The sequence below is a fragment of the Sutcliffiella halmapala genome, from assembly GCF_050107295.1.
In the GTDB taxonomy this organism is placed as follows: domain Bacteria; phylum Bacillota; class Bacilli; order Bacillales; family Bacillaceae_I; genus Sutcliffiella_A; species Sutcliffiella_A halmapala_A.
On record NZ_JBNIKR010000003.1, the window covers coordinates 173,014 to 288,356 of the forward strand.

At 41.1% G+C, this 115,343-nt stretch carries 103 protein-coding genes and 2 pseudogenes (2 of these 105 only partly in view); 23 read left to right on the top strand and 82 right to left on the bottom strand.

Translation table 11 applies throughout. The features are described 5' to 3' along the window. Window positions 1–608, bottom strand: partial view of an AraC family transcriptional regulator gene (locus ACQCT5_RS06710; RefSeq protein WP_499640261.1) — the 5' portion only. 940 nt of this gene lie to the left of the window's left edge; 608 of the gene's 1,548 nt are visible here — the first part of the coding sequence; it begins with the start codon at window positions 606–608; its stop codon lies beyond the left edge, outside the window. A gap of 141 nt (window positions 609–749) precedes the next feature. Here ACQCT5_RS06710 and ACQCT5_RS06715 point away from each other — a divergent pair, with 141 nt between their 5' ends. Together ACQCT5_RS06715 and ACQCT5_RS06720 are read left to right on the top strand one after the other, a co-directional pair. Then, window positions 750–1,784 carry a FecCD family ABC transporter permease gene (locus ACQCT5_RS06715; RefSeq protein ID WP_499640263.1) on the top strand — a complete coding sequence of 345 codons (1,035 nt, stop codon included), beginning with the start codon at window positions 750–752 and terminating at the stop codon, window positions 1,782–1,784. Further along, complete coding sequence (locus ACQCT5_RS06720) at window positions 1,784–2,815, top strand: FecCD family ABC transporter permease (protein WP_499640265.1); 1,032 nt, start codon at window positions 1,784–1,786, stop codon at window positions 2,813–2,815. Before ACQCT5_RS06715 ends, ACQCT5_RS06720 begins: the two co-directional genes overlap by 1 nt. A gap of 333 nt (window positions 2,816–3,148) precedes the next feature. Here the strand turns inward: ACQCT5_RS06720 and ACQCT5_RS06725 are convergent, their stop codons facing one another. Continuing rightward, window positions 3,149–3,484 (bottom strand): antibiotic biosynthesis monooxygenase family protein, encoded by a 336-nt coding sequence (locus tag ACQCT5_RS06725; protein WP_499640267.1) that lies wholly within the window; start codon window positions 3,482–3,484, stop codon window positions 3,149–3,151. A 342-nt stretch (window positions 3,485–3,826) separates the two neighbouring features. Between ACQCT5_RS06725 and ACQCT5_RS06730 the strand changes: the two genes are divergently transcribed. Continuing rightward, window positions 3,827–3,955: a YjcZ family sporulation protein gene (locus tag ACQCT5_RS06730; protein ID WP_499640566.1), complete on the top strand. Its 129-nt coding sequence runs from the start codon at window positions 3,827–3,829 to the stop codon at window positions 3,953–3,955. Window positions 3,956–4,121: 166 nt separating this feature from the next. Here the strand turns inward: ACQCT5_RS06730 and ACQCT5_RS06735 are convergent, their stop codons facing one another. After that, on the bottom strand, window positions 4,122–6,152 hold the full coding sequence (locus ACQCT5_RS06735) for an anti-sigma factor family protein (protein WP_499640269.1): 2,031 nt from the start codon (window positions 6,150–6,152) through the stop codon (window positions 4,122–4,124). A 405-nt stretch (window positions 6,153–6,557) separates the two neighbouring features. Between ACQCT5_RS06735 and ACQCT5_RS06740 the strand changes: the two genes are divergently transcribed. From ACQCT5_RS06740 to ACQCT5_RS06755, 4 genes are all read left to right on the top strand, one after another. Next, a complete protein-coding gene (locus ACQCT5_RS06740; protein ID WP_499640271.1) occupies window positions 6,558–7,481 on the top strand; it encodes a S66 peptidase family protein in 924 nt (307 codons plus the stop codon). Between the two features lie 166 nt (window positions 7,482–7,647). Continuing rightward, on the top strand, window positions 7,648–8,355 hold the full coding sequence (locus tag ACQCT5_RS06745; protein WP_499640273.1) for a MerR family transcriptional regulator: 708 nt from the start codon (window positions 7,648–7,650) through the stop codon (window positions 8,353–8,355). Window positions 8,356–8,867: 512 nt separating this feature from the next. Continuing rightward, window positions 8,868–9,605 (top strand): hypothetical protein, encoded by a 738-nt coding sequence (locus ACQCT5_RS06750; RefSeq protein WP_499640275.1) that lies wholly within the window; start codon window positions 8,868–8,870, stop codon window positions 9,603–9,605. 176 nt (window positions 9,606–9,781) lie between these two features. Further along, entirely contained in the window at window positions 9,782–9,985 is a 204-nt protein-coding gene (locus tag ACQCT5_RS06755) for a hypothetical protein (protein WP_499640277.1), read from the top strand. 247 nt (window positions 9,986–10,232) lie between these two features. Here the strand turns inward: ACQCT5_RS06755 and ACQCT5_RS06760 are convergent, their stop codons facing one another. From ACQCT5_RS06760 to ACQCT5_RS06775, 4 genes are all read right to left on the bottom strand, one after another. Beyond that, window positions 10,233–11,054, bottom strand: coding sequence for a carbohydrate ABC transporter permease (locus ACQCT5_RS06760; protein ID WP_499640279.1), 822 nt, complete (start codon window positions 11,052–11,054; stop codon window positions 10,233–10,235). A gap of 8 nt (window positions 11,055–11,062) precedes the next feature. Beyond that, window positions 11,063–11,950 (bottom strand): carbohydrate ABC transporter permease, encoded by an 888-nt coding sequence (locus ACQCT5_RS06765; protein ID WP_499640281.1) that lies wholly within the window; start codon window positions 11,948–11,950, stop codon window positions 11,063–11,065. Between the two features lie 76 nt (window positions 11,951–12,026). Next, window positions 12,027–13,244, bottom strand: a complete 1,218-nt coding sequence (locus ACQCT5_RS06770; protein WP_499640283.1) for a sugar ABC transporter substrate-binding protein — start codon at window positions 13,242–13,244, stop codon at window positions 12,027–12,029. A gap of 620 nt (window positions 13,245–13,864) precedes the next feature. After that, window positions 13,865–15,079 (bottom strand): NAD(P)/FAD-dependent oxidoreductase, encoded by a 1,215-nt coding sequence (locus ACQCT5_RS06775; RefSeq protein WP_499640285.1) that lies wholly within the window; start codon window positions 15,077–15,079, stop codon window positions 13,865–13,867. A gap of 417 nt (window positions 15,080–15,496) precedes the next feature. Here ACQCT5_RS06775 and ACQCT5_RS06780 point away from each other — a divergent pair, with 417 nt between their 5' ends. Further along, window positions 15,497–16,144 carry a C40 family peptidase gene (locus tag ACQCT5_RS06780; protein WP_499640287.1) on the top strand — a complete coding sequence of 216 codons (648 nt, stop codon included), beginning with the start codon at window positions 15,497–15,499 and terminating at the stop codon, window positions 16,142–16,144. Window positions 16,145–16,909: 765 nt separating this feature from the next. On the opposite strand, the gene ACQCT5_RS06785 is transcribed toward ACQCT5_RS06780, so the two are convergent. Together ACQCT5_RS06785 and ACQCT5_RS06790 are read right to left on the bottom strand one after the other, a co-directional pair. After that, window positions 16,910–17,083: a hypothetical protein gene (locus ACQCT5_RS06785; protein WP_499640289.1), complete on the bottom strand. Its 174-nt coding sequence runs from the start codon at window positions 17,081–17,083 to the stop codon at window positions 16,910–16,912. A 322-nt stretch (window positions 17,084–17,405) separates the two neighbouring features. After that, a complete protein-coding gene (locus ACQCT5_RS06790; protein ID WP_499640291.1) occupies window positions 17,406–18,872 on the bottom strand; it encodes a hypothetical protein in 1,467 nt (488 codons plus the stop codon). Between the two features lie 355 nt (window positions 18,873–19,227). Between ACQCT5_RS06790 and ACQCT5_RS06795 the strand changes: the two genes are divergently transcribed. Continuing rightward, window positions 19,228–19,752 carry a hypothetical protein gene (locus tag ACQCT5_RS06795; protein ID WP_499640293.1) on the top strand — a complete coding sequence of 175 codons (525 nt, stop codon included), beginning with the start codon at window positions 19,228–19,230 and terminating at the stop codon, window positions 19,750–19,752. A 121-nt stretch (window positions 19,753–19,873) separates the two neighbouring features. Here ACQCT5_RS06795 and ACQCT5_RS06800 read toward each other — a convergent pair whose 3' ends face one another. From ACQCT5_RS06800 to ACQCT5_RS06830, 7 genes are all read right to left on the bottom strand, one after another. Further along, window positions 19,874–20,512 (bottom strand): hypothetical protein, encoded by a 639-nt coding sequence (locus ACQCT5_RS06800; protein WP_499640295.1) that lies wholly within the window; start codon window positions 20,510–20,512, stop codon window positions 19,874–19,876. A 106-nt stretch (window positions 20,513–20,618) separates the two neighbouring features. Further along, on the bottom strand, window positions 20,619–21,422 hold the full coding sequence (locus tag ACQCT5_RS06805) for a hypothetical protein (protein ID WP_499640297.1): 804 nt from the start codon (window positions 21,420–21,422) through the stop codon (window positions 20,619–20,621). 491 nt (window positions 21,423–21,913) lie between these two features. Next, window positions 21,914–22,417 (bottom strand): hypothetical protein, encoded by a 504-nt coding sequence (locus ACQCT5_RS06810; protein ID WP_499640299.1) that lies wholly within the window; start codon window positions 22,415–22,417, stop codon window positions 21,914–21,916. A gap of 604 nt (window positions 22,418–23,021) precedes the next feature. After that, complete coding sequence (locus tag ACQCT5_RS06815; protein WP_499640301.1) at window positions 23,022–23,717, bottom strand: EcsC family protein; 696 nt, start codon at window positions 23,715–23,717, stop codon at window positions 23,022–23,024. A 723-nt stretch (window positions 23,718–24,440) separates the two neighbouring features. Further along, window positions 24,441–25,445: a hypothetical protein gene (locus ACQCT5_RS06820; protein WP_499640303.1), complete on the bottom strand. Its 1,005-nt coding sequence runs from the start codon at window positions 25,443–25,445 to the stop codon at window positions 24,441–24,443. A gap of 952 nt (window positions 25,446–26,397) precedes the next feature. Continuing rightward, window positions 26,398–27,177, bottom strand: a complete 780-nt coding sequence (locus tag ACQCT5_RS06825; RefSeq protein ID WP_499640305.1) for a hypothetical protein — start codon at window positions 27,175–27,177, stop codon at window positions 26,398–26,400. 752 nt (window positions 27,178–27,929) lie between these two features. Further along, window positions 27,930–28,415, bottom strand: coding sequence for a hypothetical protein (locus tag ACQCT5_RS06830; RefSeq protein WP_499640307.1), 486 nt, complete (start codon window positions 28,413–28,415; stop codon window positions 27,930–27,932). A gap of 510 nt (window positions 28,416–28,925) precedes the next feature. Between ACQCT5_RS06830 and ACQCT5_RS06835 the strand changes: the two genes are divergently transcribed. After that, entirely contained in the window at window positions 28,926–29,210 is a 285-nt protein-coding gene (locus ACQCT5_RS06835; protein WP_499640309.1) for a helix-turn-helix domain-containing protein, read from the top strand. A gap of 258 nt (window positions 29,211–29,468) precedes the next feature. After that, window positions 29,469–29,672, top strand: coding sequence for a hypothetical protein (locus tag ACQCT5_RS06840; protein WP_499640311.1), 204 nt, complete (start codon window positions 29,469–29,471; stop codon window positions 29,670–29,672). 228 nt (window positions 29,673–29,900) lie between these two features. On the opposite strand, the gene ACQCT5_RS06845 is transcribed toward ACQCT5_RS06840, so the two are convergent. The 7 genes and pseudogenes from ACQCT5_RS06845 to ACQCT5_RS06875 all read right to left on the bottom strand — a co-directional run bounded on the left by ACQCT5_RS06845 (window position 29,901) and on the right by ACQCT5_RS06875 (window position 36,664). Continuing rightward, window positions 29,901–31,067 (bottom strand): hypothetical protein, encoded by a 1,167-nt coding sequence (locus ACQCT5_RS06845; protein ID WP_499640313.1) that lies wholly within the window; start codon window positions 31,065–31,067, stop codon window positions 29,901–29,903. Further along, window positions 31,010–31,669 carry a restriction endonuclease gene (locus ACQCT5_RS06850; protein WP_499640314.1) on the bottom strand — a complete coding sequence of 220 codons (660 nt, stop codon included), beginning with the start codon at window positions 31,667–31,669 and terminating at the stop codon, window positions 31,010–31,012. The genes ACQCT5_RS06845 and ACQCT5_RS06850 overlap by 58 nt, the downstream gene beginning before the upstream one ends. Before the next feature lie 13 nt (window positions 31,670–31,682). After that, a complete protein-coding gene (locus tag ACQCT5_RS06855; protein WP_499640316.1) occupies window positions 31,683–32,177 on the bottom strand; it encodes a PDDEXK-like family protein in 495 nt (164 codons plus the stop codon). Window positions 32,178–32,191: 14 nt separating this feature from the next. Next, a complete protein-coding gene (locus tag ACQCT5_RS06860) occupies window positions 32,192–32,677 on the bottom strand; it encodes a hypothetical protein (protein ID WP_499640318.1) in 486 nt (161 codons plus the stop codon). Window positions 32,678–32,725: 48 nt separating this feature from the next. Beyond that, on the bottom strand, window positions 32,726–33,805 hold the full coding sequence (locus ACQCT5_RS06865; RefSeq protein ID WP_499640320.1) for a hypothetical protein: 1,080 nt from the start codon (window positions 33,803–33,805) through the stop codon (window positions 32,726–32,728). Between the two features lie 619 nt (window positions 33,806–34,424). Then, window positions 34,425–35,204 carry a transposase gene (locus ACQCT5_RS06870; protein WP_499640322.1) on the bottom strand — a complete coding sequence of 260 codons (780 nt, stop codon included), beginning with the start codon at window positions 35,202–35,204 and terminating at the stop codon, window positions 34,425–34,427. 1 nt (window position 35,205) lies between these two features. After that, window positions 35,206–36,664 (bottom strand): annotated as a pseudogene (locus ACQCT5_RS06875) (YifB family Mg chelatase-like AAA ATPase). A gap of 426 nt (window positions 36,665–37,090) precedes the next feature. On the opposite strand from ACQCT5_RS06875, the gene ACQCT5_RS06880 reads away from it, so the two are divergent. The 6 genes from ACQCT5_RS06880 to ACQCT5_RS06905 all read left to right on the top strand — a co-directional run bounded on the left by ACQCT5_RS06880 (window position 37,091) and on the right by ACQCT5_RS06905 (window position 41,162). Next, the gene (locus tag ACQCT5_RS06880; RefSeq protein WP_499640324.1) at window positions 37,091–37,276 is read left to right on the top strand and encodes a helix-turn-helix domain-containing protein; all 186 of its coding nucleotides are present in this window, start codon (window positions 37,091–37,093) and stop codon (window positions 37,274–37,276) included. A 156-nt stretch (window positions 37,277–37,432) separates the two neighbouring features. After that, window positions 37,433–37,636, top strand: a complete 204-nt coding sequence (locus ACQCT5_RS06885; RefSeq protein ID WP_499640326.1) for a hypothetical protein — start codon at window positions 37,433–37,435, stop codon at window positions 37,634–37,636. Between the two features lie 160 nt (window positions 37,637–37,796). Then, window positions 37,797–37,928, top strand: coding sequence for a hypothetical protein (locus tag ACQCT5_RS06890; protein WP_499640328.1), 132 nt, complete (start codon window positions 37,797–37,799; stop codon window positions 37,926–37,928). A gap of 309 nt (window positions 37,929–38,237) precedes the next feature. Further along, the gene (locus tag ACQCT5_RS06895; protein WP_499640330.1) at window positions 38,238–39,149 is read left to right on the top strand and encodes an LCP family glycopolymer transferase; all 912 of its coding nucleotides are present in this window, start codon (window positions 38,238–38,240) and stop codon (window positions 39,147–39,149) included. A 1,053-nt stretch (window positions 39,150–40,202) separates the two neighbouring features. Next, entirely contained in the window at window positions 40,203–40,958 is a 756-nt protein-coding gene (locus ACQCT5_RS06900) for a hypothetical protein (RefSeq protein ID WP_499640332.1), read from the top strand. Between the two features lie 27 nt (window positions 40,959–40,985). Then, window positions 40,986–41,162, top strand: coding sequence for a hypothetical protein (locus ACQCT5_RS06905; RefSeq protein WP_499640334.1), 177 nt, complete (start codon window positions 40,986–40,988; stop codon window positions 41,160–41,162). Between the two features lie 680 nt (window positions 41,163–41,842). On the opposite strand, the gene wecB is transcribed toward ACQCT5_RS06905, so the two are convergent. From wecB to ACQCT5_RS06990, 17 genes and pseudogenes are all read right to left on the bottom strand, one after another. Beyond that, a complete protein-coding gene (wecB, locus tag ACQCT5_RS06910) occupies window positions 41,843–42,976 on the bottom strand; it encodes a non-hydrolyzing UDP-N-acetylglucosamine 2-epimerase (RefSeq protein ID WP_499640336.1) in 1,134 nt (377 codons plus the stop codon). Between the two features lie 2 nt (window positions 42,977–42,978). After that, window positions 42,979–44,088, bottom strand: a complete 1,110-nt coding sequence (locus ACQCT5_RS06915) for a capsular polysaccharide biosynthesis protein CapF (RefSeq protein WP_499640567.1) — start codon at window positions 44,086–44,088, stop codon at window positions 42,979–42,981. A gap of 18 nt (window positions 44,089–44,106) precedes the next feature. Next, the gene (locus tag ACQCT5_RS06920; RefSeq protein WP_499640338.1) at window positions 44,107–45,144 is read right to left on the bottom strand and encodes a polysaccharide biosynthesis protein; all 1,038 of its coding nucleotides are present in this window, start codon (window positions 45,142–45,144) and stop codon (window positions 44,107–44,109) included. A 63-nt stretch (window positions 45,145–45,207) separates the two neighbouring features. Beyond that, complete coding sequence (locus tag ACQCT5_RS06925; RefSeq protein ID WP_499640340.1) at window positions 45,208–46,590, bottom strand: MATE family efflux transporter; 1,383 nt, start codon at window positions 46,588–46,590, stop codon at window positions 45,208–45,210. A gap of 84 nt (window positions 46,591–46,674) precedes the next feature. Next, window positions 46,675–47,925 carry a hypothetical protein gene (locus ACQCT5_RS06930; protein WP_499640342.1) on the bottom strand — a complete coding sequence of 417 codons (1,251 nt, stop codon included), beginning with the start codon at window positions 47,923–47,925 and terminating at the stop codon, window positions 46,675–46,677. Between the two features lie 29 nt (window positions 47,926–47,954). Further along, window positions 47,955–48,971, bottom strand: a complete 1,017-nt coding sequence (locus tag ACQCT5_RS06935; RefSeq protein WP_499640344.1) for a hypothetical protein — start codon at window positions 48,969–48,971, stop codon at window positions 47,955–47,957. 24 nt (window positions 48,972–48,995) lie between these two features. Continuing rightward, on the bottom strand, window positions 48,996–50,276 hold the full coding sequence (locus ACQCT5_RS06940; RefSeq protein WP_499640345.1) for a glycosyltransferase: 1,281 nt from the start codon (window positions 50,274–50,276) through the stop codon (window positions 48,996–48,998). A gap of 42 nt (window positions 50,277–50,318) precedes the next feature. After that, window positions 50,319–51,476: a glycosyltransferase gene (locus ACQCT5_RS06945; RefSeq protein ID WP_499640346.1), complete on the bottom strand. Its 1,158-nt coding sequence runs from the start codon at window positions 51,474–51,476 to the stop codon at window positions 50,319–50,321. A 25-nt stretch (window positions 51,477–51,501) separates the two neighbouring features. Next, window positions 51,502–52,557, bottom strand: coding sequence for a glycosyltransferase family 2 protein (locus ACQCT5_RS06950; protein WP_499640348.1), 1,056 nt, complete (start codon window positions 52,555–52,557; stop codon window positions 51,502–51,504). Between the two features lie 13 nt (window positions 52,558–52,570). Beyond that, complete coding sequence (locus ACQCT5_RS06955) at window positions 52,571–53,677, bottom strand: glycosyltransferase family 4 protein (RefSeq protein ID WP_499640350.1); 1,107 nt, start codon at window positions 53,675–53,677, stop codon at window positions 52,571–52,573. Between the two features lie 3 nt (window positions 53,678–53,680). Next, complete coding sequence (locus ACQCT5_RS06960; protein ID WP_499640353.1) at window positions 53,681–54,607, bottom strand: NAD(P)-dependent oxidoreductase; 927 nt, start codon at window positions 54,605–54,607, stop codon at window positions 53,681–53,683. Window positions 54,608–54,631: 24 nt separating this feature from the next. After that, on the bottom strand, window positions 54,632–55,456 hold the full coding sequence (locus tag ACQCT5_RS06965; RefSeq protein ID WP_499640355.1) for an aldolase/citrate lyase family protein: 825 nt from the start codon (window positions 55,454–55,456) through the stop codon (window positions 54,632–54,634). Continuing rightward, entirely contained in the window at window positions 55,457–56,116 is a 660-nt protein-coding gene (locus ACQCT5_RS06970; RefSeq protein WP_499640357.1) for a sugar transferase, read from the bottom strand. 338 nt (window positions 56,117–56,454) lie between these two features. Continuing rightward, on the bottom strand, window positions 56,455–56,751 hold the full coding sequence (locus tag ACQCT5_RS06975; RefSeq protein ID WP_499640359.1) for a hypothetical protein: 297 nt from the start codon (window positions 56,749–56,751) through the stop codon (window positions 56,455–56,457). 253 nt (window positions 56,752–57,004) lie between these two features. Beyond that, window positions 57,005–58,840 (bottom strand): polysaccharide biosynthesis protein, encoded by a 1,836-nt coding sequence (locus tag ACQCT5_RS06980; RefSeq protein WP_499640361.1) that lies wholly within the window; start codon window positions 58,838–58,840, stop codon window positions 57,005–57,007. Between the two features lie 88 nt (window positions 58,841–58,928). Then, window positions 58,929–59,642: a CpsD/CapB family tyrosine-protein kinase gene (locus ACQCT5_RS06985; RefSeq protein ID WP_499640363.1), complete on the bottom strand. Its 714-nt coding sequence runs from the start codon at window positions 59,640–59,642 to the stop codon at window positions 58,929–58,931. Further along, window positions 59,632–60,375 (bottom strand): annotated as a pseudogene (locus ACQCT5_RS06990) (YveK family protein). Before ACQCT5_RS06990 ends, ACQCT5_RS06985 begins: the two are co-directional and overlap by 11 nt. Window positions 60,376–60,673: 298 nt before the next feature. Here ACQCT5_RS06990 and ACQCT5_RS06995 point away from each other — a divergent pair. Then, window positions 60,674–61,138 carry a hypothetical protein gene (locus tag ACQCT5_RS06995; RefSeq protein WP_499640365.1) on the top strand — a complete coding sequence of 155 codons (465 nt, stop codon included), beginning with the start codon at window positions 60,674–60,676 and terminating at the stop codon, window positions 61,136–61,138. Window positions 61,139–61,239: 101 nt separating this feature from the next. Here the strand turns inward: ACQCT5_RS06995 and ACQCT5_RS07000 are convergent, their stop codons facing one another. The 13 genes from ACQCT5_RS07000 to grpE all read right to left on the bottom strand — a co-directional run bounded on the left by ACQCT5_RS07000 (window position 61,240) and on the right by grpE (window position 79,240). Then, a complete protein-coding gene (locus ACQCT5_RS07000; protein WP_499640367.1) occupies window positions 61,240–61,461 on the bottom strand; it encodes a hypothetical protein in 222 nt (73 codons plus the stop codon). A gap of 124 nt (window positions 61,462–61,585) precedes the next feature. Next, window positions 61,586–62,017, bottom strand: coding sequence for a 3-hydroxyacyl-ACP dehydratase FabZ (fabZ, locus tag ACQCT5_RS07005; protein ID WP_499640369.1), 432 nt, complete (start codon window positions 62,015–62,017; stop codon window positions 61,586–61,588). Window positions 62,018–62,095: 78 nt separating this feature from the next. Beyond that, window positions 62,096–62,398 carry a DNA-directed RNA polymerase subunit beta gene (locus ACQCT5_RS07010; RefSeq protein WP_499640371.1) on the bottom strand — a complete coding sequence of 101 codons (303 nt, stop codon included), beginning with the start codon at window positions 62,396–62,398 and terminating at the stop codon, window positions 62,096–62,098. A 33-nt stretch (window positions 62,399–62,431) separates the two neighbouring features. Beyond that, the gene (locus tag ACQCT5_RS07015) at window positions 62,432–63,268 is read right to left on the bottom strand and encodes a flagellar hook-basal body protein (protein ID WP_499640373.1); all 837 of its coding nucleotides are present in this window, start codon (window positions 63,266–63,268) and stop codon (window positions 62,432–62,434) included. Window positions 63,269–63,313: 45 nt separating this feature from the next. Next, window positions 63,314–64,135 (bottom strand): flagellar hook-basal body protein, encoded by an 822-nt coding sequence (locus ACQCT5_RS07020; RefSeq protein ID WP_499640375.1) that lies wholly within the window; start codon window positions 64,133–64,135, stop codon window positions 63,314–63,316. A gap of 167 nt (window positions 64,136–64,302) precedes the next feature. Further along, window positions 64,303–64,908: an acyltransferase gene (locus tag ACQCT5_RS07025; protein ID WP_499640377.1), complete on the bottom strand. Its 606-nt coding sequence runs from the start codon at window positions 64,906–64,908 to the stop codon at window positions 64,303–64,305. A 658-nt stretch (window positions 64,909–65,566) separates the two neighbouring features. Then, window positions 65,567–67,621 (bottom strand): TRAFAC clade GTPase domain-containing protein, encoded by a 2,055-nt coding sequence (locus ACQCT5_RS07030; protein WP_499640379.1) that lies wholly within the window; start codon window positions 67,619–67,621, stop codon window positions 65,567–65,569. A gap of 18 nt (window positions 67,622–67,639) precedes the next feature. Beyond that, the gene (locus tag ACQCT5_RS07035; protein ID WP_499640381.1) at window positions 67,640–70,159 is read right to left on the bottom strand and encodes a GAP1-N2 domain-containing protein; all 2,520 of its coding nucleotides are present in this window, start codon (window positions 70,157–70,159) and stop codon (window positions 67,640–67,642) included. Between the two features lie 10 nt (window positions 70,160–70,169). Next, entirely contained in the window at window positions 70,170–71,396 is a 1,227-nt protein-coding gene (locus tag ACQCT5_RS07040; RefSeq protein WP_499640383.1) for a hypothetical protein, read from the bottom strand. A gap of 36 nt (window positions 71,397–71,432) precedes the next feature. Continuing rightward, the gene (locus tag ACQCT5_RS07045) at window positions 71,433–74,417 is read right to left on the bottom strand and encodes a tetratricopeptide repeat protein (protein WP_499640576.1); all 2,985 of its coding nucleotides are present in this window, start codon (window positions 74,415–74,417) and stop codon (window positions 71,433–71,435) included. 16 nt (window positions 74,418–74,433) lie between these two features. Next, the gene (locus ACQCT5_RS07050; RefSeq protein WP_499640385.1) at window positions 74,434–76,536 is read right to left on the bottom strand and encodes an Hsp70 family protein; all 2,103 of its coding nucleotides are present in this window, start codon (window positions 76,534–76,536) and stop codon (window positions 74,434–74,436) included. Window positions 76,537–76,541: 5 nt separating this feature from the next. Beyond that, the gene (locus ACQCT5_RS07055; protein ID WP_499640387.1) at window positions 76,542–78,236 is read right to left on the bottom strand and encodes an Hsp70 family protein; all 1,695 of its coding nucleotides are present in this window, start codon (window positions 78,234–78,236) and stop codon (window positions 76,542–76,544) included. 14 nt (window positions 78,237–78,250) lie between these two features. Continuing rightward, window positions 78,251–79,240, bottom strand: coding sequence for a nucleotide exchange factor GrpE (gene grpE, locus ACQCT5_RS07060; protein ID WP_499640389.1), 990 nt, complete (start codon window positions 79,238–79,240; stop codon window positions 78,251–78,253). A 285-nt stretch (window positions 79,241–79,525) separates the two neighbouring features. Here grpE and ACQCT5_RS07065 point away from each other — a divergent pair, with 285 nt between their 5' ends. Next, window positions 79,526–80,656 (top strand): hypothetical protein, encoded by a 1,131-nt coding sequence (locus ACQCT5_RS07065; protein ID WP_499640391.1) that lies wholly within the window; start codon window positions 79,526–79,528, stop codon window positions 80,654–80,656. Further along, the gene (locus ACQCT5_RS07070) at window positions 80,643–81,785 is read left to right on the top strand and encodes a hypothetical protein (RefSeq protein ID WP_499640393.1); all 1,143 of its coding nucleotides are present in this window, start codon (window positions 80,643–80,645) and stop codon (window positions 81,783–81,785) included. Before ACQCT5_RS07065 ends, ACQCT5_RS07070 begins: the two co-directional genes overlap by 14 nt. A 350-nt stretch (window positions 81,786–82,135) precedes the next feature. On the opposite strand, the gene ACQCT5_RS07075 is transcribed toward ACQCT5_RS07070, so the two are convergent. Beyond that, window positions 82,136–83,137 (bottom strand): rod shape-determining protein, encoded by a 1,002-nt coding sequence (locus ACQCT5_RS07075; protein ID WP_499640395.1) that lies wholly within the window; start codon window positions 83,135–83,137, stop codon window positions 82,136–82,138. Window positions 83,138–83,584: 447 nt separating this feature from the next. Continuing rightward, window positions 83,585–83,848 carry a sporulation transcriptional regulator SpoIIID gene (gene spoIIID, locus ACQCT5_RS07080; protein WP_204412950.1) on the bottom strand — a complete coding sequence of 88 codons (264 nt, stop codon included), beginning with the start codon at window positions 83,846–83,848 and terminating at the stop codon, window positions 83,585–83,587. Window positions 83,849–84,142: 294 nt separating this feature from the next. On the opposite strand from spoIIID, the gene ACQCT5_RS07085 reads away from it, so the two are divergent. Then, window positions 84,143–84,556 carry a BsuPI-related putative proteinase inhibitor gene (locus tag ACQCT5_RS07085; RefSeq protein ID WP_499640397.1) on the top strand — a complete coding sequence of 138 codons (414 nt, stop codon included), beginning with the start codon at window positions 84,143–84,145 and terminating at the stop codon, window positions 84,554–84,556. A 108-nt stretch (window positions 84,557–84,664) separates the two neighbouring features. Then, a complete protein-coding gene (locus ACQCT5_RS07090; RefSeq protein ID WP_499640399.1) occupies window positions 84,665–85,198 on the top strand; it encodes a hypothetical protein in 534 nt (177 codons plus the stop codon). Between the two features lie 38 nt (window positions 85,199–85,236). Here ACQCT5_RS07090 and ACQCT5_RS07095 read toward each other — a convergent pair whose 3' ends face one another. The 16 genes from ACQCT5_RS07095 to spoIIQ form a co-directional block, all read right to left on the bottom strand. Further along, complete coding sequence (locus ACQCT5_RS07095) at window positions 85,237–85,884, bottom strand: 3'-5' exonuclease (protein ID WP_499640401.1); 648 nt, start codon at window positions 85,882–85,884, stop codon at window positions 85,237–85,239. An 18-nt stretch (window positions 85,885–85,902) separates the two neighbouring features. Beyond that, window positions 85,903–87,744 carry a DUF294 nucleotidyltransferase-like domain-containing protein gene (locus tag ACQCT5_RS07100; protein WP_499640403.1) on the bottom strand — a complete coding sequence of 614 codons (1,842 nt, stop codon included), beginning with the start codon at window positions 87,742–87,744 and terminating at the stop codon, window positions 85,903–85,905. 71 nt (window positions 87,745–87,815) lie between these two features. Further along, entirely contained in the window at window positions 87,816–89,468 is a 1,653-nt protein-coding gene (locus ACQCT5_RS07105) for a sodium:solute symporter family protein (RefSeq protein WP_499640405.1), read from the bottom strand. A gap of 196 nt (window positions 89,469–89,664) precedes the next feature. Then, the gene (locus tag ACQCT5_RS07110; RefSeq protein ID WP_499640407.1) at window positions 89,665–89,967 is read right to left on the bottom strand and encodes a DUF4212 domain-containing protein; all 303 of its coding nucleotides are present in this window, start codon (window positions 89,965–89,967) and stop codon (window positions 89,665–89,667) included. A 126-nt stretch (window positions 89,968–90,093) separates the two neighbouring features. Further along, a complete protein-coding gene (locus ACQCT5_RS07115) occupies window positions 90,094–90,276 on the bottom strand; it encodes a hypothetical protein (RefSeq protein ID WP_499640409.1) in 183 nt (60 codons plus the stop codon). Between the two features lie 426 nt (window positions 90,277–90,702). Continuing rightward, on the bottom strand, window positions 90,703–91,530 hold the full coding sequence (locus tag ACQCT5_RS07120; protein WP_499640411.1) for a DUF1028 domain-containing protein: 828 nt from the start codon (window positions 91,528–91,530) through the stop codon (window positions 90,703–90,705). Window positions 91,531–91,547: 17 nt separating this feature from the next. Continuing rightward, a complete protein-coding gene (gene pcp, locus ACQCT5_RS07125) occupies window positions 91,548–92,153 on the bottom strand; it encodes a pyroglutamyl-peptidase I (protein WP_499640413.1) in 606 nt (201 codons plus the stop codon). A 129-nt stretch (window positions 92,154–92,282) separates the two neighbouring features. After that, a complete protein-coding gene (locus ACQCT5_RS07130) occupies window positions 92,283–92,813 on the bottom strand; it encodes a chromate transporter (RefSeq protein WP_499640415.1) in 531 nt (176 codons plus the stop codon). Then, entirely contained in the window at window positions 92,810–93,379 is a 570-nt protein-coding gene (locus tag ACQCT5_RS07135; protein ID WP_499640417.1) for a chromate transporter, read from the bottom strand. Before ACQCT5_RS07135 ends, ACQCT5_RS07130 begins: the two co-directional genes overlap by 4 nt. 151 nt (window positions 93,380–93,530) lie before the next feature. After that, on the bottom strand, window positions 93,531–95,135 hold the full coding sequence (locus tag ACQCT5_RS07140) for a gamma-glutamyltransferase family protein (protein ID WP_499640568.1): 1,605 nt from the start codon (window positions 95,133–95,135) through the stop codon (window positions 93,531–93,533). Between the two features lie 69 nt (window positions 95,136–95,204). After that, window positions 95,205–95,798: a transposase gene (locus tag ACQCT5_RS07145; protein WP_499640419.1), complete on the bottom strand. Its 594-nt coding sequence runs from the start codon at window positions 95,796–95,798 to the stop codon at window positions 95,205–95,207. Window positions 95,799–96,094: 296 nt separating this feature from the next. Next, a complete protein-coding gene (locus ACQCT5_RS07150) occupies window positions 96,095–97,243 on the bottom strand; it encodes a mannitol-1-phosphate 5-dehydrogenase (RefSeq protein WP_499640421.1) in 1,149 nt (382 codons plus the stop codon). A 1-nt stretch (window position 97,244) separates the two neighbouring features. Next, on the bottom strand, window positions 97,245–97,682 hold the full coding sequence (locus ACQCT5_RS07155; RefSeq protein WP_499640423.1) for a PTS mannitol transporter subunit IIA: 438 nt from the start codon (window positions 97,680–97,682) through the stop codon (window positions 97,245–97,247). 2 nt (window positions 97,683–97,684) lie between these two features. Beyond that, window positions 97,685–99,808 carry a BglG family transcription antiterminator gene (locus ACQCT5_RS07160; protein WP_499640425.1) on the bottom strand — a complete coding sequence of 708 codons (2,124 nt, stop codon included), beginning with the start codon at window positions 99,806–99,808 and terminating at the stop codon, window positions 97,685–97,687. A gap of 199 nt (window positions 99,809–100,007) precedes the next feature. Then, the gene (locus ACQCT5_RS07165; protein WP_499640427.1) at window positions 100,008–101,423 is read right to left on the bottom strand and encodes a PTS mannitol transporter subunit IIBC; all 1,416 of its coding nucleotides are present in this window, start codon (window positions 101,421–101,423) and stop codon (window positions 100,008–100,010) included. A gap of 197 nt (window positions 101,424–101,620) precedes the next feature. Next, window positions 101,621–102,469, bottom strand: a complete 849-nt coding sequence (gene spoIIQ, locus ACQCT5_RS07170; RefSeq protein ID WP_499640429.1) for a stage II sporulation protein SpoIIQ — start codon at window positions 102,467–102,469, stop codon at window positions 101,621–101,623. A 516-nt stretch (window positions 102,470–102,985) separates the two neighbouring features. Here spoIIQ and ACQCT5_RS07175 point away from each other — a divergent pair. Further along, on the top strand, window positions 102,986–103,435 hold the full coding sequence (locus ACQCT5_RS07175; RefSeq protein ID WP_499640431.1) for a VanZ family protein: 450 nt from the start codon (window positions 102,986–102,988) through the stop codon (window positions 103,433–103,435). Window positions 103,436–103,459: 24 nt separating this feature from the next. Here the strand turns inward: ACQCT5_RS07175 and spoIID are convergent, their stop codons facing one another. The 11 genes from spoIID to nuoH all read right to left on the bottom strand — a co-directional run. Beyond that, a complete protein-coding gene (spoIID, locus tag ACQCT5_RS07180; protein WP_499640433.1) occupies window positions 103,460–104,485 on the bottom strand; it encodes a stage II sporulation protein D in 1,026 nt (341 codons plus the stop codon). Window positions 104,486–104,823: 338 nt separating this feature from the next. Next, a complete protein-coding gene (gene murA, locus ACQCT5_RS07185) occupies window positions 104,824–106,128 on the bottom strand; it encodes a UDP-N-acetylglucosamine 1-carboxyvinyltransferase (RefSeq protein ID WP_499640435.1) in 1,305 nt (434 codons plus the stop codon). 32 nt (window positions 106,129–106,160) lie between these two features. Then, on the bottom strand, window positions 106,161–106,958 hold the full coding sequence (locus ACQCT5_RS07190; RefSeq protein WP_499640437.1) for a YwmB family TATA-box binding protein: 798 nt from the start codon (window positions 106,956–106,958) through the stop codon (window positions 106,161–106,163). A 701-nt stretch (window positions 106,959–107,659) separates the two neighbouring features. Further along, on the bottom strand, window positions 107,660–107,890 hold the full coding sequence (locus ACQCT5_RS07195) for a DUF1146 family protein (RefSeq protein WP_499640439.1): 231 nt from the start codon (window positions 107,888–107,890) through the stop codon (window positions 107,660–107,662). A gap of 221 nt (window positions 107,891–108,111) precedes the next feature. Next, a complete protein-coding gene (nuoN, locus tag ACQCT5_RS07200; RefSeq protein ID WP_499640441.1) occupies window positions 108,112–109,641 on the bottom strand; it encodes an NADH-quinone oxidoreductase subunit NuoN in 1,530 nt (509 codons plus the stop codon). Window positions 109,642–109,647: 6 nt separating this feature from the next. Continuing rightward, entirely contained in the window at window positions 109,648–111,180 is a 1,533-nt protein-coding gene (locus ACQCT5_RS07205; protein WP_499640443.1) for a complex I subunit 4 family protein, read from the bottom strand. Continuing rightward, complete coding sequence (gene nuoL, locus ACQCT5_RS07210; RefSeq protein ID WP_499640445.1) at window positions 111,177–113,045, bottom strand: NADH-quinone oxidoreductase subunit L; 1,869 nt, start codon at window positions 113,043–113,045, stop codon at window positions 111,177–111,179. The genes ACQCT5_RS07205 and nuoL overlap by 4 nt, the downstream gene beginning before the upstream one ends. Before the next feature lie 68 nt (window positions 113,046–113,113). Next, on the bottom strand, window positions 113,114–113,428 hold the full coding sequence (gene nuoK, locus ACQCT5_RS07215; RefSeq protein ID WP_386642220.1) for an NADH-quinone oxidoreductase subunit NuoK: 315 nt from the start codon (window positions 113,426–113,428) through the stop codon (window positions 113,114–113,116). Next, a complete protein-coding gene (locus ACQCT5_RS07220; RefSeq protein WP_224839740.1) occupies window positions 113,425–113,946 on the bottom strand; it encodes an NADH-quinone oxidoreductase subunit J in 522 nt (173 codons plus the stop codon). The genes nuoK and ACQCT5_RS07220 overlap by 4 nt, the downstream gene beginning before the upstream one ends. After that, complete coding sequence (nuoI, locus tag ACQCT5_RS07225) at window positions 113,943–114,362, bottom strand: NADH-quinone oxidoreductase subunit NuoI (protein ID WP_204412996.1); 420 nt, start codon at window positions 114,360–114,362, stop codon at window positions 113,943–113,945. The genes ACQCT5_RS07220 and nuoI overlap by 4 nt, the downstream gene beginning before the upstream one ends. A 239-nt stretch (window positions 114,363–114,601) precedes the next feature. Beyond that, a protein-coding gene (gene nuoH, locus ACQCT5_RS07230) for an NADH-quinone oxidoreductase subunit NuoH (protein ID WP_499640448.1) crosses the window boundary here: on the bottom strand, window positions 114,602–115,343 show its 3' portion. The gene runs 272 nt beyond the window's last position; 742 of the gene's 1,014 nt are visible here — the last part of the coding sequence; the start codon falls outside the window, past its right edge; the stop codon is at window positions 114,602–114,604.

Here is a 115,343-nt window from a genome sequence, read left to right on the forward strand (position 1 = left end):
TTTGCTGTCTTCATCCGCTCCGCGTTCAAGAATTCCTTTGGTGTCATTCCGGTTCTTTTACGGAAGGCTCTTGAAAAGGAAATGGGACTCATACTAGCTTTGGAAGCAAGCTCTGCCACAGTGTATGGCCGGGACAGGCTATTGCGGATCAAATCTGCCGCTTCTTCCATCCTGTCCACTTCTGCTTCATTTGTCAGAACCGACAGCATGTCCCAAAGTAAAGATTGAAAACGGCACTTTGCCGATATGGATTTTTCTTTATTCCATTTCCGCAATTCCTCCCATAGTGGAATCATTCTTGAAGGGGCCTGTTCAGCAAGCGTACCTGATAGGAGCCCAGACAGCATGTCAACTTCTTTTGACCAGGAAAGCAGATACACGGATAAAAGTGGCGATGCGGCTGTTGTAAGCTTGCCGGCATCCTTGAGGAAGTAGCTTTTTCCCTCCTCCGCCTTTATCCTCTGGTCCCCGCTCGTTAAGGTTCCCTTACCTGCTGAAACATAAAAAATACAGTAATGATAGGGCTCCTCATTGATAGCAAAAGATTGCCCCTCGCGCAGGTTTAGTCTAGCAGTTTTATAGTAGTGGATAGGATGATTGTTCAGCATATACGGATTGGCACTCCCTTCTTTTTCCTTAAATATGAATTGACAAATGCTGTGAAAGGATAGTAGATTAATAACGACCGCTTATGGTGATAACGATTATCATTTTCATCTAAAATAATACATAGAAAAGGACTGATCTTTATGGACAGAACCGCTGCTGACATAACTGAACCCTTGCAGCCTGTTCACCAAAAATTAATAGGATGGGGGTTGGCCGGTTTAGTACTCGTATTCCTCGGCTTGCTAATATCGATCGGACTTGGGGCAATATGGATTCCCCCTTCCGTTGTCCTAGATTCCTTTGTCTCTTTTCAAGCCGGGCAAATGGATCATGAGCTTATCAGGGAAGTCCGTCTTCCGCGCGCATTGACTGCGGCACTTATCGGCGCAGCACTCGCAGTGGCCGGTACCATTATGCAGGGAATCACACGCAACCCGCTTGCCGACCCCTCCATCATAGGCATCACCCATGGTGCCGGGCTTGCCATCGCCATTGCACTTGCCTTCGTTTCCAGCGGATCCTATTGGATTCTGTTGCTCTGGTCGTTTGCTGGTTCTGCACTTGGCGCCGTGCTTGTGCTCTCTTTTTCCATGATTTCAAAGGAGCGGATTTCCCCTGTCACGTTGACGTTGGCAGGTGCAGCATTAAGCACGCTATTCAGTGCCCTTTCAACCGGCATTGCCCTGTATTTCCAAGTGGCCCAGGATTTGAGCTTCTGGTTTGCCGGCGGATTATCGGGGACAAAATGGCAACATGTCTTTTTACTGATTCCAGTTGTTTTGGTAGGACTAATTCTGTCCCTTTGGATCAGCCGGTCCCTGACCATACTGTCTCTAGGTGAGGAAGTGGCTGCGGGGCTAGGACAATCTCATCAAAAAGTCCGATGGATCGGGCTTATCGCAGTAATTCTACTATCTGGTGCAGCTGTCTCGATTGCCGGTGCGATTGGCTTTATTGGATTGGTCGTTCCCCATATGGTCAGGCTTTTGGTCGGCTCTGATTACCGCAGGCTCATTCCTTTAAGTGCCATAGCAGGTGCCCTTCTCCTGATCATCGCAGATATCGGGGCACGGATGATCAATCCGCCATTTGAAACACCGGTCAGTGCTGTAACAGCCCTTATTGGTGTTCCGTTTTTCTTATATTTGTCCCGCCGGAAATGGGGGTATATGTAATGGATTGGTTGCAAGCCTTAAGTCGTTCCAAAGCCTGGCTAGCTGCCTTTGTGCTTTTTATTCTTGCAACTTTCGTATGGAGCCTGTCGACCGGTGTGATGCCGATCAGTTTTCCTGAAATAGTTGCCACCCTATCAGGGAACGGCACCCCGAGGCAGGAGCTCGTGCTATTTCAGCTGAGATTGCCGAGGATGGTCATTGCCATGCTGATCGGGGCAGGACTTGCCCTATCAGGCAGCATCCTTCAAGGGCTTTCAAGGAATTCCCTTGCCGACCCAGGAATTCTTGGCATCAATGCCGGTGCAGGATTGGCCGTTGTCGTTTCAATCTACCTTTTTGGACAATCCAACGGAAGCCTGCTCTCTGAACCTTTTTTCCTTCCGTTCTTCGCCTTTATCGGGGCTCTTGCTATTGCAGGCCTTATTTACAGGTTTTCATGGAAGGGCGGAATCGATCCGGAAAGGCTGCTCCTTGTGGGATTGGGATTTAATGCTTTATGCGGTGCACTTTTAATGATTCTGCAGCTGAAAATGGATCCAAAGGATTTCCAGCAGGCAGCAATATGGCTGACAGGAAGCATCTGGGGCACGCAATGGCCTTATGTGTGGGCATTGCTGCCATGGATCCTGATCCTTATTCCAGTAGCGTTCTTTAAGGCAAGGACGATGAACCTTATGCAATTCAATCAGGAAGTTCCTGTCGCACTCGGCTTAAAAGTAGAGGCAGAACGCCGCGTGCTCCTTTGTCTGTCCGCAGCACTCGCAGGAGCATGTGTCGCTGTTGGAGGCGGCATCGCTTTTGTAGGGCTGCTTGCTCCCCATCTTGCCCGGCGGTTGTGCGGACCGAATTACTTTATCGGCCTGCCATTATCAGCGTTAATCGGCGCCTTTCTCGTCCTTATCGCAGACATGATCGGCAAAAACCTGCTGGCTCCTGCCGATATCCCGGTCGGAATCGTCATTTCCGTCATCGGTGCACCATATCTGATTTTCATGCTCCTTACTAGAAAGGGTGCGGGGATGAAAGTTTAATAGATTTGATGATAATGAGGTCGACTAGCTTTAAGAGTGTTGCCGTTAGTGCTGCCCCCCTCACTTTTTTGAGGGGGTGTTGTTTTTTTGGTATCTTTAAGCTGCTCTGGGAGTGGATTTTCAGTCGCAAAATTCGTTTTCGCTCGGTAATCCCTATTTTTCGCCCGATAAATCCGTTTTGCGCCCGGTAATTTAAAAATACGCCCGATACTGAAAATTTGCGCCCGAATTCATAGCGTTTTCGCCCAAATGCAATTTTCTACACTGCTCCACCTGTGCAAAAGCAATAAAAATGCCCATTCAAAAATCCCTTGATGAATGGGCATTTCAGCATTATTTCACTTCCGCAGGCTCCCTGTATTGCTTTTGTCCAAGTACATGATAAACATCCTGGCGGCTATCCAAAATAAATTCAGGCCTCGGTACACCTCGGTTCGCACGGTGCCCTGCAAGATGCACCTCGCTGGTTTCCCACGCCTTCCAAGCATCTTCCGACTCCCAGCGAATCATGACGATCACTTCCTCGTCACCGCTGCGCTGCTTTTTCTTTAGGACATTCATATCAAGAAATCCAGGTTGCTCTTCAATGATCCCTTCTCCCGCAAAACGCTCGACCATTTTCTCCGCATGGCCCTCTTTAACGTTGATTGTCTTCAATTGAATAAACATAACAATTTCCTCCTCTGCTCCTTTTCTATCATTATAGTTGATAACGATTATCATTTTCAACAGTTTTATTTAAAGTGGTGGTGAAGGAGGTTTGTCTGGTACCTCTCCATCCCCGCTCTTCCCATAAAAACCATGACACCCACCCATTTATTAGGTTGACAGGTTCTTCTTTCGACTAGGTGAGTATAATGGAGTATAAGTTATCCTAAACCGAAAGGAAGTAAAGAGAATATGTATGCTAACGTAAATGCACCACCTAATATGGTGGCAGGAATAAATGCACCTCCAAACATACCAGCACCAGCTCCACAAATGGTAGCAGGTGTAATGGATGCCGCTCCTATGCCTCATTATGCTGCCCCTGCTTATGGATATGGCTGCCCTGCTCCATGCCATGGTAACGCCTTTTTATTAATAGTTGTGTTGTTTATCTTACTGATTATTGTAGGGTGTAGTTTCCCTAAGTGTTAATTTGTATGCGGGGACAGGTACAATGTCCCATTTGCACTTTAAATCACTAAATAATTTGATTAAAAAAAGCACCTAACTATTATTAAGGGGTTCTGTTTTAAAGTAGAAAACTTTAAAACAGAACCCCTTTTTGCATTAAAGAACCGTCCCCTCGCTTCCCTCTCCCCTAATTCAAAGGAATCCTCTCCAACCCATCCACTACTAAATTATTGGAGACGTAATAAGCGTCAACCCAAATGGTTTCGGGGATTTCCTGATTTGTCGGAATCTCCAATTTCATCAGTGTATTCTTGTCTTCCATCCAATTCTCTCCCTCGTAATAGTTATGCCAGTTAGCATAGTATTCGAGGTATTGAGGTCCTTGATCTCTCATGGACCAATGAAATCGTTTGATAAAGGCGTCGTTCAATTGTGTTCCTGTAAGGGTGATGCTGTACCGTTCCGGATTATCCCCATCCGCTTCCAGGATTTTCACGGTCAGGTAGTCGAGACTCGTACCGCTAAATTCCATGCCTACCGGTGCTTTCTCCACTTCCTCCATCTTGATTGGGATTTCAAGCGAAACAGGCTCTGAATAACTTACCTCACTCAGCTCCACAAAAAGCTTCTCCCCATCACGCAATGGGCGGATTAATTCTTTGCTGTCTTCTTCCACAATGTAAGGAAGGTAGGCATTTCGTGCATGCATGGCGCTTGTGTCCATTTCTATCTCTTCATTAAACGCAAAAGGAGTGAGGACACCAGTTTGCAGTATTTCCTCCCCGTCTCCATTCACTACTCGGTATGCGGCATAGAGATGGGGGTATTCGATTGGATGACCTGATGCTTGTCGCAATGCCTCCATGTGTTTTTCAATCCGATTCTTTTCCTCACCCGTAAAGTCCACTTTCACTTCAAGAAGGCTGCTAGTTTCAGTTGAGGAAAAGTTACTTACATCCAACTCCAGGATATCTTCAAAGACGAATGGTTCATCGTGTGCATACTTCTTTTGTCCCTTGCTTCCTTTCGCATAGGCAACAGGAATATCGAGGTTCCATGAACCAAATACGCCGCCGATCCTGCTTGTCCGGAATTGAAGGATGAACTTATCCGGGATTTCCTCTACATCCAACCGGTCCACATTGAAATAAATGGTCCCCTCTGTCTTCTCATCATTGAGAGATATGATGGAGTGCGGCAGGGGATGGACTTCTTCGCCTATTTTCACAAAAATAAGCTCCGGTTTTGCAATTAGCTGTTCTCCAGTTTCCGTATATTCTGGAACCAGCTCTTTCTCGCTTGATTGGATGGTAAAGTGCAGTGCAGTAGAGAGGGCAGTAAGGTCCATCCCGGTCATCTCTATCGTAATTCCGGCATCCTCTGCCACATAGGTGCCCCCGTCCCATACGTTATAGAAGGAACCATGCTTCACATAGTTGCTTGCCAGGGTTTTCATGTGGGTAAGCTCTGGCAGGTAGTTCATGAATGTAAGAAAAGCGGCTATCAACGCGGTCAATGCGAGGATCTGCTTCAAAAGAGCCTTCTTCTTTTTCTTTTTTTCATACGGTTTGAATCGTGCCTGTACGCGGGCTTCCAACTCATCGAAATCATCAAAAGGCAGGGCCGGATTAAAAAAACTATGTAGAAAGGTATTTGCATTTTTCCAAGTCTCTATCCTTTTCCTGCAGGTCGGACAAAATTCAAGGTGGTCCTCCACGCTCGCTTCGTCTTTTTGATTTTCCTCATAATCGATGAGAGTGTCCATCGATAAACACTCTTTCGGTACCTCTGTCATATCCAGGAAAAGCGTATTCAATTTCTTTTTTGCTGATAACAGGATGTCAGTTACTGTATGTTGGTCATGACGCAGGATCTTGGTGAGTGATGAGATGGGGTAGTTCCAAACATGATGCAGGAGAAGTATTTGCTGATCCGCGTGAGGGAGGCTGTGGAAATACTCCTCAAATTCCAGCAAAATATCGTGATGACGTGTTCCGGCTGTACGAATCCTTTTTACTTGCAGGATGCAGGAGGTAAACATTAGCTTCATCAGATCTTCTATCGGCAATGCAGATTCTTCTGTTTCATTCGAGAGGTTCACATAGAGCTGTTCACATGCAGAAGCAGCCAGTTCCAACTGCTCTTCTTCCCGATATTCGAAAACGGCAGCAAGCTGTAGGATCGTGTCCTGATACTCTCTATTAAAATCGAATATCATACTAGGTTTTATCTTTGTGTGCTTATTCCTTCTGATGGCATTTCACCTTCCCTAATTAACGTTTTAGGATAATTATACCATTTATACAAGGGAGGGGAATTGAAATTTGTTGAAAAATGCTTTTGTTGAGGTTGTAGCGGCACGCGATACAAAGGGATATGATTAGAAGTAAAAAAACGACATATCGCTACCCGATACGGAAAAACCCTTGCCAAAAGTGGCTTAACGGTGCCAGACGAGCGTATCGCTTAACCTGACATATCGCGTATCGCAAAGGAAGCAGAGAACCGTCCCCCCGCTTCCTTTACCTCCATTCACTTCTCAAACTAATTTCCACTCATATACATATTAATAATGGGAATCCGTTTCGAAAGACACTTACAATCTACCGAGGGAGAGAAAAACATGGCCATAAAACCGCCTGCGCTGCAAAGGGGTGACACGATTGGATTGGTGACGCCGGGCAGCCCTCTTGATGCCACGATTATTAATACGAGAATGCAATATTTGAGGGATATGGGGTTTAATATTGCTTTTGGCACGAATCTGTATGCTTATGATGGAATTGTTTCGGCTCCTGCTGAAAAAAGGGCCGAGGATGTTATGAGCATGTTCCGAAATAAGAGTGTCAAGATGATTCTCCCGGCACGGGGCGGGACTGGTGTCCAAACCATTCTTCCCTATCTTGATTTTGATGTTATAAAGGCGAATCCTAAGATCATATCTGGCTATAGCGACATAACCATACTGCTGAACTGTTTGTTTCAGTTCAGTGATATCGTCACGTTCCACAGCCTGATGCTTTTGGATTTTCGTAACGAAACACCTGCCTATAACTTCAACCAGTTTTTTGAAGCGACTTCCACCTTCACCTCGCCGCGGATCATACGGAATCCGCCGGAAATGCCAAAGATGAGTGTCGTTCCCGGCAATGTAACGGGTCCCCTCATAGGTGGGAATATGACATCACTCGTCAGTACGCTTGGTACTCCATATGAAATTGATACAAAAGGGAAAATTCTATTCCTGGAAGAAACCCATTCCCCCACCAATATGATCTACCGGTACCTTGCCCAACTTTCCATGGCGGGTAAATTCAATGACTGTCTTGGGATTATCATGGGGCAATGTACGGAATGTCCCGTATCCTATAACACCACGTATGCAGATTTGATTAATCAAATTCTAGTACCTTTAGGAAAACCGCTTATGGTCAACCTCGCTACAGGACATGGCAGATTTAAAGCTGCGATCCCGATTGGTGCCTCCGTTAACTTGAATACGATTAATAATACTTTGACCGTGCTTGAGGCGACAGTTTCTTATTGAGGGGGGCATTAAAAGGGGCCTGACCCCCGGCGCGTTAACGCTTTAATACACTGGGGGTCAGGCCCCCTTACAGTAGAGCATTGAAACTACCAAAAAGTAAATCTAGGCGATATACCCCTTGCAAATATCCTATTAAACCTTCATATTGATAGATAGGAGGTGCGATATGCGAAACGATATACATCCAAATGAACGGGCTTACTCCACCAAGGAAGTGGCAGAAGAGGTGGGAATTGCGACGCCCACAGTGAGGAAATACGGACAAATACTGGAGCGGAATGGCTATGAGTTTCTAAAGGATGGAGACAGGCGAATCTTTGTTGAATCCGATATAACTGCGCTCGTAGCGTTACGCGATACGGACAAGCCGCTTGATAGCACTGCAAGGGATATTGTCCTTCAACAGAAAGATAGATTAGAAGAAATGATTGAAACCAGTATAGCGCTACCCAATACGGATGAAGCCTTACCACAAGACCCGCATCAGTTAAAAGAGGCCTTCAGATACTTGGTCAATGAACTTGCAGCGACACGCGAAATGAATGTCCAGCTTAAAAACGATATGGCACAGATCATCACAACTGTTGCCCAGCTTCAGCAGGACCATCATGTGATAAGCTCAAGCATCGGAAACGCCTCACAACGAACCAATTCCAAGATCGAAAAATTATCGGAGCAGCAAAAAGCTCACTATGAAACCTTGCTAGAACAAGAAAAACAAAGAACTGAACGCTTGCAGGAAGAGATACAAAAAATGCGGGATGAGCAGCAAAACGAGTGGATATCACAGAATGATTTTAATAAGCGATTAGAAGAAGAGCTGCAAAAAAGAAAAGGGAATTGGAACTGGCTGTTTTCTCTTTTCAAGAAATAAATGTTAAGTAAGAGTAGTGTTAAGAATGGTTAAAGTCGTGTATCGCCAGGCGATATAGATCATAATTAAACCTTTCATTTCAAATCTATTATTAAGTTTTATACATATGAATCCTAATATTAGCACTTACTCTTACTTTTTAATGTATTGCACAGGAATCATATATCGTTACCAAATACTACGATATATAGCTTGAAGATTATCTCCTGTGAGGTGGAAAACTCTTATTTCACTTTCAAATTTCAACAATTTCCTGAGAAATATCTACATAATTCGAGGAAGCAGGGGACGGTTCTCTGCTTCCTGAAGTCTTTTATCTTTTTTCTTTTACGCTCGTGTTGCCCACATTTTAAAACATAGTTGGCAAGCGGGCGATACATAAGCCTGCTCTATCAATATATAGTTGTGGAAGCAGAGAACCTTCCCCACGTTTTAAAAATGATACCACAAAAGGTAATAAAAGGGTTATTATGATAGTAAGAAGAGAGTTAACTAGGAGGTTTTAGAGTGTTATGAGAAGGATCTTAGCACTGATTAGTATTCTGCTCATCGTTCTATCTGCAATTCCTATTTATCAAATGGGGAGAGAAATAATAACAGAGCAACAGATAACTAGCCAGTATGATATTACACATAGTTATTTTGAACAAGGTTTTCCAACGACCATAGACACAAATAATATTGATATAAATGGAACGCGGATTGAAATTAGAGAAGAAGCAACGGATAAAAAGGCCAGTCTGACCCCATGGGATGAGGAAGAAGGAGTAGAAGCAGGGGACATCGTGAAGATTCAATTTTTAGTGGATGGGCAGCCTGTATCCACTGCGGATGAAATCTGGCTTTCCAACCGCAACAGGGGGAGCAGGTATTTTTCTTGGGTTGATGTGTTAACAGTCAATGAAAAAATTGCGATTGTGCAACGCTTAACAGACGATGATACCCTTATGGATGACCGCCGATGGAAAATAATTTGGATTGATGAGAATGGTAATACGGAAGAGGAACATATTTCTTATAAGACCCGATCTGATAATCTACTTGCTGTAGAAGTGATCAGTTCCTCCGGGACGGAGTTAATGCAGATGGGATTCTATTCAGATATATTAAAAGGATACCCATCAATTATCTTCCCTATTTTTTATCCCATCATAACTGTATTACTTGGAATTCTTTTAGGCATTACTAGTTTAATGTGGTGGTTATTAGGGCGAAGTAAACAATATATGGAAAATTCAAAACTTAAATAACAATGAATTATAATACATAGTAAAAGCGACCACGAGTAAGAGGTCGCTTTTCTGTTTGAAGAACTTGGTTCAGAAGCAAAGAACCGTCCCTACACTTCCTGGGTTTTGGACTGAATTACGAAGGAATAGACCTGGATAACTCCTCCACTAGTACAATTGCTTTTGAAGCCTTTCATTTGATTCTCACGATTGATGAAGCTGGCATGCCGATGAAGGAGGAGTGGGAGCTGAACATGTCTAGCTATAACGAAGACAACATCAAGGAACTAACATACAAGCAGTACTATGAACTGAACAACTTGTCATTTAATCAGCCCCATTCTCTAATGGAAAAACTTCAGGAAAAAGAAATTTTCTCTTATTATGATTTAATTAGCTGATTGTGTAGGCAGCTGCAATAACAATAACAGGAAGGTAATTTCCGCCAAATTGTGATAACGTACTTCTTTGTCCTTTGTAGTTAATACCCAAAGCTCACCCTAAAGCGTTTTTGCTTCGCTCTTTATAAAATGAGAAATCTCTCTGTCGCCAGCACAAAATTTAACAGCAGGTTTGGAGTGGTGTGCATCCCGCTCCAAACCTGCTGTTTTAATTTTTGGAAGCAGAGAACCGTCCCGCGCTTCCGTCTCATTTAATACCGGATACATTAAACCCTTCAATGATTTGTTTTTGAAAAATAATAAAGATAATCAAAATCGGGATAACCATTATTGCTGAACCGGCCATCTGTAAGCCATAATTGGTAACATTCTGGTCTTGTAAAAGGGCAAGGCCAACAGATAATGTGTATAGAGATTGATCGTTTGCCACAATTAATGGCCATAGAAAGCTATTCCATGAACCAATAAAGGTTAAAATAACTTGCACTGCTATGATTGGCTTAGACAACGGAAGTATTAATTTCAGGAAAATAAATAACTCTCCGGCACCATCAAGTCTTGCAGCTTCCAATAAATCATTTGGAATCGTAACCATGAACTGTCTAATAAGGAAAATATTAAACGCAGAAATCAGCCCCGGTACCACAATACCTGTCATCGTATTTGTTAATCCTAACTCATTGAGAATTACATAGGTTGGTATCATTGTTACTTGTGCTGGTATCATCAAGGTTATTAGCACAATAATAAACAATATCCCCTTACCACGGAATTCAAATTTACCAAACGCATAACCAGCCATCGTATTAAGAAGTAGACCAAACATGGACCAGATTACAATAATCAACGTGTTAACCAAATAAATGTCAAAATCCAGATTTTGAAATAAATCGATATAGTGTTGAAAAATTGGTTCTTTCGGAAACAAAGTTGGTGGAATGCTTAATACTTCTCTATCAGTTTTAAAGGAACTAAGAATCATCCAAATAAACGGCAACGAAACGAGTGCACCACCAACAAAAAGTAGAGCAATGACAATTCCTTTTTCTATTCTATTTTTTAATTGCATAGCGCACCTCACATACTTTGTTCTGACTTACTTATTTTAAATTGAATAAGTGTAAATGTAATAATGATTGCAAAAAGTATAAATGACCCGGCAGCACCATAACCAAATTCATTATATTGGAAGCCTTCTTGATATATAAATAACGCGATGGAATTTGTCCCATTTAACGGTCCGCCTTCTGTTAGGACGAATGGTTCTTCAAAGAACTGGAACCAACCTATTAAAGTAGTCACTGTAACAAAGAAAGTAGCAAAACTCATGGAAGGAAGGGTTATTTTTATTAATTTTTGCCATCTGTTAGCTCCATCAATATCTGCTGCCTCGTAATACATTTTGGGGATAGACTGTAATGCAGCTAAGAAAATCAACATACTAACTCCATTACTCTTCCATACGGCTAACAATATAAGAGAGAGTTTTGCAATCAATGGATCATCCAACCATGGAACTGCAGCTAAATCTAATAGCGAAAGGATATAATTGAACAAACCATATTTATTGTTGTATAAAAACCCCCAAACTACTGCTATTGCTACAATATTTGTAACGGATGGCATGTAAAAAATAACCCGGAAGGTTGAAGATATCCAATTGCTTACTAGGTTTAAAAGATATGCGATAATGAACGAACTGGAAACCGCCAACGGTACCCCAATAATGACATAAAAAAAAGTATTACCAATGGCCTGAAAAAAGGTGTCATCTTGTAAAAGTTCAAGATAGTTTTTCATTCCGATAAAACTAATTTGTGACCAGTTTGCCAGTCCAAGCAAATCCATATTTGTAAAACTAATAATTAAGGCAAGGAGAATCGGTAAAAATGCAAAAACCATCAATAGTATGAAAGCAGGTGCAATAAATAAGTAAGGTGTTATTTTCATTTTGAAGCTATTCATTTTTATCCCCCTTTCTAGATACTAAAAAAAACCTAGGGTGCAAACACCAATGTTGCATGCACCCTTTTGTCTAATATTATTCAGATAGAATTTTTGAAACTTCTGCTTGTAGACCTTCTATTGCCGAATCAATATCCTGATTACCATGAGCAACCTGTTCAAGCATTTTCAATACTTCTTGTCCAATTCTATTATTCTCTTTAATATTTGGTGGCGTTTCAGTAATTTTTAGTTGTTCACCAAAAGTCGCTACCATGGTATTATCCGTTAAAGCGGAATCTTCCCAAGCCTTAATATTGGCAGGAAGTTCACTACCAAGTTCATGCCATTTCAATTGCGTTTCTGGACTAGCCATCCAATTAACAAAATCCAATGCTTGTTCCTCTTTTTTAGTGCTATGGAAAATTGTTAAATGTGATCCACCAATCATTGATTTATTTGTCCCCCCATCAGGCATAACACGAACATCCCATTTTCCATCAATATCAGGTGCTTGTTCTTTTACAATTCCCATCATCCATGGACCACTAAAGAACATAGGCTTTGATCCGTCAGCAAATGCCTGAACACCATCCTTACCTTCTTCTAATTGAGATAGTTCTTCCTCATAGAACGTTTTATAATATTCAACCATTTTTTTGAATGCTGGGTCTGCGAAATTTTCTGCTCCTTTTTCAATGTCATACTCCCAACCTTGTTGCCAAGCAAAAGACCAGATATGGTTAATATCGGTTCCTAAATCTACGGAATACTGATCATCACCTCGAGCTGCAAGTTGTCTAGAAGCGTCAAGCAAATCCTCCCATGTTTCAGGTCCTTCCGGATATCCGACTTCACCTAAAAGGTCAGAACGGTAATACAGTAACCGTGTATCAACATGCCAAGGTATACCATACGTTTTACCATCTATTACTGATGTTTTTAATGCCCCTTCATAAAAATTATCAGAGCTCAGATTTGGATATTCCCCCATTTTATCAGTTAGATCAAGAAAGGCACCTGCTCCTGCAAACTGAACCATCTGGGTGGAGCCCATTTGCAATACATCCGGGCCTTTTCCTGAAGCAACAGCCGTCAATATTTTGTCATGAGCCTGATCCCAAGGGATAGCCTGAATCTCTACATCAATCCCTGTCTCCTTTTCAAACTCCTCAATTAACGGCTCCCAACTTGCAGCTCCCATCTGCCATACCTTTAATGTTTTTGAGTTTCCACTTGTTTCTTTAGATGAACATCCAGAAAGAATAATTATAAAACCAAGCATCATTACAAATAAAAATCTGAACTTTTTCAATGAACTCACACCTCTTTGCTTTTATTTGAATTAATACACGCAAAGCTATTGAAACGTTTCAAAAATAAAATAAATAAAAATGAATTTCTTTAATCCTTTATTGCTTTTTCGTATAGTTAATCCGTCCCTAATAATTGTTGCAGTCATGCTCTTTTCCTGCATGTACCACATGCTATTTTTGTGCTAATAGTCGGTAAAAAGTCCAATTGCTCCTTTTTACTAGCTGAGAGCAACGAAAAGAGCCTTAAAGAATCCCCCCTATTACAATAAATTATCCACGATTAATAGATTAATTATTTAAATTAATCTAATTTCTTAGAATTATATGATAATTTAAAAGCGTTGTCTATACTTTTTGACAACGCTTTCTTTTTTCATTAGGCTGTTTTTGAATATTTTGTTTCAAAAGGGGCCTGACCCCCAATGCGTTAACGCTTTACTACACTGGGGGTCAGGCTCCTTTTCGACCCGGACTATTTGCATAAAAATAGGCACAACCAGAGATTAATCGCTGGTTGTGCCTTAGCTATGTTAGCTACCTTTAATCTATAATCTTCTTCAGATTGTGGACCTTCCATCCTTGAGATAAAGGGGAGGAGTTTTAATGATTAAATGCCACTTTAAAAACTTTCCGCACGTTCAATAGTAAATAATCGCGAAGCAGGATGCGCTCCTTTTGTTATCAAGTCTTTGATAATGTTTGCTCCTAGCATGCTATAGACTGTTCCATTTCCACCAAAGCCTAAACAATAATATTCACCAAGACGGTTTGGATGTTCCCCGATATACGGCAAACCATCGTGTGATTCACCGAATGTTGCGCACCAGGCATGCGACAGTTTAGGGGAGAGGTCAGGGAAGTGCTCTTTGACTTTTTCAAGGATGCGCTCCCCTCGTTTCTCAATTATCCCCTCATTTAACGGTGCTTCTGCTTTATCTTCATCCAAGCCCCCGGCAAGGATTCTTCCGTCCCTTGTCGTTCTCATGTAAAGATAAGGGCGTTTCGTTTCCCAGATCATCAACTCTTTGTACCACGTTCTTAAGGAAGGTACCGGTTCGGTTACGATGGCATACGAACGGTTCAGATCTGCTCCCATCCGAGCAGCCAGAAAGTCATTTTCATAGCCGGTCGCAAAAATGATGTAACGCGCTGAAACGGTGCCTTTTTCAGATTCGCATGTAAACCCATGAACGGTTTTGGTTTTGTGGAGAAGCGGCGTGTTCTCGAAGATTCTAACTCCTGCTGCTGCAGCGTCTTTTAACAATATCTGAACACATTTATATGGATTCACATCTGCATCCCCGCTTGTTACGAGAGCAGCGGGTTTGGAGAAAGGAAACCTTGAAGAGATATCTGATGGGTTTAAATATTCAACAGGAAAATCATACTTCTTTAATTCCTCATATTCACGCTCAAGCTTTGAGACGTCTTCCTTTGAGCTCGCAAAATACAGGCTTTTTTGCGGCCGGAATTCCGGATCTTCCGAGAGTTCTGACGCGACCTTGCTTAAATCTATCATCGCAGACTGACAAAGCTTGAAAAAGTAAACCGCATCCTGCTCCCCTTTTTGTTCCATCAGTTCGTGAAGCATCTTGTCACTGGAGAACTGCAGTAGTCCTGTATTCGCAGAGGAACTGCCGGAACCGGGTTGCCTTCTATCGATCAATGCAACATCTAAATCTGTCTCTTTGCTCAATACATGCGCACACAAAGCGCCAGCCATCCCTCCGCCGATGATCAATACATCGCACGAGATGTCTTTTTCTAGTTCTGGAAATTGATTGATATCTGTATAGGTTTCAGGCCAATATAGCTGACCATTGTGTAAATTCATAAGTACTCCTCCTCGTCTTCCATATATTCCCCTGAAGCTTGTGGGAGAAACGCATGAAAAGAAATATTTATCGAAGGCAATGAAGCAACGGGACAGTTACCTAATGCGTGCATGATAGTCTTCAAGTTTGCTAAACTCTTTCCATTTCTTTGAAGTTTTATTCGTGCGTGTTGTCGATACTTTTTCACAGAGTTGGCAACGGGCGATACAAAAGGGACAATGGACCTGTCCCCAAAATCATTCCTGCGTCAGGTCCCTCGTCCCGCCATATAAAGTAGAAAATATTACAATCATGTGATTACATCCTGCAATTTGACCAAAAAATTGTTATCCCCCTGTAACCCCTCTATTATCTCGCTGTCATCTCCACCTGTTAGTATGGGACAGGTCAGATTATGAGGAATAGGGGATGATTGTTTGAAAAGATTAGTAGCAGGATTAGCATTAGCGGGTGTTGTGGCGTTCAATCCGGTGACAGGTCATGCAGCTTTAGGGGATCAGACGCTCAAACCTGGGATGAGGCATTCAGATGTACAGGAATTACAGCAACTATTAGATGAAAAGGGTTATTTCGGCTATAGTGAAACAACTACATATTATGGAGAATATACAACAGATGCCGTGAAGAAGTTTCAGAAGGCTGAAGGAATCGCGGTAAATGGAATCGCTGGAGAGGAAACACTCGAAGCATTGGGTGTCGAATATAATGGTTCAAATATCGTTGAAGTGGCGAAGAAATATGAGGGTACCCCTTATCAGTGGGGTGGAGAGACACCGGAAGAAGGCTTCGACTGCAGCGGATACTTGAACTATATTTTTGATGAAGCAGAAAACAAAGACCTTCCTCGTACGGTAAAAGAGATTCATAGTGAAGGGACAAAAGTAGAGTCACCCTCTGTCGGGGACATCGTATTCTTTGATGTGGAAGGAAACGGACCAAGCCATGCCGGTCTTTATATCGGTAATAACGAGTTCATCCACGCATCGTCAACAGATGGCGTAAAAGTAAGTGAAATTGGGAGCACTTATTGGAAGGATAAGTATATTGGGGCGAAAAGTTACTGATGGGTTTTCTTATTATCTTTATTTCTAGAAGAAGAAGGGGGCCAGCCCCCTTCTTCTTCTTTTTTTAGGATGCATATCTTCACAATGCCACCTGCAGTCAGACCAATCATGTCCATATTGGAAAATAAGTCTTTAAGTATGTTAATAGATCGTCTCATCCCGATATAATGAAAGAGTATACGTGCGGGTTCTCTTTTTGGGACAACGGACCTGTCCCCCTAAAGAGAAACGTAGAGAACAGGAAGCAAAATTACAATAACCGTCAGCAATATACTCGTAATTTTTTTCCGGAGTTTATAAGAAGGGTCGTTTTGGATTAGTAATAAAAAGCCTACAAATACAACGATTATTAGAGGTGAAGTAAAAAATTCAGTTTGAAATCTACTTTCGTACGTTAACCTTATTCATACAATTTCAAGTATTGCTATTAACATTAGAGCAATATATTGAACTCTCTGTTTTAGCATTTAAACACCTCATCTCAATACTGTATCTATAGATAAATTATATTGAATTTCTTTGGATTCGCACTGTTTATTTCCCTTTTTTTCCAGAACAATTGAGGCGGTGGGACAGTTTTTTGATTCTTTAAAGATAAGAGACGAAGTAGTCTTATCAGAGAGTAGCCTTAGCAGAACTCTATGATAAACGATCTAACTGAAATAAGAATTATCCCAATTTTTCTATCGCACATAAGCTTCTTATCATTCCATTCTCTTTATAATTGGAATATGCTGACCTAGAGCAGGCACTCAGTGTTTCTTCTTAGAACTCTTTATAATCTATAAAAAAAGGAACGTTTAACCCGATTGTATCTCTTTTGTTTATGTCCTTATCACAGACTCCTGATATAGTAAAAGCAGCGAAGTCCTCTAAAGCTTTTAACTGATGCTCTGCAACATGCCCGAGTCCCACTATCCCAATTTTCAATTTACTCAAGCTTACACCTCAAATCTTATAGGTACTTATTCTCATTATATGTATATTAGCTTTTAACTGAGAAATCCCTTCATTTAAAATGAAAGCAAGTGGACAAAGGAAAGAGTATTAGAGACTGTTACTTTAAAGCAAAAATTTGTCGAATGAGCTACCCCTTCGTCCCTCAATAAAAAAACCCACCACCATTAAGGTAATAGGCAACTTATTACTAGTTTCATCTAAAAGATTACAACTACTAGAATGTATCATCTCTTCCATGTTTGGTACCAACAGCAGCCGCGGTATTTATCACTTGCTGTCAACGTGTAGTTGTTAGAGGACATCAAGCTAATTTTTGGTCAAACCATATTGCAAGTTCTATTGAAATCTCTAAAATTCGTTTTGCATCCTCAACAGCACTGTGTAATTCATGTACAGCCTTATTTCCAATAATTCTTATTTCATGGAGGTTTACTAAATAATCCTCAGTGATAATTCCTTTTTGTCCTAAAAGACGAAGTCTTGCTTCCTGGGACGTAATGCCTTGTAAATTAATATTTTCTTTATCACATATTATTTTAGTTAATTGTTCTCCAAACATTCTAAACCTAATTAATGACAGATTAGTATCATTGAAAATATTTTCTTCGGCATTTTTTGCTAAATAGTATAAATGATTCCACTTATCACTTAGAAATATGAATGAATCCTTTTTAGTATTTTTTGCACCAGATGATCTAGTAGTTTGCTTTGCAACTGTTGGTCTTACTGAAGCATCTTTTACTTTCGATTTTAATTTTAAACTTTTATTTTCCTGGATTAAAGCTTTACTGTGGCTTTGATCTCTTTCTTTTTTTAACGAGATTTTCTTACCATCTGTTATTATCTCAAGCCTTCTTCCATCTGTTGTTATAGCGATATATAAATCATTTGTTGTTGTGGTTAATACATATTTTGTTTCTGTGTTAAGCCTGTTTTTTACATAATTCTCTATAAATGATTCAATAGAGGCATTTAGAATATGGCTTTTGGTTACTTCATTTCTGAATGCGGGACTTTTATTGCTTAAATCTTGATTTTGACTTCTTTTTGTTTCCTTTTTTAATGAGATTGTCTTACCATCAGTTATTATCTCTAGCCTTCTTCCATCTGTTGTTACAGCGATATATAAATCATTCGTTGTTGTGGTTAATACATACTTTGTTTGTGTGTTAAGCCTGTTTTTTACATAATTCTGTATGTATGTTTCTATTGATGCATTTAGAATATGGCTTTTGGTTACTTCATTTCTGATTGTGGGACTTTTATTGCTTATATCTTTATTTTGACTTCGCTTTGTTTCCTTTTTTAATGAGATCGTCTTACCATCCGTAATTACCTCAAGCCTTCTTCCATCTGTTGTTACAGCGACATATAAATCATTCGTTGTTGTAGTTAATACATATTTTGTTTGTGTGTTAAGCATATTTTTTACATAATTCTCTATGTACGATTCAATTGAGGCATTTAGAATATGGCTTTTGGTTGATTCATCTCTAATTTGGGGACTTTTAATGCTTACATCTTGATTACGACTTTGCTTTGTTTCCTTTTTTAATGAGATTGTATTACCATCAGTTATTACTTCAAGCCTTCTTCCATCTGTTGTTACAACGGTATATAAATCATTCGTTGTTGTGGTTAAAATATATTTTGTTTGTGTGTTAAACCTGTTTTTTACATAATTCTCAATATATGATTCAATTGATGTATTTTGTTGTTTATCGAGTATGTTTTCTTGATAACCAAAAATCTTTTTGAAAAATCCCATACTTACTATTTCCTTTCAGGTTTTTGAGGTGAATTGTCCCTTTTATTTTACTGTATATTAGTTCAACCATACATAACTAAATTCTTTACTATCGCGGATTTCACTGATAATGCCAATGAAAAAAAGATTCTTTCTATGGGTGTTATCCCGTTTTCTAATCGTATCTTGCTCTTTTAGCTTTGGATCACTGAAATCAAAAGAAAACCAACCCTCTTAAACGACAAAATCGGGGAGTATTGTAACCAGAACTTTCTTATACTTCCGCCATAAAAAAATCCTTATTTTTGTTATCTTTCCAATATATAATAGTGTGATAGAATAAGAGAAAAAACGCTTTCCAAATGGAGGAATTGACATGAAAAAGAAAACAAAGATTATTTCTACAACAATTGGTGCATTGTTACTAGGATTGGGCATTATGAGCTCGGATGCATTTGCGGAAGGTAAACAAAAGTTAGCTCACTTAGTTATGGAACATGAACAAAAGATAGCAGCATTAGAAGAAGCTTTCCAGAGTCTAAGCCCTAGTTCTGAAAATGAAGAAATACCTCAAGAAACACTAGATGCCTTATTTAGCGAAGTGGAAATTACTTTGTTTCAATTTGATGATTATTGGGATGAAGAAATCGGCGATAACGCAAAAATTAACATAACCGAGTATAAAGTCATTGATTCAAATGGAGAAGCAATTGTGCAAGTATTCATGGAAGGAAATTATGGGTGGAAACAAGATGATAATGGAATGTTTGAACCTGGGCGTGTTCTTGCTTATAACTTTATTAATAATTTCCATCCATTTGCTGAAATCTATGGTGTAGAAGTAAAGTATGAGTTCTATCAAAATGGTGAACGTGTAGGTGCTGAACTACTTAAGCCCTAGTCAAGAATTAGAAGAGGGGCATTAGGTTAAAGGGGAAATAAATAAAACAGCAGGCTTTGCGCGGAACATATACCGCGTGGAGCCTGCTGTTTATCTTTGGAAGCATTAAAAAACGCACCTATTAATTTCTTAAAGGATATTTAATGTAAATAAAATTATAGAAAATATAATATGTATATACAATCGCTAGTATACAAAAAATAAGAACACCATTTAGTTGACGCAGATCAGCAATAAATACAAATAAAGTACAAATACCGGTCATAATGTTTACTATATTTGCAACATTATACTTTGAATCAATAATCTGTCTAAATCTATAAATACCTTTATATGCGAACTTTTCTAATAGATAAGATCCAATGAGTAGTAGTAGCGCTATACTTAGAGAAGTACCTATATAAACATATGGGTTATTACTAAAATCATATGACATGAAAATTAAAGTAACTAGAAAAGAAGTTAAAATACTGTTTAGTTCCTTGATGAAATAAACCGAATAATCATAAAGATTAAGTCTTAAGTCTGCTTCTTTATTGGCTTCACTATCTTCTAATCGCGCTTGAAAGTAATTGTTGGTCACGTAAAACAATACTAAGAAGCTTGCAATAAATACTGCACCAACCCAAATAGAAGCAGTAGTTTTCTCATTAATATTAAAACTCACTGCTGATATAAAACAAACTAGATAAACCAATAACATTATTGAAGTCATATTTCGTTCTATTTTCTTGTCTGATCTTGTCTCGTTATCTATCATTTAAATCACATCCGAAATCTAGTATTAATATTTATAAATCAAATCTATAACTTTCAGAATGTCTTTCCAAAAGTACAGATTAAATTAATAACTGTCATTTATATATTTATACGATTAAAGCAAAATTTCCTTTAGGTACATTTAAGATTTGTAGTTGATTACTATATGAGTTACTAAAGTTAAGATCACTAAAAAAGTTGTGATACTGTGCAGCCCATACATACTTGTCATAAACTCTTTGATCACCTTGAAAACGAGTTAAATTTTCTTCGATAATTGCTTTGTGTTTTTGTAAAATGGTAAATGCGAATTGATAATCATGCGGTTCTCTATCGCCCATCACCGTCTCTAGATAGTTGATAAAATAGTTTCCGTCAACATTGTCTTTCAGTAAATCTCTAGCTTGAGGTGCCCATTCTGGTTGAGCATAATAATCTATATGCATATGAACCATTTTCCTGGTTTCGTCACTTAATATGATTCTGGGAGTAATGGCTTGAATACTCTCAAGGTGATGTGCTTCCAAGAGCGCAGGACCATAGGCAAATTCGTCATCGGCATAATATTCCCCAACGCTGACAGCTCCCCTTACAAAGAACCCATCGAGTGTTAAAGACAACTGATATGCTGCAAAATCTAGAAATATCCCACCAAGTTGACTCTCTCCATCTTCATATATGGGATGACCAATTACGATGTTGTCAGTAAATGTTTTAAGGATACCTACATATGCTTCGCGAGGTCTCAGTGAGTTGATTCCATCAGTGAGCGTTTTATGTAGACGTTTAAGAAGGTCATTTCCGGTTCCTACCTGGAAAGACTCTTTAACTAAGTGTGAAAAACCTAAAATATCCACGAAGCAAACTGCTGAGTGTATAGTTGTTGGATTGTTTTTATCATAAGTTAGCATATATGTACTCCTTCAGTATTCATTTTATAGAATCAGCGTAGTGGTTCTCAATACGATCTTAACTCATGAGGAAAATCAATCCTCATAGCCTATAATATGATAGCCGTTTCCTCTGTATTTAAATCCTCCTTGTGCATATGTGTGGATGAAGTTACAGGTACATTTCTGCCTTTTGGTACAAAATAAATTCCCCTTTTTTTAGTGTTTGTATTTTGTTGTTTAGGGAGTTGCTTAATATAGATTCGTCCCCTCAATGATAGCCAAGAATATATCTTATACATTTATATCGACAGAATAAGGAAATTTTTAACTATTTTGCAGTAAGATTGTATTACTGTATTGGTACTTTTCGTAGAGCCTTTATTAAGGGGCGTCCCATCTAAAAAGCAAGTAGTAACATAGCTGGATTGTTTGCGAGGGTGTCAAACTTCACCTTTGCAAATCTCTTCATTTTGTGGACGCAATGGGAGCACTCCGTGGGGTTCAAATTCTTATTCTTCTCCATTTGCAAGACTAATGATTTCTTGAAGTAAGTTAATAATTTCTTCATTTGATATTTTGATAGTACTTAAATGTGGATTACGAATAACAAGTATTAATGTATTAAAGTTATCAGAAGACTTATAGCGCCAGTAGCTACTTCTACCTGGTGCCCTTTCTATTAGTGGAGAATAGGGAATTTCATCTGTTTGAAAAATAGTTCTTTGAATTAATTCTTTCGTAATTGTTTCAATCGGAAAATCAATCGCTAGCTTAATGCCACTGTTCTGTTTAAATAAGTACCCTATTTTTTTAGGACTCTCATTGTATTGGGGCTTTAAACTGCTATCCCAAGGAACATTATTTATGCTTGCAATCAGTAGTCTGTTATCTTTGAATCCATTTTCTATTACTCTGCAATCTTCAATTCCTTGGAAAATCTCTTTCCACCGATCAAACTCTTTCTCTACCTGATGTGTCATCGAAGTAACATTTTCGTTCTTTAATTGTTTCATTTTAACCTCCTGCATTTATGTATTTTATTTTCTGACCCCCATCTCCCAGCAATAGAGTGATTCCTGCCTGGTCACACATGGATTGTTTTGTAGTACGATATATCTTTTTAAATAGGTTGAAGGAGCTTCCATCGCCATTCCGTGTGTACATTCCACATTCTTAACATTAGTGCCCCCCAGATAGCTTGATCAATAATCTTTTCCTCTCCAGCTAAATATATAAGATTGTTCTTGCTAATCTAACAACCTAAATCTGGACACGGTTGCTCCAACCTTGTTACACATTTACATTGGTAAGTATCTTTTTATGCTCGAGCGTTATCGAGTTTGTTTTACTTTGCGTCGATATTTCTTGTTAATATCGTTTGACCAATGAGGATAAAATATTATACCGAAGTAAGAAAAAGAATGAAAAAAGAAGCTCAACACGAAGAAAAGAAGAAAAAGCTTCCAAAATACTGCAAACCCCCAAAAATCAAAACCAACCCTTTCAATTGACAAAATTCACAGAGTCACTGTGACCTAATAAAAGCAGCAGTCTTTGACTGAGATATACGCCACTCAAAGACTGCTATTTTACCTTTTAGCAACAGGGTCCCCGGTATTACCCATTCATATCAATAATGATGGCATCATCATCAACAATAGGCTTGCTTCTTTTAGATTCATCAATAAATAACTTCCTTGCAACATTTCCTATTGTATTAGTAGATACTGCATCCACAGTACCACCAATTACTCCCCCTGCAATGGGTACCATTTTTCCTAAATTGATGATTCCTTTTTCTCCAAACTTAGTTAAAAGGCGAAAACCCACGGCTTGATTGATTTTTTTAATAACTTCTCCTGGAATCTTTTTTATGCCACTAATTGCTAACTTCTTCCCTATTTGTATACCGGAATTCTTTAGGACATCTTTCGCTCCGTTACCGGCTAGACAAGCATAAACAAAAGTTTTGACTTCATCAGACTTAAGATCTTGACCACCCATATGTGCAATTGCTGCCACCATTCGTATTTGTACTAATATTACACTTGTAATGTTTGCCGGTATTGCTACAGGCATAACGATTAGTCCTCCTAGTCCAGATAAAAAACCACTTGTAGCACTCTTGGTGTTTTGCCATCTGATTAGGCTGTTGGCGTTTTCTACCAGTGTTCCGTTCTTGCTTAAATAACTTTCAGCTAACTCAATAGCATTATCCATACCAGGTATACCACCATATACTGCTTTATCGTAAGACCAGTCTAGGGCTTTCATAATCGCATCGTGGGTTAATGATTTCTTTTTTTCTCTCATTTCAATTCCTCACTTTTAAGTAATTAACCTTTATTATTAATATACTTTAATGTTTAGCTAAAAGGATAACCTTTTCCATTAGATTGATAATATTGTATATTAGTACCTATTCTAGGTGCGTTGTAAAAGTAGATCGTTAAAATCATGTTGAAAAGTCTATGGAGCTGGATGATTCCATAACTAGAAAAGCGACTTCATTCTTCTTCGGCAATTAAAAATTCGCGTCAGTGAATACACAAAAATACAGAAAAGGCATAACTAGATGGAACACTAGTTATGCTTTTCTCGCACAAACCTTCCGATTGACCCCTGTAAAAACCGTCCCCGATTATGATGCTTCACCCCTAAATACAAAACCAAACCTTTTAATCTACAAAATTCGGTGAGTCACTGTGACCAGAACTAACGTTTACACTTCCCTGATGCTTTTTGGCAGAGGGTCAAACAATCGTATGGCTGTAGTCACCCCCCCGACACCCATTATCTTCAATCTTAGGGCAAAAGCAACGTCAAATATAGATGAAATAAAATTCAGAATATTTTGAATCAGGAAGCAGAGAACCGTTCCCGTGCTTCCCACATCGTCACTATATTTACCAATGAATAAAAAAGCCCTACAGAATTAATAAAAAGCCAAAATATGCTTTTGAGTGAAAAAAATGCATACTCTGGCTTCATTGAGATTTTAGATTGTTTAACTAACGCACTCCATTAGTTCCTTATTTATGTCTTTGGTTTAAACTTATTTGGGTTCATTGAGATTTGAGCCCCGATAATCCCATGCACCTTTTTTATATACTTATATGAGTTTTCCCACTCTTTGAATGTGTCATTGAGCGGATCTGTAAAATCTTCTGTATCCTTATCCACATAGTCTACCCATTCTAAAGGTATTACGGCCTGTTTCCTAAAAGAACTCTCAATTTCTTTTAATGATTTTGTATAGTAACAGAGCTTTTCTTGGATCGTTTCGTCAGGTCCTTCCTTTGTGACGTTCTTGCCCAAAACTTCTGTAACCTTTACGAGCGCATGTCCATAGTTCGGAAGTGTACCTTCAAGCCAGTATTCAAGTTCGGAAATCAATCTTGTGGACTGGTTTACATCGTTCTCAAATGTACGGAAAATCTCAGACCGCGATACTTTGAGCTCTAAAAATTCCACATACTTCCCTAATAGATTTATTCTTTCGGTTTCCTCGTCGAAGGCACTTTTGCTTTTGTTTAAGCTGATTTGCAAATCTTGTACTTCACGAATCGCCACGTTGAGATTGCTGCTAAGTTCCCTTACTGTTTCCATTTTCGTTATTGCTTCGTTTTTGAGCTGCTTCATCTCATCGAGCCGTTTCTCTACCTCCTCCACCTTAGACGAAAAAGCCCTTCTGGAAACCCAAACGAATATACCACCGAATAATGTAAGTACAGCAACAATAACCGCAAGCAATGACAATAGTGCACTAATATTTCCTTCAAGCATTGCGATTCTAGATTTTTGAGTATCTATTAGTTGCTGGATGATTTCTTCTTTCGTGAGGGTGTTCCCTTGCTGTTGAACCATTACCTGCAGTTCATCTTTTGTGACCATGTCCATCTTGAGTTTTTCCAAACTACTTTGTAATTGATCGTTAGTAACAAAATTGGGTTCCGTTGCTGCCTTGACGTTTAACCCCGCAGGAATAATGCCAAATAAAATACAAAATACCAGTATCTTAAGATTCAATGTTTTTTTCATGTGATCTCCTAGTTTCAATCTAATCTAAAATTTAAGTGCATCAAGGTAGAGATAAGCTGCAGCGAACAGCCCAGCCCAGCCCCATTCTTAACCTCATTAAATATTACCACAAGTTGGATAAACTGAGGAAAAGAATTTACTTCAGGATTACTGCTTCGTTACTTCAATTAGCGAAGGAGCTTCCTCATTCAATGGTAAGAACTATGTCAATTGTGGTAAATTTCAATGGCTGTAATCAAAGTGCCATTAACTACATTTCTATACTGCCATAAACAGTGTAAAAAGCAAACGAGCAAAAAGTGTAAAATTAAACTTGACGTCTACAGGACCATTCCCACCCACTTATACTGCACCCTTTAAGAAGATGTGATAAGTACCCTTACTATTATTAAAATAAAGTGAAGTTGCATTAGGTCAAAATAAAAAGCAGCCTTTAGCAGGTCACATAACGCCTAAAGGCTGCTTGCTTAGCTATGGATGCGGAATCGTTTCCACGAGCTGGAGGCTTCCTGGAACATTTACGGATAAATAATATTATATTCAGAATAATTTGTATTCAGAAGCAGAGAACCGTCCCCGTGCTTCCAGTGCTTGAACTAATCGTTCTTTGACTGACTTCTTCAAAGTGAAGTTCCAAAATCTTACGGTAATTAACCATAAAAAAGCCTCCTGTATAATAATGTCATGCTTGCTGGCATGCAAGATAATTATACAGGAGGCCTTTCTCTATTCTATTTATAGTGGCAATGCATTCCGCAAAGGGTGGCTCTTTTCTCCGCAATGACTGGCTCAAAACTCTGCATAAGTGGCTCATTTCAACTGCAATAATCAACTGTGATATGACATCATAAAAGTGGTCAAAAAGGACTCTACTAAATAGTTATCCGGAGAATCCTATGAATAACATCATTTTCTTTATTCGAAAAACCTCAGGGTGTCACTGTTACAAGACTTATTTACTTTTTACAAGATATTGGAGACTAAATAAAATATATACAAAAGAGCACATAAAAACAATGAATAAGAGTAGAATATTATGAATCCATAATATCAAACTAACAATCAGAATATAAATTCCTAAGATGATGTATACTCTAATGGTATGATTGAATCTATTTTCATATACCCCTAAGAATAACGAATAAAAGTATGCAATACTAAAAAGCGTAATTATTGATGAAAAGAAAAGATGGAATTCCTTCAATACTGGTAACATAGCAATGAAAATTAGTATCACTAAACCTATAAAAGAAAAAAAAGTGAATACTACAGGGGTAAATATTCTCTCAAATAAGAAAATCCTCGTCAAGAGCCTCCCAGATAGTTTATTTTTATCATAATGTGGAAAATGCGACTCTATATTTTCACGCAGATAAATTATTTTCTCTCTAAGTGCAACTATACTCTCATCCATAGATAAATTCTTATCAACATTTTTTTCGATTTCGATAAAATGCTCTTTATCTAGATAGCGAATTGAATCCATTAAACATTCCTTCATTTTTTCATTAGTCAAATCCCCATCTCTAAATTTTATACATGATTTATATAGAGTATTATAGTTAATCAACATATTTTCATAATCTAGTAATGTTTGATTTTGATGGGCTATCATGTTGTTTGAAACTTGTTTATATAACCACAGAATAGAAGCTGAAATTATTATAATAATTAATAAATATCCTGGCGTTAATCCCATTTCTTCTAAATAACTTAAGACTGCATCTAACATAAAGACATCCCCTTTTATCTTTTTATTCATTGTTATTAAGGTAATTTAAGTTCAAAGTTCAAGCTTTTCTATTCTTTGGGGTTTGATAGGTTTAATTTTGGTTTTGAGTCCTAAGTTCTTATCACAATAATTGGTCCTATATCGCTAAATAATCATTACATTAATATCTGAATTGCGATAAACATTGCGGTTTTCTAATACTTTATATGAGTTTCAATTAATGGAGTTCGAGCGGGTCGTAGGGACTTGCACTTAAAGCCAGGTCACATATACTTTGAATAGTTGAGCCATGAGAGGCTCGAAACTCCGCACTGCTGACTTTTTTCTTCCGGAATACTCAGTACTGGTGAAAAAAGAAAAATACTTTAGCACTTTATTGTAGAAATGGTTCGTTTGTCCTATTCCTTCGACCACTCGACAAACCTCGGGGAGTCACCGTGACTAGATCTAAAGAAATGATACAGCAATCCCATTAGGGATAGCACTTCTATCTTTGTTTGTCATCTTTTCACCCTTTTCAATCCGAATCCATTATGCGAATTAATTCTTGCCCTAATTTTACTTTTGGTATTCGATACATTGACCATTGATTTATGTTTGTATGAGTATTAGCAGAGATTCCAAGAAAATTTGGAGAGTCACTATGACCAGAACAAGCATAGTAACTGCACCGTCCCTATACCCTACCTGTCTGCGCTATATACTTTCCATTTTTTATCTTCTTTTACCAATGTAAAGTAAGCGGTCCGTATTTACCCATTCTTGAATACAAGTTTTGCGGATACCTGCGCTTTATCTCCCTTGACTTCTTCTGTTAATATTTCATACTCATACAATTCAGTTACACTGTCTGAAGTAAAATATGTCGTTAAATTCATACTGTCATGAGGACTTACTATAGCATTTTGAGAGCCCAGCTCAGTAACTGCGGTTTCGTGTTCCGACTCACTGGAGTATTCTAAAAACTTCTCGGCCACCTCCTGCGCAGAGTCTTCCCGGGCAGGGTTAATAAATACGAAAAACAAAACTAATAAAATCGGAACACCGAAAAGGATGAACTTCCTTCTTTTTTCACCCTTCAATATACTCATATTTGGTGCAAGAAAATGCCTTGCTGTATATTCGGTATTCTCTTTTGCATAAGTGGGAAATACCTCCCCACATTCATTGCAAAACTTATTCTTAGACTCCTGCCTTTTTGTACCGCAATTTGAACAAAAGCTTAAATGCATTTTCACAACCTACTTTCCTCTCGATCAAGATAATGTGATGTTGCTGCGAGTTTCAATAAATGGTTTAAAGCTACTTCGATTTTTATGGGGAATGAATCGCATAAAGGTTGGGCAATTAGAGATGACCGTCCTTTGTACATAGACGGTTAAATACATCCACCCATGTGATATTTCTCGTATAAAACTTTCCCAGGTTGCCGCTGAAGCTTCCATAAAAAAGTTAAATAAGTCAAGTCACCTTGTACACTTCCCTCAAGAAACCTCTCTCCTGTTCTGTACAAAGTGAAGTACAGATTGAAGTGGTAGGCGGAATTCAAGCAATACACATCTCTTCTAATCCAATAGTTTCAGAGACTATTATACCATATTGCGAAATTATGGAAATTTATTTAAGAGAGGATACTCCCAGACTAAAAAATTGAAACATTTCAATATCCTTCCAAAAGGTGGCGTGTTGGTGGTGTTTCAGTTATTTTTCGACATTGATAATTGGTTAAATAAGGGGGTTGGACCAATTTGAATGAGGAAGAGAAGGATGCCATCAATGCAGCTTTTGGTAGGGCACTGAAACGAAAACGGAGAATTGAATTGGATCTTGGCCAGAAAAAAATTGAAGAGATTGCTAATCTAGGGCATAAGACGATAACTAAGCTGGAACAAGGTGAAAGAGGTCCTAGCTTCCTGACATTATTCAAATTACGTGTTCTGGCAGGAATCAGTATTGATGAGCTTATAGAAGAAGCAGTGGAGGAATTGAAGGAGTCAGGGCTGGATCTTACATATATATTAGAAAAGGAGTAACTCTCCTCTTCCTACCCCACTTCCCAGACAATAGGAAACTCCCAGAAGGTAACACAACAGATGAAAAAAGCTGTTGTCCATTCCTTCTTCTGTGAGCAGAATATATCAGGAAGTCAATATGAGCGCTAATATTCCCAGATGCAAAAAAACGAAAAAACTGAAGATTAACAAATCTCACCCATCATTGAAAACACCTTTAGAATTCTCAGCTACCAGATACAGCAAAGCTAGAAAATTCCCAAAGGAGTGTTACGTTCCATGTCCATCTACAGTACCATTTTATGTCCAGTCTGCAGAGTACAATTCATCGAAGAAGACCTAGTATTCATAGACAGCATCTACTCCATCTTCCATATAAACTGCCGAAAAAAATACATCACCCCGATCCTCGCATCCGGCACCTTTAAGGAGATGTGTGATAAGCATCCTTACTATTATAAGGAAGAAGTGAAGTTGCATTAGGGCACAGAATAAAAGCAGGCTTTGAGCGGTTACCTACCGTTTAAAACCTGCTTTCTTAATTATGGTTGGGAATCGTCAACTCGTTTTCCTTGAATATTTTCAACTGATATTTGTGTTGGTTAATGTTCCTGTTAACTTTAGTGCAACCTCAATCGCCTCCAGTGGCTCTTACACATGCAATCGACAAAATTCGGGGAGTCACTGTGACCAGAACTTGTTTCTTATAATTTAAACAAATAGATTTACATTCTCATTTTTTAAAAGCGATTTGTCAATTTCAAAAGTAGTGTTTAAGAAAGTACTTTCAATTTCATCCCTTGATTCTTTGCTCATTCCATCCCATTTAGTTGGGGAAAAAGCAAAATTTTCTATGTAAGCTAAGATGATATTGGATATAATTATTTTTTGTTCCTCTATATTACTATTCACAATTTGTTCGGCAAATCTCCTGTATCTTCTATTATTTCTAGCAAAATGACTTAATAGTACATAAGTCTTGCCGTTTTGAGGAAATACAGTTATAAATAATGGGGCTAACATAGTTTCCCAATCACTTAATTCATTTATAATATTATTATTTAGGTCCCTCTCAATATAAGTGGTTGATGATACAGCCAGATGATATTCTTCTTCAAACTCCAAAGTATGAGTAACAATATTATTAAATTCACCAGCATTTAACCAGTTATTTGCCCATCCCTTAAATCGTTCAAACCGTTGCTCAGCATCTTCATTCCCTACTAAGTTTGTACTAAACAATTCTTGCATGAAAAATTTGTGCTCTTCACTCGGTATATTATCCCCCGTAAAACGTTTGTTTATCTCTTCATATCTTTCTTCTCTAAGTAATGTCAACATGTGCCTATAAATGTTTCCAACTGACTTCTTAGAATGATACTCTTTAGCGAGTGCTCTATAGGCAAAAAGGAAATCCTGCTCTTTATTTCCTTTCTCGTAATCAAAATTCTCTATTGGATTAAATATTGTGGTATCATGATGTCCACAAAAACCTGTAAATGTAGTGGCTCCTTTTCTCCCTTTGGGCTTCATTTTCGAATGTAATGCCATTTCATCATTTACATCGTGGTCAAACATAAGAACCATTCCATCTTGTGATATAGCATTTAATATTTTGTTGTTTTGTACAGAATGTGCTTTTATTATTCGGTTAGAACAATCCTTATCCTCATGAAAGCATTCCTTTACTAAAACCTTATTTTTTATTGTATTAAAACTTGAAAAAAAATCTCTTTTTATTTGCTCGATTTCTGATACCAAAATTTTCACTTCCAAGCCTGGATAGATATATTTTTTAAACCTTGCCATTCTACTATTGGTCACACAACTTTCTTCTGTTCCTGCTCTTGCCACTTTACGATTTTGTTTTGTACCCAATTCAAATCATGGCAGATCATCTTGTAATCATCTGCCTGTTTTAAAGCATCTTTTGTATAACCCGAGGTCGTAATAAACCTTGAAAGCACACACTTATGATTGCGTTTTGCTGAGTTCAGTTCTCTTATTTTTTCTACAGTAATTTGATTCCCAGAACTTATGTAGTGTTTAATTTGAATAGCTTCTGCTTTATGATGTCGATTGTAAATAATTAAATCTACACCACCGTCGGCTCCCTCTCCCGTTTCCCTTGGCTTATATCCTCTGGCTTTAAAATACAGAAAGCACAATCGCTCAAATTCACGCCAGGACAAGTCTTCTAATCTTGAAGCTATTATATCTTTATCTTCCCGTAACCGATTAGGTGAGCTACTAATATTTCCCTTTTTCTTGAAGTGCTGTTTACTTGCACTGCTCTTCTTAGTTTTTTTACCTGGAAGACTTGAATATATTACTGCTTCAATAATTGGTGTAGCTAGTATTATCCCAAAAAATACGTAAATATTATTACTAATAAATACCATCCAATATAAAAATAATCCGGTTAATAGAAATAATACAGCAATCCCATTAGAAATAGCTTTTCTATCTTTTTTTGTCATCTTTTCACCCTTTTCAATCAGCATCCATTATCCGAAGTAATTCTTGTCCTAGTTTTTCTTTTGGGATTCGATACCTAGACCATTGATTTGTATCTGTAAGAGGATTAGCAGAAAACCTGTAAAAAGATTTATAATTTTCGCCGCTCTTTTTTAGGTATGCCAATTTCTCGAACTCAACTGATGGGATAAGCCATACACACTCGACTTCAAAGTTCATTTCATTAAAGTAAATAAAAATAATATAAAATGAAGTGTGACTTTTGAAAGTAGCACAACCTACGTTTTGGATAAACTGTTTCCCCTTGTTTAATTTGAATCTACTTTTCACTTGTATAAAAATAGGTTTAAAATCACCCTTTTTATTAATAATTAGATCGATGCCATCATCATCTGACTTTGGAGTATAACAAGTCAACTGTCCAAACGAGCCTAAAGTAATTAACTCTACAACTCTACTTTCTGTGACATCGCCTTTTTGTTTAGAGGATATCTTTTGTTCTACATCCATTTGAAGCCCCCTATTTATTCTTGAACGCTTAGTTCTATCTTTTTGTTTAATTCTGCTTTTAAGGTTTTTGCATATAGTTCAAGGAAGTCCTTTATTGGATACTTAACGATTTTGTCATTCTGATTAAAAGAAACCCCTGCACTTTTCATATAACCAATGATCATCTGTAACGAAACGGTAAGTGTATTACCTGATTGATTTTCGTTTATCCACTTCAATACCACTTTTCGCCAATACTTCGTATCTCCATCGATGTAGAGCTCTCCAGAAATAGGTTGAGACAACAGCAATTCTCTAACCTTTTCTTTTTTCTTTTTATCTATTTTATCCTCTGTATTTTCATAGCTAGTTACAGTAGGAGTTTGTTGATAGGTATAATTGCTAAATTGAGCTTGTCTTTTTGTTCTATAATTCCAACCGTCTGGATGAACCTCAATTGGCCTTAGTGCTGCTCTTCTTGCAATTTCTTGCATTTCCCTTTCCATTTGTTCGTCTTCCATCTCTTGGACTCTCTGCCTTTTTTTCAGCCTTTCCGCTTCCTCAGCCCTTTATCTAGCTCTTCGCTTTTCTTCCTCTTGTTTAACTCGCTCTTCCTCAGCTCTAATTCTTTCCTGTTCCTCTATTAACTTTTGTTGTTCTATTTCAAATTGTTTTTTCTGTTCCGTTAATTCCTTTAAGAATTCATTCCTTTTATCATCCTCGTTCTCTTTTGAGAGCACAAAATGATTTTGATCAGCATTCATTGATAACGCTCGTGCCAGAGGTACTTCAGAAGATGATAATTTATAAAAAGTTATATTCCGATCATGTTGTGATATTGGAATGAAGCGAAAAATTGTACATAGACGGTTAAATACATCTACATATGCGATATTTCTAGCATTAAACTCTCTCATGGTTGCCCCTGTAGCTTTCATAAAAAAGTTTAATAAGTCACCTTGCACATTTCCCTCAAGAAACTTATCCCACAAATCATCTTCATGAGTTTTACTAGTTACATAGGTTTCAGCCGTAAGGAGGGTGCCTTTATTCGTCTCTTCTAAAAAAGAAAGCCAACTATAATCCACGAATGAAAAAGGCTTAAAACCTTCTTCTTTATAGATTTTCATACGTTTAGATAAATGACGGGCATAGCTACCAGAGGTTAACCCTTGATCAATTGCAGTAAAATAATCAATCGCCCATCGTTCCTCAGAGTTAGGAAATTTAATGATAAAATCCGGGATAAACGAGAGCTTCTTTTTGTAATGGTACCCTCTCTCAATCTCAACATCGTAAGGCTTCAGCTCACCTTGTAATATCTCTCTAAAAATGGTAAGACCAATTTCTTTTTTTGATTTATCCTCAAGCTTAGAAACATGCTTATCATAAGTCCTCGAGTTTTCATAGTAAGAACATTCACTCTCATCATTGTGGCGAAAATAAAAAGGTCTTCCTTCATCTTTGGTTAAATTCATATTTACTGATTTGTTGCAACATAAACAGGTAAATGCACTCTTCTTTGAAAAAACACGATAATTATCTTCAAACCACCGTTTGACTTCAGAACGTGTTAATTTTTGCTGTTCGAGCTCTCTTCTTTTCTGTTCAATGTGAAAAACAGAATTATGTAGGTAGGCGGAATTCAAGTAATACACATCCCTTCTAATCCAATAAATTCTGAGACTATTATACCATATTGTGAAATTATGGAAATGAGTTTAAGGGAATCAGTCGTTCTTCTACTATTTTTATTTAAATAATTGAAAAAGAATATCTTTAATTGGTGGCTATCCTATTACTGGTTTCCAGTGAAAGAGATAACAACTTCGTGGTGTCACTTTGATAGTCGGCCAGAATTTGAAAATTAGCTCTAGGATTTTTAAGTTTACTTGGTTGGGACTAACAAAATAAGCCACTTTTAAAATGGCTAATTTTGTTTAATTTATTTACAAAGGAGTAGGTAGAGATTAGGCTCTACTTCTCCTTTGTAAAAACTATTTAGTTTTTTTATTCCTAAGTACCTATTTTCGTTTTATTTTTCAATAACAGTAAACCCATTTCATTAATGATTGGTGTTAATGCAATAATTATCAATTCAACAATCAAATGAATTAAATTTTCTATCCTCCAACACACTCCTAAAAAAAACCGCAGAAGTATGAGCCTCTAAATAATTTACTATATATACATATTTTCAGTGAAATTGTGCTTGGAGAAACGTGACGGTTCTCTGCTTCCTTTTTTTCTGTTAGTACTTGTACGTGTTCACGCCTTAAAAATCAGATTCACCGAAATTCCCAATATCCTGGCTGCTTGCCTTTGAGAAATCCCTTCTATCCTCTTTATCTTTCGAAGCAATGGTAGTCTTTTATATCGGGAGAGGCTTTTCACTTGGGGGATTTGTATGTCTCCGAGGACTAGTTTGATGGCTGCTCTTGCATCGTGGTCGTTCAGTCTCCTTTTTATTTCTTCTGCTTCCTCGAGGCATTGATCGTTATTTTTTCTTTCATTAAACTCTTTGAATCTGTCTCTTGCGATCAGCAGATCATCGGAGAAAAGCTGTAGTAGATAGTCTACATAGAGCATTTTTATATTCAGTGATTCTTGGCCATAATATCCGCGGCAGCTGCTCCATTTCCATTCAGCCGGGCTCTGTACCATTCCTGCCTTGGTCGGGTTTTGGTGGATATAGCGGGTGACTGTGAGGAGATAGGAATCTGCTTCCACCCTTTCACTTCTAAAGCGGTCCTGAAAGAGGTGGCCGACGGTATAGTATTTTCGGTTATAGTAGAGGGCAAAACTTATACCAAGGCGCTTCATTGTGATGGATATGTCCTCTATCCCCTCTTTAATCAAGAGATGGACATGGTTACTCATCAGGCACCAGCAGTATATCGTCATCTTGGTTTTGATGTGGTATTTTTCCAGTGTATCGAGGAATCTGATGCGGTCTTCGTCATCATGGAAGATATCTTGTCCGTTCGCTCCCCGCCAAATGATATGGTAGATGTTGCTGACGCTTTTTTCGCGGGCTTTTCTCGGCATCTCATCCCTCGCCTTTTAGCCCTGTGTGATGTGATTCACCTATCATGGAAGGGACCTTTTCTATCCCCGCAGGTAATTTCAACCTTCTGAGCACCATTGCTTCTTTTAAAGCTTCATCTGTTATGCTTTTCTCCCCATTTATATCGGAAATGGTTCTGGCCAGCCGGATTATTTTCATTTGGACTCGGTTGCTCAGTCCGAGCTTTATGGAAATGGCCTGCAAAGTTTCAATTTGAATGGGGGAAATGGAGCCGGATTTTGTGAGTTCCTCAAAAGAAGCACTCCCATTGCATCGCTCTTTCCCATAACGTTCATATTGACGTTCCCTCGCTTTTTCCACTCTTTCCCTCACATTATTGGAATCTTCCATCCCAGAGAGGGTAGATGTTTTCAAATTTACGGGTCTAAGTGATAGAAGGATATCGATTCGATCAAGGATCGGGCCTGATATGCGTGTTTTATATGCCTTGATTTGCTTCTCAGAACAGGTACAGTAATGTCGTTCAGATCCCAAATAGCCACAGGGGCATGGGTTCATTGCTGCAAGGAAGATGAACTTTGCGGGGTAGGTCACGGTGGAATGGACCCTGCTGATGGTCACCTTTTCGTTTTCCAGTGGCTGACGGAGCATGTCCAGGGTTTTCTTGGAGAACTCTCCTAATTCGTCGAGAAAAAGTACCCCGTTATGGGCTAAAGATACTTCACCAGGCTTCGGATTGGTCCCGCCGCCTATAATGGATGTTGCGGATGCAGAGTGGTGAGGATGACGAAATGGTGGGGCTTGAAGGGAAGGATAGGTCGCCTGTGCCAATTGGTAAAGGCTCAATTTTTCCAATTGCGCCTCCTGCGATAACGGCGGCAAAATGGATGGGAATGTTTCAGCCAGCAAGCTTTTACCGCATCCGGGAGGGCCATCCATCAATACATAATGCTCTCCTGATGAAGGGAAGTGTCGGCTGTCCGCTCAGATGATCAATGACGTCCTGAAGGGTTTCTACGTAGACGAGTTCTACATCGGGGATATCAAGATGGGGGATGGTGGGGTCGTAAGGGAAAACCAGCTTACGTATCCTCAATTTCCTTGCAGCAAGGACTGCGGCGATCATGCCTTCCACTGGATTAATTGTCCCATCGAGGGAAAGTGCACCGATAAAAGCCGTATCCCTGGAAATGCTTTCTTTGATGAACCCTCCACTTTTTAATATCCCAAGTGCAATGGCCAAAAGCGGGCCATTCTTTTTTTGTTCAGAGGGAGATAGGTTTATGACTATCCTCTTTTCTACTAGAGGGAATCCCATGGTATGCAGGGCTGCCGAAACCCGCTCCTTGGACTCCTTTACAGAAGCGTCTGGCAAACCGACGATCACGATCGATTCCATTCCTTCCTTTACCTGGACTTCGACTCTGATGCGATATCCTTCCAATCCTTTTAATCCGATACTGGTAACATTAGTGGACATAAAAAGGCCTCCTTTGTTATGACTATATTATTTTAAAGCTTATCAATGGGTTGGTTGTGTAAAAGTTTTATAGGGGTGGTTAACTTGATTCTTAGATTTGGACCTGGGGTTAGTTGAAGAGAATATACATCGGAATGGGAGTGTAATCTATCATAGTCTGAATGTAAAATAATTCATAATATTCCGCTAGTTAAGTGCTTTTAATTTTTCTTATATGTGTTTTATTGCTTAATATATTTGGCGGAGTAACGTCCATACGCTTCCTATGAAAATATTAGGAAGGACAAATTCATTATTTCAGCAGAGATCAGACCCAGCATGAAAAATAAATATTGCGTTTTTCCCTTAAAATTCCATTAAAAGGTCACCTGTCTGTTCAGCCTCGAATTTTGCAACTTGATAATTGTTGTAAAAGGGGAGAAACAGATGAAAGAGGACGATCAATATAAAAAATACATAGGGTTGCACCTGCGATTAAGGAGACAGGAGCTTGGTTTGTTCCAGGATGAGGTTGCGGAACGGGCAGGCATAGATGAAACCACAATTGGTAAAATTGAACGAGGCGAGCGCACCCCATTGGCCCTACCCTTTTCAAAATCAGTACTGCTTTGAATATCAGCCTAGATCGTCTGAAAGCAGACGTAGAAAAATCAATATAATCCGAGGATGATTAAAGGTACCACACAACAAAAAACACGCTTCAAGAATACCCAGCAACCAATAACTCAACCTAGCCCAGCTAAAAATTCCAAAGGAGTGTTCCGGTTCATGTCCATCTACCATACCATTTTATGTCCTGTTTGCAGGGTACAATTCATCGAAGAAGACCTTGTATTCATAGACAGCATTTACTCTATCTTTCATATTGACTGTCGAAAGAAATACATCACCCCGATTCTCGGATCTGGCACTTTTAAGGAGATGTGTGATAAGTATCCTTACTATTATAAGGATGAAGTGAAGTTGCATTAGGTCAGAATAAAAAGCAGGCTTTAAGGGGGTTACCTAGCACTTAAAGCCTGCTTTCTAAGCTGTGGGAGTGGAATCGTTCCCTTGACTTCCCTGGAATACATTCACTCAATCGTCCGCATCCAGTGGCTCTTACAAATGCATTTCTTATGTGGACTTATCTATGGCAGAGGTGGAACAATTTGATGGCAGCAGTGGACCAAAAACATGGCATCGATGGTACCGCCGGATGGATGTTGTCATCTCAACCTCCCGACACCCATTATCGACTATCTTAGGGCAATTGCAACATTAAAAACTATACGGAATTAAATTCTGAATATTTTGAATCAGGAAGCAGAGAACCGTCCCCTCGCTTCCCTATCGTAAATTTCTATACGAGTATGCCTGACCTGAGGGTCAGGCACCTTTTCTATGTCTACTTAGACTTCATCTTTATTATTGTGGAAGCAGAGAACCGTCCCAACGCTTCCAGGATTGATAAGTAGCTCCTCCCTATGGTCATATTAACCTTATTAGTATATAATTTTTATTATTTCAAAAAATTACTAGTAGAAAGAAGTTGAGATAGTTGTCACGCAGCAGCACAAGAAGGAAGAAACCGATGAAAAAGTGGAAGAAGATAACGCTTAGTATTTTGACTGTTTTACTGTTATTGGTTGGAGGGGTGGCGGGATACTTCCTGTACACGGTAAATAAGGCATTAACTACGATGCACGAACCAATAGATCGCGAGTTTTCCGATAAACGGGACGGGATAGTTGAGTTTAGTAAAAAGGTGCCCTTTTCTGTTCTCTTGATTGGTATTGATAAAGAAAGTGGGAATATCGAGAAGGGCCGTTCTGATACCATGATTGTGTTAACGGTCAATCCAAATACAGAGACGATGAAAATGGTAAGTATCCCCCGGGATACAAGAACAGAAATCATCGGCCGGGGTACACTGGATAAGATAAACCATGCGCATGCATTCGGTGGCATGGAGATGAGCATTCCTACCGTTGAGAACTTTCTGGATATCCCTATTGACTACTATGTAAAAATTAATATGGAAGGGTTCAAGGATATCGTTGACTCTGTCGGAGGGGTGGAAGTAAACAACAAGTTCGCTTTCACACAGAACGGCAAGACATTCAATGAGGGAAACATACATTTAGATGGCGATTCCGCCCTTTCTTTCGTCAGAATGCGTAAGCAGGATCCCCGTGGAGACTTCGGGCGGGCAGATCGTCAGAAGCAGGTAGTACAAGCCGTCATCAATAAAGGTGCCTCCTTCTCCGGCTTCACTAAACTGGACAACCTTCTTGGGGCCATCGGTGAAAATGTGAAAACCGACCTGGATTCAGGTGAAATGCTGGACATTCAAAAGAACTATGCAGAAGCCCGACACGACATGGAGGTACTTCAGATCACCGGCTCAGGAGCTACTATAGAAGGAATTTATTACTTTCAGGTACCTGAAGAAGAACGCTTACGTGTTTCGACTGTATTGAAAGAGCATTTGAGCCTGGATTAAAGATTGTTCCCATTACAAAAAGCACGTGAAAAAAGTAGATTTTATCATTAATTTAATTTATCTATTGGACACATACATTGTAATCCCCTAGGTATTTGGGGCATCGAAAAACGCAAGGAACCTTATGTTTTTTGCGTTTTTTATTTGTAGCGACAAATTTCATTATTTATTTTCCACCATCTTACACAAACTACATACCAGCTATCGGACTGAAAGTCATCCCAAAAAGTAGCTTTCTTCAACTGAAAATGTAACAAAATACTTATTTTCTTTAACAGTCTGATGAATTGCTGCTTCCCAAGAGATAACCAGTCTAGGGCTTTCATAATCGCATCGTGGGTTAATGATTTCTTTTCACTTCCATTTTATTCCTCACTTTTATGTAATTAATCTTTATTATTAATATACCTTAATGTTTAGCTAAAAGGATAACCTTTTCCATATTATTGAGGATGAAACAAAGCTGCAGCTGGATTAGGTTAGTGATAGAGCAGATGGAAACAGTAGACTTTTGAGCGGGGTATATATACCGCTTAAAAGTTTGCTGTTTTAGATTTGGAAGCAACCGGAACCGTCCCAAATGCTTCAAATTGTTCCACCTCTGCCATAGCCTTTATCACCCTATGACAAAAAGTGTACCAAAGGATGACATACTGTTTACCACTACAATCCTTCTGATCAGTCTTTAGTAAAAAATCAAGATTAACTCTTGTATTGCTTAGTAGACTTATACTGCACAATAAGTAACTCCTATTTCAAGGGACTTCGTAAGGATTTCACTTAAGCTCATGGTCAATTATTTATAAAGAAAAAGTTACTATTCTTTACTTCATAGTTGCAAAAAAAGATGCAGAACTAAGGTATTTCTTAATTATTTATGGAGGTTTTTTACAAACTTTGTCGAATTATGTTTTAGTTAAGTATATTTATTTTAGGATTACCTAACATCAATTATTTGAAAAATACAAAGTAAATTCTCGTATGAAGGTATTTGTAGTAAATATGTAGGATTTATAAAAGAATGGTGTAGTAAAACTTTTAGGAGTAATTTTAATGAAAAAAACTGTAATTGATTTATTTGAGGAAGCATGCAATTTGAAGGAAATCGCAAGGACTGATAAAAGTAATACTGAAACATATGTTGAAGCAGCTAATACATTTAATAAAGCAGCTGGAGTTTTATCAAAAGAAGTAGAATCGGAAGAAGACATTAAAAACAAATTAATTAAAATGGCCTTCAGTTCTTATTATTTTTATGAGGAAACATCTTGTCTTTCAGCATTAAAATATCAGAATCAAGATATCAATTCCACACGGCGCTATATACAGAAGGGCCAAGAGTGGTTAAATACTGCGACCTGTTCAACTAATAAACTAATAGATAATTGTGAACTAAATGAATCAGAACTTATTAAATTTAATAGTCATAAGGCACTATGGAAATACCTTCTAAAAAATGATTCTTTATTTGAATATGCAGCTATTGCTAAAGAAGCATGGAAAAATAATAATTTTTTAGACTCTCTAGATTATTATAGATTAGTAGCAGACAAATCAAAAGAATTGATATCAACTGTAGAAAAATTGGTGAAAGATAATCATATTGACCCTAAGTATCTTCGCATTGCCTCTGGAAATTACATTGGAATGATGACAAATGTGAGCTCGTGTTTGGCACAAATCAATTATCAGAAAGCGATAAAAACAACTGACCAAGAACAAGTTAATAAGCTCTGTAAAATTCTACTTTCTTATCTTTTAGATGCATATAGATTAGCAAATAATGCATATGAAACAAACCCAGAGTAGCGGCAGTATTTGGATGGAAGTATAGCTATGGAGAATAATATTAAGGTATTTTTAAGAGAGAATCTTAAAAACTGGAGAAATATTTATGACGAAAATCACTCAGATAGGGAGCTTTTAAACTTTATGAAACAAGTAAATAGAAAAGCTATCAACAAAATTGAAATTGAAAACAAGTTAATTGACTTTCCAATTGTTAAATATTGATCAGTTGGGAGTTTCTACTTACTTCTTTTTCTAACTATTGTAGGAAGTGTATATTTTTTAGTAACAAATATTGCTTCTTTCTGGAAATTCATTATTTCGATTGCAGCGATTGAAACATTATTTCTTATTATAGGAGTTTTTATTCTTAGATCTACAGGGCTTTTATCTGAAGTGAATTTATTTAAGGTGATTAAGTTAGCTTTAGAAAATCAATTTAGAATTATTAAATTAAAGACCAGGGATGACGAAAAGGGTCAATAATTAAAGATTTAAAATTATTATGACCACATAGTTAGCAATTAAATTTAATAGAAAAAGGATATTCAATAATCGGGTGCCATTTCCGTAATAGGAAATGCGCCTTTTTTGTATAGGGGTTTATTTGAAGAATAACAATAACATTAACTGCGCAGTTCAACCATACTATCCAATAGAAAATTCTTTCCTCACCCAAGTGGGATTGCGGAAGATTAGATGCCTAATTCCACTGAAAATAAGGGATTAGTTTTTTTCACTCCCACAACCTTAACTTTTTACTTAACTGGTAAAATGAAATCAAAATGCATTAAGTTAGTAGAATATAAAACAGCAGGCTTCAAATGGATGAAAAACTATTTGAAGTCTGCTGTTTTTACTTTGGAAGCAGTGAGAACCGTCCCCGATGCTACAAAAATTTATAACTAGTTTTTATTTTTCCCCCAAACAACTCTATTTACATAATCAGTATAAGATAATATTATTCTTAACACTTTATCAGAAACATTAGGCATACTATAATCTCGAACAAGTTTTAATGTATTTATATCCTGAGTTTCTAATACCTCAAGGCCTTGTAATATTCTTTCTTTTTCTAATCCAACCATCATTACTGATGCCTCTTCCATTGCTTCTGGCCTTTCATGTGCTTGCCTGATATTAAGGGCTCTAAACCCTAGGATAGAGGATTCCTCACTAATTGTCCCGCTATCACTTAGAACAGCCTTTGATTTAATTTGTAGCTTAATATAATCATTAAACCCTAAAGGTTTCATAGTTTTCACTAAAGGATTAAATTCTACCCCTTTACCTTCAATCATTTTTCTCGTTCTAGGATGTGTACTAACAATTATAGGAATTTTATATTTTTCTGCAATTGAGTTTAAACTATCAACTAAATCTAGAAAGTTAGTTGCTGAATTAATATTTTCTTCTCTATGAGCCGATACTACAAAATATCTCCCTTCTTCAAGCTCCAATTGCTCTAGTACTTGAGATTTTTCAATGTCTTCTTTTCTAGAATTAAGGACCTCAAACATAGGGCTACCTGTTTTAATAATTCTATCTGAAGGAAAACCTTCTCTAAGAAGATATTCTCTTGCTATTTCACTATAGGTTAAATTAATATCTGCTACATGATCAACAATTTTTCTATTAGTTTCTTCTGGTACTCTTTGATCAAAACACCTATTACCTGCTTCCATGTGAAAGATTGGAATATGTCTTCTCTTTGCAGCAATTGCACACAAACAACTATTTGTATCTCCAAGCACCAACAAGCCGTCAGGTTTCACTTCCTCCATAATAGGATCAATTTTAACTAATATATTACCAATAGTTTCTACTGCTGTACCAGTAGCTGCATTAAGAAAATAATCAGGCTTCTTAAGGTTAAAGTCTTTAAAAAACACTTCATTCAATTCATAGTCATAGTTTTGTCCAGTATGAACAAGTATATGTTCTATAGCATTTGATTCTTCTAATTTATTTATAACAGCCGACAGTCTTATAATTTCAGGCCTTGTGCCAACAACTGTCATGACTTTCAATTTTTTCATTACTATACCTCCACAAAGTAGGTGTCTGGTTTTTCAGGATCAAAGCACTCATTCGCCCACATTACTGTAACGAGATCATTTTCTCCCACGTTTACAATAGAGTGTGTATATCCAGTTGGAATATCTAAAACCTGCATCTTTTCTCCACTTACTCTATACTCAATAATTTCATCAGAATTTATCTTTCTAAAGCGGATTAAACCTTCTCCACTAACAACTAAAAATTTCTCATTTTTAGTATGATGCCAATGGTTTCCTTTTGTAATCCCAGGTCTTGATACATTAACAGACACCTGTCCTCTTTCAGGTGTTCTGATAAATTCTGTAAAAGAGCCTCTATGATCGGTATTCATTTTAAGATTATATGAGAACTGATTTTCAGGCAAAAAGCTTAAATAAGTACTATAAAGCTTCTTTGTTAATGCATTTTTCATATCAGAAATATTCAGATTTATTCTACTATCTCTGAAACTTTGTATAATGTCAGCCAATTCTCCAAGTTTAATATTATGGGTTACAGGAACAACACAGAAGTCATTTTGCATAGTAGGATTTCCTTCTAGGGCTCTTATAAACTCATCTAATACATCATCTATATAACAAAGATTAAGCTCTGCATCCGAATTGTTTATCTGTATATCTTTGTCTCTAGCTATGTTATGACAAAATGTAGCTACTACTGTATTATAGTTAGGTTTACTCCACTTACCAAATAAGTTTGGTAATCGATATACATAAACTTTCGCATCAGTTTCATAGTAATAATTAAATAGCAAATCCTCTCCAGCTTTTTTACTTCTTCCATACGGATTATCTTTCGCTGCTTGAATAGAAGAAGTTAGAAGAACGGGAGCTTTATTTCCATGCTTTTTTAATAATTCTAGTAGTTGAGATGTTAAACCCAAATTACCTTCCATAAATTCCTTTTCGTCTTTTGGTCTATTTACCCCAGCTAAATGAAATACAAAATCACATTTTTTTGTATATTTTTCAAGTAATGAAGGATCACTTTCTCTATTAAACTCAAATATATTGTTATAACCCATATTTTTCAGTTCAGCGACAAGATTTTTACCTACAAAACCTTTAGATCCAGTAATAAGGATATTCATCAATCAATCTCCCCCCTTTTAGTTCATTACATGAAGCTTTTTATTCCAGTTCTCTAATTCACTTTTTACAAAATCTAATTCAAGTAATTTTTCCTTAATTTGTTCAATATTAAGGATCTGTGTATTATCCGAATTATATTCTCCTACAGTAGTCAACTTTTGGTCTCCCTCTGCAAAATACTTATCATAGTTTAGGTCTCTTTGATCAGCCGGAACTCTGTAGAAACCAGGTAAATCTTCTGCTTTTACATATTCCTCTTTTGTAAGAAGTGTTTCATAACGTTTTTCTCCGTGACGGGTTCCAATAATTTTTATTTCATTATCAACTTTAAAGAGTTCCTTTATTGCCTGTGCAAGGTCGCCGATTGTACTTGCAGGTGATTTTTGAACCATAATATCTCCTGCCTCCGCATTTCGAAACGCAAATACTACAAGTTCCACTGCTTCTTCTAAACTCATAAGAAACCTTGTCATATTAGGATCCGTAATAGTTAAAGGTTGTCCACTTTTAATTTGCTCAATAAATAATGGAATAACTGAACCACGTGAGGCCATGACATTTCCATATCTTGTGCCACAAATTAATGTCCTTTCTGAATCAACAGTTTTTGATTTAGCTACAAATACTTTTTCCATCATTGCTTTTGAAATACCCATTGCATTTATTGGATAAGCTGCTTTATCCGTTGAAAGACAGATTACCTTTTTAACACCATAATCAATGGCAGCTGTTAATACGTTGTCTGTACCCATGACATTAGTTTTTACAGCTTCTAAGGGAAAAAACTCGCAAGATGGAACCTGCTTTAAAGCAGCGGCATGGAAAATGTAGTCCACACCATGCATTGCATTTTTAACACTAGCTAAATCTCTTACGTCACCTATATAGAATTTGAGTTTTTCATTTTTATACTGCTTTCTCATATCGTCTTGTTTCTTTTCATCTCTAGAGAAAATGCGAATTTCTTTTACATCTGTATCTAAAAACCTCTTCATAACTGCATTCCCAAAGGAACCAGTCCCTCCAGTTATTAATAAAGTTTTGTTCTTAAACATAACAATCTTCCTTCCTCTATATACTTTATATTAATTAGTTTTAATTATGTTATGACCAGCTTCTTAAATTACCGCCTCTACCACTTTTTGCTGGTTTTTATTAATTAACTTAAATATAATAATTGATTGAATGATAACAAATGGCAACATTACAACAATATTTATTATTACAACATTTAACCAACTATCGTTATAAAGTGAGACCAAATAAATTAATGGGATTTTTAAAACTGCTGCAATGGTATAACAAATTAACTGAGGTTTTAGATTTCCAACCCCATTTGCAATACTTGTTATAGCAAGAATATACATCATCACACCACTGTGGATAGCAAATACCATTCCGAAACTGTAACTAACTGTAATCGAATTTGATCCTAACCATAAATTAACCACTACTTGTAAAAATACAGTTAAAATTAAACAAGCAAATATCCCAACTATTAATACCAAATTTAAATATTTATACACTTTCTTAAGCCAGGTAAAGTTGTTCTCGGCATACGCCTTTGATACAGCAGACCATATTGGATTAGTAATCAATGAAAATAAGGTAACAAACAAGTAAAAGAGCTTATAATAAATTAAATATTCTACTACATTTTCAGGCCCATAAAATTGAGTAATTAAGATTGGGTTAGTCGAAGTTATTACCATGAACATTATCTGAATCCAAAAAAATACGCCACCCAATTTCATAATGTTATATGCATAGTTTTTCACAAAAGACTTATATGAAGGAATTGATTTTCTAAGCTTAGTGATAAATAAAACAACCGTAGTGGCCAATAGCGGAATATTAACAGCTAAAATATTTACTATAGAAAGAATGATTATATTGTTACTCATATCACTACCTTTGTATATCATCATAAATGTTAATATAGACAAAGTTGTGATAAGAGTTAGAATACTGGGTAAAACAGTTTTTTGTAGGGCATATAAAATTGAAACAATAATACGTAAAAAAAACTGCAACATAATCCCTATAAATAAAAATCTTACCGCCAAAATAAGTGTGCTATTTGTTAATATATCAGGTGAAATCTTCATTATATTATTCCAATTTAGTAACCCTATACATATATATCCGACTATAGTTAAACCACCTGATATAATACCTAATATAATGTAAGCTGAAGAAATATATTTCTTTACTTTTTCATCATCTTTCTCAACCAATGGTTTAACTAACTTATTCCGCAATCCATTACCTATACCTAAATCAAAACTTAAAATCCAGTTTAACATTGAGATAAGTGTAAACCATATTCCTAATACTGCTTGGTCAGTAAAATATGACATATAAGCAGGCATAGTAAACAAACTAACAATCATTGCTAAACCTTTAATTAAAAAAGAACCTGTGATGTTTCTTATTAATTCTTTACTATTTGTACCAGCTTTAGAGATTTTACTCTTGATGTTACTTAATATTTTTTTCACCTCCCAATGTACCACTCAACACCAAATATAAATGGGAAATATCGGCATTAAATCACATTCTCCTCATACATAATGGTAGACATACTATTGTTTGTATTTAGATAGTTTATTTCCGTACCCAATTGAAGCCTCTTTTAGAAAATAAAATAAAATGCAATTTGTTACTAAAATGCTATAATGCGGCTCTTTATTTAATATAATTAAGAAGATAGTAAGAATAATAAACCTTGAAAGTGAGTTTAACCTTTTTAAATTTAAAATACTATAAACCCAAAAAATCGTATAAAAAATACCACTAAAACCCAATGCTGCAAGAAAAAATGTTGATGTTGACGTTTGGGAAAACACACCATACATAGCGCCTAAATCAGTAAATAATCTTGTAGCACTTCCTAGCCCTACTCCAAATAATGGATTAGAAAAAAAGATATTTAAATTTACTAACGGAGCACTAAAACGAGTAGACTCAAACCCACCTTCATAAATGAGTTTATTGAATAGTTCAGGGCTAAATTGTGATAAAAATAGGACAACATCCCTGTAAAATATTAATAATAGAGTCCCCAATAAAAGAATAAACAGATAAATAATTATTAACGAACTATTCTTCTTGTTTTTTGATATCAAAAGGATTATTACCAACAAAAAAAGTACAAAGCCTGCTGTAGACTGAGCAGTTGCAAGGCCTATGAAAAAGATCACCATATTCAACTTGCTTATTTTTTCTTTCTTAAAACATATCTCAAAAACCATTGCTATAATTAAAAAAGATGCAAACAGTCCAGGTTCCCAAAACAGAGCTTGATTTCTTGCGGCTAAACCATATTGCGGATAAAAATATAGTATAGCATCAAAGTACATTCTTCCGTTTATATTTTCAATAAGGTTGAAATCAAACACTATTCCTAGATACTCAATTAGAAAAAACATTATTAATGAAATTACCGTTATCCATTTCATTAATAATAAAAAACTAACTACAAATCTATCGAAATCTAAAATTACTACTAGAGAAAAAACAAATACCAAACTTAACAAGTAATGTAAATACAAGTTCATTGACGCTATTTCCATATTAACAATAAATGAAAATACATAGGTTCCAAAAAAGGTATAAAATCCAATCACAAACCAATTATTTGGTCTAAGTAACAAACCAGACTTTAACATTAATATTGCTAACGGAGCTGTTGCTATTATCAGTAAATAAACCCCTATACTTGAAGAAGTTGTCATTATTAGATACCCGCTATTATAAATAATTGTTAAACTTAAGCAGAACCATATTACCCAATGAATAAGGGTCATATTTCTTTCTTTTTTTAACACTCCCATAAATATTCTCTCCTATGCAATACCAAAGCTTACTTCCGTAAATTGAATTTGAATTTTTCATACTTATTTAAACCAAACATCTTCTTTATAAAACGGGCAGTTTTTGCTCTTAATCTAACTTTAAAAGGATATAAAATAATTTTCTCTATTTTTCTTTCATATAATTTATCAGTAATAACCGTCTGAGGGTGTACAAGCGGAAACTCCAATGAAAAAGACTTAATCCCACAAAATCTTTTTGTCATTTCATTTGAGAAACTAGTACCCCCATGAGTAGAGAATTCATCAACACCAATATTTTCAATTTGATTATATTTAGGAGAGATACCATATACATTATGGGCTCTAATAGAGAACGCCATTTGAAAATCCCATGAAGAAGGTCTATTCTCTTTTTTTATTCTATAATATTCTGACTCAACACTATCTATTTGTTGTTCATAAAGCCTTTTGTCATAATAGCTATCTTCAATATTTTTAATAATGTAATTGTTAGATAGCAATTCCATATCACCATCATAGTAATGGCAAAACTTAGAAGACCAAGAAGCCCATCCACAAGGCAGTAAATGTTGAGTAAATACATAACTTGATCCGTCTTCAGGTTCATATTTATTCAAGTAATTTGTACCGCAAACCCACATTATACGTGTATCATCTTTATATTTATTTAATAACTCCTTGCAATAATAAAAGAATGATACTTCTGGTAAATTATCATCCTCTAAAAATATTGCTTGTTCTTCCTTTGAAAACACCCACTTTGCTCCTAGGCCGATCCTATCGTAAACTCCTTTATTTGTATCTGCATAATTCTTTACAACTTCACAATCCCAAGTTATATTTTCTTCAACTTTTTTTCTACACTTATCTACCATTTCCTTTTCTTGTTCATTTCTAGGTCCATCTGCTATTATATATAGCTTAGAGGGCTTTACCACTTCAATTCTTTCTAATATCCTTAAAACGGTATCGTATCTTTTAAAAATAAACAAAACAACCGGAATATCAAAGATTTTATCAGTATTATAGTTTTTTAGTTCCATAACTAGTTACACCAGCCTTAGATTTTACTCGTCTTCATAATTAAATACTTTTTCAAGTATTTTTGTGGTTGCATCTGCCGAATGCTTTTGCTTTGCACAGTTAATGCCTTCTTTAGCTAATTCATATCTTAGCTTGCCTGATTCTATTATTGCTTTAATATTTTCATATAAGTCCTTCTTATTTTCACAAACTAGACCAACTTTATTTTCCTTAACATATTGTGAAACAGCTAAATGTCTCGAAGCATATACCAAAAGTGGTTTTCCGCTAGACATATATTCTGGAATCTTCGTGGATAAAGAATACTTAGTAAAATTCATAATTTGTTTGTCAAAACTTTCTATATGAAGCAAGACATCTGCTTTAGAGTATGCAATATGCACCTTATTATGTGGTAGATATTCCAAGAACTTTACAACTTGTTTATCAAAGTACCGTTCGTAATTATGGCGATCTTGTTCAGAAGTATAAATGTGAAGTCTTATATTCTTATTATTACTATTAGTTAATTGAGAAATCATCTCACTAATGTCTTTTAGCGATTCCCATCTTTGTAAATGCAGTCCTCCTGCATAGGTAATTATAAAATCATCATTTTTATTTACATCAACCATTGGGTGATCAACTATATTTGATACCGAATTCATTATCGGAAAATGTTGGATTCCCCGTCTTGCTGTATATTCTTCTGCCATTTTTTCACTAATAGTTAGTCCAACATTCATTCGCTGATAAATCTTGTTAGTAAGATTTTGAACTTTTTTATCACACGGTCTCATAAGCAAGTGATCTTTATATAGTGTATCTTGCCAGTTATCCATAAAGTGCATTACAATTTTCTTATCTAACTTTTTTGAAAAATAAAGAGCTAACTTCATAGATAATATTGAGCCACCCATAGTATAAATACAATCGGGATTGAATTTTTTAACTTTTTCTAATAGTTGGAGTGGTGGAAACAATGGAAACATATCAGCATATGATATAACAATCTTTCTGAATTTGTTTTTATTTCCCTCGCCTGTATTTTCTTTAACACTTTGTGCTTTTGAATTCTCATTTGCTTTTTTAAACAATTTTGAATTCATAATATAATGAAAGGGATAGTTTCTTTTTGGTAATGTATATAATGGGAAACTCCTATACTCTCCTCCCATAGAAAAAGCCGAACAAGAAATCTCAAAAATATTTTCCATTGGCCAGTTTTGAAAAGTACTTCTTAGTGTTATCCCTGTAGCATTGCTTGTATTAAACGAAGAATTATTAATTATTAGTACTTTTTTAAAACCCCTTTTAGCATTCAATATAATTCCTCCAAATTTCAGTTTATAATTCCAACCTCGAATCTATAAACTATCTATAAACCCCTTCATAGGACTAATAAAGTTTTTATAATCAAATAAACTATTTTCTACTGTATTTTTAATATCTTTCAATTCACTTAAAGGCATTTCAAATATTCTTTCTAAATCTTCAAGAACACTTTCAGAAACTGCAAACCCATTTTTTCCATCAATTAAATATTCTTCTATGTCACTGGATAAATTTGTGATAATCGGCACTCCAGCACTAATCCCTTCAACAAACTTTGTAGGGAATCCCATTGATGAAACTAAATTTATATCTCTAAAAAATATAAGAAAATCTGATTTCTTTAGATGCTCCAAAGCGACACTATGACTGACTTTTCCCATAAAGTGAATAGAGTGCTCCATTTTTTTTATTATACTTTTCTGATCCGGGTACTTTCCTATATATTCGTCTTTAGAAATACCAATAATTTTAAAGTTTATTTCATATTGTAACTTCCTGGTTGCAATGAACTGTATTATTTTATCAATTTTATCTTTACTACTACCCATATTCCCTGAATAAATTAAATTTAATTTCGGACTTTTCACTTCACCTTCTATGATAGGAGCCCATTTCCCTTCTTTTTTATCAACTAATGGCGGTATCCGAATTTTATTTTTCACTTGTGAATAGTAATTATAAAGAAAAGAACTAATTACAATTACCCCATCTAAGTTAGGTTGCAAGTATTTTATACGAATATAGTCATCAATGGCTTTAGCCGTTTTAACAAAATTTTTGGAAAAGGATAGTTCATATCCTTCCGTACTGTCAGCGATAATTTTAATATTATTCTTTTTACCAAATCTCATTAACCGTAATAATGCAGCTGATTGGTAATTATAACAGATAACACTTTCGACATTCTGATACAGTTTTATTATATCAACTAGATTTTTAATGCTATAAAAATAATTAAAGTTTTCTATATTGTTGGAAGGATAGGGAACTGAATAACATTCAAAACCTTGGACATTTTTAAGTGTGTCTTTCCAATCAGTCCCCCATTTCAATGTTCTATCACAATCAATGAATACGATATTATATCCTAATTTCTCTAAAACTTTTCCATTGTTTAAAACACGGTGTGCAGCTGCATTTTTATCTGGCAACTCAAATCCACCAATATAGATAATAGTTTTTTTTTCCATTATAATGTACTCCCCTGCGAGCATTCTAACGCTTTTTTGCTTCTATCATCATTCTCATAACCTTTGACATTCCATAAAACCCCAGCACTATTCGATATTTTGCTAAAAGAAAATAAACCTTCCAATGTATCGGTAATTTTTTATAATCAAATTTGTTATATGCCTCTTTATAATGTGCATTATTTAGTATTTTTCTCAATTCGGTGTATGTTTTTTTAAAGGTTTTCTGCTTCATGCTGTTTCCACTTAATGGAATAACACTGAAACAAATTCGGCTATAATAAGCATCGTATACACTTTCATTATTTATATTTTTTTCAAGATATTCATTAACATAATCAATCCAATATAACCATTTCTTAAAAAGGTCCTCTCTGTAACCTTTTGTAAACGATGTGACATTATTTCTACGGTAGTGATATAAACATTCATTAAGATAAACCACTCTCTTTGAATGTTCCATATATTGGAGATTAAATAGTTGACATTCAGATGGTACTAATTTTAAGTCTATATATGAAAGGTTATTTTCTTTAATTATTTTTGTCTTATATAATTTAGCCCAGACTGAAACAAGCGCATCAAGCTTTTTCGGATTTTTTAATTTTTCACCTTTTAAACCCAGGACACCACAGAATAACTCATCAAAAACTTCTTGCTCATTGAAGGTTTTTTTCTCATTTTCAAAAAGGTATTTCTCAACACTTCCCGATGATGACTCACTTGTATAACAAAACAATACTGTGTCGGCATCATTTATTTTAGCTTCATAGTATACTTTTTCACATGTGTCAAGATTCATCCAATCATCACTATCTACAAACATAACAAATTCACCCTTGGCCTCTTCAAGACCAGAGTTCCTTGCCCCTGAAGGGCCTTGGTTTTCTAGGTCTAAAACAACAATCCTTTTATCTTTTTCTTTATATTTGTTTAATATTTCTATGCTACCATCTTGTGATCCATCATTAACTGCAATTATCTCAATGTCCCTAAATGTTTGATTGATTAAAGAATCAAAACATTGCCTTAAATATTTCTCAGTGTTATATACTGGCACAATAATACTAATTTTAGGCATAAGCTCCTCCAACTTAAATGATATTCATAATCTCAAGCATATGCTTATTTACAATGTTTACATCATACTTTTCTTTACATAGACGCAAGCTATTTTCATGCATTTGTTTTACATTTTCTGGATTTTCTAGCATGTAAATTATTTTCTCAGCTAATTCTATACTATTTCGAGGTTGAACCAAGAATCCATTAACACCATTGCTTACTGCATCCCGACAGCCGGGCCAATCAGTTGTTATGATTGGTCTTCCCATTGCCATCGCTTCTAATATGGTTCTTGGAAGACCTTCTCGATAGTACGTAGGTAAAACGAAAATCCTGGATTTTTCCAAGTAAGGAACAACATCTTTTGTTTCTCCAGGAAATTCAATTGAGCCATCAGCTATAAATGGTTCTATTTCTTCAGGCTTAATTGCACCAATTGAATTATCGAATCCGCCAACTAAAACAAACCTTGCCTCTGGATATTCTTTTTTCACTTTACGAGCAGCTTCAGCAAATTCAAATATACCCTTTTCCTTTATAATTCTAGCAATCATTAAAAATACTGGTTTCTCGGGCAATTTATTTACATTAAACCTCTCCATATTTACACCTGAACCATCTACACGCACAGCTTTGTCTTCAGAAAGGTATCCCAGATTAACAAATTGTTTTAAATCGTCACTATTTTGAAAAATTACTTTTTCACACCCTTTAAAAGCTTGTTTATAAAGTAATCCAGTAATAGTCCTTAATGCTTTTGCTTTTAAGCTTTTGGAGCCATAAACACGTCCTAATCCAGTAACCATAGGATATATTTTTTTAATTCCAGCCATACGACCTGCTAAGCTACCGTATACTACCGGCTTAATAGTATAACTGAATATTAAATCTGGTTTTTGTTCTTTAATTACTTTCTTGAGTTTTTTATAATAATTTATATCACCAAAGATACTAGTATTATCTTTACTAAAGGGGATTTCAATAAATTTTACCCCAAGTGCTAATACGTCTTCTAAATAATCATTATTTGGACCAATTGCAATGACTTCATGACCTTTAGAAATTATCTCCTTAATTAAATCTCCACGAAAATTAAATAAGGTCTTATTTTTGGGAGAAATTACTAATACTTTCATTAACTACACCTTCTCTAAAAAATTATGATTCATGTTATCATCCAAATTTTTCATAACCAACTCAAACAATCTGTTATTTATATTATCCGAAACATATGAATTATGAGGTGTAACTATGACTCTATTGTAATCCCATAGTTGACTATCCATTGGTAACGGTTCATTTTCAAACACATCCAGAGCAATTCCAAGAAATTTATCTATTTGAAGCGCATTATTAAGAGCTTCTTCATCAATGACTCCACCTCTGGAGACATTAATTAGGACACTATTATTTTTCATATTTGCAATCTTATGGTCATTGATTAAATGCCTTGTTTCTTTAGTAAGTGGAAGAGTCAAAATAACAATGTCACTTTTCCTTAAAACATCATCTAAACTTTCAATCAAATGAAACTCATCAATAACTTGTGATCTAATCTCTCTCCTACCAACACCGACTACGTTTACATCGAATGCCTTAAGCCTTTTAGCAACTGCTGAGCCAACATCACCAAATCCGATTATGGCAGCGGTTTTATTCGCTAATTCAAATAGATTCCGATGTTTTTCCCATTTATGATTACGCTGAGCCTCATAAAAGCTCCGACTATTTTTATATATTTCTAAAATCTTAGAAATTACCCACTCAGCCATAGGAATACTATATACTCCCTTGGCATTAAAAAGCTTGATACCTTGGTCCTTTATAAAGTTAAGTGGTACCCTATCTAGTCCTGCACTTGTAAGTTGTATGAATGTGAGGTTCTTAAATTTTTGGATGTCGTTATATAGGAAAAGGCCATTACAAACTACCGCATTAATATCTGAAACATCTATTTCCAATGGAATTCTTTCATCCTGAACATACACAATGTCGTAGCCAATTGACTTAATCTTATTCAGTTGTTTATCACTATAATTAAATGCCCCAGTAAGTAATAGTTTCATAATAATACATTCCTTTTTAAACTATTATTTCGTTATGGTGTATACAATTTCTGTAACTTTATCCTTAACATATTTTTGGTTTTCTACAAAAAAATGTTTTTCTTTCCACTTTAATTGAGCTTCAAAGTCTCTTATCTCATTTATTCCTAATTTAAATACCTCTTCTACCAGCCCAACATCATTACTTTTTTTGCTATCACAAAAACTTCTTGATAAAATCGCCATGTTAGAACCTAAACGGTGATGCTCAGAAATAATGTTCTCTGCCGGAAGAGTTCCTTGTCCAAGTTGTGCTATCCCTCCAAAACCATAAAGAATTCCTTTCGTCTCAAATTTTTTACAAAGCATTTCTACTGTCCCATTTGCTAAAAGTTCAAACATAAACTTCATATTATAACTAAGGTGTAGATCATTTAGTCCGATATGAATAAAGTCAATACCTTCAATTTTTAAGATTGAGTCTATATTTTCTACCGCCTCCGAAGTTTCGCATAACAGACAAACCTTGGCCCTACCATTTACATAATTAACGAAAAGCTCAACTTCTTCCTTTGTTTTAAAAAATGGGAGCATTACAATATCCGCTCCATCTAGGATTACTCTATCAATCTCATTTTTTGATCCTTGATATATTGGGTTTACTCGCACAAGTAATTCAGAATTTGTTAGTACTTTTTTTATTTTTTTTATATCATCAATGCTGTGTCTAGATATTACTGTATCTAAATGACCTTGTCTTGCATCTTTCCCATTAATCTCAAGATCAATAAAGATCCAATCTACCCCACTATTTTCTGCTACCTTGGCAATTTCTTCTTGATTTGTAATGTACATTAACTTTAAGGCCATTTAGGGATTCCTTCTTTCCTCTATGGTTGCTGCTACTTCAGAATTTTGACCTTCCCCTGTAACCTTTGTAGCAGTTTCACCAACATTAACGTTATCCTTCATTGCTAGAACTTTTAAGATTGTTTTGAAGAATACTTTTAAATCGAACCATAATGAAAGGTTCTCAACATATGCAACATCATACTCAATCCTTTTATTCCATTGAACTTCCTTCCTACCATTTACCTGTGCCCAACCTGTAACACCTGGTCTAACATTGAATCTCTTTTTTTGCTCTTCAGTATATTCGTCAAGAGGCCAAGGATGGTAAGTTAGAGTTGGTCTTGGCCCTATTATTGACATATCGCCTTTAATGATATTAACAAACTGAGGAAACTCATCAATGCTGGTCTTCCTAATAAATTTACCGACTTTTGTAACTCTAGCATCACCTTTCGTTTCATATACACCGCTTTTTTCAGCACCAACGCACATTGAGCGGAATTTATAAATCTTGAACACTTTCCCATATAAACCAAGGCGTTCTTGCTGAAAAATTACTGGTCCCTTAGACTCTAATTTGATAGCAATAGCTACTATTAACAAGATAGGTAAAAGTACTGTTAGGCCAGTTAAAGATAAAACAATATCCAATAGCCTTTTAATTTTTTTATAAATCATAATAAGTTCAAACTCCTTTTTTCTTTTTTATTTTTACAGAGTGGGACTTAATTTTTATAATTATATTTAGTAGGTTTAGGACTTACTTGGAATCCTCAGTACTTTTACTCCAACCAACTTCTAAACCACTAAAATTGTTATCTAATTCTGATATTCACCTCGTAATATCTATTCAATCTACCTTACGAATTCGAAATAGATATCCATTTCTTTAATACCCTTATCCCACATTGCTTTCAGTACGTTATCTAAGCTCGATAGTCAGTTCCCTTTCCCCACTCAATCAATAGAGCACATTTCCCTCATCTTATGTAGCAACTCTATACTCTCCTCCACCTCTACAAAAACGGTACATCACTCTCATCATCATCTTCATCATCATGCTCACTACACTCCACTTCCCCATCAACATAATGATAAGTCCCACCTATCGGACAAACATATTCACCATGTTCAAGTAAAAACGAAGTGAATATAGCTTCACTATGGTCTTTAGCCTTCAACATTAACTCCCGATGATACCTCTTTTCTAACTTGGAAGAATTAACATCATAAACCTCAGCTTCTGTTTTCTTGATATTCCCCAACACAGAAGGTTCTACTATTGCTGCCAGTATTTCGAAAAGTGTCATCATATCACTTTTCCTAAAAAGCCTTCAAGAATTACATACACCAACTTTCAAATGTTTTTAAACAACAAATATAAAAGGGCATCCAACCCCACCTCACACCAACGACAATCCTATCTAAGGCAGTCTCCCACCCACAGTGCAACCGAGTGCCTCCATTGATAAGGGTAAGGAGACATCACCACCCATTTACAAACAGAAAACCTATCCCTGAAGCGATGTACAGGTAAATAGGTTTTCTGTTTGTAAATCCCTGTCCTTAAACAGGGATCTTAGTCTTGCTAAGATGCTGTATTTCATTTTCTCTATTGTTCGCAACCAACAATAAGTAACTTCTAATTTCCTCAATACTCATATCCGAAAAATTACTCAAGAAGTAACCCAACACAGTTTCCTCTTTGAGACTCGCTTTCCCAATATGTATCTTAGGAAACACATTCTCTTTATGAATCTCATCCTCATTCAGAAGCTCTTCATACATCTTCTCCCCAGGCCTGATTCCCGAGTAACGGATACCAATCTCATCAATGGAGTATCCAGAAAGTGTAATCAGGTTCTTTGCCAGATCCACGATTTTAACTGGCTCTCCCATATCAAGAACAAATACTTCCCCACCTCGGGCTAGAGTACCAGCCTGGATAACGAGTCTGGATGCTTCCGGGATGGTCATAAAGTAGCGCGTCATATCAGGATGCGTAACCGTAACCGGTCCTCCAGCCTGAATCTGTTTCTTGAATAGTGGAATGACACTGCCTCGACTGCCAAGGACGTTACCGAAACGTACGGCGACGAACTTCGTTTGACTTTCCTGGGCCAGCTGCTGGACGACCATCTCTGCGAAACGTTTCGTTGCACCCATAACGTTGGTCGGGTTGACGGCTTTGTCGGAGGATACCAGTACAAAGGTTCCCACTCCGAATGTGTCGGCCGCTTCTGCGACGTTTTTGGTGCCGAAAATGTTGTTCTTTACGGCTTCTTCCGGGTTTCTTTCCATTAAAGGCACATGCTTATGCGCCGCTGCATGGTAGACGACGTCCGGTTGATATTTTTCCATGATCGTGAACATCTTGTCCCGGTCTTGTATGTCTGCGATTTCCGTCAGGATTGTGAATGCTTCATTATATGTTGAACGAAGCTCCATTTCGATCGTATAGATACTGTTCTCCCCATGACCCAATAGAACAAGTGTCTCTGGATTAAAGTTTGATATCTGACGACATATTTCCGAGCCGATGGATCCTCCTGCGCCGGTTACGAGGACTGTCTTTCCTGTAATCGATTCAGAGATGCTCTTCATATCGAGTTTTACCGGCTCACGGCCGAGAAGGTCTTCCACTTCGACGTCACGGAACTCGTTGACAGATACTTTTCCAAGCATCAGATCTTCTAGCATCGGGATGATTTGAGTCTTCGCTTCAGTCTTGCCACATTCCTTGTAGATCGTATTGATCTCTTTTTTACCTAAAGAAGGAATCGCTATGATGATATTTTCGATCTCATTCTTTTCTACGATGGACTCAATATCAGTCACATCCCCTAGCACAGGGATACCAAGGATCTGAAGCCTTTGTTTTTTTACATCATCGTCCACAAAAGCAACTGGCTGTAGATCTGCTTCACGGTTTTGAAGCAATTGCCTTGCAACCATCGTTCCCGCTGCACCTGCACCGACAATGAGGGTTTTCTTCTTATCAGTCCTTGTCTTGCGGTAATAATCACGGAAAAGACGGAAAGAGAATCGTGAACCGCCAATCAGGATCATATGAAGCATCCAAGTGATGATGAGAACCCTGACGTACACGTTTTCAACGACAAAGAGCTGGACAAACCCCGTAACCGCTACGGAAAAGGTGACGGCCTTCAGTATTCCGATCAGTTCCCCGACGCTCGCGTACTGCCAAGCATTATGATACAACTTATAGGAATAAGCGAATAAATGATGCCAGATGATCAGGCTTAATGAGCTTAGCAGCAGCGTTCCCCTACTGAAGATATTCATTTCAGGATTTAACATCCAAAAGCTTATGTAGATCGAAGAAAGAACAATCAAGGAATCTACCAGGATTAATAAGGAAAGCCGCTTTTTGTACGTCACAAATCCCACCCCCTTTTCAATATGTTGTAAGAATTATAGTAATATAGTCATGGTGTCGGTCAAAAAAAGAGGAGGACAAGCCTGCCCCTTATTTTGTTCCATAGTAATAGTAATAAGAACTATCCTTTTGCTTCTTCCTATTAAGGACAACACCCAAAAGTTTAGCTTTTGCAGATTCCAATAGTTCTTTTGCCTTTACGGCACTGTCCTTATCGGTAGATCCGCTTCCAATGACCAGGATGGTCCCATCACACTGATTGGCAAGTACTTGCGCGTCCGTTACCGCCAATACTGGAGGAGTATCAAAAATAATCATATCGTAATGCTGATATGCTGCCGTCAACAGCTCTTCCATCGCCCTTGAACTTAAAAGCTCTGCCGGGTTTGGAGGGATCGGCCCACTTGTGAGAATATCCAAGTTTGCAATACGGGTACTTTTAATGGTCTCCATCAACTCGGTTTGCTTCGTGAGCACAGTTGTGAGCCCTTTGAAGTTCTCCTGTTGGAACGTATAATGCGCTGTCGGCTTACGTAGATCCGCATCTATGAACAGGACCTGTTTCCCTTGCTGGGAGAACACCACTGCCAGGTTACTAGCTGTCGTGGACTTCCCTTCAGATGGGCCCGAAGAAGTCACCATCATAGAACGTAGCTCCTGATCTACAAGGGAGAACTGGATATTTGTCCTAATGGTACGATATTGCTCTGAGATCGGAGACTTCGGAAGCTTATCTGTGATTAGATGGCGGCTTGTCTTTGCTACTGTACTTTGTTTTCTGTTTCTTTTTCTATTAAGAGCCAACCGTCTCACCTCTCGTTCTTGCTTTTCTCATTGCTTCCTGCGCTAGCTGAATATCCTTATCTTCAATAACCGTAATGGTACCGAGTACAGGTAATCCTAATAGCTTTTCTACATCCTGCTCACTCTTTACGGAGTTATCCAGATATTCCATGAGGAACGCCAGACCGACACCAGCCATTAATCCCACTACCATGGCTATTGCCATATTAAGTACAGGTTGTGGCTTGACAGGTGATGGATTTTCACCGATTTGAGCTGGTGAAAGGATGGTTACGTTGTCTACATTCATGAGTTCCACAATTTCTGTTTGAAAAACTTCCGCTGTGGTATTTGCTATTTTAGCGGCCATCGCAGCGTCTGGATCTTGAACCGTGATTTTTAATACTTGGGCGTTCCCTTCATTTCCAACTGTAATTTTGGAGTTCAAGGAGGCTACAGTTTCTTCACCGTTTAATTCCTAGCTGACTATTTCTAAAATAGCCGGGCTTTTAATGACAATGTTATACGTATTGATAATCTCTATATTGGAACGGATCTGGTTGACATCAACCGTACCTTGTTCAGATTTTGATTGGTTCACTAATAGCTGAGTAGAAGATTGATAGATTGGTGTGAGCAGGAAATAGCTGACTACTCCACTTGTCGTTGTTGCGATAACAGTAATGAGGACGATAAGCCAAAGACGTTTCTTTATGGTTTGAAATAATTCCTTGAGACTAATAGTTTCTTCCATGTTGACCTCCAATATAGATGTTCGATGATTAATTTTTGGTATTTTAGCAAAATTCTTTTTCTACCTACAAGAAACTATTATAAGTTACTTTAACTGACATATCTACATGATAAATGTAATTTGTTTGTAATAAAAGTGGAAAAATGATGAAAGCGGTATTATTTTCGGAGTAAATATTGACATTTATATCGTTTTATGTCGAATGACGTCAGATGTTTGTCGAATAGATATGAATTGCAACTATTTTGCATATAAGTGAATAAGAGACAGGCAACACTTTAAGGGGAGATTATCCATCATGCGGAGACGGCGACAACGACAGCAGTTTATCCTTTTACTGCTTGGGGCAGGTCTATTAGGTATCATTATTTACTTATTCACCTCTATATTAATTAGCGCAGAAGGCAAAGCGGAGAGAGTGGTAGAGGATTTTTATTCTTATGAAGCAGAGGGGGACTATGGTCGTTCCTGGGAGCTCTTGCATTCCTATGTGCAGGAGAGGTTTCGCCGTGGTGCCTACATACAGGATCGGGCTCACGTATTTAATGGACATTTTGGTGCAGAGACATTTAAATATGAGATTAGTGACGCCAAGAAGGTCAAAGAGTGGAAAGTCGAGAAGGGCGGGAAGACCTTTGATACGGCCTACGAGTTTGAGGTAGAGCAGACATACAGGGGAAAGTACGGGCATTTCTTGTTTGTTCAGTATGTGTATGTGGTGAAGGAAGAGAAGGAGTGGAGGATTGTTTGGGATTACAAGTGATCTATGGGACTAATCTATTGTCACGCGGGTCACTGGGAACTGGTCCCACATTTTTGCATAACAATAGGGACAGTAAACACTGTCCCCCGCTTTTTGAAAGATTACTGCTGGTCGTCCCCAGTATCCTCTTCCATGTTCTCTTCGTCTTGCTCCATATCTTCTTCCATGTTGTTCTCATCTTGTTCCATATCAGGATCCATAGGCTCTTCCGCAGGAGGCTGCTCGTTCTCAGGTGGTGGAACATCCTCGTTATTTGCTGCACATCCAGTGATCAACATTGCCGCTAACGCTGTACCAGTTAATTTAATTAACATTTTGTTCATTCTAACCTACTCCTTTCGCATATGGGTTTTATCAATGAAGACCTTTAATGCTTTTTTCGTTTGGTCCCTTTTTATATTCCCCAATATTCGTAAAAGATTGCATAAATGAACAAATTTTTTCTTTTTACGACTTTTGGCCTAATGCGAACATCATTTCCAATTCACAGACCAATTGCCCATCGACCGTTGCGACTCCTTTTCCTTTACCGATGCTGCCGCGTACGCGTGTCATTTCTACTTCAAGGCGAAGCTGGTCTCCAGGGATGACCTGCTTCTTGAATCGGCAGTTGTCGATGCCTGTGAAGAAGGCAAGGCGTCCTTTATTTTCTTCTTTTTTTAGCATTGCTACCGCACCGACTTGAGCCAAAGCTTCCACAATAAGAACCCCAGGCATTACCGGGAATTCAGGAAAGTGTCCGTTGAAGAACTCCTCATTGGCAGTTACATTCTTAATCCCGATTGCACGTTGGCCTTCTTCGATTTCTATTATCTTGTCCACTAACAGGAACGGATATCTATGTGGAATGATTTCTTTTATCTGATTGATGTCTAACATTTTTATGACCTCCTACTAATAGTTACTTACAATTATATACGAAGGCATAAAAAAGAGGAAGTCTTTGTATCGACTTCCTTACTCTTTGTTGACGAGGTCTAAAATATGCTGCCAGGTACTTTTGTCGAGGACATCCATCGGACTGCCGCCGCCTAGTACGCCGTAGCCGAACATTGCACCAGCTATTGCAGCTATCACCATGACACCCAATACAATCACTATTCTTAACCAGATTGGAATGAGACGTATCCGCCATTTCAAGCGCTTGGGTTTTTCTTCACTGGCAGCCGCTTCTTCTCTTTCCTGTTTTGCTTTATTTTTTTGAGCTTTGCGCAACTCTTCCCTTGTTAAGCTCTCTTGTCTTGCTTCGTTTTGTTCCATTGCGCAACCTCCTTTTACCTATGGATTTCTATCTTAAGATTTCAGGCCGTTTACAAGCCCCATCATCTGATCGGCAAATTGAACAGACTTTGCGTTAAATTGATAATTCCGCTGCATTAATGTCATTTCTGTCAACTCTGACGCTAGGTCCACATTGGACTGCTCGAGCATGCCCTGTTGGAGACCAATGCCGTTACGCTGAGGCCCATTAATATCGTTTATTATATCATTTGCGTTTCCAATTTCGTCATTCGGCAGAGCAAATAGTGAACCAGGTCTTGCTTCGAGCATTTGCGGGCGGATCACTTGGGTGATGCCTAGCTCACGTGCGATCGCAGTACCGTTGTTCAAGGATGCAGAAAGGATGCCGTCTGGCTGAAGCTTCACTTCCTTGATGTTTTCAGGGAAGATGATTTGATCGCCAATGCTGTCCAGTACAGGATGGCCGTCTGCATTGACAAGCATCACTTCATTGTTGTTGATCGGCGACAAGTAGAATACACCATTTCTTGTGTATTGCGTGCTTGTCTGACCGTTTTCGGTAACCTGGACGTTGAAGAACTGGTCTTCCTTCGTTAGAGCAAAGTCTAACATACGACCCGTCGTTTTTAAAGCGCCCTGTGTGAGGTTAAGCTTAGTTTGGCTTAAGCCGGCACCAGTGGCAAGACGAATTCCTGCAGGAGTCTGTCTCATCGTTTCGTATTGACCTAGAGGCTGGTTGTTAGCCTGTTGGGCAAGCAGCTCCTGGAAGGATGCGCTGCGGTTTTTGTAGCCGATTGTATCGACATTTGCCACATTGTGTCCGATCAGGTCCAATTGCTTTTGTAGATTGTACATCGTGTTTGTGGCGTTATGCATGATTCTGTTCATCTATATATTCCTCCGTAATGTTCGTTCGTGAGGCTATGTGGACGGTTAGTTGATACGACCAATTTCATTTGCCGCTTTTTGCATGCTCATGTCATAGGCCTGGATGATTTTCTGGTTCGCTTCAAATGCCCGGTAGGCAGATGTCATGTCGCTCATCGTCTGAGCGGAGTCAACATTGGAGCGCTCGATATGGCCTTGCATGATCTGGAAACTGATGTTCGGGTTGTTGTTGGCATTTGTCAGTTGCTGGCCTTCTGATGCTCGGAACAGGCCGTTGCCGTCTCTGATCAGTTCGTTCGCGTTATTGGCAAGGGCGATGCCGATTCTGGCTTGTGGAGTGTTGTCCACAAGGATGGTTCCGTCCGGTTGCAGTGTGAAGGCGCCTGCGTTGATTTGGATTCGGTTGTTGTTTTCATCCAGAACGTAAAGTCCGTTGTTTGTTGTCAGGTAGCCTTGGGAATCTAGAGTGAAGTTCCCGTTTCTTGTGTATCTCGGTGTGCCGTCGGTATTTTCCACTGTAAAGAAGACATAAGCATTTTCCGACAGGGTCTGGTTCAGGATGGCAAGATCTGTGCTGTTTCCTGTTGGACGCATGTCCCCTTGTGTGAACTTTGGTGCGATGTCTTGGACATAGACACCTGTGTTGATTGGACCGATAAGTTGGTTTTGCGCGAATTTTAGCGGTTTTGTGGTAGGAACGCTCGTCACGTCCAGTTTACTCAAAAGCATTTCCGGAAACGCGCGAAGTGATGACTGGTCTGCTTTATAGCCTGGTGTGTTTGCGTTGGACAGGTTATTGGACAGCAATTCCATGCGGCGCTGCTGGGAGATCATACCGGCGGTTGCTGTGTGGAAGCCTCTTAACATTTTGTTTCACCTCTTAGTTTGACGTACAGTTTTATCTAGGTTCTATTATAGTACATAATTGGAAATGTCGATATATGTAATTTTGTGAATGTTTACTTATTGTGGGAGGAATGAAGGTTTATTTTGAGGATAAAAAAAGGTTTCATCCCCTTAAAGGGATGAAACCTCTACACTATTCTGCGTTTGGCTATTGTTTGAGGTTGTGTTTTTATCACCCGTGCCGGATTACCGCCGGCAATTGAATAAGCAGGAATGTCCTTACAGACCACGCTTCCTGCAGCAATGACAGAGCCTTCCCCTATCGTAACACCTGGAAGGATGATCGAGTTGGCGCCAATCCATACATTGTCCTTGATTGTTACCGGGGAGGAATCACCTGTAGTATTGATGCGGTTTGCCACATCATCAAATGACAGGTCATGTCCGCTTCCGTCCATGATGTTGCAGTTGGCAGCGATCAGACAGTTATGACCGATTGTTATTTTTTCGTAGGCGTGGATGCATGTTCCATGGATCCTTGTGTTATTGCCGATTCTTATTTCAGAACCTTGACGGTCAGAGAATAGCTTTACAGGGGAATGCATGTTGATATGGTAGCCCTTGTTGGAAGAGTTTAATGTAACCCCGTCTCCGAGGACCACCCTCCCGCCGTTTCTGATGTCAATCATGGGCATGCCTGCTAACTGGAGACTTTCCCCATAGGTTAATCCTTTTATTCTGTTTAACCAGAATAGCTTTATTTTACAGATAATATCTTTGATTAATCGTTTCATCCTGCTTGCCTCCCCTGTTCTTTCATCTGTGTTGTGAGTTGAGATCTATGGTAGTTCAGCTTGTTGGTAAGGGATTGCTTTAATTTTTCGTCCAAGCAGTCTTGGATGAGTATTTCGTGGTACATTGCTCTAATTTTGTGCCATGCAGTTTTCATTTTATGAAGCATGTTAGAAGCACCTCCGAAGGTATTGGTCTTTCTTATATACCCTTCGTTTGGGTTTTGTAACTAGTGGGGGGATTTTATATTAAGGGTTGGTTACAGATTGTTACGAAGGATTGCTATATGTCGAATTGTGAAATGTTTGGTGATTGTATGGAGGATGGAGGAGTTCGTTTTGTTGCATTGAGATGTTTTGATTTTTGTGTGGTTTAGTTAAAGGGCTTGGGACCCTTTTTTCTTGAGGGGGTTTTGTTGTAGTTTTTGAATGTTTCGTTGGGTAGGATGCTTAAGACCGGGGTCAGACCCTTGCGGCTTCTTTGGGGTTTAGGTTGCGAGGGTAGGATGGGCAGAGTTGTGTTTAGGTTATTTTTGTTTTGAAGGGTCAGACCCCATAGGAGTGTGTTCTTTAGATTTTTTGTTTCTTGAAGCTCGAAGAGCTGTTGGGATGTGTATTTGCATTAAAGAAAGCGGCCATTTTTTTGGCCGCTTTTTTGGTGTTAGCTGATTGCTTTGTTTTGTTTTAGGAGCCAGATGATTGGGTCTGCGCTGTTGTGTTTGTTTTTGGATGTTGCTTGGGATAGGGAGGTGGAATAGAAATATTGGTGGTTGCTGAATTTGCTTTCCACTTGTTTTACAAAGAATTGGTATCCCATGGAGGAAAGGAAAGATTTACAGCTTTCGTTTACGGTGTTTGTACCGGGTTCGGCACTTGCAGCGCTGACTTCCCTGGAGGATATCATCTCGTCTAATCCGTAGGCATCCACTTTGTTTATCACGATTGCAATGGGGATGTTCAATTTTTTCGTTTCTTTGATCCCCATATTTTTTGAAAGATGGACCATCAGCTTGTCGAAGGTGTCATCCAGAAGGTCTCTTGCTCTGTTGGCGATAGCCGGATCATCAGTAAGCTGTTCCTTGTATGCTTCCGCAAGATCAGGCATCGCGAATGGGTCGATGATCAATACCAATCCGTTCAAATAGCTATAATAATGGTGCAGCGCCAGTTCCTTTGTATTGTTATATGCTTCCCCTGCTGGGTCATAGATATAAAGGAGCTTGTCGTTTCTCCATTTCTTGCTGGATAGCTTGATATTCATGGCGAGCGGCTTGTTGTTGATTGTCTTCATCGGAAATGACCCTTGCCTCATGCCCACTACATGTTGTTCATGCTTGAGTTTTTCTTCTTCATAAAGGAAATCCGCCTCAAACCCGCTTTCTGCAGCCACCCCTTCTTGCAGATTCCTTATCATGGAAGTGACAAAGGTTGTCTTGCCTGAAGAAGGGCTCCCAATCACAGAGACGCAGAATGGAGTCGCTTCTTTCACCCGCAGCGTCTTCTGGCATCCTTTACATTTTGCCTCCAACTGTTGGCGTTGTGTATAGTAAGTTGCAGGCAGCACCTGGCCACACTGACATTTCCTTTTTCTCACACCAAACAATCCCGGGCGCAAGTTCGTATGGGAGACACCACAGCCATAACAAACATAATCGGGAAGTTCCGATTTATGATAACAGCTGGGGCAGACGGTCTCGATTTTTTTACTCTTCAGGCGGAATTGATCCAATATGTAAAAAACACCGAGGTATAGGTAGGTACCAAGAGAAATCACGCCACAAACAAGGAAATGAAGAATGGAACAGCACACTAGAAAGAGATAGCCGATCAAGAGAGCGGTATAGGCGCTTATTCGCATCGTTACATAAGGGATCAGTCCCAGACTGAATCCATATATACTCTTTAAGCGATTCGAGCGCTGAATGAACTTCTTCATGCTGAACGTATTCGCTTCCACAGTATGACGGTAGACACTTCTTATGTCATGGAACGCCTTTTTCATCCAATAAATTTGATAAGCAGGCTGTACATTCCTCCTTGCCTCTGTTTCCGTTTGTTTAGAAGCATACATCAGGAGCATCGATTTATAATTCATCATCGCCCTGTATAGTCCCCACATCACTCCGGTTCCTACCTGAACAGGAAGGGTCAAGAAAAATACTGGAATCAGTCCGATAAAATGAAATCTCGGTTCATCTGAACTCGTTTTTGAAAAATAGTAAGGTACCACACTCACCACATACCCCACCGCGACATGAATCCAGAAATGCTGTACGATTCCATAAGTGATGAGATCTATGTCCTGAAATGCTTCCAGGGAGAAAGGGATATCTGCTTCCAAAAAGAAAGCAATCATATGGTACAGATAAAAACTCATGAAGCTGTACATAAAGCCACTCAAGAAGGCTGGCGGAGCTTTGATGAATACGACAAATACGATCAATAAAGCAAGGTAGATATAGCTGCCTTCAGATACATCCCCTGTGGCGATATAATAGATGGCCGGCCAAAATGCCCATATGAATGCCGAATATCCCAAGATGGTAAAAATGGGTCTTGTTGTATATAATCCAAGCGCCAAAAAGAGCAAGGTCCCTGATATCCCCATGAGAAATTTGAAACTCAAGGAATCGATATCTGTCGTCCAGTAGGCCAAGCCAGGTACTAATAAAAGTATATTCAATGCAAGAAAAACTTTCTCAAAACTGCGTCTCATACCACTATCCCCTCTCCATCAACGCTTTCCAATGATCTTCTTCATGGAGCGGGAGAAAATGTTCCCTTGCTGCTTTTCTACTTCTTTATAGATGGCACTCCACTTCTTCTGCAGTGATACATCCCGATCCAGCCCTTTTATCAGGTCATCCACCTTCTTTATTTCAGAAGGGTAAGCAAGAAGATATTCTTTCATTTGCATCTCCACTTTTTTCGTTGGGGCTTGTTTCTCCCTGTGGTATAGATAGAAGCACTCTACAAAAAAATTAGGGGAAAACTTCATTTTGTTATTCTCCCTAGCTTCGGTCAACGCTTCAAAAATCAATGGCCGGAACATCTCCCTATCCATCTTTTCTATGAGGGTAGTGATGATGGTTTTTCCTTTATAATACTCATCTATCAGGACCGGAAGCGACCACACAAGAAATTCTTTATATTCCCTCTCGTCCAACGCCTGGATATTTACAGTCAGAAGCTTGCTTGACCTTTCAGGATCCTTTTGACGAACAGAAAGTATATAGAAGATTAAAGCAAGCTTAGGGTGATGAATGCCGGTCACTTCTTTGTATTTCTCATGGAAAAGCTGCAGGAAATCCTGATTTGATTCCACATACTCATCATGAAAAGGGATTTCCCACTCGCCTTGCAGCAATAAGCCTTTCAAAAGGCCATATTTATCTAGTGCCGTCGGAATGGTAGTATCCGCAAAAAGGCGTTCCATTTCAAACAGACTCTTCTGGTTGATAGCGGAATTCTTGTATAAGGTCAGAATCTTTTTCAAGTAGTAACTAAGATACTTTTTATATGGATACATTTCTTTTACATAGCTTTTCACATAATCCGTTTTGTTCCCTGCAGCCTCAAGGTTCTTGACATAAGCTCTATAGAGCCATTCCCGTCCGATTTCCTCTTGCTCAAGAACTTCATAGGCATCCTTCAACCATGCGGCGTCTTCTGCTCTTCCGCGCAATGCATTTTCCAATACATGCATGACAGTGAATTCGGATGCGCCCCTGCTTTGCCAAAACAGCATACTTTTCGCAAACAGATACCCATTGACTTCCTTATAAAGCGTCGAGTCTTTGGATAGATCGCCCACGATGAAAAGCTTCTGGCTCTCATAAAGGCTCTCCCACGCATACCCTTCTTCCACTACCATGTCGATCACTCGTTTATGATAGAAATCCATTTTTTCTTTATGAGTGAACTCCCTTAATGCCGCCCTTCTTTCATCGAGCCTTTCTGGATGCAGAAAAGCTTCATGAAACGTCCGACGCTCTTTCATCGGATCATAAACTTCACAGAAAAACTGCTCTATGTTCCTGATGGTGGCTGTATCTTCTGCATTCGTCATCAAGTCGTCTACAACCTGAAGGAAGAAGTCTACCGCCTTTTCAAGATGGGGGGCTTTTTTTGTTTTATTTGCAGATTCAAAAAGGAATAAAGCAATTTCCCTGCCCGTCGGAATATCACATCGTGAGGCTATATCGTAAAGCTGTTCGGCAGACAATCGATCCATAAAATGAGAAGTCCGTTCCGGTCGCAAATACTTACGCGCAAAACTTATTCCCTCCAACCACTCCTTGGTGCTTAACAAACTTTTCCCCGCATGTTCCATCTCATAGAGAACGATGGCACTATCGATTTCCTCATTTACCTTTCTGTAATCAAAGTTAGTGAAAAACTCCTTGATTTGGTTAAGGAAAGAGGAATCTGTAGCAGCACGTTCCGAATAGGTAAAGGTCTTTGGTACAGCGTTGTCTCTGGAAGGTACGTTCATATTAAAGACATAATATTGATTTGCATGATCACGAAAATTGAATCGTGTTCCTTTGTCCATCGTTCCATTTATTACAAAGTTTTCCCGCTCCGGGTCGAAGGAGTAGGTAGAAAAGAATAAGGAAGAGGCTATTTGTATTGGAAAAGACAAACGAATGGCCGCTATCCAGAATGGGATATTAGGCGTTTCATCTGTCAGGTATAAAGAACCAGCCTGACCTTTTTCTGCAATCAGAACATCCAGCATCTTTTTCAGTTGTGCTCTTCTGTCCCCGGAGTCCAAGAACTGATCTACCTTTGAAGGGGTAACATCCCCACCTTTAGTTATTGCAGACAAAGAAGGTAGGGGGGCAGGCTCCCTGTCGACCAGTTGTTCCTCCATCGTCAGGCCCTTTCGGAATGTTGGGGAATTGTATAACAGTACCGGATCAAACGGCCATTCTCCTTCATCAAGGATGATGGCATGGGAGAAATAATTCCCATACCTCCCGGAATAATCCTTGCCGGTATATACGGATTGACACACGCCATGGCGCCCGCTGCTTAATTGAAAAGTGGAAAAAGCCATCGGAAATGCTTGCTTGATCTCTTCTTCCGTTGGATGACCAGGTAAATGGGAGGGCGGAATATATACCCCATATCGTTCTATCTCCAGTATTTCTTGTTCCGATAATCCCTCTGATGCAGCATAAACCTGAAACCCGCTACCTGGAGTCCTTCCCCTTTGACACGAGGTATAATAGAGTTGTAAAAACTTCATTCTTCCACGCTCACTTTCTCTTAACACCCTTAATGATTTTGTGCTTGTATAATAACCAGAGGAACGGGTCTTCCACTCGATATGGATTGAAATCTTTTATTTTCATGTCAGAATCGGGATTATGCCCCAATGAAGAAAAACCGAAAAATCCATAGTCCTTGAAGTTTGTTTCCAACGCTCTCGTCATCCCTGTGTGCGTCCATTCCTGTACAAGCGTTTCGATCTCCGAATGGACATTTTCAAAGTCCCTCAGATCAAACGCACCATTTGAATGACAGCTTGGGAAATTCAAGGCACTCGATGGATCCAAGATTTTTTGGACTGCATCGATCTTTGAAAAGCCGATAGCCAAAGGAATTTTGATTTTTTCATTTTGCTTCAAGTTCTTCGCTTTTCTTATAAGATTGGTCAGGCGGAAAAGGATTTCTGAGCTGTCCGTGTTCACATTCGGCAATCGGACATCATTATGCACCGATTCCCTGACAGAGTCCAACTGCAAAGGATCTAACAACAAGATGATCCCTGCAGAATTATAAATATATTTATTGACAGTAAGCATCGTATTCTCATCATTCAAGTCCTCCCCGGCCGCATCAAAAAAGGCAAGGGTAATCACTTTATGGATCACAGTTTTATTGAGGACATTCTTCTTGGTGAATTGCAGCGTATAAAGCAACGGGGTCCTTACCCTTGAATCTGAACGACCCGAATGTGTCGCGTGGATGGTCTCTTTTCTCTTGAAAATCGGAGCCCAGAAATCATCCCGATAACGATTGATCGTCTCATCATCGATCGGATGCAGATTGCATTCATAGTTATGGCCGATTTCACGCTTTATTTTATCGATAAGGACAGAAATAAAGTGGCTTTTACCTGTTTCTTTTGCCCCTATCACCGCAAATATCATATCTTCATATTGCCCGATGGTGGAAGGCAACTCCGAATGACAGCTAGGGCAGATCCTTAAGGTAGAGTTCCTCGCACACTGGTCGCAGTCCGCATCCTCCGGCATCCCCTTGAAGAATTGGTTCAGTCCGTTCCCTTCCTTGCTTGGACTGAACACATGACCCATCATGCTGGCCCTATTGTGCCCCTTGAACTTGGATAGCACTTCATCAGGCTCTTTGATGCAATCTTCCGTTTCACTGTTGCATCGGAACTTCACATCCTGCAACTTATGCTTATCAAAGCAATAAGGACAGATATAATCTTTTTTCAACATTGTCTTCACAGCCATATTCTCATACCTCATACTTCTTTTATTTTCTTCTTTCTAAAAGAGCTTCAGGGCGTCCTTCCCTCCCATTGTCTGCAAACGGACCTTAGGCGCTTCCTTTTCATTGATAAAAAATAGCTTCGCGTAATAATTCTTTTCAAAATTTTCTTGTGGAATGGTCTCACTGAAAGTTCCCTTCACCTCTGGATGGTCCATGATCCGGAAAATCTCTTTACCGTCATTTCGATGCATCGGAAGGCCCCCTTCTTTTTTCACCAGTACAAGGCCGGGCAGGGTGACAGCCGTATCGGTATAGAGAGAGAGCTTTAATTTTTTCTTGAAGAAGCTTGAAGCGGATATTTCATAACTGATATCAACCGGCTTGGTATTCATGCACAGATAATCGGCACCATTGGAATAGACTTCTTTGTCATTTTCTTCATAAACGGTATAGATCGTAATGAAGTAGTTTTGTTCATGGCCTGGTATCTTATATCCTTTGAGCACCTGATAGCTCCCTTTGGCAATTTGTATCTTTGAAGCATTCGGGTCATCATGTGCGATCGGAAAACTGTCCTTTCTATATGCGACAATGACGCGACTGATCTCTTCCGGCCAGTCCCACTGTATGACGAGCGAATCCTTCTCTACTTTATGGAAGATACCGCTGACTTCCGGGTGCACTTTTGACACCACCATCTCTCCGAACACTGCCGCCTCCTCATTATATGAAACCGGAATGAAGTAGACAGGCTTTTTCAGATTCACTTTCGCAAAACCTGTATTCTTTGCGGAAAGTTCCACCTTATCTCCAAGTTCCGCCATCTTCTCCGGCGCACACACTTCACCTTTCTTAAAAGGAAATGGCTTGGTAGAATAGAAGACTTGGATTCTTTCATCTGTTTCCGGGACCGTAATGGTGACTCCACCGACTTCCCTTTTCATATAGAGTGCACCGATCGGTTTTGGCATCCTGATTGCTTTGGAAAATTGGGAAATGCCTTCTGAATAAACGGTGTCATTGCCGCCCGGGAACGTGACAACTATCAGAAATCCGTATTTTTTTCCAAAGACAACCGTATCGTCTTTCATACCTTTAAGGGATACATTCTCAAGTTTGACTCCATCATTTCTTCCTTTAGGTATTTCGCCTTCTTTGCGCCATACTTCAACAGAGGTCGCGCCTTTTGGAGCCTTCCATTTCATTTCAATCATGGTATCTTCCTGATGGATCACCACATCTTGCACATCAGGGCGCAGGAGAATCGGCCCTTGCAGCATACCGTTTTCGGAAATCGATTTCCCCCGTACAGAAAAGATGCTGTAATAATATGCATGACCTCCGATTGCACTTGTATCAATAAAAGTACACGATGGTCCTTCCTGGACGATTTCTCCATCTGAACTGTGCTCGACCGGATGATCTTTCTTCCTGACCACACGGTAATGGATGGTTCCTGGTGATGCACTCAGATCCCATTTCAAATGAAGTTGTGACGATATTGTCATGACCTGGATACTTTTTGGTGCATCCGGCGGCCACTTTTCAATCATTTCATTGGCCTCTTTACAGTCTGCAGCCACTTCAAGCGCTCTCATATAATACTGAATGGCCTGCTTTTCATCCTGGATGCCCCTTGCCCGCCTAAGCAGGGATTCAGCAGAATGGATCCTGTCCCTGCATTCTTCATCCAGATTCTGAAAAGGAAATTCCGCTTGAGATCCTATTTTCAACTTGATCAGTTCACTTCTTGCTGTGTAATATTGCTTGTTCTCCATCATCTCTAGGATGCTACTGATCTTTTCTTCCAGCTCGTTTTTCCTTCTGCCGATGACTTGCAGGCATCTTTTTGCCTCTCTATGATTCTTCCAGATGCTCAGAACCCGCTGATAGAGATATTCCGCTTCTTTCCACTCCTCCAAGGAAGAGTGAAAGTTCGCTTTTCGCATCATTTCATTGATGGCAAAGATATCTCCTAGAACAAATCCACAATCTCCACAAGCATGCGTCGAGGAAGGTGATACCTTTTTACAGCTTGGGCATTCGAGTTCAAGGGGGGATGAACACCTCGTACAATGTTTGTTTCTGTCTTTATTCACTAGTCCGCATTTCCCACATTGCTTTAAGGGCGTCAACACTGCACTTTTTTCACCATTTCCTATCGTCACATGGTGTTTCGTGCAATATTCTTTTACAAATCCCGAGACTTCCTTTTGCTGGATACCGAGATTCATTCCCTCTTGTATGAACTGTTCAAATACAATCGTATCCATCTTACCTGTCGAACAGGCTATTGCCAGTGGCTTTTCCAGAATTTCCAGCCGTAATAATGTCAGTGCCCGGTCGTACTCTTCCCGTTCTCTTTGGAGGATGGACTTGCAGTAGGATTGGAGTTTCGTCTCGTATTCTATTTTTGCGTCACGTTTTTTCCTTGAGAGCTCCACATATTTTTCATCCGCTTTGGCAATCAATGTTTCAGAGCTAGCCATGGGAGATTCCTGAAGAAAATCATAGATGCTCGGCACGCCTGAAGGATGCGGGGAGACAATGCCTATCGTCCCGCACAAATCTGCTATCTGTTTCGCCTTGGATACATCCACTTTCTTCTTTTCTTCTTTCTTGTTCCCTGAAGCCTTCTTAATGGGATGAGAAATCCTGCTCCTTACAGCAGTCTCGGCAAGCCCGAAGGTTTTAGCCATGTCGGTTGCTTCATGTTCATAGATCCATCCACGGCTTGAGAGAATCCTGATCATATTATCCAAAGATTCAAAGACCTCTTTTTCCTTGGCAAGCTTCTCTTCGTTTACTAGATTTATCGCTTCTTCTATTTCTCTTTTGCGTGAATCCTCTTTCGTAAAGACAGCTACCATATCATTTACAAGCGCCAGCTTCTCTCTTGCTTCTGTGCTTCTGCTAGGATGATTGCGCAGCTTGGACCATTCCGCTTTTTTCTTATTTATATGTGTAAGAAGCGCTTCTTCGTCTTCCAGCACATTGAAAACATCCAAATCAAGCAGTAAGTAATAGTTTTTTCTAGACATCGATGTATGTATCCTTTCACTTGAATATTCTTAGACCACCCTTTTTCTTTTTTGCAGAAACAAGGTCCTGACTGCTTAATACTTGAGCAATCTTCGAAAAGGATTCTACCAGCTCTGACAAATCGGTAAAGAGCGCACTCTCATCCGATGTGGCGATTTGTTGAAGGAACTTTTTATCCGCGCTTCCAAATCCTACTGCAATCACTTCTATCCCATCCAGGTGGCAGGATTCTGCTTTTGTGATAGCTTGTGCTTGATGGTCCCAAAGTCCGTCAGTGAGGACAATGAGGAATTTATATCCATCTTTCTTAGTTAATTGATTTTTCGCCTCGTAAAATGGATCATCGGAGTTTCCATACCCGGTCTCTTTGCGGCTAAAGACCCTGGCATATTCTTCTACACCCTCAATGAGTTCAGAATATTCTGATGTTAAATGTCGCAACACTTTCGTTCTATCGGCAAATCCAATCAGCCCGATGCTGCTGTGGGATAGATCCAGCTTTTTAATAAATTCCCTTGCAGCTTCCTGGGCTTCTTTCAGCGGTTTTCCGCTCATGCTTCCTGATAGATCCAGCGCGATGCATACAGAAATGTCAGGTTTCTGACTTACCACTTCATGTACCACCGGTGGGCGGCCCAGCCAACTTAAGTCCTCCGGGGCCTCGTGTTCTTCCGCAGGCAACACGATGCGATTTTTACTATCTTCGGCTGTGACCTTCACTATTCCGTTTTCATCATAAGAATAGGAAACTTCCAGTACCGCGAGGCCATCGGGGCTGTGGGGGATGCTATTCACGACATATTTGCCCACCACTGTACATTCTAAGGGGTCATTACTCTCCCCTTGTGTCGCAAAGACTTCCAGGCTGTTTCTTCTCCCCTGATAGGTCTGGATTTGATAGGTCTTCTTACGGGAAGAAGGAATAGGTTCATTTTTAGGTAAAATGATCGAATTCAGATAGCGATCGCCTTTTTTATTGATTGCGATCATCCCCAAACTATGGCTCATCACATCTTCCACTTGCTTTTTTCCACCTATAGAGAATTTCTTCCCTTTGGCCTGCCGTTGCAGCATATCCGCTTTTATCGCCGCCCCCAGGGCTACCGCTTCATCCGGATGGACCCCATTTAGAGCGTCCTGGCCTGTTTTTTCTTTTATGTATTGCGATACCATCGGCATTCTTGTCGAACCGCCCACCAATAAGACATGCTGCACCTCTTCCCACCTCAAGTTAGTTTGCGCCAATGATTGATTGGTGAGGCTCCATGTCCTTTCCATAAGGTCTTCTGTTAACTCTTCAAATTTCGAACGGGTTATCTCATAGCTGTCCCTTACTCCACCAAACACAACAGATATCTTTGTGGACATTCTATTCGTCAGGGCTTTTTTTGCCTGTTCGCCTTTTATGATCAAATCGTTCATCGTATCAAAGCTTGATAGAGGGTCCATGCCATGGTCATCCTGGAATTGTTCCGTTACATACGATACGATGCGGTCATCCCAATCTTTCCCGCCTAATGCATGGTCCCCTGCAGTTGCCAACACTTTGATCTTATCGGCAGACAAGTGAACAATGGTAACATCGAATGTCCCGCCACCAAGGTCATACACAACAAGTTTCTGATCCCTTGATTGGTCTATCCCATAGGCCAGGGCCGCCGCTGTGGGTTCATTGATGATGGCACTGACTTTCAGGCCAGCCTTTTCCCCAGCCAGCATCGTTTCTTTTCTCTGTTTGTTTTCAAAATAAGCAGGAACAGTGATCACTGCTTCCCTCACTGTTCCCCCAAGTTCCCTCTCTGCATCTTCCTTTAACTTTTTGAGTACAAGGGAAGCCAGATCAGTAGCCGAGTATTCACGATCATTAAAAAATTCCACAAAAGAATCATCGCCCATCGACCGTTTAAAAAATGAAGCCACATCCGTGTCACCGAAAGCCTGCTTCTCTTTTGCTTCCTCACCAATAATCGGCTCTTTATCACCAAAATAAACGACGGAAGGGGTCGTCGATTTCCCCTCCGCGTTCTTGATGATTTGCGCCTTCCCATGCTCATTCACATAACTGATCACCGAAAAAGTGGTCCCTAGATCAATCCCGATTGCATACTCCCTCTGCATTCCCATCAGCTCACTTTAACAGAGTTACTTCTTTCTATCGCTTCTTCCAGTTCTTTTCCAGAAATGACCGACTTTGTTTCAATGGCAGTGGTAACTTGGCGGTTTTCCGCTTTCTCCACTGCAAGCACTTCGAGACGACCTTCTTTATTCAACTTGAACGTCACGTCGATTTCCGCCCCTTTAGGCAGGCCATATGGCATATCCAAAGTCGCTGTCCCGATTTCCGTTGCAGCATCCACTTCGATCTGTTCATCTGACACTTCATTCTCTTTAATGACAATTTCCACGTTTTCCTGGTTATCGACCCTCGTTAAGAACGTTTGTGTCACTTCTGTCGGCACCTGGTCATTCTTAAAGATGATATTGATGACCATTTCCACGTCATCTTCATTGAAAGCGATGATACCAAAGCTCTTACTTGATACATCAATGATCGTCGTATTCAAGCTTTCTCTTACACTTCCGCCTAAATGGAATCTCTTTGCAACTTCCTCAGAAGCTTCTATTAATTTTTCCTGATCAGCCATGCTTGTATCACTGCCGGCCGTCAATGCTTCCGCTGCCCCACCATCTTCATTCACGATCCCATTATAGATCCTGATGATTTCTTCCTTGATGATGGACTGATGACCAAACAATGCCGCTCCTTTTGATACCGCTTCATCCGGATCAAAGGTCACTGGCAGCTTGCCGAATTCTTTCGTAATGGCCTCGCTGATCTGCGGCATTCTCGTAGAACCACCTACAAGTAAAATGTCATCAAACGTATCAACATCTTTCTTCTTTGCTTCATCCAGCATGAGGTTTGTCAGACTGATGGTTCTCTCTGTCAAGTGAGCCGTCAATTCTTCAAATTTCTCTTTCGTGATTTTCACTTTGATTCTATCCGTACCGTGGGTAAACGAAATACCTGTGTCGTTGCGTGTCGTCAATGTCTTCTTTGCTTTTTCAGCTGCCAGTTGAAGATCTTGGAAAGTTTCAGGATCCAGTAGGATGTCCTCGTCACTGCCTGTCTGCTCTTGATACTGTTGAACCAGGTAGTTGATGATCGCATCATCCCAATCTTTCCCACCAAGGTTATGATCTCCCCCTGTTACCACCACTTCAATTTTACTCGGCGCAATCTTGATCATGGTGATGTCAAATGTCCCGCCACCCAAATCGTATACCAATACCGTTCTTTCTGCCTGCTCACCCGAGTTATTCGCAAATCCATAGGCAATCGCAGCGGCAGTCGGCTCATTGATGATCTGCAGCACATTCAGCTTCGCTATTTCCCCTGCTCGTTTAGTGGCCTCGCGCTCGTTGATGCCAAAATAGGCCGGGCATGTGATGACCACATCTTCTATTTTTTCTCCCAGCGCTTCTTGCGCATCGTTTACGAGCTTCGTCAGGATCCGGGCCGAAATCTCTTCAGAACGGTAGTCCTTCCCCTCATAAGGAAAGACAAAGTTTGGGTCTCCCATAGAACGTTTTACGAAGGATACTACGTTTTCCGGATACATCTTGGAAATTTCTTTTGCCGCTTCCCCGACAATGATGTTGTCCCCGCCTTCTTCAAAATACACAACGGAAGGAGTGATACGCTCCCCTTCTGCATTCGGCACGATGACCGCTTTGTTATTTTCATCTACATATGAAATACAAGAATATGTTGTCCCTAAATCAATCCCAAACACCTTTTTTAGCTTTTCTGTCATTTTCCTCGCTCCTTTTACTCTTGCTCGTCCGTATTTGCTGACGCAACTTTTTGTTTTTTATCCAAGGTATATACAGATACAAACTCCTTGCGGATTGTCTTTCCATCCCACTCATATCCTTTACGGAAACGTTTTGCTATCTTTCTCTCTTTCTCACTATCTGTCGTCATCTCCGTGGAATGCACTTTTTGCTTCAATGGATCAAAGATATTATTGATTTGTTGATATGGCTCCACGCCCTGTCTATACAACACTTCCTCAATATCCTCTGTGATCATATCCATTTGATTCAACAACTGTTCCGGATTTAAAGGATCCTCTGATGCCCTGTGGTTTTCCGTAAGCTTTTGAATGCCGTCTATCACCATGATCAGATCGTTGATCATCGGCATGACTGTCTTCTTCACTAAGTCTTGTTTATATTCCTGCACTTCTTTATGTAGACTATCTATGAGACTTTCTTTATGTTGATCATATTTTAGTTTTGCAGAAAAGCTTTCCTGTAATGACTTCTGCAAATTGTGCAACTCCGTGAATTCCCGCTTCAATTCATGGAACATTCCCTCTGTTTCTACTGAACTAGAAGCTGCCACTTGGGATACAAGTTCTTGCATTTCACTGGGCTTTTGCTGTTCCAATTCCTTTAATCTTGCATCCAATTCATCTATTCTAGAGAAATTTGTGTCTTTTCCAACGTCTTTTTGGGTCTCTGCCAGATTAGGCTCTCTTTCTTCATCATTTCCAGGATCAGGCGCCACTTCCCCAAGTTCCTTCCAATCAATAATTTCCATATTAGGTTCATCATCTTGTAAGGTCTGAACAGGCTCTTGTGGGGTGTTCGAATCTTCAGATACACTTTGTGATGGGGCGATTTCGGATGGTTCGCTGCTTTCACTATTCTGCAATAATGCAGCTTCATTTTCTGTAGCAGGTTGAAGGGGACGGTCATCAATCTCTTCATGTTGCTTGTTTTTGGACTTAAAACTATTAAAAACCCTTTTCACGTTTCTCACCTCATCATAGATATTTTCACACATATCCTTGCATATTAATTATATTTTACATAAAAAGGATTAACAAGATAATATTGAAAGTTTGCTAGACTTTAGTGCTGAATCTTTAGATCTGTTAAATAGAATATTTTACTAATAAATGAAAATAAAGCTTTTTTCAATGGGTAAAAGTATATAGAAGCAAAACCATTTCGTGTTATTTTCTATATTTTCTGACACTTTAGTTCTATTTAATAGTATAATTTAACAGTATTTCTATTTAATGGGGGTTAGTGGATGAAGAAGATATTGGTTCCTTTTGCAGTGCTGATGATTGGAAGCACACTGGTTGCCTGTAGCGGTAATGAGGGTGCTGCGACGAAGAAAGTGAACAAGATAGACGAGACCGAGGTTGCGGGTACAGAAGTAGAGACAGAGAAAAGTGAACCTGGGATTGATGCTGCGACTGCTCAGGCATTGGCGGAGGAGGCTCTCCAATCCCACTTCAAGCTTTTGGACGAGGGTGATTTTGAGAGGTATATGGGGTTGTTTGAGACACCTGCCGATGAGGACCGTGCTACTACAATTCAGAAGATGATGGAACTAAAACCGAGCTCTGAGCTAAGGGACATTAAGGTAATATACCAAAAAGAAGATGAAGTGTTGGCTACATTTGATATTTCGCAGATAACCGAAGTATTTGACCCATATAATAATTTTAACCGTCGTGGAGATGGGTTTATCATTTTTAAAGTCATGGAGGACGGCAGCTGGCAGATAAGTCACCTGGACTATATTACCCTGCATTATCTTGATTTTTATGGAGAGCGAGACCAAGGATCCTTCAATCACATGGACGTGGAAAATCTATTCATCTGGTCCAAGGAGCTTGCGAAATTGAAACGGGAGAAGCAGCTTCCGTCCGAATGGGCTGGTGCATTTCTTGCTGAACTCCAGAGAATGGATGATGCCATTCCGGACCAGCCGCTCCAACTTACCCAGGATATGCGCGATTGGCTGGCGCCTGAGATATTGGTAACGTTGCAAAAATCTCTGAATGAGCTCGGTGATCCGCCAAAGGATACGATTACGATCAACAATTTCTTTTTTTATGAACAGCATCTGGAAAGTAATGATTATATATTTTTTAATGCTTTTATCCGTAATGGATTCGATTACCCGGTCAGCAATCTGCATGGTCCAATCTCCCTGACTGCTGAGGCATTGGATGAGAATGATGAATTGGTCGACACTGAAGTCGCAGGGATGACCATGAAATTTGTTGGGTTGGATACAATTGAGCCTGGTGGCACTGGACTTGCTACTATTTATTTTGGTCCTGAGAGTATTATGGTGAGTAATCTTGATGACTTTTTGGCGTATGGGGAGTTTGAGATCGAGTCGGAGTTAGCACATGGCGGTGAGTAGGAAGCTGAGATACGTGTGGATACCTGTTGCGGTTGTGTTGATGAGCGGATTGCTTGTTGGCTGTGGTGGTAAGGAAGAGGGTGTAAAGGAAGAAGCGAACGGGACGGTAGAGGTTAAAGAAATTGAAGTTGTTGAGTCTGCCGCTAAGGAGATCGAGACGAATGAGCATGGGGTTGATATGGGAGTTGTTCGTCAGGGGGAGGATGCCATTCATAATAAGTTCAGGTTGTTGGACGAAGGGGATTATGAGGGGTATCTTGCGACTGTTGATGCAGAGAAGAACGATGAGCTCCTCTCTTTGATTCAGGATATGATTGAGGCAGATACGATAAGTAGCGTGGAGAATATTGAGGTTATGTATCATAAGGATGATGAGGTACTGGTTGTGTACGATTTAAATCTTATGACAGAAGTATTTAATCCGGATATGAATTTTAATCGGAATTCTACATGTTATGCCATTTTGCATAGGGTGGATGATGGCTGGAAGTTTATTGTTGATCATGCTGTTTCGTTGACTGTTCTTGATGGTGAGGGGCAGCCTGATCGGAATTTTGATTATATGAATTATGATACGAAGATTGCTTGGTGGGCTGAACGGAAGCGGTTGTTTAGCCTTGGGCTTGTTCCGAGTGAGTGGTTTGAAGAGGTTTTGCGTGAACAGTTAGATGCTGTTGCGCTTGAGAATCAGCCTTTGCAAATGACTCAGGAGGAGCGTGACTTATTTGCGCCTGGGGCGGTAGAGCAGGTGCAGGCGATATTGAATGGGTTGGGGCCGCCGGTAGAGGATACGATTACGATGGAGGCGCTGAACTTTTATCCTGAAGAATTGGAGAATGGGGTTTTTATGTTTGGCAGCTTTATTCGGAATGGGTTTGATCATCCGGTGAGTGGGTTGGTTGCCGAGGTGAGTGTTTTGGTGAAGCAGCCGGATGAAAGCGGGAGATTGGTTGATGTGTTGATTGGTGAGGGTGAGTTTGATCTTAGTGATATTGGTACGATTGAGGCTGGTAATTCGGTGTTGATGACGTTGTTTTTGGATGGGGAGAGCTTGTTGGTTGATGGGTTGGCGGAGATGGAGATTGATGGGTTTGAGGTGGAGGCGGAGTTTTGGTATGAGGGGGAGTGAGGTGTGTTTTGAAGGATGGGTTGAATTTTGTGTTGTTTAGTTAAAGGGCTTCGGATCCCTTTTTTCTAGATGGGGTTTTGGTGTTGGTTTTTGAATTTTTCGTTTCGTAGGATGCACAAGACCGGGGTCAGACCCTTGCGGCTTTATTGGTATTTAGGTTGCGAGGGTAGGATAGACAGAGTTGCGTTTAGGTTGTTTTGTTTTGAAGGGTCAGACCCCATATAGCAGTGTTCTTTAGAATTTTTGTTACTTGAAGCTCGAAGAACTGTTGTGAGGTAGTCTTATAAAATTTTGTTTATTGGAGGATAAGGAAAGAGCAGCCGTTTTTATGGGGCTGCTCTCTTGGGTTTTTATGCGAAGCTTTTTCTTGGTAACCGATCAATATGGTCTAGCATGATTCCAGTGCCGATCGCGACGCAGTTCATTGGTTGTTCTGCGACGAGGACGGGCACTTTTAGTTCTTCGGCTAGGAGTTGGTCCATGCCGTGGAGGAGTGCGCCGCCGCCTGTCAGGATGACACCTCGGTCGATGATGTCGGATGATAGTTCTGGTGGTGTGCGTTCTAGGACGCTTTTCGCTGCTTGTACGATGACTTGTACGGATTCGCGAAGAGCTTCTTCGATTTCTTCGGATGAGACAGTGATTGTTTGTGGAAGGCCACTGACCATGTCGCGTCCGCGGATGTCAATGGATTCGTTGCGTGAGCCAGGGAAGACGGTCGCGATTGAGATCTTGATGTTTTCCGCTGTGCGCTCACCTATCAACAGCTTGTATTTTTTCTTGATGTATTGAAGAATTTCGGCGTCGAATTTGTCGCCGGCCATTTTGATGGAGCTCGCTGTTACGATGTCCCCCATGGAGAGTACTGCTACGTCGGTTGTTCCTCCGCCGATGTCGACTACCATGTTGCCGCTAGGCTGGAAGATGTCCATTCCCGCTCCGATTGCTGCCACTTTCGGCTCTTCTTCCAGGTATACTTTTTTGCCGCCGCTTTTTTCGGCCGCTTCTCTGATTGCTTTTTGCTCAACGGAAGTGATGTTCGTTGGGCAACAGATCAGGATACGCGGCTTGGAAAGGAAGCCTTTGACGTTCAATTTTTTTATAAAATGCTTCAGCATTGCTTCTGTGACTTCGAAATCTGCGATTACTCCATCTTTTAGCGGTCGCATCGCTACAATGTTTCCTGGAGTACGCCCTACCATCTTGCGGGCTTCTTCTCCTACCGCTAATACTTTACCTGTGTTTGTATCAAGTGCCACTACCGACGGCTCATTCAGAACGATTCCTTTTCCTTTTACGTGGATGAGAACGTTTGCCGTCCCCAAGTCTATCCCTATATCCCTAGCAAACATGTTACTATTTTCCTCCTTGCATATGCTTTGCGACTGTTGTCCGAACAACTTATAGTCCTAATTGTATATTCTATCACAAATTACAAATAAAAGGTTGAAATTAACATTAATTTCATGTCAAAAATTTGATATTTTTGTCGAATATTTTAGGTTACGGCTGATACGTTGGCAGATGGGGGTATGGGACTTTTGTGCCAGTTTTTTGGAGGAGGTTTTTTGTGTTGCGATTTTTGTCGAATTTCAGTGTTCGGGCGTATTTTAGATTTTACGGGCGAATGTCCTTGGTTTTCGGGCGCAAATCTTTGTTTCCGGGCGAAAGTTAGCTCTAATCGGGCGCAAATCTAAAGTTCCGGGCGAAAGCTCCTACTGCTGCCCCGTAAAAATAGAAAAACAGCCACTAGGAGGGACTGTTCTTCATTAGTATTGGTGCTGTCCGCTGGAATTTGTTTATTTTACGGCTTCCTCTTCCTTCTTGTACTTCATCTTGGTGGCTTCCCCGCCGCGCAGATGCCGGATGGATTTATGGTAATCGAGTATATCCTTCACTTCATTCGCTAAGTCTGGGTTGATCTCTGGCAGTCTTTCTGTCAGGTCTTTATGGACAGTACTTTTGGAAACGCCAAATTCCTTCGCAATCACGCGAACTGTTTTCTTTGTCTCCACGATATACTTTCCAATCTTGATAGTTCTCTCTTTGATGTAATCGTGCACACCACTCGCCCTCCCTAAATTGGATGTTGAGGAATGTGAAATGAGACCCGCTTATTCCGATGTAACGAAGTGCCTAGTGCTTACAGTTGTGCTTTATAGAAAAACGATTAGGATGTTTGGTGTTATGCTTCGAGACAATCTACGATCCCTCACCTCAAACACTCTCTTTGTATGTTTGGTTAGTTACAGTTTATTAGCTTGTGTCCTGCTTTATGCTAATAATGTCAAGTGGGACAAGGGATTTGTTCGATTTTTTTGAATTCTTTTGTTTTGAGGAACCATTCAGGGTGAAAAATGGCAGGGTTAAGGTTAGGAGTGTGGAATATATATAGAAAGGGATACTCAGTTTATGCGAAGGAAGTGAAGATTATGGCAATGGAAGCCACTCTTACCTATTCACCCTCAGGGCCGGATTCGGTGATGCTGCACTTTATTGTTGAAAACACGGGGAACAGCGCGGCCAAGGTAATATTCACTAGCGGTCAGCGTTACGATTACATTTTGTATCGGGATGGCAAGCGCGTCGAACAATTTTCAGAAGGCAAGTTCTTCATCATGATCTATGAGGAAATCATGGTGGCACCAGGGGATGAAATGAGCTTCGACATTCCTCTGAAGAACTTAACTCCCGGAAACTATAAGGTGAAAGTATGGCTTACAGGCGGTAATTGGCCAAAAGCACGCGGAGAGCTCGAGTTTACGATTTGATGTCGTAGGCTCTTTTTTATGGCGTAGAATTATCTGTAGACGTAAAAGGCCTTGTCGGATATATTTAAATTTGGAATGGACATTTTTTACATAAAAAGGGGAATGGGAATGCGTAATTGTATAGGGGTATGGAAGGTTGGCCTTATCGTCGTATTGGCAATGATGATGGCTGGATGTTCACTTTTGGAAGAAACGGCTGTGAAACTAACGGATCATCTTGATGCGGAGACTGCGATATTGGATTATCTGGATGCCACCAATCCTATCATAGAAGAATGTTACGATATTGAAGTTGCTGCTGAAACTGGTTTCTGGGCGGAAGAGGATGATGCAAAAGCACTCGCATTTCTAACTGAAACCACCATTCCCGCTTTGGAAAAGGTGCTACAAAAGACCAAAGAGGTGACGGTGGATTGGGAGCCTCTGCAGGCATCCCACGAGGCCTTGATACTTTCTAATGAAAAGCTGCTTGAAAGCTATGTCATTTATGCAGAGGATATGAGCAGCGGGAACTTCGAAATGTCAGAAGAGGCATCTGCAGCTTATGATTTATCGTTCGAAGAATTCGATAAGCATGAGAGGTTATTTGCAGAGACGGCTGAGGAATATAAAGTGGATGTTTATTTGGAGGAAGAAGAATAGATAGTGATGCGTCTGCCATGTCCGGTAGAGGCATTTTTTTATTCACCTTCCCCTATCCTCAACAAGTCCCCCCAAGTGTTGATCCCCCTGTCAGCGCAGATGTGGAGAAGCTCCACGAACAGATAGGCCGTGGTCATGGCGTCCCCGATTGCCGAGTGGCGTTGATAGATCCTTGTCCCGAAATCACGGGCATATTTTTCGAGATCACGCATGTCGTAGCTAGGGGCGATATAGCCGATCAGGTTGAGGGTGTCGATGGCTTTCGGTGCTTTCCAATACAGATTGAGGCGCTTGAGCTCGTACTTGATGGCGTGCATGTCAAAAGCGATATAGTGCCCGACATAGCAGGCGGACGTCTGGTTGGCTAGACTGGTCAGTTTTTGTATCGCTTGCATAGCGTCAGGCGCTTTTTCCACTTGTTCATTGGCGATTCCGGTCAGTTCGGTAATTTCCCGAGGGATTTGTCGATTCGGGTTGATGTAGCTTTGGTAGGCACTCTCCTCCACCACCTCCATTCCCTTCACCTTCACTGCACCGATTTCAATTAATCTGTCCTCTTTTGCCAGGTTGAATCCGGTCGTTTCTGTATCGAAAACAGTGAATTCCAGTTTGTCGATTGGTGTAGAAAGCGGTAGGTTTTCTACTAAATTGCTCGGGAAATAATCCTTTCGGGCGAATGGAAACATCTGTGTTTACCTCCTCTCCTAATAGTACGATAGCATGTGGCTTTGCAACTCCTTGATGAGCCGGATGCTGAGCATGAGCTCTTCTTTTTCACGGGTTGTCATGGTGGTGATGTCCAGTGTTGAGGTCAGCTTCTCCCCTTTTTGGTGCTGGTTCCAGCGGTTTTTCACGTAATAGTCCAGGATGGATTCGATTGATGCTTTGAGATCCTTTTGAAAGCTATTGGAAAGGATCCTTTTCTCGTGGAGCAGGTCGATTTTCTCGATTGGCGTGCCATATGTGATCCCGTTCATCAGCGCGAGGATCTGCAGGCTATGGTGATACGGAAAAAGAATGTGCTTTTTCAGGTCGATGGTTTTCTTTTGCATCCGGAAAATGGAACGGATGGGCTGTTCCAAGGCCGGAATCGGGTTTTCGCGTTCGAGCTGGGACAGGCGATATAAAAAGATTTTCGCCCTGTCCAGGGACTGCTCGATGTTTGTTTTGAATTGCTTGTGCAGCGTATCGTCCCCGTATATGAGCCTGTAGGAAAAGAAGTTTTGTGCGAGCAGGAGCCGGTCGTTGGTGGCGTGCAGCACCCACTCTCTAAGGCGGTTGTTCCAGCGCTCAGGGGTGCCACTCCACTGCGGGTTGGAGGCCATCATGTCTCCCGGGCATCTTTTGTAGCCTGCCAGCTCGAGGTTTGCGACGATTTTTTTCGATAGTTCTTGGAAGTACACTTTGTTGCTATCGGCCTCATAGACGAGGAAGTGGTCCTGGTCGGTGAGGAGGAACTGCTCCCTTCTGCCGGCACTGCCCATGAGGTAGAAGCAAAAACTGGACGGAGGGCTTGCAGGCATTTCCTCGATGGCAAGCTCGACACAGCGATGGATGAGCTGGTCGAACAGGGTGTTCATGACGTCCAGCACATGCAGGGTCGGGACTTGCTGCTGCAGCATGGTGCCGAGTGTGGAGTATAAGGCTGTCTTGATGGTTGGCAGGGTGTCTGTGGTAGCTGCAGATATTTGTGTTGTCCCTTTCAGGAAGTTTGTGCTTTTGATCTGGAGGAGCTCGGTTAGGGTGAGGAGTCCAACAGTTTTTTTGCCGTCTGTAACAGGCAGGTGTTTGATGCCATGGAGCAGCATGGTCGTGAGAGCTTCATAGAAGTAGGCGGTGTGTTCGATGGTGATCGGGTTGGATGTCATGGCGTTATGGACGGGTTGGGTGAGGCTTTCCCCTTTTGCGATGACCCTGTTTACGAAATCGTGCATGGTGATGATGCCTTGTAGTTGGTTGTCCTCTGTAATAACGGCAGCTGTATGGTTGTTTTCCGAGAGTTTCTGGGCGACCGTTTGGATGGTATCGGTGCTTGTCGCTTGGACGAATTTTTTTGATAGGACATCCTGCACTCTCAGTGTCGCTGTGTCGGATTCTGTGAGCTTTTTCCAGAGTTGGACCTGTTCGGCGAGAGATTGATAGACATCATGAAGGCGTGCGCTGATCTGGGTGAGCAGGTATTCTCGGACTGTTGGGTCGCTCCATCTTTCTTTTAGCACAGAGAAAGGGATATAGAGGGTGGTCACATCGTCGATGGCCCGGACTTGGAGCAGGGATGCCTCGTCGGTGGTGGGTGAATCAGAGAGAAAATGGATGAAATGGGAGAGGCCGATCAGTTGGTCCTTTTTGATAATTTCCAAGACTTCATCTTGATTGTTCGAATGGAGATAGACTTCAACCGTTCCAGATTGAATGAGAAAGAGCCCTTCCCGGGTTTCATTCGCTTTCAGGATTGGCTGATGGTGGGTGAAGGTGTGGATTTGGCAGCGGGTGAGTAGGTTTGTTCTTTCTTCTTTGGTGAGGTTGTGGAATAGGGGATGGTGCATTTTGGCGGCCTCCTTTTACTTTTAGTAGAAAAAGAGGAGCAGCGGGTGGGACTGCTCCTCAGGGTTATAGCTTATTTGTTCAACCAGACGTCTCCGTCCTTGTATGTCATCTGTTCCGGGTAACGAAGATCGGCTACTTCGTCCTGGATTTTTTGTGATGGTGCTTTGGTCATCAGGGAAACGATGACGATGGTCAGGATGGCGGATGCTGCGCCGAATACTCCTGCTCCAGTGTCGATGATTCCGAGAATCGTGAAGCCGCCATATTTTGCAGCAAAGATATAGGAAAGCGTGACTGCTAGACCGACGAGCATTCCTGCGATGACGCCTTGTGCGTTGGCACGTTTCCACCATACTCCTAGAAGCAGCGATGGGAAGAATGTTCCGGATGCGAGCGCGAATGCCCATGCGACAATCTGCGTGATCGCGCCTGGCGGGTTAAGCGCCACAAGTCCCGCTAGTACGGTTGCTGTCACAATCGTGATACGACCGACCATCAGACGGTTTGCATCAGTGGAATTCGGTCGCATGACACGGTAATAGATGTCATGTGCAAAGGAAGACGAGATGGCAATCATCAGTCCGCCTGCTGTGGAAAGGGCTGCTGCCATGGCTCCAGCTGCCACTAGTCCGATGATGAATGCTCCAAGGTTTGCGATTTCAGGTGTTGCCATTACGACGATATCGTTGGCAATGATCAGCTCTGCCCATTGAAGGATGCCGTCGCCGTTCGTGTCGGCAACCTGCAGTTTACCTGTGTTGACCCAGGATTCCGTCCAAGCTGGCAGTTGGTCAATCGGCTGTCCTGCTACATTTTTCATCAGGATGAAACGGGAGAATGCCGCATAGGCTGGTGCAGAGAGGTATAGTAGTCCGATAAAAAGTAGTGCCCATGCTCCTGACCAACGCGCCGCTTTCATCGTGGAAACGGTGTAGAAACGAACGATAACGTGCGGTAATCCCGCAGTACCGGCCATCAGGGTGAACATAAGCGCAAGGAACTGCCACTTCGTTCCGTTGGTGAATGGAGCGAAATATTCGGATATACCTAGCTCGCGGTCGAGCGCACCCATCTCATTGACAATATTTCCATAAGTCAGCCATGGCAGCGGGTTACTGGTAAGCTGCAAGGACATGAAAATAACCGGAATCAAATAGGCGATGATCAGGACGACGTATTGCGCCACCTGTGTCCATGTAATCCCCTTCATTCCTCCGAAGGCTGCGTAGAAGGCGATCAGGACGACCCCGATCATCGTTCCAACTTTTGCATCCACTTCAAGAAGACGTCCGATTACCACTCCGGAGCCGGAAAGCTGCCCGATAGAGTAGGTGAAACTGATGATGATCGTACAGATCGCAGCGATTACGCGTGCGGTGTGGGAGTCAAAACGGTCCCCGATAAACTCCGGCACCGTGTAGCGCCCAGATTTGCGAAGCTGCGGTGCAAGCAGGAAGGTAAGGAGCAGGTAACCTCCGGTCCAACCCATTATGTAAGCAAGTCCGTCATAACCGAGAAGCATGATGGTTCCGGCCATTCCAATGAATGAAGCCGCACTCATCCAGTCCGCTCCGATGGCCATCCCGTTAAATACCGGTGGCACCCCGCGACCCGCTACGTAAAAATCCGAGGTCTGGCGTGCTTTGTTGAAAATGGCGATTCCAATGTAGAGCGCAAAGGTGACCAATATCAATGATAGCGATACAATAAACTGATTATCCAACTGTACATCCCCCTTTGTATGTGATGATTCTGTGGTTTTTAACTTGAGTTAGTTGAGTAGAGATTTCTTTTTCAAACAGTGATGGGTCGATTGTTTGAAACTGAGATTCTTCATTGTGAGGGTCTTGGGTGGATTAGATCCGGTGGCTAGGGTTACGATTGGGTTGATGCATAGTTATGTGTGCTGCTTACGGGATTTAGTGGTCGAGCGTTTTGCCGTAGCTCATCTGCTCGTTTGCCTTTTCGTCGATGCCATACTTCTGGTCGATCTTGTCGCTCACCTTCGCATTCACGAATAGCAAAACGATGAAGACCAGGATTGAACCTTGTGCACCCATATAATAATGGAAAGGAAAGCCGCCGAAAATAGTGAAATCAAGGGATTCCGCAAACATCACCACGCCAAAAGAAACAACAAACCAAATGGCCAGATAAATGAAAATATACCTCGTCTTCTCGCGAAAATACGCATCAGCAACAGACTTATCAATCTTCTTCAAAAGAAAACCTCCTTCATGAACTTTTGGGGTTTCGACACGGAAGGGAAAATCCCTGCCGGGGTCAGGCACTTAAAATAAATAAAAATAAATAAAAAAATATTTAAAGTTTTTATTGCAAAAGATTTGTTATTGCAGGGTAAAGATGAACTTGACGGTGTCAATGAATGATCCGGGCACAAGTGCGATTTCCACGATTACGTAGAATGCGAGTGCGAATACCGGTACGGACAGCAGGATTGGCCGTTGTTTTTTGATGGCGAAGAATATGCAAAGAACGACGACGACCAGGAATGCAAAGAAGAAATACATTGTGCTTCCACCTCTTTCTTGTTGTAAGCGCTTTTATTTTTTGGTTGTAGGCCTCCCCTCTCCTCGGTAAAAGTCTGCATTGTTATAAAACAGAATTTTATAATAATTCTAATAATTAGATTATGAAACATGCTGTTACTTTAGTCAACTACCAAATTGAACATAGTTTTAGAGGAATATGGGGAGGTGTATTAGAACAAAAGGGGTTTAACTTCTGTGGGAAGTATACGGGTAGCTCTATCGGTCAATAACTATAGTAATTTTATTGTAAGATGGAGGGTTGCTATGGAGGAGGAACGTTTTTTTAAAGGACTTGTATGGGGGGCATTCTTTTGCATTCCTTTATGGATATCTATAGTTGGGTGGGTAAAGCTAGTTTTTCAGCTTGCTCCATTATAAAGAAAGAGCGTCCGCTAAAGGAACGCTCTATTTTTGTGCCAGGATATAGTCAAGGACTTCTTTATCGATGTAACCTTTTGCCTGCTCGCGGCCTTCGAAGTTCTCTGTATGGATGTAGGTGGTGAGCGCTTCTTGCAGATTGTCAGTTTTGTAGCCAAGTTTTTCGAGCTGTGTTTTGAGGGTCAGTTCCAAGTTCCCTGTAATTTCGAGAATGTTCTCCTGTTTTGTGGGGGCGAAATACAACTGCTGCAGCTGATAGATTCGGATTAGCTCCTCGATCGGCTGTGGGTGGTCATCCACTCGCAGGTCGATATAGCGGTCGTTGAATCCCGCGTATCCCCCTTTTTCTTTTACCACTAACAGTGCGGCGGACTGCTGCCCTCTGCTGTCTCCCCCTGCATTTTGTCCAGCTGCCAGAGCTTTAAGAAGCCGCTCGGCCAGGGTGCCTTCCGTTTGGGTGAACGTTTCTCCCATTGCATGGACAGTTTTTTCACTTACGAGGATGTTTCCTTGTGTAGCATAATAAGCACCCGTCTGCCCACCAGCCCAGTTGTAGCATTTATCACCGGTGTAGGTAGCTGCGTTGCCCTGTGCATCGATTACGCCAAGCTGTCGATATGCCCGGTCCTCATCGGCTTCTGTCAGAAGGTCGACCACTTCCTGCGCGGTTTTCCCCTCTTTTAAAAGCTTGAGCCCTTCGGGACCATAGGTAGTGTTGGCGTAGGACTGTGTCGCGATGGCTCCTGCGTTGGCGTCAGCAAAAGGAACTACTGCCCCGACACCGAGAAACTTCGATTGGACAGCAATCCCCCACTCTTTTTCTTTCGGATCAAAACCAATGATGGAATAAGTCATTTTGGTTGCCTCCTATATTATAGCGTTTGTAATGCTAAGCGGATTGCTTCTGTCAAATCTCGCTGTGACCAGCTTGGACTGTTTTTCAGTTTGATAGCCAGGTCATGGGATGCCGGGATATGGATGAATCCGGCTTTGATTCGGTCTTGCTTCTGTTCTTCTGCGATTTTGTGCAGGATGGCGTACATGACGTTGTTGCAAAGATAGGTTCCGGCGGTGTTCGAAATTTTTGCTGGGAAGCCGTTTTCTGTAAGGTGGTTGACCATGGTGCGAATCGGTAGTGTCGAGATGTAGCCATCTGGACCGTCGGGGTTGATCGGCTCGTCCTGGCACGTGACGCCGTTGTTGTCTGGGGCGCCGTCCTTGCAGTTGATGGCGATGCGCTCCGGTGTGATATGCGCGCGACCGGCAGCAAGACCCAGCGATACGATTGCATCAGGTTGGAATTCCGTGTAGTGCTGCAGGATTTCCTTTTCAGACTGCTGGAAGTCTACCGGCAGCACCTTGCTGATAATCTGGTAGTCTCCTATAGTAGTTCCGTCCAACGACTTCACGATCTCCTCTGTGGGATTTACAGGGAAGTCAAGGAAAGGAACGAAGCCTGTTAAGAGTAGTTTTTTCATTTTGTGTGGCCTCCTTATGTGGGGTGGGGGGTCTGGCACTTGTTGTTATGTTAACTTTATTGATGGTGGGGCCAGACCCCTGTTGTTATGTTAACTTACTAATGGTGGGGCCAGACCCCCGTCATTATGTCAACTAAGCACAACCGCTCCATAAACCAATGCTCCACTTATTACGTAGGCAGGGTGCACTTTCCATCGCTCTAGCAGCAGGTAGCTTGCGACGATTAGGAATAGTGTTTGGAGTGCTCCTGATCCTTCGTATGATTCGAAGAAGAAGCGGTATGCCATGACTCCAAGGAGCAGGGCGATGGTCGGGCGGACGTAGTTGGACATTCTTTTTACTTTTGGCGAGTTTCGGAATTTGTAAAGCAGGCTCATTAGCGCAATCATCAGGATTAGTGATGGTGCGACTGTGGCAAATACTCCTACGGCTGCTCCGAGAATTCCGGCTTGCTCATAGCCGATGTAGCCGGCCATTTTGGTGGCGATCGGTCCTGGTAAAGCGTTCCCCAATGCAAGGACCTCACTGAATTCACTGACCGTAAGCCAGCCGTAGCGGAGGACCACTTCGTTTTCTACAAGGGGAATCGATGCGGGGCCTCCCCCGTACCCCAGGATGCCCGGTATGAAAAAGGCGAGGAAAATCTCCCAGTAAATCATGATGCGTCCCCTCCTTTTTCGTGCGTCGGCTTAGGTTTATCTTTTTTGAAAATGGCTGCAGCCAATAGGACTGCGATGACGATACCTGGGTGAATCCCCAGCAATTCGATGGTCAGGAAACTGACTATGATTAGGGTGACCGCCGCTATCCAACCTAAGCCTTTTTTCGATTTGTCGAAAAAATCCCACGTAAGAACCGCAAGCATCACGCCGACCACCGGCAGAACAGCCTTGGTCATGCCTTGCACCCATGCTTGGTCTTTGAAGCTTGCAAGTGTGGTAAGCAGGACAATCATTAGGATGATGGTCGGTATGGTGGATGCCAACAAAGCATTGAACATCCCGCGGTAGCCAGCCACGCGATAGCCGATGTAACCGGCCATTTTCGTGTTGATGGGACCAGGTAACGTATTGGCCATGGCGAGGATATCCGAGAAATCATCGTCCGTGAGCCATTTGTTTTTCTCTACAACCTCTTTATGTACAAGCGGAATGCTCGCCGGACCGCCGCCATAGCCAAGCATGCCGATGCGGAAGAAGGAAAGGAAGATTTGTGTTTGATGCATGGTGTGCTGCCTCCTAAAACTAATGATGGGGGCCTGACCCTCAGTGTAGTAAAGCGATAAAGCAGGTGTTGTTAGAATGCATGTTCAGGGCAACATTCTTTATCACTTTACTGTGGTGCGGGTCAGGCCCCCTATAAATTGACCCTACTTATCAATAAGCAAATATCGCCCCATCGGTACGCGATTCTGTTCCGCCGCTCAGCACGCCTGTTTTCGGATCGCGCCAGATGATCTGTCCTCGGCCGAAGCTGCCTCCGTCCAGGGTTACCTGGATCTGGTGGCCTTTGCGCGCAAGGGCTTGGGCGAGGTGCTGCGGGAAGTGGTGTTCGACCACAACCTTTTTGTCCTCCATCCACTGCCATCTTGGGGCGTCGAGAGCCGCTTGCGGGTTGAGGTGGAAGTCGACGGTGTTCATGACGACCTGCATGTGGCCCTGTGGCTGCATGTAGCCACCCATAACGCCGAATGGGCCTACTGCCTCGTTGTCCTTTGTCAGGAAGCCCGGGATGATGGTGTGGTACGTCTTCTTTCCTGGAGCCAGTGCGTTTTCGTGCTCAGGGTCTAGGGAGAAGTCATGGCCACGGTTTTGCAGGCCGATACCTGTTCCTGGTACGACAACACCTGAACCGAAGCCCATGTAGTTGCTCTGGATAAAGGATACCATATTCCCTTCCCCATCCGCTGTTGCCAGGTAGACCGTTCCGCCTTTAGGTGGTGTTCCTGGTTCCGGCGTCAGGGCTGTGTCTCCGATAAGTTCGCGTCGCGCTTTTGCGAAGGAGTCGGAGAGCAAGTCTTCGGATGTGTGTGTCATAGTTGTCGAGTCAGATACGTATTTTTTTGCGTCAGCGAATGCCAGTTTCATTGCTTCGATCTGTTTATGGTAGGTTTCGAGAGAGTCTCTTTCTGTGAACGTGTCTTCTTTCAGCATGTTCAGTGCCATCAACGCCACGATTCCCTGGCCGTTCGGCGGAATCTCCCATACATCGTAGCCGCGGTAATTGACCTTGATCGGCTGCACCCACTCCGGTTGGTAGGCTGCAAGATCATCATAGGTCAGGAAGCCGTTATGCTGCTTGCTGAAGTCAGCAATTTTATGTGCGAGCTCTCCTCTGTAGAAGGATTCCCCGTTTGTCTCCCCAATTTGTCTGAGAGTTTCTGCATGTCCTTTTGATGACCACATCTCTCCGATTTCAGGTGCGCGTCCCTCTGGTGCAAAGGTTTCGAACCAATGTGCAAATTCTTCGGTCGTGCACGCTTTTTTATAGGCATTATAGGCGCCTTTCCAGTACTTGCCGAGGGTTGGTGACACAGGATATCCGTTCTCCGCATAGTCGATGGCAGGCTGAAGAACTTCAGATAATGGTAATCTACCAAACTTTTTCGAAAGCTCTGCCCATGCAGATGGAGCACCTGGTACGGTTACTGGAATCAGACCCATTTTTGGCATGGTTTCGTGTCCACGTTCTTTTACCGCTTCGATGGAAATGGATTGTGGTGCCGGTCCGCTTGCATTCAGGCCGTGAAGTTCTCCCTTTGTCCAGACGAGTGCAAAGGCATCGCCTCCGATTCCGTTGGAAGTCGGCTCCACGACAGCTAGGCATGCCGCTGTCGCGATTGCTGCATCAATGGCATTTCCGCCCTTTTTCAGGATATCGAGGCCTGCTTGAGCTGCAAGCGGCTGTGAGGTAGCGACCATCCCGTTTTTGGCAAATATGGTGTTTCGCTGGGATGGGTATGGATTGTTTAAGTAGTCGATGTTGTGCATTATGTAAGTTCCCCCTATTATTTCGTATTTCGAATTAATACCTATTATACTTAATTTTCTTTATTTTTTCAAAATAGAAAATTCAACTTTTCGGTTGGGTGTGAAATGGATTCTGGTATTGGGGGTTTGGATGTAGTTGGCATAGGATCCTGTTGGGTGGTCGGTGAAGTAGTTCAGGATGTGGCCCGTGGTGATGATGGGGTCGTCCTTGCGGTTGTAAAAGTACGTGCGGTAGCTGCTCCAGGGGTATTCTTCTGGCCTAGTGACCAGTTTGGCGCGGACGGGGTTCAGATGGATGTATTTGCTGACCTCGATTTCATAGACGAGGTCCTTGATCAGCTTTTCGCCGAATCGACCTTGGAAAAGATGTCCGTTCCATTTGTACTTGCGGTTGATGTACACCGCGTATTTTGTGTTGATATAGTGCATGATTTTGCTGATGTCGGTGTCGGTCGTTTCAATTTGGAGATGGGTGTGGTTGGACATGAGGCAGTAGGCGTGAAGGTAGAAGTGAAATTTCTTTTTGGCTTGCTTGATGGTGTAGAGGTACATGATGTAATCGTCCGCTTCCATGAAAATATTGCTCTGGCGGTTTCCCCGTGTGGTGACGTGGTACTTCGCTCCCTTGAACCACAATCTTTGTTTTCTGGGCATCTTTGTGACATCTTCCTTTCTAGTTTGGGTATTTTGATGTTGAACTGTTATAGGTTCTACATGGGAGAGGAAAATCCTGCTGGGGTCTGGCCCCGATTTGATATTTTTATAAAAACCCCTCGTCCTCCCCCCATAAAAACAGAAAAAAACCGCTGAACGGTACCCACGTTCAACGGTCGAGACATTCTCTATTTGTTGCGCTGTTGTGTTGCTTTGTATCGGTAGTTTAATTATACCCAGTTGTGTTTTGATTTATGCCTGTAAGTAGCGATTTATTTTGTCTTTTTTGTGACCTTTTAAACTAGCTTTTCCACTTCCGCCACTATCCTCTTAGCCAGATCTGAACTTCTGTTAAGCCCGGTGATCTCCTCAAGGGCTTGTTCGAGGCCGTTTTGTTGGATGAGTTGCTGGATGGCTACTGCTTCTTCATCTTCTTTTACATCATAGGTGAGTGCGGCAGCGATGGCTTTTGCAAGACTTGCAGGCGAGTGGCCGTATAGCTCCTGGTATTGCTTGGCTGGTGCTATAAGTCGATCATTTTCGCTTAGCTTTCGCATCGGGGCTCTTCCGACACGGGTTACTTCGTCGGTAATGTAGGGATTCGCAAAGCGTGCCAGTATTTTATGAATGTATGCCTGGTGCTCGGCTTTATCGAATCTATACTTCCCGATCAGTACCATTCCTGTTTCATTCAATGCCGACTCCACTAATTTTTTCACCGTTTCATCCTGCAGGGCTTCATCGATCGTAGGGAACCCTTTCTGATAGCCGATATATGCCGCTACGGCATGCCCGGTGTTAACGGTAAACAGCTTGCGTTCTATATAGGGGGTCAGGTCGTCCACATAGGTGATTCCCTTGATGTCCGGCGTTTCGCCAATGATTGCGGAACGGTCCACCACCCACTCGTAGTAGGGCTCTACTGTTACCAGCAGCTTGTCTTCGTTCGTCTGGTTCGGCACGATGCGGTCGACTGCAGCGTCCGGGAATGCAAAGGATTGGTCGAACGCCTCCTTCTCATCCGGTGCCAGCTGCTCATACACATGCATTTTCAACAAGGAGCTTCCCCCTATCAGATTTTCACATGCGATGATGTTAAGGTGGGACCGGTTGCTTTCAATCCTTTTGCGAAGTCCTTTTACCAAAGCTTTTGCAATGATAGGCAAAATCGACGGGCCCACTGCGGTCGTAATGATATCCGCTTTTACTATGGCCTCTTCTAACTCTTCAGGCTGGGACATGCTGTTGATAGAAGAAACATTCTTCACCAGCAATTCCTCTTGTGTCTGGTCTGCCAAAACGACGCGATAAGCTTGTCTATCATTGATGAGATCGACGATTTCGCTGTTCACATCGACAAAGGTGGTATGGTAGCCCGCTTGATATAAAAGTGCGCCGATAAATCCTCTCCCGATATTACCTGCTCCAAAATGAAGTGCCTGCATGTTAGTTGACTCCTTCGAATAGTTCCAGGATTTCTTCTGATGAATTTGCGTCCACAATTTTTTGGACATTTTCCTCTTCTGAGCATACAATCGCGATTTGAGAAAGGATTTCCAGATGTTCGTCCCCTTTTCCTGCTATGCCGATAAGAAGCTTAACCACATTGCCTGCGCCGAACTCTACTCCATTCGGAACCTGTAAAATCGCAATTCCTGATTCTTTTACCGCTTTTTTCGCATCTTCCGTGCCATGTGGAATCGCTACAAAGTTGCCCATATAAGTAGAAGTCAGTTCTTCGCGCTCGAGCATTTTTCCGATATAGGAAGGCTCTACATATCCTCGTTGTACAAGAAGTTTGCCTGTCATTTCAATTGCTTCTTCTTTTGTTCCTGCTGATGCGTTCAATACGATGTTTTCTTTTGCCAAGATTGGTAATGCCATGGTTAAACACTCCTTAGTTCTGTTAGTTTTTCTTGAAAAAATTGATGCAGCTTTGCAGCCAAAAATTTTCCCATTGATTGTTCATCTTGTGATTCGAACCGGGATATGCTCTGTTCGTTTTCGATGATGATGGCGCTTATCTGACTAAGCACCTCCAAGGACTCGTGCTGGATGCTTTCTGGAGACAGCAGTACCAAAAGGGACGCTACTTCCATTTCGGATTGATCCATTCCTCTTGTTGCAAGCGGTTGTTGGAGCGCAAATACCGTAAATGCCGGCTCTTTGACAGCACCACTTTTTGCATGGAATAGCGCCAGCTTCGTATCAGGTATCCCCAGTCCGCCAAGCTTTTCCCGCTCCAGCAGGTCACTTAGAACTTCATTAGCCGACAAGAGAGTCCCTTTTTTCTCCATGTGATGGCAGGTCTCGCTTAACGCCTCATGAATAGTTAGTTCTTGATCATTCTCTAAAACAGTAAAGCCTGCGAGAACCGTTGAAATCGTTTCTGCATAGCGAGATAGTTTGTTCATGTTTTCTGCCACAAGTTCTCTGGGCAGCTCCTGCAGCTCTTGTGCTATTTTTTGATAGTCTCCTATTTCCAGCAGCTTCTTTTTCGTCTGCTGATGGATAAACTGTTTGATTTTCTCGACTTCTTTTTCCGTCAGCATCGGATTGACGATCAAGTATTCTTTTTCGATCTCAGGAAGCCGAATCGTGGAAATGATAAGGTCATAGTTTTCGTAATCGGTCTGCTGCATCTCAAACAGGGAGACATTTTTACAGATTTTGATATCAGGAATTTCCTTTTGCAGCCTCGTAGCCAGCATCTTGGACGTTCCGATCCCTGTAGAGCACACCACGAGTGCCCGCAACGGCTTCCGCTGATGAATGTTCAACAGCGCAGACCCGAAATGCATCACCAGAAAGCCAATTTCCTCTTCTGGCACATCAAGGTCCGGGAAAGCAATCTCAACGCCCTCTTTGACGATGGAAAACAACTCCGTGTATTCCATTTTGATTCTCGTCAACAAAGGATTGCTGATCCCCATATTTTGTTTGATCCGGAAAAGCGCTGGCCCTAAGTGCGCCATCAATCCCTGTAGGAGGGACTGGTTATCCGATAGCTCCTGGTGCACCTTCGTCTCCACAAAGCGGATCAGATTCTTTGCCCGTATCGCATCCTGCAGTCCCGTATCTTCTATAAAATATTCTTTGTCCTGCCGGAGCTTGGCACCAAGGAGATGCATGGTGATATACCCTGTCTCCGCTGTCGGAATCACCTTTTGGTACACCCTTTCCAGCTTGTCGAGAATTTTCTCCGCGACCTTGAATTCGGGTGTTTCCTGAAGTGTCGCCAAATAGTGCTGATCCATGGAGATATTTTCTCCGCGCAGGATTCGTTCCATTGCCAAGGCAAGGTGGACGACCAGACCCATATAGGCACTGTCTGCTATCGAATAAGGAAGCTCTCTATTGATATCATCCACGGCCCGTTCCACGATAAGCAGATTATTTTTATCCACCAGGCCGAGTAGCCGCTCCGAAATGGAGTCACTCGGCGTGGATTTCTTCTGTAAATTCTCCCGTATCAGGGAAAGAAGTTCATATTCATCCACATTTTCTGTGATGACCTTGCTCATCGCTTTTCTTTTCGCAGATTCATCGCCGGTTATCTCGACCCCATACCCTCTTTTACGGATGAGCGATAAATTGCCCATCCTGTGCAGCCGCTCCTCAACCTTGTTCAGATCATTGCTGATGGTCGCGATGGTGACATTCAGATCGTTGGCCAGGGCAATGAGTTTGACCGGCTCCACTGACTCAAGAAGTGTGCATAAAATGATGACATGCCGCTCCTCGGCGGTATACTGATTGTGGTCCACCTTGAACAAAAACAGCTTTAAATCTTCTATATTCTTTTTATCCCCTATGATTTGTACACCCACACCTGATTTTTTAATCAGTGACAGGTCATAATTCTTTAAAATATCCTCAACATCCTTCAGGTCACGATGGATGGTGCGGGTACTGACATCGATTTCATCCGCGAGATCCCTCACCGTCATTTCTTTCTCTGACGATAGCAGTATCTCGAGTATCTGCCGCTCTCTGGCAGTAACGTACATAGCGCTCACTCCAATACACTTGGATGATGACAAAATTTAATTACTATGTTGATAGTTTAATCATACGCCAGCATTCTTATAGGTTCAACAGAAGGAAAATACAGATTCGGCGGAATAGTTGTTGCCATTTTTTAAAAAGAACTTCGTGCCTGGAGCAAAAAGAAAGGACAGAGCTAATGAGCTCCGTCCCTCTTTGTGGTTATTTCAATTTTTCGATAAGCTCATCATATTTCGGGCTGTTCAAGAAGTTCTCTACAGAAATATGTTTTGCTTCTGGATGTTTTGCTTTTGCACGATCGGTTAGATCTTTATGCGTGATGACAATGTCAGCATCCATCGGGATATTATTGATGGACGAGTTTGCGACATCAATGGAAAGTCCCGCCTTTTTCATTTTGTTCTTCATGATGGAGGCTCCCATTGCGCTCGAGCCCATGCCTGCATCACATGCAAAAATGATTTTGTTTACTTCTTTCTCTTCGACAGGTGTTTCTTCTTTTTTAACCAGTACAGAGGCTCTGCTTTCTTTTCCTTTTAATTCGGAAGTTTTTTCTGTCGCTTTTGCAAGTTCTGTTTCGTCGATTTCCTTTGATCCTTTTAAAATAACGGATGCAATCAGGAACGATACAACAGAAGCAACTAGCACACCTGCAATAACCGGTAGGAAGCCGCCTCTAGGCGTCAAGGCCATTACTGCAAAAATACTTCCTGGTGACGGCGCTGCGACCAATCCACCATTGAACAATAGTAGGGTGAATACGCCAGATGCCCCCCCACCGATTGCCGCTAAAATAAGTGCCGGCTTCATCAGAATATACGGGAAGTAGATTTCGTGAATCCCTCCGAAGAAATGAATGATGGTCGCACCGGAAGCGGACTGTTTTGCCATTCCTTTTCCGAAAACCATGAATGCCAAGAGGATACCAAGACCTGGTCCAGGGTTCGCTTCAAGCAGGAACAGTATGGACATTCCTTCTCGGGCAGCCTGTTCAATTCCGATTGGACCGAGGATTCCATGATTGATGGCGTTGTTCAAGAAAAGCACTTTTGCCGGCTCAATCAGAATGCTCGCTAGTGGCAGTAAGTTTGCATCAACCAGTGTTTCTACTCCGGCTGCCAATGTTTTGTTCAACGTTAATACGATTGGTCCGATTGCCTTGAATCCGATAATCGTAAGAATTCCGGCGATAATCCCAGCTGAGAAGTTGTTGATCAGCATTTCGAACCCTTGCTTCACTTTGCCCTCAATGGCTTTATCAAACTTCTTGATTGCATAGCCCCCAAGAGGTCCCATTACCATTGCCCCAAGGAACATCGGGATGTCCGCCCCAACGATGACACCCATTGTCGCAGTGGCACCAACTACCCCACCTCGCAAGTCATAGACCATGCGTCCACCTGTAAAACCAATCAAGATCGGCAGCAGGTAATTGATCATCGGTCCAACCAATGTTGCCAATTCTTCATTTGGCCACCAACCAGTTGGTATAAATAATGCCGTAATCAACCCCCAAGCAATAAATGCTCCGATATTAGGCATGATCATACCACTCAGATGACTGCCAAAACGCTGTATTTTCACTTTATAATTAGAATTTGAATTATTAGAGCTCATATTTTATGCCCCCCTTGTCATTTCTTATCTTTATATTAAAGCGGTTTCATTGGATAATCCACTGATAGTAAAGTCCTATTTGGCAATGTGGTTGTTGACATTTTTAAAGAAAGGGGAAAGGGAAAAGTGACAAGAAAAAAGCACCCACTCATCAGGAGGGGTGCTCTCGCAATCATTTATTTTACAAGACTTCGTAATTAAGTTAGATAGCTGACGTTTTCTTCTTCCTCTTCGGAATCAGTTCCTTCGTCGCCTTCTTTTTCTTCTCCGTCTTCAGGCTTGTCTTCGCCTTCAGCTGGCTTTTTTTCCTGCTCGTCAGCCGGCTCGCTGCTCTCTTCGGAAGCTTGTCCCTCTTCGTCAAGAAGTGCTGTTACCGGTCTGTCAAAGTACTCAGTAGGATTTACTGCTACAGAATCTTTGCGGATTTCAAAGTGAACGTGGACGGAATCCTTGTTCATCAGGCTTGTGCCTGCTTCTGCGATCTTTTGGCCTTGGTCAACGAAATCTCCAGCTTTAACTGTTACATTGGAAAGTGCTTGGTAGTAAGTTTTAACACCATTCAAATGCTCGATTTCTACAACATTACCTAAAAGCGAATCTTCTTCTGCACGAATGACAGTTCCACTTAAAGATGCTACGACGTCAAACGTTTCGCCATCTTTCATCTTGATATCTACCCCAGTGTTTGGATGGTACATACCATTGTAGTATACGAAAGATGCCTCTTGCTCTTCCTTGGACGCATCTGCATCCCAGAATTGCTTTTCGATCACTGCGGAATTTTTGTCCGTTACCGGCATTACGAAGTTTTCGACTGGACGGTTAACCTCTACTGCATCGTCTTCATTGTATGAAGTAGTTGGTCCTTGTCCGTTGTTGTTTTCATCCTCTGGATTTGTTTCCGTGTTACCTGCTTGGAACATCAAAACCGCTGTCAAAATGATTGCTGCGCTAGCTAGATAGATTGCTGGGAATACCCAACGCTTTTTCATTAAACGCTGCCAATTTGAATTTTGAGAAGTCCGTTTCTTTTCTTCCTCTCTCATTGTATCATCACCTCAGCAATCATTCTGAACAGAATCAGAGAATAATATACACACAGACGAAAAAAATTTTAAAAACTTATTTTCCTTCAAAGTATGCGGAATTATGCATGAGGGGGGAAAGTTTTTTTTGAGGGGGATAACTTTGAGTTAAATTTGGGGCCAAAATTTGGGGCCAGACCCCGGCAGGAGATGCGGGATGGGTGTCGAATAGTATAGAGTTTTGGTATGATTAGAGTGTTGAGTTTCGGTTTTGATACCGCCATTTTGTTAATTCTTGAGTTTGATGGTCTCATTATCACTTTATGATACCGCCATTTCACTGATGACTCGATTTGATGGTCTCAAAAACTGCTTTTGATACGATCATCTCACAATTTCTCGGATTTGATGTTCTCATAAACTGCTTTTAATCCCACCATCTCACAATTTCTCGGGTTTGATGGTCTCATAAATCCTTTGAAACCTCAAGTCGCTCAATGAAGCCATAACAACATATATAATAAAGGAGCATCAAATATGTTTCGCAATACAATCAGATTTTGTTTAAAACTCGCACCCTTCGCCTACATGGCACTCATCTGGTTACTATCCAGCAATCCTGCAGACTCGTTCGTCGACACCGGAATGTCCTGGGACAATGCATTCAAAGAATCACTCCATCTCATTGAATTTGGGATCCTGTACGTCATGCTCGCTCTATTCTTCCTTATAGACGGTAAACTCACAACAAAAACTAACATACTTTGCGCGGCCATCGCCATCGCCTACGGCCTCACAGACGAAATCCACCAATCATTCGTCCCTGCGCGGTCGGCAACTGTGATCGACTTCGTGAAGGACACAATCGGCGTACTCATAGCATATTTCTTCATACATCATGCTTACTTCGGAAACCGCTTCAAGCAGCTAGGAAACCTTTTACGAAAAATCGAAAACAAATTCAAAAAGCCCGTATCACTCAAATAAATGATACGGGTTTTTTCCATTATATTATTGCTTCGCCGTCAGCTTCGTCAAATACTGCTCCGCACTTCCGATCTCAACGCCTTTATAGTAATGCGCCACAATATCCGAATGCTTTTTCCCCTCGAGCGCCATGCCATTCGCGCCGTACTGGCTCATCCCGACGCCATGCCCGTAGCCTTTTGTGGTGATGACGATGTTGTCGCCCTTCCGCTCCCAACTGAAGTCGCTTGATTGCAGCTTCAGCTTTTCGCGGACTTCCCTTCCTGTCAGCTGCTTGCCGTTGATCTCGACCGTGTCGACCCGGTTTCCGGTGGTGCGGGCGGTGATCTTCCCTACCGTACTATCCGAGCCGAGCTGAACGCCGAGTTTATTTTGGAAATCGGCAACAGATAGGCTGACCTGCTTCAGGAATTTTGGTGTATCAATGTCCCATGGGCTTTCCACGCTTCGTAAGTAAGGAATTTCGTTTGGCCAGTATTCCTCCGAGTTTTCCGTTTTCCCGTTGCTTGTGGAGAAGAAGCTTGCGGTAATCGGTTCATTGTTATAGGTAAGGATCTTGCCGGCGGTGGCCGTTACGGCTTCAGTTATTTTCTTAATTTTAGCATCATATTCACCTGGTTCATCCCACTGTACTTTAAGTTCCTCAATCCCTTTATACACCTGATGATTCACCGTATCCGTCACATCAGCACCCTCTGGCGTCCCAATCTTCTCCCCTGCCAATAGGTGCCTTAAAATAAATGTTCGAGCAGCGAGCGCCTGTGCCTTTAATGCCTCTTCTTCAAACTCTGCAGGCATTTCTGAGGCCACCACCCCCACCACGTACTCTTCCAATGGAATGTTTTCAATTACATCTTTATTCGCACGGTACACCGCTACATCGATGGGTGATTCCGTTACTGATGTCTGAACCTGCTGCTTGTTCTGGAGTTCTTCGGCGAGTTTTCCACTCACTTTGTCGGTGAACGGCATGACTAGCAATGTTGGTATCATTAATACCATGACGAAAAGGATGGATGTTAGTACGATGAATGGTTTTAAGTTTCTCATAGCGTCGAACCTCCGTTAAAAAAATTGAGTAGTTGTAAGCACCTTTACTCTTTCATTCTTATGGGAGGGGACAAGCAATTATGACTAAAAACTGGGCAAGTTTTGGCTAGCCGTTTCTATAAGAAGCAAAGCGGAAGAAAAAAAATATTCCCATCACATTACGCATAACTGGAAAATGTTACATTCCTGTGAAAATGCATTTTCTTAAAAAAAGTAGAATAAAAATAATAGAACAATCCATAATAAATGAGGTGAAAAAAATTAAAAAAGATGAAAAAGAGGGCCAGACCCCGGCAGGAGTTTGACCCTCTTCGTAGAATATATGTTATTAGGAAGGTTTATGCTTCTTTGATCTGCTCAAGGATGACTGTTTGTTCTTGTTCCATTGAGCTTACGCGTTCGATGTCTGCACCAAGTGCTGCTAGCTTGTTGTGGAAGTTCACGTAGCCGCGATCTAGGTGTTTCAGTTCTGTAACGCGTGTATATCCATCTGCAATTAATCCCGCCAAGGTTAATGCTGCTGCTGCACGCAAGTCTGTCGCCGCTACTTCTGCACCCTGTAAGTTTGATGGTCCGTTTATTACAACAGAACGACCTTCAATCTTGATGTCACCATTCATGCGGCGGAATTCTTCCACGTGCATGAAACGATTTTCGAATACAGTTTCCGTGATCATACTTGTGCCTTCAGCCGCTAGTAGAAGAGACATCATTTGAGATTGCATATCAGTCGGGAATCCAGGGTGAGGCATTGTTTTGATGTCAATCGCCTTCAGCTTTTCAGGTCCGATAACACGTAATCCGTTTTCGACTTCTTCGAATTTAACGCCCATTTCTTCCATTTTGGCAATAAGTGAGCTGGAGTGTTCCGGTACTGCGCCTTCAACGATTACGTCTCCGCCTGTGATTGCAGCTGCTACCATGAAAGTACCTGCTTCAATGCGGTCAGGGATGATGTCGTGTTTGCAGCCGTGAAGCTCAGACACACCTTCAATTCTTAATGTTCCAGTACCCGCGCCACGAACTTTCGCTCCCATGGAGTTCAAGAAGTTCGCCAAGTCCACGATTTCCGGCTCTTTTGCTACGTTTTCCATGATAGTCGTACCTTCTGCAAGCGTCGCCGCCATCATGATATTTTCCGTAGCCCCTACACTTGGGAAATCCAAATATATTTTCGCGCCTTTTAGTCTTCCGTCTACTTCAGCGTCGATATAACCATTTCCTACTTTCACTTTCGCACCCATCGCTTCGAATCCTTTTAAATGCTGATCAACCGGTCTAGAACCGATTGCACATCCTCCAGGCAAAGCAATTTTCGCTTTTCCGTTACGAGCAAGCAGTGAACCCATTACAAGTACAGATGCACGCATCTTTCTTACATATTCAAATGGTGCTTCGATATTCAACTCTCTCGTTGCATCGACAGTTATACGATTATTTTCAAAATCAACATCGGCATTAAGAAAACGCAAAACCTCGTTAATCGTATAAACGTCGGAGAGCTCTGGTACATTTAAGATTTCGCATTTGCCTTTGCTAGCTAATAATGTTGCGGCGATAACAGGTAGTACTGCATTTTTTGCTCCCTCTACTTTTACAGTACCTTTCAACCTTTGTCCGCCGCGGACGATAATTTTTTCCAAAATTTTCCCCTCCGCGTCATATGTTCTATATATTAATATTCAACAGTAATAATTGGCGTGCCTACAATCACGGTAGTCTTATCGCCCAATCCTTGTTTTCGTAACCCAATTTGTAAGTTCATCTTTCCATGATGTGTCGGAAGAACATTATTCCATAATTCAGTGTATGCTGAAACTGAAACAAAGGTATCTTCATTCAACTCTTCGATTACACTTGCTGAAAATGCGTCCAGCAAAATATTTGTCGTATTTTGCAAACCACCTTCAATTTTATCACTGAAATCGCCTGTCATACAACTAAATATTTCAATGTTCTCTTGAGAAATATTGGTAAAATTAGAATGGAAGTCCTTTAGTATCTCCCTAGCCGAGGTATTTTCCCAACCATATCCAGTGACCTCATATAATAAGTACGATGTTGGGGCTGAGTTTGTGTGGGTTGTGATGAGCTGAAGGGATTCTTCCTGCTTTAATGAATCGTTATAATGAGTTCCAATCGCTTTCCACTGATCCTCTTCCACTTCCACAGTCCAGTTTAAATGGCCCATCTTCTGTTTTAAACCATTTACCTCTTTTTGAAAACCTACTAAATCCCTAATTTTATAGACGTTGTTTCTGCCATAAAGTTTCCACTCTCTAATATTAATTTCTTTCTCTTGAAAAACTTGAGCAATTTCAAGTATCTCAGTACTGATTTCGTTTGGTAATTGAGCTCTGCTTCTTTCATTCCCAAGAATTACCCCAGTAAAACATATTACCAAAATAAAAATCAAACTAATTACCCGCTGCACCATCTTCTTCCCCGTTTCACCGCTCCAAATCGTTCTCATCTTCATATCCCCCACGTCCCTTTCTCTCTTCTCTCCTTATTATCCATTCTTACCACCTAAAGCAGCGTCATACATGGGAATAATCGTCAAATTTCTCATAGGGAGAAGGCCGCAAGAGTTTGAAAAAACATCAAATAGGGGCCAGACCCCGGCAGGAGATTTTCGTCATATGTCGAAAGGCGCACAATTTTTATATTTTTATTTTTTGTTGACTGATGTCAGCTTATGGCAGGACTTTTTGCATGGGTTTGGGCTTCTATGGAGTATATTCCCAGGGGTTTGGTGGATTTGGATCTTTAAGGGTTGAAGGGGTGTCGTTAAAAATGGTGTTGGGTAACTGTTTTTAGTGTTTTCACGAGGATTAGCTCCATTTTCTTAGGTTGAAATGGTCAGCGACTACGCCAAATGCGTGCTTATGCTCAAAAATGACGAGGATTTGCACAATTATTTCAATTTGCGATGAAAAATCATGTCGATTCGCTCAAAAATTTTGATTTGCGCTCAAAAATGAAAGTGATATGCACAAAACGCAATCTTCGGCATAATCCGTCATTCCCCGATTCACCCCGATTCGCTAATTGGCCATCCCGCCGACAGCCCACTCGCCGCTCCGCTTCTAATACAGCCCCCCTAAACAAATCAAAAAGCCGAGGCACACCACTTCGCCTCGGCTCCTAACTTTATAAACGTTTCTTTCCTGCCTACCACATCATCGGCAATCGCTGCGATAAGAACAGGTAATCCAAAAAGAAATTACTCACCGTTGATCCGATCGCAATTGTCACAAGTATAAGCAGCAGTCTCATCTGCATCACGCGGTTCGGCTTCATCCATTTTTCGTAGTTGATCGCCTGCAGCGCCCACCAGGTGACGCTGATGAAAAGCAGATGCGACAGGATGCTGATCAATGATTGTACGCCAATATCAACCATACTGCATCTCCTCTCTCCAATTCGTAATCATTATTTATGTATACTTTTTTCCGCACTTGAAATCATAAAAGTGTTTGGAGGAAACCGTCCCTTTAGCACTTTAACGCACAGCGGGTCAGGCCCCTAAAAAAGAAGGAGCACATCCCCATGCTCCTTCTCACATTAAAACATATACCCCTTTTCACTTTCAAACCGATTGCCTAAGCATATAGTTAGTTATATCATCTGCCAGGTGCGAAGAAGTCCATGAGCACGTCGAGGTTTCCGTTGTAGAAGTCGAGTGCCAGGCCTGGCATGATTCCAAGTGCGATGGTCCCGAGCGCACAGAGGATGACCGTTATCCAGATTCCCACTGGTACGGTGATTTTCTCTTGGTTTGCTGCGGGACGGAAGAACATTTGTGTCATGATACCGAAATAGTAAAAATACGAGATGACGGTAGTTGCGATCAGCACCGATGCAAGGACGTACGCCTTGGACGGTTCGGTGATCGCGCCGACAAAAATCCCAAGCTTCCCGATGAATCCGGCTGTTCCGGGGATTCCGGCAAGTGATAATAGGAAGATGCTCATCAGCACAGCCAACACCGGCGAGCGTCGGTACAATCCGGCGAATTGGCTCAGATCTTCGGAATCTTCCTTCGATGTAAGCACCTGCAGTACTGCCAATGCACCAATGTTCATCAGAAGGTAAGCCGCCAAGTAGAACCACATTGTTTCAAAAAGGAACAACAGGTTGATCGAGCTTATTGCGACAAGCAGGTAACCTGCGTGTGCGATCCCAGAGTAGGCGAGCATTCTTTTGACGTTGCGCTGACGCAAAGCAACCGCATTCCCGACTACCATCGACACGACTGCAAGTACTGCTATCATATCTTTTAGCGAGAAGAGCATCGAGTTCTCTTCCGCTGCAGCAGGCGTCATCAGGAACAGTGAAATGAACAATCGTGCGATGATGACAAAGCCGGCAGTTTTGGAAACGACCGCAAGGAATGCCGTAACAGGTGTCGGTGAACCTTGGTACACGTCCGGCGCCCACATATGGAACGGGGCGGTGGCGAGTTTAAAGGATAATCCGACAAACATCATGACAAATGCGATCATCAACAGGAATTGCAGGTCACCGGCACGGGTTTGCATCAGGATCTGCTGCATCTCCAACAGGTTGGTCGTGCCGGTCAATCCGTACACATAACTCATCCCGAATAGTGTGATGGCAGTGGCGATTCCGCCGTTGATGACATATTTCATCGCCGCTTCGTTGGACTTCAAATTCTTTTTACGCAGTCCAGCCAGCACGTAAGAGGACAGAGACAATAGCTCCAATCCCACAAACAAGGTAATCAGGTCGCCGCTTGACGCCATGAACATGGTCCCAAGGGTTCCTGCCAAAAGTAAATAATAAAATTCCCCGCGATATTCCTTCAAGCCTTCCTTCGGTTCGTAGCTGACTGCCATCAGCATCACAAGTGCCGAACCAGCCAGTAACAGCAGCTTGAAGCCTTTTGCAAAGCTGTCCAATCGATAGGTTTCAAAAAGGATGCTTGTGACCCCGCCCTCATCAAAGTAGGACAGAACCACAAAGACAATCGCAGCCAAAATCCCTGCAAACCCGATCCATCCGAGGATGCGTCGGTCCACGTCTTTTGGCATGAATAGATCTAACAGAGTTAAAAGAGTGATTACACCAAGGATGATGAATTCCGGTGCCATTGCTCCCCACTCAAAGCTGAGCAGCGTATCTAAATCCATCTTTCATCACCCTCCTATTCCTAAAATAATGGCTTCGATGGTGGCTTGAAGCGGTTCTGCCAGAATGCTTGGATAAACACCGATAAATACTATGAAGAACAGCATCGCAACAACAGGAATGAATTCCAATCCGCGAATGTCGACCACCTTTTCTCCATAAGCCGCCGTCTTTCCGAAGGTCATGCCCATCACTGCGCGCAACAGGTACGCCGCTGTCAGGATGATCCCGAGCGTCCCGACTGCCGCCACAACCGGCATTTCCTTGAACATTCCAAGGAATGCGAGGAACTCACTGACGAAGCCGGACATGCCAGGCAAGCCTAGAGATGCCATCGCGCCGACGAGGAAAAAGCCCGCCGTAAGCGGCATCACTTTTGCCAAGCCGCCAAGCTTGTCTATCGTTGTCGTGCCAACACGCTCATGCATCACGCCGATCAGGAAGAACAGGAGTGCTGCGATGAAGCCGTGGGATACGACTTGGAAAATGGCTCCCTGGACGCCCGCTTCGTTCATGGAAGCGAGTCCGATCAGCACAATTCCCATATGCGAGATACTGGAGTATGCCAGTACCATTTTGAAATCTGTTTGAATCAGTGCCAGGAACGCTCCATACAGAAGGTTCACGACACCAAGTATTGCAAGGACGAATGCAAGCTGTTGGAACTGCTCAGGGAAGATCCCCACCCCGAAACGGATCAGACCGAATGCCCCGATTTTCAGGAGCACGCCGGCATGCAGCATGACGATCGATGGCGGCGCCTGAACGTGCACCTTCAGCATCCAGCTGTGCAGGGGCACTATCGGCAGCTTGATCCCGAATGCAACAAGAAGCGCAATCAACATGCCAAGTCGGAAATCATCCGTCATGCCGCCGATCAAGGCCTCGTTGCCGGAATGAAATAGATACGTAATATCCGCAATATTCATCGTTCCTGTTTTTGCAAAAAGAATGACAAAGACGATAAGCAATATCGCTGATCCAAGTCCGTTGTAAATCAAGAATCGATAGGCGGCATTCTCTTTTTCAAAATAGCCCCACTTACCGATCAAAAAGAACATCGGGATCAAGGTCAGTTCAAAGAAAAAGAAGAATAATAATAGACTTTCAGAAGCAAAGACTCCCAGCATCCCGATCTGTAAAAGAAGGAACAGGATGAAATATCCCTTCCATTCTTTTTTGATATGGATGGAGGCAATCGCTGCAAGCGTCGAGAGCACGGCGGTCAGAAGGATCATCACAAGTGAAAATCCGTCGATGCCAAGCTCATAGGAAATTGGCTGATAGAGCTCGATTCCGTAGAGGCCTTGCATCGCTTCCTTATTACCTAAACTGAACCATTCCGCTTTTACCGCAAATTGCTCCAGCCCCGCTCCAGCCTTGTACTGCCAGAACGCGATAATGGCGAAAATCAAGGAAGGCAAGGTAGCCGCGAAGCCGACTATTTTGATCAGCTTTTCATTTGTTTTTGGTATAAACAATAATGCCAGTACACCTAAAAGAGGGGCGAAAATCAAGATTGACAAGAACATGCTGTTCATCCTATGTACCCCCCTGTGAATGCAAAAATAATCAATAGAATTGCCAGGCCGACAAATGCGACAGCGCTATAGACCTGCGTCTGGCCGTTCTGCATTTTCGCGCCAAGGCGTCCGATGGATTGGGTCGCATAGGCGATGCCCTTCATCGTCCCGTGAACGAGGAATTCATCGACATACTTCAGGAACAGGCTGATAACCTTTGTTCCGTAGACGAACGTCATTTTATAAAACTCATCGACAAAGTATTTGTTTCTTAAAATACCGTAAAGATGCGGTGCCCCGGTGCTGAACGTAGCACGATCGATGGATCGGCGGTAGTAGATCAGATAGGCAATGCCGATTCCAGCGACGGAAACGAGGATTGCGGCAATCATGATCCATGCCGGGCCTTCAATATGGGACGGGCCGTACATGTCGGTTCCTTCTGTCAGCCAATCTCCCAGGAAATGACCGAACCACGGGGTATTCATGTACCCAGCCGCGACTGCCAAGACGCCAAGCACCATCATCGGGATGGTCATGACGGACGGCGATTCATGGGTTTGGCGCTGGTCCCCGCGTGCCTCGCCTGTGAAGACAAGGAAAAAGAGGCGGAACATGTAGAACGCTGTAAAGAATGCTGCAATCAACGCTAGTGCAAAAAGGAGCGGATTCCCGTTTACCCAAGCGGCAATCAAGATCTCCTCCTTACTGAAGAATCCAGAGAACAATGGCACCCCAGTGATTGCGAGCGTTCCGATCAAGAACAGGATTCCGGTTGTACGCATTTTTTTCCAAAGTCCGCCCATTTCATCGATGTTCTGTGTATGTGCGGCATGGATGACGCTACCTGCTGCAAGGAACAGCAGGGCTTTGAAGAAGGCATGTGTGGTAAGGTGGAATACCCCTGCCACATAGCCTGCAGAACCTAGCGCAAGCATCATGAAGCCTAACTGACTCACAGTCGAGTATGCTAGTACTCTTTTAATATCCTTTTGTACAAGGCCGATCGATGCGGCAAAGATCGCGGTGAACGCACCGACGATCGCAACTGTCATCAATGCCGTTTCACTTGCTGCGAATAGCGGGAACAGGCTCGCTACCAAGTAGACCCCTGCTGCAACCATAGTCGCGGCGTGGATGAGGGCGGAAACTGGTGTTGGACCTTCCATCGCATCCGGCAGCCAGGAGTGAAGCGGGAATTGACCGGATTTCCCCATTGCCCCGATGAAAATCAGGATCGCAATGAGGGTAAGCATGCCTGCAGAAATCACTCCTGCATTAACAGCTGCAAAAATCGCATCATATTCAAAGCTTCCAACCTGCCAGAATAATAGGATGATCCCGATAAACAATCCGACATCCCCGATACGCGTCATGATGAACGCTTTTTTGGCAGCAGCTTTTGCATCTTCTTTAAAGAAATAGAATCCAATGAGCAAGAACGATCCCAGTCCCACAAGCTCCCAGAAAATATAGAGCTGCAGCAGGTTAGGTGATATCACTAAGGCCAGCATGGCAAAGGTAAAGAGCCCAAGGTAGGCGTAGAAGATGTGGAAACGCTCATCTCCGTGCATATACCCTTTAGAATAGATATGTACTAATAAGCTGACAAGTGATACTACGACAAGCATCAAGGCATTCAATTGATTCACTTCATATCCCGCCGTCAAAGTCACATCGCCGATTTGCAGCCATTCGAATGTGGCCTTGAAGGTTGGTGCCGAAAACCTTTCCCATAGTGCCATCACAGAAAAAATGAGGGAAAGTCCGATGAGCGCGATTCCGACGAATGCACTCGCTTCCTTCAGTTTTTTCCCAATGAACAAAAGCAGGATAAAGGAGATCAGCGGAAAAAGCGGGATGATCCAAGCATTTTCCATCATCGTATCAAGTCCCCTTCTCTTACGCGGGCTTGTAATTTTCCCACGCTTTTGTAAAGCAAGTTATCTCGTTAATTTTTCAACGAATTCATTTCATCGATATTTACCGTCTTCCGGTTGCGATATAGCGCAATCAGGATAGCTAACCCTACCGCTGCTTCAGCTGCTGCGACCGTTATGGTAAACAGAGAAAACACTTGCCCTGTAATCGACGGGTTAATACCAAATTTACTAAATGCAACTAGGTTAATATTCACTGCATTCAGCATCAGCTCGATACAGATCAGCACGATGACCGTGTTTCTTTTCGTCAGTGCCCCGTAAAGGCCGATACAGAATAGAATAAGCGCTAATACCAGGTAGGCTGATAATGGAACTGTTGTCATTCCTTTGTCGCCTCCTCTTCTTCATCATCACGTTTTGCCAGTATGATCGCTCCGACAAGCGCCACAAGCAACAGCACCGAAGTCAGCTCGAATGGAATCACGTATTTTGCATAGATTGCAAGACCGATCTGCTCTGTGTTGTCCACGTGCAGGTCAGCCGCACCACTGCCAAGATCGAGGTTGTACACGCCGAAATACATCAGCCCGGCGAAACCAAGGACACCGAGGCCCACAAGGATTTTCCGAGTAAGTCCCGCAGTTTCGGTTTCATCGTTATGGCGTGTGAGCATGATTCCGAAAAGCATGATGATCGTGATGGCACCGGAGTAAATGAGAATCTGCACAAACGCCACAAACTCAGCGGAAAGCATCACGTAAATGCCGGCGATGCTGATGAAGGTGAACACAAGGGCGACGACCATGTGCACGACCTTCGTCAAGTTCAGCATGAGCACGCCACCGGCAATCGCAGCAAGCGCGAGGCCTATAAAGGCAATAAATTCACCGGATATACTCATGCTTTATTCTCCCTTCTGATGTTCGTGTCGTTTTCATCAAGCCACTCGAGATTCTTGAAAAGTCTGTCTCGGCTATATTCCGCAAGCTCGAAGTTATTTGTCATGATGATCGCTTCTGTCGGGCAGACCTCTGTACAAAGGTCGCACAGGATACAGATTTCAAAATTGATATCGTACGTATCAATAATTTTCCCTTTTTTCGTCGGATCCGGATGCTTTTTCCCGGTAAGCTGGATACAGTCTGTCGGACAGATGTTGGCACACTGGTTACAGACGATGCACTTTTCCGGGTAGAATTTCTGGATGCCGCGGAACCGGTCCGGTAGTGGAAGCGGCTCCTTCGGGTAGTTGTATGTCACTTTTTTCTTGGATAAGTTTTGTAGGGTATATTTCAAACCTTTTGCAAGACCGCGCATTTCGCTTCACCCCTATTCTTCCGTTACGCTAAGTAAGAAAGGCATTTTTATTTGCAGGCTTTTTTCGCATACATTGTTGTTTTTGACGTATCCAACGTTAACACGTAATATTACTTGCTTTCGTGCTCTTTTCATGTGTAATAGATTTATTTTCCTTTTGAATACTATGGGGATAAATGCTGTAAAAAATCCAAAAGCCGATTTTTTACGACATAAGCAACAAACTTTACGAAAAGAGCCTATTTGAAAAAGATTTCCTTAATGATCGCTGTGAAAAAGATGTTTGCCAAAGCAACCGGCAGTAGTACTTTCCAGCCGAATTCCATGAGCTGATCCGCTCTGAGGCGAGGGAACGTGACACGAATCCAGATAAGGAAGAATACGACTAAACTGAACTTCAACGCGAACCAGATGGCACCTGGAATGAAGTCCAGGAACCCGCCGAATGGAGCCAGCCAGCCGCCAAGGAAAAGAACGGTTGTCAGGGATGCCATTGCGAATAGGTACACATATTCTGCAAGCATGAAGAATGCCCAGCGAAAGCCGGAATACTCGACATGGTAACCCGCTACAAGCTCCGACTCCGCTTCCGGCAAGTCGAATGGTGTACGGTTCAACTCTGCGACAGAGGCAATCATGAAGATCAGGAATGCCGCCGGTTGCAAAAGGATGAACCAGGTTGTTTCACCTTGTGCTGCCACGATTTCGTTGAGGTTCAAGCTTCCTGCTAAAAGAACCACCCCTATTACACTCATGACAAGCGGTACTTCATAGGAAATCATCTGTGCCGCAGCACGCATGCCCCCAAGAAGCGAGTATTTATTGTTGGACGCCCAGCCTGCCGCCACAACCCCGACTGTCGTGATGCCGGAAATGGCGATGTAGTACAGCAAGCCGACCCCGATATCGGCAAATTGGAATTTGTCGGTGAACGGAATCGCAGCCAACACCAGGAATGCCGGTGTAAATGCGATGACTGGA

Bases quoted from the DNA above. Each gene is read 5' to 3' on its own strand.
- ACQCT5_RS06715 (WP_499640263.1), top strand. From the start codon at position 750: ATGGACAGAACCGCTGCTGACATAACTGAACCCTTGCAGCCTGTTCAC.
- ACQCT5_RS06720 (WP_499640265.1), top strand. From the start codon at position 1,784: ATGGATTGGTTGCAAGCCTTAAGTCGTTCCAAAGCCTGGCTAGCTGCC.
- ACQCT5_RS06725 (WP_499640267.1), bottom strand. From the start codon at position 3,484: ATGTTTATTCAATTGAAGACAATCAACGTTAAAGAGGGCCATGCGGAG.
- ACQCT5_RS06730 (WP_499640566.1), top strand. From the start codon at position 3,827: ATGCCTCATTATGCTGCCCCTGCTTATGGATATGGCTGCCCTGCTCCA.
- ACQCT5_RS06735 (WP_499640269.1), bottom strand. From the start codon at position 6,152: ATGATATTCGATTTTAATAGAGAGTATCAGGACACGATCCTACAGCTT.
- ACQCT5_RS06740 (WP_499640271.1), top strand. From the start codon at position 6,558: ATGGCCATAAAACCGCCTGCGCTGCAAAGGGGTGACACGATTGGATTG.
- ACQCT5_RS06745 (WP_499640273.1), top strand. From the start codon at position 7,648: ATGCGAAACGATATACATCCAAATGAACGGGCTTACTCCACCAAGGAA.
- ACQCT5_RS06750 (WP_499640275.1), top strand. From the start codon at position 8,868: ATGAGAAGGATCTTAGCACTGATTAGTATTCTGCTCATCGTTCTATCT.
- ACQCT5_RS06760 (WP_499640279.1), bottom strand. From the start codon at position 11,054: ATGCAATTAAAAAATAGAATAGAAAAAGGAATTGTCATTGCTCTACTT.
- ACQCT5_RS06765 (WP_499640281.1), bottom strand. From the start codon at position 11,950: ATGAATAGCTTCAAAATGAAAATAACACCTTACTTATTTATTGCACCT.
- ACQCT5_RS06775 (WP_499640285.1), bottom strand. From the start codon at position 15,079: ATGAATTTACACAATGGTCAGCTATATTGGCCTGAAACCTATACAGAT.
- ACQCT5_RS06790 (WP_499640291.1), bottom strand. From the start codon at position 18,872: ATGGGATTTTTCAAAAAGATTTTTGGTTATCAAGAAAACATACTCGAT.
- ACQCT5_RS06795 (WP_499640293.1), top strand. From the start codon at position 19,228: ATGAAAAAGAAAACAAAGATTATTTCTACAACAATTGGTGCATTGTTA.
- ACQCT5_RS06800 (WP_499640295.1), bottom strand. From the start codon at position 20,512: ATGATAGATAACGAGACAAGATCAGACAAGAAAATAGAACGAAATATG.
- ACQCT5_RS06805 (WP_499640297.1), bottom strand. From the start codon at position 21,422: ATGCTAACTTATGATAAAAACAATCCAACAACTATACACTCAGCAGTT.
- ACQCT5_RS06810 (WP_499640299.1), bottom strand. From the start codon at position 22,417: ATGAAACAATTAAAGAACGAAAATGTTACTTCGATGACACATCAGGTA.
- ACQCT5_RS06815 (WP_499640301.1), bottom strand. From the start codon at position 23,717: ATGAGAGAAAAAAAGAAATCATTAACCCACGATGCGATTATGAAAGCC.
- ACQCT5_RS06820 (WP_499640303.1), bottom strand. From the start codon at position 25,445: ATGAAAAAAACATTGAATCTTAAGATACTGGTATTTTGTATTTTATTT.
- ACQCT5_RS06825 (WP_499640305.1), bottom strand. From the start codon at position 27,177: ATGTTAGATGCAGTCTTAAGTTATTTAGAAGAAATGGGATTAACGCCA.
- ACQCT5_RS06840 (WP_499640311.1), top strand. From the start codon at position 29,469: ATGTCCATCTACAGTACCATTTTATGTCCAGTCTGCAGAGTACAATTC.
- ACQCT5_RS06850 (WP_499640314.1), bottom strand. From the start codon at position 31,669: ATGACAAAAAAAGATAGAAAAGCTATTTCTAATGGGATTGCTGTATTA.
- ACQCT5_RS06855 (WP_499640316.1), bottom strand. From the start codon at position 32,177: ATGGATGTAGAACAAAAGATATCCTCTAAACAAAAAGGCGATGTCACA.
- ACQCT5_RS06860 (WP_499640318.1), bottom strand. From the start codon at position 32,677: ATGGAAGACGAACAAATGGAAAGGGAAATGCAAGAAATTGCAAGAAGA.
- ACQCT5_RS06870 (WP_499640322.1), bottom strand. From the start codon at position 35,204: ATGCCGAGAAAAGCCCGCGAAAAAAGCGTCAGCAACATCTACCATATC.
- ACQCT5_RS06880 (WP_499640324.1), top strand. From the start codon at position 37,091: ATGAAAGAGGACGATCAATATAAAAAATACATAGGGTTGCACCTGCGA.
- ACQCT5_RS06885 (WP_499640326.1), top strand. From the start codon at position 37,433: ATGTCCATCTACCATACCATTTTATGTCCTGTTTGCAGGGTACAATTC.
- ACQCT5_RS06890 (WP_499640328.1), top strand. From the start codon at position 37,797: ATGGCAGAGGTGGAACAATTTGATGGCAGCAGTGGACCAAAAACATGG.
- ACQCT5_RS06895 (WP_499640330.1), top strand. From the start codon at position 38,238: ATGAAAAAGTGGAAGAAGATAACGCTTAGTATTTTGACTGTTTTACTG.
- ACQCT5_RS06900 (WP_499640332.1), top strand. From the start codon at position 40,203: ATGAAAAAAACTGTAATTGATTTATTTGAGGAAGCATGCAATTTGAAG.
- ACQCT5_RS06905 (WP_499640334.1), top strand. From the start codon at position 40,986: ATGGAGAATAATATTAAGGTATTTTTAAGAGAGAATCTTAAAAACTGG.
- wecB (WP_499640336.1), bottom strand. From the start codon at position 42,976: ATGAAAAAATTGAAAGTCATGACAGTTGTTGGCACAAGGCCTGAAATT.
- ACQCT5_RS06915 (WP_499640567.1), bottom strand. From the start codon at position 44,088: ATGAATATCCTTATTACTGGATCTAAAGGTTTTGTAGGTAAAAATCTT.
- ACQCT5_RS06920 (WP_499640338.1), bottom strand. From the start codon at position 45,144: ATGTTTAAGAACAAAACTTTATTAATAACTGGAGGGACTGGTTCCTTT.
- ACQCT5_RS06930 (WP_499640342.1), bottom strand. From the start codon at position 47,925: ATGGGAGTGTTAAAAAAAGAAAGAAATATGACCCTTATTCATTGGGTA.
- ACQCT5_RS06935 (WP_499640344.1), bottom strand. From the start codon at position 48,971: ATGGAACTAAAAAACTATAATACTGATAAAATCTTTGATATTCCGGTT.
- ACQCT5_RS06945 (WP_499640346.1), bottom strand. From the start codon at position 51,476: ATGGAAAAAAAAACTATTATCTATATTGGTGGATTTGAGTTGCCAGAT.
- ACQCT5_RS06950 (WP_499640348.1), bottom strand. From the start codon at position 52,557: ATGCCTAAAATTAGTATTATTGTGCCAGTATATAACACTGAGAAATAT.
- ACQCT5_RS06955 (WP_499640350.1), bottom strand. From the start codon at position 53,677: ATGAAAGTATTAGTAATTTCTCCCAAAAATAAGACCTTATTTAATTTT.
- ACQCT5_RS06960 (WP_499640353.1), bottom strand. From the start codon at position 54,607: ATGAAACTATTACTTACTGGGGCATTTAATTATAGTGATAAACAACTG.
- ACQCT5_RS06965 (WP_499640355.1), bottom strand. From the start codon at position 55,456: ATGGCCTTAAAGTTAATGTACATTACAAATCAAGAAGAAATTGCCAAG.
- ACQCT5_RS06970 (WP_499640357.1), bottom strand. From the start codon at position 56,116: ATGATTTATAAAAAAATTAAAAGGCTATTGGATATTGTTTTATCTTTA.
- ACQCT5_RS06975 (WP_499640359.1), bottom strand. From the start codon at position 56,751: ATGATGACACTTTTCGAAATACTGGCAGCAATAGTAGAACCTTCTGTG.
- ACQCT5_RS06995 (WP_499640365.1), top strand. From the start codon at position 60,674: ATGCGGAGACGGCGACAACGACAGCAGTTTATCCTTTTACTGCTTGGG.
- ACQCT5_RS07000 (WP_499640367.1), bottom strand. From the start codon at position 61,461: ATGAACAAAATGTTAATTAAATTAACTGGTACAGCGTTAGCGGCAATG.
- fabZ (WP_499640369.1), bottom strand. From the start codon at position 62,017: ATGTTAGACATCAATCAGATAAAAGAAATCATTCCACATAGATATCCG.
- ACQCT5_RS07010 (WP_499640371.1), bottom strand. From the start codon at position 62,398: ATGGAACAAAACGAAGCAAGACAAGAGAGCTTAACAAGGGAAGAGTTG.
- ACQCT5_RS07015 (WP_499640373.1), bottom strand. From the start codon at position 63,268: ATGAACAGAATCATGCATAACGCCACAAACACGATGTACAATCTACAA.
- ACQCT5_RS07020 (WP_499640375.1), bottom strand. From the start codon at position 64,135: ATGTTAAGAGGCTTCCACACAGCAACCGCCGGTATGATCTCCCAGCAG.
- ACQCT5_RS07025 (WP_499640377.1), bottom strand. From the start codon at position 64,908: ATGAAACGATTAATCAAAGATATTATCTGTAAAATAAAGCTATTCTGG.
- ACQCT5_RS07030 (WP_499640379.1), bottom strand. From the start codon at position 67,621: ATGAGACGCAGTTTTGAGAAAGTTTTTCTTGCATTGAATATACTTTTA.
- ACQCT5_RS07035 (WP_499640381.1), bottom strand. From the start codon at position 70,159: ATGAAGTTTTTACAACTCTATTATACCTCGTGTCAAAGGGGAAGGACT.
- ACQCT5_RS07040 (WP_499640383.1), bottom strand. From the start codon at position 71,396: ATGGCTGTGAAGACAATGTTGAAAAAAGATTATATCTGTCCTTATTGC.
- ACQCT5_RS07045 (WP_499640576.1), bottom strand. From the start codon at position 74,417: ATGTCTAGAAAAAACTATTACTTACTGCTTGATTTGGATGTTTTCAAT.
- ACQCT5_RS07050 (WP_499640385.1), bottom strand. From the start codon at position 76,536: ATGCAGAGGGAGTATGCAATCGGGATTGATCTAGGGACCACTTTTTCG.
- ACQCT5_RS07055 (WP_499640387.1), bottom strand. From the start codon at position 78,236: ATGACAGAAAAGCTAAAAAAGGTGTTTGGGATTGATTTAGGGACAACA.
- ACQCT5_RS07065 (WP_499640391.1), top strand. From the start codon at position 79,526: ATGAAGAAGATATTGGTTCCTTTTGCAGTGCTGATGATTGGAAGCACA.
- ACQCT5_RS07070 (WP_499640393.1), top strand. From the start codon at position 80,643: ATGGCGGTGAGTAGGAAGCTGAGATACGTGTGGATACCTGTTGCGGTT.
- ACQCT5_RS07075 (WP_499640395.1), bottom strand. From the start codon at position 83,137: ATGTTTGCTAGGGATATAGGGATAGACTTGGGGACGGCAAACGTTCTC.
- ACQCT5_RS07085 (WP_499640397.1), top strand. From the start codon at position 84,143: ATGGCAGGGTTAAGGTTAGGAGTGTGGAATATATATAGAAAGGGATAC.
- ACQCT5_RS07090 (WP_499640399.1), top strand. From the start codon at position 84,665: ATGCGTAATTGTATAGGGGTATGGAAGGTTGGCCTTATCGTCGTATTG.
- ACQCT5_RS07095 (WP_499640401.1), bottom strand. From the start codon at position 85,884: ATGTTTCCATTCGCCCGAAAGGATTATTTCCCGAGCAATTTAGTAGAA.
- ACQCT5_RS07100 (WP_499640403.1), bottom strand. From the start codon at position 87,744: ATGCACCATCCCCTATTCCACAACCTCACCAAAGAAGAAAGAACAAAC.
- ACQCT5_RS07115 (WP_499640409.1), bottom strand. From the start codon at position 90,276: ATGTATTTCTTCTTTGCATTCCTGGTCGTCGTCGTTCTTTGCATATTC.
- ACQCT5_RS07120 (WP_499640411.1), bottom strand. From the start codon at position 91,530: ATGACTTATTCCATCATTGGTTTTGATCCGAAAGAAAAAGAGTGGGGG.
- pcp (WP_499640413.1), bottom strand. From the start codon at position 92,153: ATGAAAAAACTACTCTTAACAGGCTTCGTTCCTTTCCTTGACTTCCCT.
- ACQCT5_RS07130 (WP_499640415.1), bottom strand. From the start codon at position 92,813: ATGATTTACTGGGAGATTTTCCTCGCCTTTTTCATACCGGGCATCCTG.
- ACQCT5_RS07135 (WP_499640417.1), bottom strand. From the start codon at position 93,379: ATGCATCAAACACAAATCTTCCTTTCCTTCTTCCGCATCGGCATGCTT.
- ACQCT5_RS07145 (WP_499640419.1), bottom strand. From the start codon at position 95,798: ATGCCCAGAAAACAAAGATTGTGGTTCAAGGGAGCGAAGTACCACGTC.
- ACQCT5_RS07150 (WP_499640421.1), bottom strand. From the start codon at position 97,243: ATGCAGGCACTTCATTTTGGAGCAGGTAATATCGGGAGAGGATTTATC.
- ACQCT5_RS07155 (WP_499640423.1), bottom strand. From the start codon at position 97,682: ATGGCATTACCAATCTTGGCAAAAGAAAACATCGTATTGAACGCATCA.
- ACQCT5_RS07160 (WP_499640425.1), bottom strand. From the start codon at position 99,808: ATGTACGTTACTGCCAGAGAGCGGCAGATACTCGAGATACTGCTATCG.
- ACQCT5_RS07165 (WP_499640427.1), bottom strand. From the start codon at position 101,423: ATGAGCTCTAATAATTCAAATTCTAATTATAAAGTGAAAATACAGCGT.
- spoIIQ (WP_499640429.1), bottom strand. From the start codon at position 102,469: ATGAGAGAGGAAGAAAAGAAACGGACTTCTCAAAATTCAAATTGGCAG.
- ACQCT5_RS07175 (WP_499640431.1), top strand. From the start codon at position 102,986: ATGTTTCGCAATACAATCAGATTTTGTTTAAAACTCGCACCCTTCGCC.
- spoIID (WP_499640433.1), bottom strand. From the start codon at position 104,485: ATGAGAAACTTAAAACCATTCATCGTACTAACATCCATCCTTTTCGTC.
- ACQCT5_RS07190 (WP_499640437.1), bottom strand. From the start codon at position 106,958: ATGAGAACGATTTGGAGCGGTGAAACGGGGAAGAAGATGGTGCAGCGG.
- ACQCT5_RS07195 (WP_499640439.1), bottom strand. From the start codon at position 107,890: ATGGTTGATATTGGCGTACAATCATTGATCAGCATCCTGTCGCATCTG.
- nuoN (WP_499640441.1), bottom strand. From the start codon at position 109,641: ATGGATTTAGATACGCTGCTCAGCTTTGAGTGGGGAGCAATGGCACCG.
- ACQCT5_RS07205 (WP_499640443.1), bottom strand. From the start codon at position 111,180: ATGAACAGCATGTTCTTGTCAATCTTGATTTTCGCCCCTCTTTTAGGT.
- nuoL (WP_499640445.1), bottom strand. From the start codon at position 113,045: ATGATGGAAAATGCTTGGATCATCCCGCTTTTTCCGCTGATCTCCTTT.
- nuoK (WP_386642220.1), bottom strand. From the start codon at position 113,428: ATGACAACAGTTCCATTATCAGCCTACCTGGTATTAGCGCTTATTCTA.
- ACQCT5_RS07220 (WP_224839740.1), bottom strand. From the start codon at position 113,946: ATGAGTATATCCGGTGAATTTATTGCCTTTATAGGCCTCGCGCTTGCT.
- nuoI (WP_204412996.1), bottom strand. From the start codon at position 114,362: ATGCGCGGTCTTGCAAAAGGTTTGAAATATACCCTACAAAACTTATCC.